The 114,967-nt window shown below is 72.0% G+C and carries 98 protein-coding genes, 2 pseudogenes and 1 riboswitch (2 of these 101 running past the window's edge); of the genes and pseudogenes, 50 read left to right on the top strand and 50 right to left on the bottom strand.

Features of this window, described 5'->3' with window-relative positions; translation table 11 throughout:
- Together AC5L3C_RS07720 and AC5L3C_RS07725 are read right to left on the bottom strand one after the other, a co-directional pair.
- Positions 1-764, bottom strand: the 5' portion of a protein-coding gene (locus AC5L3C_RS07720; RefSeq protein ID WP_493647889.1) for a sensor histidine kinase. 349 nt of this gene lie to the left of the window's left edge; only the first 764 of its 1,113 coding nucleotides appear in the window; its start codon is at positions 762-764; its stop codon lies beyond the left edge, outside the window.
- 2 nt (positions 765-766) lie between these two features.
- Positions 767-1,498, bottom strand: coding sequence for a response regulator transcription factor (locus tag AC5L3C_RS07725; RefSeq protein ID WP_493647891.1), 732 nt, complete (start codon positions 1,496-1,498; stop codon positions 767-769).
- Positions 1,499-1,603: 105 nt separating this feature from the next.
- Between AC5L3C_RS07725 and AC5L3C_RS07730 the strand changes: the two genes are divergently transcribed.
- The 7 genes from AC5L3C_RS07730 (at position 1,604) to AC5L3C_RS07760 (ending at position 7,689) form a co-directional block, all read left to right on the top strand.
- A complete protein-coding gene (locus AC5L3C_RS07730) occupies positions 1,604-2,326 on the top strand; it encodes a glycosyltransferase family 2 protein (RefSeq protein WP_493647894.1) in 723 nt (240 codons plus the stop codon).
- The gene (locus AC5L3C_RS07735; RefSeq protein WP_493647896.1) at positions 2,323-2,946 is read left to right on the top strand and encodes a TIGR04282 family arsenosugar biosynthesis glycosyltransferase; all 624 of its coding nucleotides are present in this window, start codon (positions 2,323-2,325) and stop codon (positions 2,944-2,946) included. Before AC5L3C_RS07730 ends, AC5L3C_RS07735 begins: the two co-directional genes overlap by 4 nt.
- A complete protein-coding gene (locus AC5L3C_RS07740) occupies positions 2,943-3,638 on the top strand; it encodes a class I SAM-dependent methyltransferase (RefSeq protein ID WP_493647898.1) in 696 nt (231 codons plus the stop codon). Before AC5L3C_RS07735 ends, AC5L3C_RS07740 begins: the two co-directional genes overlap by 4 nt.
- A gap of 242 nt (positions 3,639-3,880) precedes the next feature.
- The gene (locus AC5L3C_RS07745) at positions 3,881-4,498 is read left to right on the top strand and encodes a hypothetical protein (protein ID WP_493647900.1); all 618 of its coding nucleotides are present in this window, start codon (positions 3,881-3,883) and stop codon (positions 4,496-4,498) included.
- Positions 4,498-5,106: a toxin gene (locus tag AC5L3C_RS07750; protein ID WP_493647902.1), complete on the top strand. Its 609-nt coding sequence runs from the start codon at positions 4,498-4,500 to the stop codon at positions 5,104-5,106. The genes AC5L3C_RS07745 and AC5L3C_RS07750 overlap by 1 nt, the downstream gene beginning before the upstream one ends.
- Positions 5,106-6,296 carry an MAB_1171c family putative transporter gene (locus AC5L3C_RS07755; RefSeq protein WP_493647904.1) on the top strand — a complete coding sequence of 397 codons (1,191 nt, stop codon included), beginning with the start codon at positions 5,106-5,108 and terminating at the stop codon, positions 6,294-6,296. The genes AC5L3C_RS07750 and AC5L3C_RS07755 overlap by 1 nt, the downstream gene beginning before the upstream one ends.
- A complete protein-coding gene (locus tag AC5L3C_RS07760; protein WP_493647906.1) occupies positions 6,289-7,689 on the top strand; it encodes an NAD(P)/FAD-dependent oxidoreductase in 1,401 nt (466 codons plus the stop codon). The genes AC5L3C_RS07755 and AC5L3C_RS07760 overlap by 8 nt, the downstream gene beginning before the upstream one ends.
- Before the next feature lie 90 nt (positions 7,690-7,779).
- On the opposite strand, the gene AC5L3C_RS07765 is transcribed toward AC5L3C_RS07760, so the two are convergent.
- The 4 genes from AC5L3C_RS07765 to AC5L3C_RS07780 form a co-directional block, all read right to left on the bottom strand.
- A complete protein-coding gene (locus AC5L3C_RS07765) occupies positions 7,780-8,286 on the bottom strand; it encodes a hypothetical protein (protein WP_493647909.1) in 507 nt (168 codons plus the stop codon).
- A 185-nt stretch (positions 8,287-8,471) separates the two neighbouring features.
- Positions 8,472-8,906 carry a hypothetical protein gene (locus AC5L3C_RS07770; protein ID WP_493647911.1) on the bottom strand — a complete coding sequence of 145 codons (435 nt, stop codon included), beginning with the start codon at positions 8,904-8,906 and terminating at the stop codon, positions 8,472-8,474.
- Between the two features lie 236 nt (positions 8,907-9,142).
- Complete coding sequence (locus AC5L3C_RS07775; protein ID WP_493647913.1) at positions 9,143-9,586, bottom strand: hypothetical protein; 444 nt, start codon at positions 9,584-9,586, stop codon at positions 9,143-9,145.
- A 13-nt stretch (positions 9,587-9,599) separates the two neighbouring features.
- The gene (locus AC5L3C_RS07780; RefSeq protein ID WP_493647915.1) at positions 9,600-10,898 is read right to left on the bottom strand and encodes a molybdopterin-dependent oxidoreductase; all 1,299 of its coding nucleotides are present in this window, start codon (positions 10,896-10,898) and stop codon (positions 9,600-9,602) included.
- Positions 10,899-11,010: 112 nt separating this feature from the next.
- On the opposite strand from AC5L3C_RS07780, the gene AC5L3C_RS07785 reads away from it, so the two are divergent.
- Complete coding sequence (locus AC5L3C_RS07785; protein ID WP_493647917.1) at positions 11,011-12,384, top strand: hypothetical protein; 1,374 nt, start codon at positions 11,011-11,013, stop codon at positions 12,382-12,384.
- A gap of 38 nt (positions 12,385-12,422) precedes the next feature.
- Here the strand turns inward: AC5L3C_RS07785 and msrB are convergent, their stop codons facing one another.
- The 4 genes from msrB to AC5L3C_RS07805 form a co-directional block, all read right to left on the bottom strand.
- Positions 12,423-12,833 (bottom strand): peptide-methionine (R)-S-oxide reductase MsrB, encoded by a 411-nt coding sequence (gene msrB, locus AC5L3C_RS07790; RefSeq protein ID WP_493647919.1) that lies wholly within the window; start codon positions 12,831-12,833, stop codon positions 12,423-12,425.
- A 14-nt stretch (positions 12,834-12,847) separates the two neighbouring features.
- Positions 12,848-14,236: a UDP-N-acetylmuramate--L-alanine ligase gene (gene murC, locus AC5L3C_RS07795; protein ID WP_493647921.1), complete on the bottom strand. Its 1,389-nt coding sequence runs from the start codon at positions 14,234-14,236 to the stop codon at positions 12,848-12,850.
- A gap of 80 nt (positions 14,237-14,316) precedes the next feature.
- Positions 14,317-14,790 carry an indole-3-glycerol phosphate synthase gene (locus AC5L3C_RS07800; protein ID WP_493647923.1) on the bottom strand — a complete coding sequence of 158 codons (474 nt, stop codon included), beginning with the start codon at positions 14,788-14,790 and terminating at the stop codon, positions 14,317-14,319.
- A 208-nt stretch (positions 14,791-14,998) separates the two neighbouring features.
- Positions 14,999-15,793, bottom strand: a complete 795-nt coding sequence (locus AC5L3C_RS07805; protein ID WP_493647925.1) for a pyrimidine reductase family protein — start codon at positions 15,791-15,793, stop codon at positions 14,999-15,001.
- A gap of 34 nt (positions 15,794-15,827) precedes the next feature.
- Here AC5L3C_RS07805 and zapE point away from each other — a divergent pair, with 34 nt between their 5' ends.
- The 3 genes from zapE to AC5L3C_RS07820 all read left to right on the top strand — a co-directional run bounded on the left by zapE (position 15,828) and on the right by AC5L3C_RS07820 (position 19,459).
- Positions 15,828-16,922 carry a cell division protein ZapE gene (gene zapE, locus AC5L3C_RS07810; protein WP_493653772.1) on the top strand — a complete coding sequence of 365 codons (1,095 nt, stop codon included), beginning with the start codon at positions 15,828-15,830 and terminating at the stop codon, positions 16,920-16,922.
- Between the two features lie 228 nt (positions 16,923-17,150).
- Entirely contained in the window at positions 17,151-17,972 is an 822-nt protein-coding gene (locus AC5L3C_RS07815; RefSeq protein WP_493647927.1) for a slipin family protein, read from the top strand.
- Positions 17,973-18,064: 92 nt separating this feature from the next.
- Positions 18,065-19,459: an alkaline phosphatase PhoX gene (locus tag AC5L3C_RS07820; RefSeq protein WP_493647928.1), complete on the top strand. Its 1,395-nt coding sequence runs from the start codon at positions 18,065-18,067 to the stop codon at positions 19,457-19,459.
- Positions 19,460-19,540: 81 nt separating this feature from the next.
- Here the strand turns inward: AC5L3C_RS07820 and AC5L3C_RS07825 are convergent, their stop codons facing one another.
- Both AC5L3C_RS07825 and AC5L3C_RS07830 read right to left on the bottom strand, forming a co-directional pair.
- The gene (locus AC5L3C_RS07825) at positions 19,541-20,026 is read right to left on the bottom strand and encodes an SRPBCC family protein (protein WP_493647930.1); all 486 of its coding nucleotides are present in this window, start codon (positions 20,024-20,026) and stop codon (positions 19,541-19,543) included.
- The gene (locus AC5L3C_RS07830) at positions 20,023-20,430 is read right to left on the bottom strand and encodes an ArsR/SmtB family transcription factor (RefSeq protein WP_493647933.1); all 408 of its coding nucleotides are present in this window, start codon (positions 20,428-20,430) and stop codon (positions 20,023-20,025) included. Before AC5L3C_RS07830 ends, AC5L3C_RS07825 begins: the two co-directional genes overlap by 4 nt.
- Positions 20,431-20,519: 89 nt before the next feature.
- On the opposite strand from AC5L3C_RS07830, the gene AC5L3C_RS07835 reads away from it, so the two are divergent.
- The 5 genes from AC5L3C_RS07835 (at position 20,520) to AC5L3C_RS07855 (ending at position 25,825) form a co-directional block, all read left to right on the top strand.
- Positions 20,520-22,073, top strand: a complete 1,554-nt coding sequence (locus AC5L3C_RS07835) for an FAD-dependent oxidoreductase (protein ID WP_493647935.1) — start codon at positions 20,520-20,522, stop codon at positions 22,071-22,073.
- Between the two features lie 63 nt (positions 22,074-22,136).
- On the top strand, positions 22,137-22,976 hold the full coding sequence (locus AC5L3C_RS07840; RefSeq protein WP_493647938.1) for a polysaccharide deacetylase family protein: 840 nt from the start codon (positions 22,137-22,139) through the stop codon (positions 22,974-22,976).
- A gap of 18 nt (positions 22,977-22,994) precedes the next feature.
- Complete coding sequence (locus AC5L3C_RS07845) at positions 22,995-23,186, top strand: hypothetical protein (RefSeq protein ID WP_125503489.1); 192 nt, start codon at positions 22,995-22,997, stop codon at positions 23,184-23,186.
- 34 nt (positions 23,187-23,220) lie between these two features.
- Entirely contained in the window at positions 23,221-23,955 is a 735-nt protein-coding gene (locus AC5L3C_RS07850; protein ID WP_493647940.1) for a peptidyl-tRNA hydrolase, read from the top strand.
- Between the two features lie 259 nt (positions 23,956-24,214).
- Positions 24,215-25,825, top strand: coding sequence for an alpha/beta hydrolase (locus AC5L3C_RS07855; RefSeq protein ID WP_493647942.1), 1,611 nt, complete (start codon positions 24,215-24,217; stop codon positions 25,823-25,825).
- A gap of 17 nt (positions 25,826-25,842) precedes the next feature.
- On the opposite strand, the gene AC5L3C_RS07860 is transcribed toward AC5L3C_RS07855, so the two are convergent.
- On the bottom strand, positions 25,843-27,711 hold the full coding sequence (locus AC5L3C_RS07860) for a glycoside hydrolase family 76 protein (protein WP_493647944.1): 1,869 nt from the start codon (positions 27,709-27,711) through the stop codon (positions 25,843-25,845).
- 70 nt (positions 27,712-27,781) lie between these two features.
- The gene (locus AC5L3C_RS07865) at positions 27,782-29,254 is read right to left on the bottom strand and encodes a glycoside hydrolase family 76 protein (protein WP_493647946.1); all 1,473 of its coding nucleotides are present in this window, start codon (positions 29,252-29,254) and stop codon (positions 27,782-27,784) included.
- Positions 29,255-29,506: 252 nt separating this feature from the next.
- Here AC5L3C_RS07865 and AC5L3C_RS07870 point away from each other — a divergent pair, with 252 nt between their 5' ends.
- The 4 genes from AC5L3C_RS07870 to AC5L3C_RS07885 all read left to right on the top strand — a co-directional run bounded on the left by AC5L3C_RS07870 (position 29,507) and on the right by AC5L3C_RS07885 (position 35,733).
- Positions 29,507-31,573, top strand: a complete 2,067-nt coding sequence (locus AC5L3C_RS07870) for a neutral/alkaline ceramidase (RefSeq protein WP_493647948.1) — start codon at positions 29,507-29,509, stop codon at positions 31,571-31,573.
- Positions 31,574-31,733: 160 nt separating this feature from the next.
- Positions 31,734-33,056, top strand: coding sequence for an MbnB/TglH/ChrH family RiPP precursor modification enzyme (locus AC5L3C_RS07875; protein ID WP_493647950.1), 1,323 nt, complete (start codon positions 31,734-31,736; stop codon positions 33,054-33,056).
- 160 nt (positions 33,057-33,216) lie between these two features.
- Complete coding sequence (locus AC5L3C_RS07880; protein WP_493647951.1) at positions 33,217-33,999, top strand: TIGR04222 domain-containing membrane protein; 783 nt, start codon at positions 33,217-33,219, stop codon at positions 33,997-33,999.
- A 90-nt stretch (positions 34,000-34,089) separates the two neighbouring features.
- On the top strand, positions 34,090-35,733 hold the full coding sequence (locus AC5L3C_RS07885; RefSeq protein WP_493647952.1) for an alpha/beta hydrolase: 1,644 nt from the start codon (positions 34,090-34,092) through the stop codon (positions 35,731-35,733).
- Here AC5L3C_RS07885 and hemQ read toward each other — a convergent pair.
- Both hemQ and hemG read right to left on the bottom strand, forming a co-directional pair.
- Entirely contained in the window at positions 35,719-36,450 is a 732-nt protein-coding gene (gene hemQ, locus AC5L3C_RS07890; protein ID WP_493647954.1) for a hydrogen peroxide-dependent heme synthase, read from the bottom strand. The genes AC5L3C_RS07885 and hemQ overlap by 15 nt on opposite strands.
- A gap of 4 nt (positions 36,451-36,454) precedes the next feature.
- Positions 36,455-37,965, bottom strand: a pseudogene (hemG, locus tag AC5L3C_RS07895) (protoporphyrinogen oxidase).
- 175 nt (positions 37,966-38,140) lie between these two features.
- Here hemG and AC5L3C_RS07900 point away from each other — a divergent pair.
- Together AC5L3C_RS07900 and AC5L3C_RS07905 are read left to right on the top strand one after the other, a co-directional pair.
- Positions 38,141-39,118 (top strand): DUF4349 domain-containing protein, encoded by a 978-nt coding sequence (locus tag AC5L3C_RS07900; protein ID WP_493647956.1) that lies wholly within the window; start codon positions 38,141-38,143, stop codon positions 39,116-39,118.
- Positions 39,119-39,169: 51 nt separating this feature from the next.
- Entirely contained in the window at positions 39,170-40,567 is a 1,398-nt protein-coding gene (locus AC5L3C_RS07905; protein ID WP_493647958.1) for an FAD-dependent oxidoreductase, read from the top strand.
- 12 nt (positions 40,568-40,579) lie between these two features.
- Here AC5L3C_RS07905 and AC5L3C_RS07910 read toward each other — a convergent pair whose 3' ends face one another.
- The gene (locus AC5L3C_RS07910) at positions 40,580-40,900 is read right to left on the bottom strand and encodes a hypothetical protein (RefSeq protein ID WP_125503502.1); all 321 of its coding nucleotides are present in this window, start codon (positions 40,898-40,900) and stop codon (positions 40,580-40,582) included.
- A gap of 133 nt (positions 40,901-41,033) precedes the next feature.
- Here AC5L3C_RS07910 and AC5L3C_RS07915 point away from each other — a divergent pair, with 133 nt between their 5' ends.
- The gene (locus AC5L3C_RS07915; RefSeq protein ID WP_493653774.1) at positions 41,034-41,858 is read left to right on the top strand and encodes a rhomboid family intramembrane serine protease; all 825 of its coding nucleotides are present in this window, start codon (positions 41,034-41,036) and stop codon (positions 41,856-41,858) included.
- A 10-nt stretch (positions 41,859-41,868) separates the two neighbouring features.
- Here the strand turns inward: AC5L3C_RS07915 and AC5L3C_RS07920 are convergent, their stop codons facing one another.
- Together AC5L3C_RS07920 and hemE are read right to left on the bottom strand one after the other, a co-directional pair.
- Positions 41,869-43,887, bottom strand: a complete 2,019-nt coding sequence (locus tag AC5L3C_RS07920; RefSeq protein ID WP_125503504.1) for a SpoIIE family protein phosphatase — start codon at positions 43,885-43,887, stop codon at positions 41,869-41,871.
- 103 nt (positions 43,888-43,990) lie between these two features.
- Complete coding sequence (gene hemE, locus AC5L3C_RS07925; RefSeq protein WP_493647960.1) at positions 43,991-45,085, bottom strand: uroporphyrinogen decarboxylase; 1,095 nt, start codon at positions 45,083-45,085, stop codon at positions 43,991-43,993.
- Between the two features lie 145 nt (positions 45,086-45,230).
- Between hemE and AC5L3C_RS07930 the strand changes: the two genes are divergently transcribed.
- The 3 genes from AC5L3C_RS07930 (at position 45,231) to AC5L3C_RS07940 (ending at position 48,295) form a co-directional block, all read left to right on the top strand.
- Positions 45,231-45,905, top strand: a complete 675-nt coding sequence (locus AC5L3C_RS07930; protein ID WP_493647962.1) for a DUF3000 domain-containing protein — start codon at positions 45,231-45,233, stop codon at positions 45,903-45,905.
- 268 nt (positions 45,906-46,173) lie between these two features.
- Positions 46,174-46,836 (top strand): helix-turn-helix transcriptional regulator, encoded by a 663-nt coding sequence (locus tag AC5L3C_RS07935; RefSeq protein ID WP_004923664.1) that lies wholly within the window; start codon positions 46,174-46,176, stop codon positions 46,834-46,836.
- Positions 46,837-47,014: 178 nt separating this feature from the next.
- Positions 47,015-48,295, top strand: a complete 1,281-nt coding sequence (locus AC5L3C_RS07940; protein ID WP_493647963.1) for an HRDC domain-containing protein — start codon at positions 47,015-47,017, stop codon at positions 48,293-48,295.
- Positions 48,296-48,740: 445 nt separating this feature from the next.
- On the opposite strand, the gene AC5L3C_RS07945 is transcribed toward AC5L3C_RS07940, so the two are convergent.
- Positions 48,741-49,157, bottom strand: coding sequence for a nuclear transport factor 2 family protein (locus AC5L3C_RS07945; RefSeq protein WP_493647964.1), 417 nt, complete (start codon positions 49,155-49,157; stop codon positions 48,741-48,743).
- A gap of 124 nt (positions 49,158-49,281) precedes the next feature.
- Between AC5L3C_RS07945 and AC5L3C_RS07950 the strand changes: the two genes are divergently transcribed.
- From AC5L3C_RS07950 to AC5L3C_RS07960, 3 genes are all read left to right on the top strand, one after another.
- Positions 49,282-50,178: a helix-turn-helix domain-containing protein gene (locus tag AC5L3C_RS07950; RefSeq protein ID WP_493647966.1), complete on the top strand. Its 897-nt coding sequence runs from the start codon at positions 49,282-49,284 to the stop codon at positions 50,176-50,178.
- Between the two features lie 101 nt (positions 50,179-50,279).
- Positions 50,280-51,521: a thiolase family protein gene (locus AC5L3C_RS07955; RefSeq protein ID WP_493647968.1), complete on the top strand. Its 1,242-nt coding sequence runs from the start codon at positions 50,280-50,282 to the stop codon at positions 51,519-51,521.
- On the top strand, positions 51,518-53,647 hold the full coding sequence (locus AC5L3C_RS07960; protein ID WP_493647970.1) for a 3-hydroxyacyl-CoA dehydrogenase NAD-binding domain-containing protein: 2,130 nt from the start codon (positions 51,518-51,520) through the stop codon (positions 53,645-53,647). Before AC5L3C_RS07955 ends, AC5L3C_RS07960 begins: the two co-directional genes overlap by 4 nt.
- 68 nt (positions 53,648-53,715) lie before the next feature.
- On the opposite strand, the gene AC5L3C_RS07965 is transcribed toward AC5L3C_RS07960, so the two are convergent.
- Positions 53,716-54,732 carry a PLL family lectin gene (locus tag AC5L3C_RS07965; protein WP_493647971.1) on the bottom strand — a complete coding sequence of 339 codons (1,017 nt, stop codon included), beginning with the start codon at positions 54,730-54,732 and terminating at the stop codon, positions 53,716-53,718.
- Between the two features lie 67 nt (positions 54,733-54,799).
- Here AC5L3C_RS07965 and AC5L3C_RS07970 point away from each other — a divergent pair, with 67 nt between their 5' ends.
- Positions 54,800-55,171: a PIN domain-containing protein gene (locus AC5L3C_RS07970; protein WP_493647973.1), complete on the top strand. Its 372-nt coding sequence runs from the start codon at positions 54,800-54,802 to the stop codon at positions 55,169-55,171.
- Positions 55,172-56,487: 1,316 nt separating this feature from the next.
- Here the strand turns inward: AC5L3C_RS07970 and AC5L3C_RS07975 are convergent.
- The 9 genes from AC5L3C_RS07975 to ngcE form a co-directional block, all read right to left on the bottom strand.
- Complete coding sequence (locus tag AC5L3C_RS07975) at positions 56,488-57,993, bottom strand: amino acid permease (protein ID WP_493647974.1); 1,506 nt, start codon at positions 57,991-57,993, stop codon at positions 56,488-56,490.
- A gap of 147 nt (positions 57,994-58,140) precedes the next feature.
- On the bottom strand, positions 58,141-60,069 hold the full coding sequence (gene dxs / locus AC5L3C_RS07980; protein ID WP_493647975.1) for a 1-deoxy-D-xylulose-5-phosphate synthase: 1,929 nt from the start codon (positions 60,067-60,069) through the stop codon (positions 58,141-58,143).
- 209 nt (positions 60,070-60,278) lie between these two features.
- Complete coding sequence (locus AC5L3C_RS07985) at positions 60,279-61,571, bottom strand: sugar ABC transporter permease (protein ID WP_493647977.1); 1,293 nt, start codon at positions 61,569-61,571, stop codon at positions 60,279-60,281.
- The gene (locus AC5L3C_RS07990; protein ID WP_493647979.1) at positions 61,568-62,359 is read right to left on the bottom strand and encodes an ATP-binding cassette domain-containing protein; all 792 of its coding nucleotides are present in this window, start codon (positions 62,357-62,359) and stop codon (positions 61,568-61,570) included. The genes AC5L3C_RS07985 and AC5L3C_RS07990 overlap by 4 nt, the downstream gene beginning before the upstream one ends.
- 180 nt (positions 62,360-62,539) lie before the next feature.
- On the bottom strand, positions 62,540-63,652 hold the full coding sequence (locus tag AC5L3C_RS07995; RefSeq protein WP_493647980.1) for an ABC transporter substrate-binding protein: 1,113 nt from the start codon (positions 63,650-63,652) through the stop codon (positions 62,540-62,542).
- A gap of 120 nt (positions 63,653-63,772) precedes the next feature.
- Positions 63,773-64,984 (bottom strand): ROK family transcriptional regulator, encoded by a 1,212-nt coding sequence (locus AC5L3C_RS08000; protein WP_493653775.1) that lies wholly within the window; start codon positions 64,982-64,984, stop codon positions 63,773-63,775.
- 177 nt (positions 64,985-65,161) lie between these two features.
- Positions 65,162-66,070: a carbohydrate ABC transporter permease gene (locus tag AC5L3C_RS08005; RefSeq protein ID WP_493647982.1), complete on the bottom strand. Its 909-nt coding sequence runs from the start codon at positions 66,068-66,070 to the stop codon at positions 65,162-65,164.
- Positions 66,067-67,128, bottom strand: coding sequence for a carbohydrate ABC transporter permease (locus AC5L3C_RS08010; RefSeq protein ID WP_493647984.1), 1,062 nt, complete (start codon positions 67,126-67,128; stop codon positions 66,067-66,069). Before AC5L3C_RS08010 ends, AC5L3C_RS08005 begins: the two co-directional genes overlap by 4 nt.
- Positions 67,129-67,135: 7 nt before the next feature.
- Positions 67,136-68,479, bottom strand: coding sequence for an N-acetylglucosamine/diacetylchitobiose ABC transporter substrate-binding protein (gene ngcE / locus AC5L3C_RS08015; RefSeq protein ID WP_493653776.1), 1,344 nt, complete (start codon positions 68,477-68,479; stop codon positions 67,136-67,138).
- Between the two features lie 674 nt (positions 68,480-69,153).
- On the opposite strand from ngcE, the gene AC5L3C_RS08020 reads away from it, so the two are divergent.
- Positions 69,154-72,966, top strand: a complete 3,813-nt coding sequence (locus tag AC5L3C_RS08020) for a GH92 family glycosyl hydrolase (protein ID WP_493647986.1) — start codon at positions 69,154-69,156, stop codon at positions 72,964-72,966.
- A 49-nt stretch (positions 72,967-73,015) separates the two neighbouring features.
- On the opposite strand, the gene AC5L3C_RS08025 is transcribed toward AC5L3C_RS08020, so the two are convergent.
- The 6 genes from AC5L3C_RS08025 to AC5L3C_RS08050 form a co-directional block, all read right to left on the bottom strand.
- Positions 73,016-74,989 (bottom strand): alpha-glucuronidase, encoded by a 1,974-nt coding sequence (locus tag AC5L3C_RS08025; protein ID WP_493647988.1) that lies wholly within the window; start codon positions 74,987-74,989, stop codon positions 73,016-73,018.
- On the bottom strand, positions 74,986-75,669 hold the full coding sequence (locus AC5L3C_RS08030) for a hypothetical protein (RefSeq protein ID WP_493647990.1): 684 nt from the start codon (positions 75,667-75,669) through the stop codon (positions 74,986-74,988). Before AC5L3C_RS08030 ends, AC5L3C_RS08025 begins: the two co-directional genes overlap by 4 nt.
- Positions 75,666-77,183, bottom strand: a complete 1,518-nt coding sequence (locus AC5L3C_RS08035; RefSeq protein WP_493647992.1) for a GH39 family glycosyl hydrolase — start codon at positions 77,181-77,183, stop codon at positions 75,666-75,668. Before AC5L3C_RS08035 ends, AC5L3C_RS08030 begins: the two co-directional genes overlap by 4 nt.
- Positions 77,180-78,838 carry an ABC transporter substrate-binding protein gene (locus AC5L3C_RS08040; RefSeq protein WP_493647994.1) on the bottom strand — a complete coding sequence of 553 codons (1,659 nt, stop codon included), beginning with the start codon at positions 78,836-78,838 and terminating at the stop codon, positions 77,180-77,182. Before AC5L3C_RS08040 ends, AC5L3C_RS08035 begins: the two co-directional genes overlap by 4 nt.
- A gap of 76 nt (positions 78,839-78,914) precedes the next feature.
- Entirely contained in the window at positions 78,915-79,796 is an 882-nt protein-coding gene (locus tag AC5L3C_RS08045; protein WP_493647995.1) for a carbohydrate ABC transporter permease, read from the bottom strand.
- Positions 79,790-80,782 (bottom strand): ABC transporter permease, encoded by a 993-nt coding sequence (locus AC5L3C_RS08050; protein ID WP_493647997.1) that lies wholly within the window; start codon positions 80,780-80,782, stop codon positions 79,790-79,792. Before AC5L3C_RS08050 ends, AC5L3C_RS08045 begins: the two co-directional genes overlap by 7 nt.
- A gap of 251 nt (positions 80,783-81,033) precedes the next feature.
- On the opposite strand from AC5L3C_RS08050, the gene AC5L3C_RS08055 reads away from it, so the two are divergent.
- Positions 81,034-82,026, top strand: a complete 993-nt coding sequence (locus AC5L3C_RS08055; protein ID WP_493647999.1) for an acetylxylan esterase — start codon at positions 81,034-81,036, stop codon at positions 82,024-82,026.
- Between the two features lie 259 nt (positions 82,027-82,285).
- Here the strand turns inward: AC5L3C_RS08055 and acnA are convergent, their stop codons facing one another.
- Positions 82,286-85,009: an aconitate hydratase AcnA gene (gene acnA, locus AC5L3C_RS08060; protein ID WP_493648000.1), complete on the bottom strand. Its 2,724-nt coding sequence runs from the start codon at positions 85,007-85,009 to the stop codon at positions 82,286-82,288.
- A 311-nt stretch (positions 85,010-85,320) separates the two neighbouring features.
- Between acnA and AC5L3C_RS08065 the strand changes: the two genes are divergently transcribed.
- A complete protein-coding gene (locus tag AC5L3C_RS08065; protein WP_493648001.1) occupies positions 85,321-85,527 on the top strand; it encodes a DUF4236 domain-containing protein in 207 nt (68 codons plus the stop codon).
- Between the two features lie 64 nt (positions 85,528-85,591).
- Positions 85,592-87,121 (top strand): helix-turn-helix domain-containing protein, encoded by a 1,530-nt coding sequence (locus tag AC5L3C_RS08070; RefSeq protein WP_493648003.1) that lies wholly within the window; start codon positions 85,592-85,594, stop codon positions 87,119-87,121.
- Positions 87,122-88,016: 895 nt separating this feature from the next.
- Here AC5L3C_RS08070 and AC5L3C_RS08075 read toward each other — a convergent pair.
- Positions 88,017-89,156, bottom strand: coding sequence for a site-2 protease family protein (locus AC5L3C_RS08075; RefSeq protein ID WP_493648005.1), 1,140 nt, complete (start codon positions 89,154-89,156; stop codon positions 88,017-88,019).
- Positions 89,157-89,577: 421 nt separating this feature from the next.
- Here AC5L3C_RS08075 and AC5L3C_RS08080 point away from each other — a divergent pair, with 421 nt between their 5' ends.
- From AC5L3C_RS08080 to AC5L3C_RS08095, 4 genes are all read left to right on the top strand, one after another.
- Complete coding sequence (locus tag AC5L3C_RS08080) at positions 89,578-91,068, top strand: AAA family ATPase (RefSeq protein ID WP_493648007.1); 1,491 nt, start codon at positions 89,578-89,580, stop codon at positions 91,066-91,068.
- A 283-nt stretch (positions 91,069-91,351) separates the two neighbouring features.
- Positions 91,352-91,615 (top strand): hypothetical protein, encoded by a 264-nt coding sequence (locus AC5L3C_RS08085; RefSeq protein ID WP_493648009.1) that lies wholly within the window; start codon positions 91,352-91,354, stop codon positions 91,613-91,615.
- A gap of 153 nt (positions 91,616-91,768) precedes the next feature.
- The gene (locus tag AC5L3C_RS08090) at positions 91,769-92,674 is read left to right on the top strand and encodes an SDR family oxidoreductase (protein ID WP_493648010.1); all 906 of its coding nucleotides are present in this window, start codon (positions 91,769-91,771) and stop codon (positions 92,672-92,674) included.
- Between the two features lie 170 nt (positions 92,675-92,844).
- Positions 92,845-93,984: a polyprenyl synthetase family protein gene (locus AC5L3C_RS08095; RefSeq protein WP_493653777.1), complete on the top strand. Its 1,140-nt coding sequence runs from the start codon at positions 92,845-92,847 to the stop codon at positions 93,982-93,984.
- Between the two features lie 480 nt (positions 93,985-94,464).
- Here AC5L3C_RS08095 and AC5L3C_RS08100 read toward each other — a convergent pair.
- Positions 94,465-94,677, bottom strand: a pseudogene (locus tag AC5L3C_RS08100) (transcriptional regulator); the annotation flags it as partial.
- Between the two features lie 463 nt (positions 94,678-95,140).
- On the opposite strand from AC5L3C_RS08100, the gene AC5L3C_RS08105 reads away from it, so the two are divergent.
- From AC5L3C_RS08105 to AC5L3C_RS08115, 3 genes are read left to right on the top strand one after another with little or no spacing between them, the layout of a single operon-like run.
- Entirely contained in the window at positions 95,141-95,479 is a 339-nt protein-coding gene (locus AC5L3C_RS08105) for a DUF485 domain-containing protein (RefSeq protein ID WP_493648012.1), read from the top strand.
- Entirely contained in the window at positions 95,476-97,035 is a 1,560-nt protein-coding gene (locus tag AC5L3C_RS08110) for a sodium:solute symporter family transporter (protein WP_493648014.1), read from the top strand. Before AC5L3C_RS08105 ends, AC5L3C_RS08110 begins: the two co-directional genes overlap by 4 nt.
- Positions 97,036-97,093: 58 nt before the next feature.
- The gene (locus tag AC5L3C_RS08115; RefSeq protein WP_493648016.1) at positions 97,094-97,702 is read left to right on the top strand and encodes a dihydrofolate reductase family protein; all 609 of its coding nucleotides are present in this window, start codon (positions 97,094-97,096) and stop codon (positions 97,700-97,702) included.
- Between the two features lie 60 nt (positions 97,703-97,762).
- Here the strand turns inward: AC5L3C_RS08115 and AC5L3C_RS08120 are convergent, their stop codons facing one another.
- Positions 97,763-97,954 carry a DUF397 domain-containing protein gene (locus AC5L3C_RS08120; protein ID WP_493648018.1) on the bottom strand — a complete coding sequence of 64 codons (192 nt, stop codon included), beginning with the start codon at positions 97,952-97,954 and terminating at the stop codon, positions 97,763-97,765.
- Positions 97,951-98,841 carry a helix-turn-helix domain-containing protein gene (locus AC5L3C_RS08125; RefSeq protein WP_493648020.1) on the bottom strand — a complete coding sequence of 297 codons (891 nt, stop codon included), beginning with the start codon at positions 98,839-98,841 and terminating at the stop codon, positions 97,951-97,953. The genes AC5L3C_RS08120 and AC5L3C_RS08125 overlap by 4 nt, the downstream gene beginning before the upstream one ends.
- A gap of 320 nt (positions 98,842-99,161) precedes the next feature.
- Between AC5L3C_RS08125 and AC5L3C_RS08130 the strand changes: the two genes are divergently transcribed.
- From AC5L3C_RS08130 to AC5L3C_RS08145, 4 genes are all read left to right on the top strand, one after another.
- Positions 99,162-99,386 (top strand): DUF397 domain-containing protein, encoded by a 225-nt coding sequence (locus AC5L3C_RS08130; protein ID WP_493648021.1) that lies wholly within the window; start codon positions 99,162-99,164, stop codon positions 99,384-99,386.
- A gap of 85 nt (positions 99,387-99,471) precedes the next feature.
- Complete coding sequence (locus tag AC5L3C_RS08135) at positions 99,472-99,939, top strand: hypothetical protein (protein WP_493648023.1); 468 nt, start codon at positions 99,472-99,474, stop codon at positions 99,937-99,939.
- Between the two features lie 123 nt (positions 99,940-100,062).
- Positions 100,063-101,055 carry a hypothetical protein gene (locus tag AC5L3C_RS08140; protein ID WP_493648025.1) on the top strand — a complete coding sequence of 331 codons (993 nt, stop codon included), beginning with the start codon at positions 100,063-100,065 and terminating at the stop codon, positions 101,053-101,055.
- A 264-nt stretch (positions 101,056-101,319) separates the two neighbouring features.
- The gene (locus tag AC5L3C_RS08145) at positions 101,320-101,760 is read left to right on the top strand and encodes an ATP-binding protein (protein WP_493648027.1); all 441 of its coding nucleotides are present in this window, start codon (positions 101,320-101,322) and stop codon (positions 101,758-101,760) included.
- Positions 101,761-101,891: 131 nt separating this feature from the next.
- Here the strand turns inward: AC5L3C_RS08145 and AC5L3C_RS08150 are convergent, their stop codons facing one another.
- Both AC5L3C_RS08150 and AC5L3C_RS08155 read right to left on the bottom strand, forming a co-directional pair.
- Positions 101,892-102,959, bottom strand: coding sequence for a tellurite resistance/C4-dicarboxylate transporter family protein (locus AC5L3C_RS08150; RefSeq protein WP_493648029.1), 1,068 nt, complete (start codon positions 102,957-102,959; stop codon positions 101,892-101,894).
- Positions 102,960-103,038: 79 nt separating this feature from the next.
- Positions 103,039-103,611: a MarR family winged helix-turn-helix transcriptional regulator gene (locus AC5L3C_RS08155; RefSeq protein WP_493648031.1), complete on the bottom strand. Its 573-nt coding sequence runs from the start codon at positions 103,609-103,611 to the stop codon at positions 103,039-103,041.
- Positions 103,612-103,787: 176 nt separating this feature from the next.
- On the opposite strand from AC5L3C_RS08155, the gene AC5L3C_RS08160 reads away from it, so the two are divergent.
- Positions 103,788-105,032, top strand: a complete 1,245-nt coding sequence (locus tag AC5L3C_RS08160; protein WP_493648033.1) for an FAD-dependent monooxygenase — start codon at positions 103,788-103,790, stop codon at positions 105,030-105,032.
- An 84-nt stretch (positions 105,033-105,116) separates the two neighbouring features.
- Here the strand turns inward: AC5L3C_RS08160 and AC5L3C_RS08165 are convergent, their stop codons facing one another.
- Positions 105,117-105,626, bottom strand: coding sequence for a hypothetical protein (locus tag AC5L3C_RS08165; protein WP_493648035.1), 510 nt, complete (start codon positions 105,624-105,626; stop codon positions 105,117-105,119).
- Positions 105,627-105,752: 126 nt separating this feature from the next.
- Between AC5L3C_RS08165 and AC5L3C_RS08170 the strand changes: the two genes are divergently transcribed.
- The gene (locus tag AC5L3C_RS08170) at positions 105,753-106,883 is read left to right on the top strand and encodes a hypothetical protein (protein WP_493648037.1); all 1,131 of its coding nucleotides are present in this window, start codon (positions 105,753-105,755) and stop codon (positions 106,881-106,883) included.
- Positions 106,884-106,914: 31 nt separating this feature from the next.
- On the opposite strand, the gene AC5L3C_RS08175 is transcribed toward AC5L3C_RS08170, so the two are convergent.
- The 6 genes from AC5L3C_RS08175 to AC5L3C_RS08200 form a co-directional block, all read right to left on the bottom strand.
- Positions 106,915-107,475: a YciI family protein gene (locus tag AC5L3C_RS08175; protein WP_493648038.1), complete on the bottom strand. Its 561-nt coding sequence runs from the start codon at positions 107,473-107,475 to the stop codon at positions 106,915-106,917.
- A 226-nt stretch (positions 107,476-107,701) separates the two neighbouring features.
- Positions 107,702-108,373: an ABC transporter ATP-binding protein gene (locus AC5L3C_RS08180; protein WP_493648040.1), complete on the bottom strand. Its 672-nt coding sequence runs from the start codon at positions 108,371-108,373 to the stop codon at positions 107,702-107,704.
- Positions 108,366-109,337 carry an ABC transporter ATP-binding protein gene (locus AC5L3C_RS08185; protein ID WP_493648042.1) on the bottom strand — a complete coding sequence of 324 codons (972 nt, stop codon included), beginning with the start codon at positions 109,335-109,337 and terminating at the stop codon, positions 108,366-108,368. The genes AC5L3C_RS08180 and AC5L3C_RS08185 overlap by 8 nt, the downstream gene beginning before the upstream one ends.
- Complete coding sequence (locus AC5L3C_RS08190) at positions 109,334-110,242, bottom strand: ABC transporter permease (protein WP_493653779.1); 909 nt, start codon at positions 110,240-110,242, stop codon at positions 109,334-109,336. The genes AC5L3C_RS08185 and AC5L3C_RS08190 overlap by 4 nt, the downstream gene beginning before the upstream one ends.
- Positions 110,243-110,256: 14 nt before the next feature.
- On the bottom strand, positions 110,257-111,225 hold the full coding sequence (locus AC5L3C_RS08195; protein ID WP_493648043.1) for an ABC transporter permease: 969 nt from the start codon (positions 111,223-111,225) through the stop codon (positions 110,257-110,259).
- Between the two features lie 20 nt (positions 111,226-111,245).
- Complete coding sequence (locus AC5L3C_RS08200; protein ID WP_493648045.1) at positions 111,246-112,832, bottom strand: ABC transporter substrate-binding protein; 1,587 nt, start codon at positions 112,830-112,832, stop codon at positions 111,246-111,248.
- A gap of 202 nt (positions 112,833-113,034) precedes the next feature.
- Positions 113,035-113,217: riboswitch (cobalamin riboswitch) on the top strand.
- A 30-nt stretch (positions 113,218-113,247) separates the two neighbouring features.
- Between AC5L3C_RS08200 and AC5L3C_RS08205 the strand changes: the two genes are divergently transcribed.
- The 3 genes in view from AC5L3C_RS08205 to cbiQ are tightly spaced (at most 4 nt apart) and all read left to right on the top strand, a layout consistent with a single transcriptional unit that may run on beyond the window.
- Positions 113,248-113,958 (top strand): energy-coupling factor ABC transporter permease, encoded by a 711-nt coding sequence (locus AC5L3C_RS08205; RefSeq protein WP_493648047.1) that lies wholly within the window; start codon positions 113,248-113,250, stop codon positions 113,956-113,958.
- On the top strand, positions 113,955-114,914 hold the full coding sequence (locus AC5L3C_RS08210; RefSeq protein WP_493648049.1) for an energy-coupling factor ABC transporter substrate-binding protein: 960 nt from the start codon (positions 113,955-113,957) through the stop codon (positions 114,912-114,914). The genes AC5L3C_RS08205 and AC5L3C_RS08210 overlap by 4 nt, the downstream gene beginning before the upstream one ends.
- Before the next feature lie 4 nt (positions 114,915-114,918).
- On the top strand, positions 114,919-114,967 hold the beginning of the coding sequence (gene cbiQ / locus AC5L3C_RS08215) for a cobalt ECF transporter T component CbiQ (RefSeq protein WP_493648050.1). Its footprint extends 701 nt past the window's final position; 49 of the gene's 750 nt are visible here — the first part of the coding sequence; the start codon lies at positions 114,919-114,921; its stop codon lies off the right edge, out of view.

The raw sequence follows: 114,967 nt of genomic DNA on the forward strand, positions 1-114,967 counted from the left end.
ACCGGTTCGACCCCGTCGCCGACGAGCCGTACGCCGTGTTCGCGGGCGAGCGGGTCCGCGCCGGCGAGGGCGTCGCCGACCAGGTCGTACAGGGAGATGCGGGACGGCGAGAGGGTCAGCGTGCCCGCGTGGATGCGGGAGAGTTCGAAGAGGTCGCCGACCATGTCGTTGAGGCGTTCCACCTCGGTGCGGATCTGCTTGAGGTAGCGGTCGGGGTCGGCGGCGACCCCGTCCTCCAGGGCCTCGGCCATCGCGCGCAGTCCGGCCAGCGGGGTGCGCAGGTCGTGGGAGATCCATGCGACGAGTTCCCGCCGCGAGGACTCCAGCGCCCGCTCGCGGTCACGGGACTGGGCGAGCTTGACGCTGGTGGCCTCCAGTTCCCGGCTGAGCGCGGCCAGTTCGGCGGTCGCCGGGCCGTCCGGCGCGGCGAAGTCGCCGCCGTCGCCGAAGGAGCGGGCGGCGCGCGCCAGGTCCCGGCTGCGGGCGACGACCCAGCGGCCCAGCAGCAGCGCGGTGACCGTGGAGACCACCGCGGCCATGGCGACGACCGTCGTGACCACGCTCAGGTCGTGCGCGGACAGGAACATGGCCTGGGCGACGGCGAGGGTGCCGGCGAGCATCGCCGTCACCGCGACCCCGGCGACCACCGCGAGGTGCGCGGTCAGCGACCGCCGCCGGATCAGCAGCAGCACGCACGCGCCGAGCAGCCCGGCCGCTGCGGCGCCGAGGAAGGCGAACAGGGCGATGAGGAGCGTGTCCCGCATGCTCACGCCTCCCCGGCGCCGGCGGGGTCGAAGCGGTACCCCACGCCCCACACCGTCTGGACGATCCGGGGCCGCCCGGGATCGTCCTCGATCTTGCCGCGCAGCCGCCGTACGTGGACGGTCACCGTCGACAGGTCGCCGAAGTCCCAGCCCCACACCTCCCGCATCAGCTCCTCACGCGCATACGCCCGTCCGGGGTGGCGCAGGAAGAAGGCGAGGAGGTCGAACTCCCGGATGGTGAGGGAGAGTTCGGCCCCGTTCTTGGTGGCCCTGCGGGCGGCGGGGTCGACGGCCAGGCCGCCCGCCCGCAGCAGAACGGACACGGCGGCGGCCGGGGCGGCGGGGCGGGTGCGGCGCAGCACGGACTCCACGCGCAGGACGAGTTCGCGCGGGCTGAACGGCTTGGTGACGTAGTCGTCGGCGCCCACCTCAAGACCGAGGATGCGGTCGTCCTCGTCGCCCCGCGCGGTGAGCATGATCACCGGTACGGGGCCGTGGCCGCGGATCCGGCGGCACACCTCCAGACCGTCCATGCCGGGCAGCATCAGGTCGAGGACGACCAGGTCGGGCCAGTGGGCCGCCGCGCGGGCGAGCGCGTCGGGGCCGTCACCGGCCCGGTCGACGACGTATCCGGCGCGGTCGAGGTAGCCCGTGACGATCTCGGCGACGGTGGGGTCGTCGTCGACGACGAGGACCCGGGCTCCGTCCGCGGCGTGGGGTGGTCGCTGGTGCATGCGGCCCAGCCTCGCACCACGCGCGCGCGAGCGGTGCGGCCCGGACGCCGACGTCCGAGTTTCGTAAGGAGCCGTTGTCCGGTATGGCTGCTTTGTCTTCGTAGGGTGAGTGCCGTGACCACCTCCTCCCCTGCCCCGGAACCGCCACCGGTGTCCGTGGACGTCGTCCTCCCCTGTCTCGACGAGGCCGCGGCGCTGCCGTGGGTGCTGGAGCGCGTTCCGCCCGGCTGGCGCGCCCTGGTCGTGGACAACGGCTCCACGGACGGCTCGGACCGCATCGCCCGCGAGCTCGGCGCGACCGTCGTGCACGAGGAACGGCGCGGTTTCGGCGCCGCCTGCCACGCCGGACTGACCGCCGCCACGGCCGACATCGTCTGCTTCTGCGACTGCGACGCCTCACTGGATCCCGCGGATCTGGTGCCCTTCGTCCACGAGATCCGGGCCGGGGCTTCCGACCTGGTGCTGGGACGGCGGCGGCCGCGGGGGCGCGGCGCCTGGCCGGTCCACGCCCGCGCGGGCAACCTCGCCCTGTCCCGGCTGCTGCGCCGCCGTACCGGACTGCGGCTGCGCGACCTCGGCCCGCTGCGGGCCGCCCGGCGCGAGGAGCTGCTCGCCCTGGACCTGACCGACCGGCGCAGCGGCTATCCGCTCCAGATGGTGGTGCGCGCCGCCGACGCGGGCTGGCGCGTCACCGAGCACGACGTCCCGTACGCCCCGCGCACCGGCGCGTCCAAGGTGACCGGCACCTGGCGCGGCACGTATCAGGCGGTACGGGACATGAGCCGGGTGCTGAACGAGCCGCCGGTGCGCGAGGAGGTGACCTCGTGACCCCGACCTCGCCCGTGACGCTGCTCGTCATCGCCAAGGAGCCCCGCCCGGGCCGGGTGAAGACCCGGCTGACCCCGCCGTTCACCCCCGAGGAGGCGGCGGGGCTCGCCGAGGCCGCGCTCGCGGACACGCTGGACGTGGTGGCGCGCACCCCCGCGCGGCGCCGGGTGCTGGTGCTGGACGGCACACCGGGGCCGTGGCTGCCGGCCGGGATCGAGGTCGTACCGCAGTGCGCGGGCGGCCTCGACGAACGGCTGGCCGCCGCGTTCGCCGGGTGCGACGGACCCGCCCTCCTCATCGGCATGGACACCCCCCAGGTGACCCCGGCCCTGCTCACCGTGGACTTCACGGACTGCGACGCCTGCTTCGGCCCCGCCGAGGACGGCGGCTTCTGGGCGCTGGGCCTGGCCGACCCCGACCCGGGACTGCTGCGCGGCGTCCCCATGTCGACGCCGGACACGGGCGCGGCACAGCGGCGGCGGCTCGCGCATCTGCGGGTGCGGGAGTTGCCGCTGCTGCGTGACGTGGACACCGCCGGCGACGCGACGCTGGTGGCGCGGGCCGCGCCGGAGGGGCGGTTCGCCGCGCGGCTGGCCCGGCTGACGGCGGCCCGCCGGTGAGCGGCGTGCGCGCGGCCGCACGCACGGGATTCCAGCGCACGGCCCCCGCCGCCGAACGCGCCTGGTCCGCCGACCCCTACGCCGACGCCCTGCACGCCGGCCGCGGACCGCTGTTCCTGCGCCGCGCCGACGGATGGCTGCTGCCCCTGGACGTGGAGCGCTGGTGCGCGGAGGCGGACGCGGCCGACCTGGACGTGCTGCGGCGCTGCGAGGGCACGGTGCTGGACGTGGGCTGCGGACCGGGGCGGCTGGTCGCGGCGCTGGGCGCGCGCGGGCACCGTGCGCTGGGTATCGACGTCAGCGAGGCCGCGGTCGCCCACACCGTCGGGCGGGGCGGCCAGGCGCTCGTGCGCTCGGTCTTCGACCCCCTGCCCGGCACCGGCCGCTGGGGCACCGCGCTGCTCATCGACGGCAACATCGGCATCGGCGGCGACCCGGCCGCCCTCCTCTGCCGCCTGGCCCAACTCCTCGCCCCCGGCGGCCTCCTCATCGCCGAAACATCCCCCCACCCGGACATCGACGAACGCCTCCAGGTCCAGATCACCGACACGAACGGCACCCCGGGCGCCCCTTTCCCGTGGGCCCGCTTGGGCACCCCGGCCCTCCTGCGCCACGCAAGAACAACGGGCTGGCACCCCACCGACCAGTGGTCAACCTCCGAACGCACGTTTGTGTCCCTGCGCCGGGAGTAGCCCCCACCTTCACGCTCAGCCAGAGGCGACTCCCCCGTGCGAGTTCGCGTCGGACTGACCAATGATCAAAAAATGTCACACAAGGTAATCGGGTGCCTCGATTCCGCTGCCGGGATCTTGCTACGCGGCGCCAGGCTGTGTCAACGATCGTTTCTGCGATGAGTAACGATCGTTCCCGCCTGGGCGCTCGCCCGGCTAAAGTGCCGGGACACGACGATCACCCGACACGCGGGAGCGCACAGGTGAACACCCCCGTCTCCGAGACTCTCCGGCGCCTTGAGGCGCAGATCAAGGCGCAGGACCTGGACAGACATGCCGTCCTGGATCCTCACGTTCTGGCAGACAGAACATCCCTGCCGGTGGATACGGTCCGTGCTCTCCTGCGAGGCGAGGAGGTGCCGGAGCCGGAGTTCAACGAGCGGGTTCTGGGGCGCATGAAGGCCTTCGTCGCGTACCACCTGGCCGCGACCGGGAAAACCGAGGCCCAGCTCATCGGGGAGGTCCAGGTAGCCCTTCACCCGATCTCCCGCCCTTGGGCCCGCAGCGTGATCCGCGGCGAGAAGGTGCCGAACTCGAAAACCCTTCACGAGCTGGCCGTCTACTTCGAACTGGACGGCCAGGAAACCTACTTCACAAGCCTCGCGGTCGACGCTCTGAACCGCGCGCTCCAGCGTGTTCTGCTTCGCTACGAGCCCCCCGAGCGCGATCCGATCGAAGCGCTCATGGACAGGTACGGGGTGGAGGCCGCCGACATGAGACTGCACGGTGCCTCTGGCGGCGTCTCCAGCAAGGAACAGCTTGCCGTCCTTCTGGAGGGCGTCTTCAGATCAGTCATTCCGCCGAAAGGGGACCAGGGCTGATGAGCAGTAGGACCATGAAGGCGCTGCTCGCCGACTTAGGCAGGGACGTGGCGAAGCGCATACAGGTGCCGGCCGCTGCGGAGGTCGTGATGGAGGAGTTCTGCCATGCGATGAGCAAGCGGAAGAACAAGCCGGTCGTCCTGCTTTTCAGGGAGTTCCCCTCCGAGGTGCCGGTCTCGGGTTTGCGCTTGGTCATGAGTGACCGGAGTCTGATCGTGATCGCCGCGGGGATGGCCCCGCAGGCACAGTTGGTCATCCTCGGGCACGAGCTGTACCACGAGGAGTTCGACCACTGCAGTCATGCCATGCCCGGTCTGAGCGCTGCGGCTCGAGCGGTCGCCCCCCACACCTCGAGTGACACGATCCGACAAGCTGCGGAACTGGTCCTCGCGTCGGAGCAGGTCCCCATGGACGCGATCCTCGCCGTCGCGGCCCGCTCCGGATCCGCGGACACCGACGAAGTGGACGCCGAGACCTTCGGGCTCTGGTTCGGCAGCGAGGTCCGCACCTGGGTGGCTGGACGCTACGCACAGCCCCGGGCCACCGCCGCCACCGTCGAAGGCCGTCTCACCCTGTCGCTGTCGCACCGGGGCGGACGCGTCCTTTGATGGCCGATCTCAACGTTCCCTACATCGTTCCCACCGTCGCGCTCGTCGTCGCGCTGGCGCTGAGAGGTCCGATGCTGTGGCGCGCGGGCCGCCGCGATGCCGACGTCCGGGCAACCGCCCTCCTCCTGTTGTGGGCCGCGGCCGTCCTCGTCGTGATCACGCCGGTCAACATTCACCGGCTGAACGTCTGGACCGGTGTACCGAACATCGCAGCCCCCTGGGCATACAGCTTCCTCACCGCGTTCTGCGCCACCGGCCTGACCATGATCATGCGCTGGCGGGAACCACCCTCCGAGCGACGACGCCGCCGCATGATCGCCATCTACTGGATCTACGCAGGCATCATCGGCGCCCTGTGGATCACGTTCTTCCTGGCCGACGTCCCCGAACCGCGCATCTACGACCTCGACACCTATTACGCGACCACGCCCTGGATGCGGGAGCACATCCTGCTGTACGTCGTCGCCCACGCGGTGTCGTGTGTGGTCTCGGCGAGCATGCTGTGGAAGTGGTACCCCGAGATCACCAAGGGCTGGATCAAGAGCAGTGTCGTCTTTCTGCAGGTCGGGTACGCCTCCGGCCTCGTCTTCGACGTTGCCAAGCTGGTCGCGGTCGGCGCCCGCTGGAGTGGGCACGACCTGGACGCGCTGAGCACGAAGGTGGCTCCGCCCTTCGCCCTTCTCGAGGCTCTCCTCGTCGCGCTCGGCTTCATCATCCCGCAGGCCGGTCCCGCCTTGAGGACCCGCATCCGCAACGGCCGCGACTACCGGCGCCTGCGTGGCCTGTGGCGGACCGTTCGGGTCACCAACGCGGCGGCGGCCACCGCCCGCTTCGGCGTGCTCACACCGCTGAGCCTGAAGCTGATGCAGCGCGAACAGCGCATCCATGATGCTCTGCGCGTTCTCGCCCCTTACTTCGATCACACCGCCTACCAGCGGTACTACGCAGAGGCCGCCGCCGAACACAGCGACGACGCGGCCCGCGGACTCGCCGGCGCCGTCGCCATCCACAAAGCAGTCGACGCCTACACCGCCGGTACACCGATCAGCACAGACGACCAGCCCTCGCTGATCGGCCCCGAGGTCACCGAGCGCCTGGACGCCATCGGCAAGGCCCTGCACCGACCCCGTCTCCTCGACCGCGTACGCCAGCGGGCGACCAGCACAGAGAGCGTGACCGTTCATGTCTGACAGAGTCATCACCGGCCGGCCCACCGCCGTCGTCATCGGCGCCAGCGCCTCGGGACTCCTGGCCGCGGCCTCACTCGCCGAGTTCGCCGACGTCACCGTGCTCGAGCGCGACTGTCTGCCCGACGGCCCCGAGCCGCGCCGCGGAATACCCCAGGCCCACCACGCCCACCTGGTATGGACCGGAGGGGTGAAGGCCTTCGAGGAGCTGCTGCCCGGCGTGATCGAGGAGACCGTCGCCCGTGGGGCGCGCCTCGTACGCATCATGGGCGACATGGTCTCCCGCGCCCCCAACGAGGTGTGGTTCCGGCGCTTCGAGAACGTCCCCCACCGCAACCTGGTGTGCTCCCGCTTCCTCCTCGATCACGTCCTGAGCACCCACGTCCTCGACGACCCGCGCATCACACTCCGCGAGAACACCACCGCGCTCGGCCTGGAGGGCTCCTCGACAGCTGTCACGGGCGTCCGCGTGCAGACCGGCACCACCGCCGAGACCCTGAGCGCCGACCTGGTCGTCGACGCTTCCGGCCGCGGCACCAGCGCACCCCACTGGCTCCGGGACCTGGGCCTGCCGGAGGTCGAAACGCGTGAAGTCAACGCCGGCGTCGCCTACGCCACCCGCCTCTACAAGGCACCCGGCAGCACCGCCGGGATCGGCTTCCCACTCGTCAACGTGCAGGCCAACCCCGCCAACCCGCCCGGCCGGGGCGGGATCATCCTGCCGATCGAGGGCGACCGCTGGATCGTCACCCTGGCCGGCACCCGCGGCGGCGAGCCCACCGCCGACAACGAGGCCTTCATCGACTTCGCCCTCGACCTCGGCGACCCCGTCATCGGAGAACTGCTCAAGAACGCGGAACCGATCGGTGATGTCAGGACCTCGCGCAGCACGGCCAACACCCGCCGCTACTACGAGAAGATGAACCGCTGGCCCGAAGGGTTCGTCGCCCTCGGCGACGCCATCGCCGGCTACAACCCCGTCTACGGCCACGGCCTGTCCGTCGCCGCCCAATGCGCGCTCGCCGTCCGGGACGTACTACGCTCCCGCCCCCTCACCAAACCCGGCACCGCCCAACGCATACAGCGCGCGGCAGCCCGTCCCGTCGGCGCCGCATGGAACCTGGCAGTCGGTCAGGACGCCCTCTACCCGGGCGCCTCCGACACCCCGCCCACCGCCGTGGAAAAGCTCCTCGCCCGCTACGTCGACCGCTGCGTAGAGACCGGCGCCGCCAACCCCCGCGCCCTCAACGCCCTCCTCGACGTCATGAGCCTGCTCGAGCCCCCGACCCGCCTGTTCTCCCCCGACATGCTCCGGCCCATGCTGTTCGGCCCGAAGAGGAAACTCCTGCCCGGCGCCCCGCTCCGAGAACAAGAACGCAAGGCGGCACTCAACTGACCAAGATCGTTTTTGCACAACTGTGCGACTCTCCGAGCCTGCCCGGCGGCCCGGCCGGGGGGGGGACAACCGAGCCGCCGGGCAGGGGTCTTATGCGGCGCGCCTCAGTTCCCAGAGCAGTTCGTCCAGGCCCATGGGCCGGAAGGAACTGAGCCGGCGCACCATCTGGGAGGCCAGGACGGTCGGCAGGAGCGGGTGGCCGTACGGGATCGGTCCGGCCGGCCGCTCCACGACCTGCACGCCCTGGGAGCCGTAGCCGTAGCCGACGCCGTTCACGCCGTACAGGGGTGCGCCCTGTGCCAGGAGCACCATCGGGTCGCGCGTGAGGTGCGGGCACAGGTCGGCGGCGGTGCGCGCGTGCCGGGCACACACCGGTGGCTGGTTGGTGAGGATCCCGGAGTCGTCGGGGTCCACTGTGTTCGGGCCTGCGAGGAAGACGAACCCGAGGGGGGTCCGTGCGCGTTCGGCGCAGACCTGGCAGCGCATCGCCTGCATCGTTCCCCGCTGCCGCAGAGGATGCATCATGCGCCACTGCGGTTTGCCCCTGGGCTCGCCGAAGCCGTCGACCGCGCCGAAGGAGCAACGGGCCCACAGCACGCCGCGCACGTCGCGGTCGCGTCGTCCCCGCGCCCGCGGGGGTTGCTCCTCAACTCCGCCGCCACTGCTCCCCCTCTCCCGGTCGTCCCCGCGCCCGGGTTTGCTCCGGTGACGACGGGCTCGGCGGTTGCCGCCTCGTGTCGTCCCCGCGCCCGCGGGGGTTGCTCTTTGCGGCGTACGTGATCTCAGTGATGTACGAGTCGAAGCCGGTACTCGTCCAGTCTTCGGTCACATGTTGGTGCGGACGCCGGCGCTCGGTCGTGGGTGCCGTTGGCGGTCTGCTGGGTATCCTGCGCGATGTGCTGCCGCACCCGTTGTAGCGCAGCGCGGGCTGCCTCGTCGGACGCGTGCCGTTGCGGAGCCTGGCCAATGATGTGCCGCCTCAGCTGCTGCTCGGTCTGAAGCTGTCCGACGACCAAGCGCAGTTCACTCGCCCTGCGCAGCGCGGCGGCCTCGCGACGGGCTTGCTGGGCGGCTTCCGTCCGTGCCGTGTCGATCCGCGTGGCCAGCGTGGGCAAGTGGGCATGCATCGCGGCGAACCACTGTCGCATGACCGTCGGGCCATCGGGAGCCTCGCCGCCCGGAGGCCAGTTGTCCTCTTGCAGGACCGGGGAAAACATAACGGGAGGGTGTAGGCGTTGGTGCCCAGGCCATAGGTAAGGGCGGTGTCGGAGGTCAGGCCCTGGGATGCGGCGATGGTCGTCGCATAGCCCAAGGAGAGCGCCCCGGTGGTGATCTGGCCGAGGGGCAGCCAGGCCTGGTCGGCACAGGTGGTGCCGTCGGCGTTCGTGCGCCGCCAGGTGATCTGCAGCCGGTGGTCGTCGGCGATGGGGGTGACAGCGACACCACCCGACCGTCACCCCGACACCCGCCGCCCCCTCCCCACCCGCCACGCGAAGACCACCGCCGACCCCCCGAACAGCACCGCTGTGATCACCAGCCACCGCACCGGGAAGCCGTCCGCCGACTGACCCGTCACCCCCGCGTACCGCTCCGACACCCGCCCGCTGATCAGCGGAAACCACACCAGCAGCAACAGCAGGGACAGCGCACCCGGCACCCGCACGTAGTTCACCCACGCCCCGCGCCGCCGCCCCGCCGCCCCCTTCACCAGCACCCGGTCGGCCCCCGCGTACAGCGGCAGCAGCACCAGGTCGTGGATCACCGCCGCCCCCGCGAACCACAGCACGATCAGCACCCAGTCCCCGTCGAGCAGCCGCACCCCCGCGTATCCGCTCAGCGCGAACGAGCACAGCAGCACGCACAGCTGGAACGGGCTGCCGAGCCCACGCATCACCATCGGCCTCCTCACCTCACACCTCACCGAAGGTCAGCCGCTCGACCCACTTGGTGTTGAGCACACCGGGGGCGGCGGGCACGATGATCCGGGCCGGATACCCGTGATCCAGGGTCAGTTCCTCGCCGTTGACGAACAGGGCGAGCAGGGAGCGCGGGTCCTCCACCTGGTTCGAGCGCAGCGCGGCACGGCGGAAGGGGCCGCGGCGCTGCAACGACTCCACGAGCACGTCGACCGGTTCGTCATGGCCGACGAGCGCCGCGAGGTCCCGCAGCCGCACGCCCCGCCACCACTGGTCGGAGGTGGACCAGCCCTCCACGCACGCGATGGGCAGGTCGGCGCTGTGCAGCGGCAGGCCGAGCAGGTCGGCCCTGCTGAGCCGTACCGTGCCGGATCGCCCGGCGACGGTCAGCCGCCACGCCTCCTCGCTCGTCTCGCCGGCGCGGACCCCGACGTACGCGGCGGTCTTGTTGATCTGGAAACCGGCCGGTCCGCCGCCGGGTTCGGGGCCGCCGTGCGGGGTGAGGACGGCGGTCTCGCGCAGCGGTCCGTCGAAGCTGCGCCCGGCCGAGGTGGCGAAGAGGAGCAGCGAGGCGCCGCCGACCAGCCCGAACGCGCCCCGCCGCGAGACGGTCGGCCGGTCGGGCCGCGGGGCGGCCAGCTCATCGGCCGCCCCGTCCGTCACCGGGGAACCGTCCCGGCCATCCCGCTCCCCGCCCCGCTCCTCCCGCATCGCCCGCAGATTGCGGAACGCCGCCGGTGCCTTCAGCACCACATGCGCGAGGAACGCGCCGAAGAACACCCAGGCGCCGTAGAAGTGCAGGGGGTAGAAGGAGCCGGGGAAGACGTAGTCGAGCTGGACGTTGAGGATGCCCGTGACGAACTCGAAGAGCGCCCCGCCGACGAGCAGCAGCAGCGAGATCCGCTCCAGCGCGTGGGTGAGCGAGCGGGCCGGCGGCAGGGTGAACAGCCGGGGCACCACCGACCACAGCTTGGCCAGCAGCACCGGGACGAGCGCGAGGCCCAGGGTGACGTGCACGCCCTGGGTGAGCCGGTACAGCCACGGCGGGTCGGTGGGCCAGGAGAAGAGGTAGAAGCCGAGCAGTCCCTTGCCCGGGGTCATGTCGTTCACCCGTGCCAGATCCGGGTTGTACGCCGCGTACGACAGCAGTCCCGTCACGAACAGGATCGTGATGCCGGCGAGGAGCACCACCCCGAGGACCGAGGTGAACCGGATGCCGCGCAGTGGGCTGCGCCAGAAGTCCGGCGCGAACGGGCCGCGCGCGGGAGGGGTGCGGAAGAGAGAGCGAGCCATGTGCCGACGGTAGATCCGCACCACCCCCGAGAGGGTCAGGGAAGCATGACGAAACGCTGACATCCGCCCTTGTCAGCCGGTCGCGCGCGCTCCCCCGGCCTAGCGTGACGGCGTGAACCGCGATCTCCCCCGTACCCTCCCGCCCGTCCGTACGACCTCGCGCGGCGGACTCGGCCGCGATCTGACCGCCGTCGGCGCGGCCGCGCTGCTCGTCCTGGCCGCCGCGGTGATCGGGACGTACATCCAGAACCGTTACGGCACGCTGCGGGTGGCCTGGCCGCCGCTGGTGGGCGACTGGATGCCGCACACCGGTCCCGGCACCCCGGCCGCGCTGCTCGTCGCCGCCGCCGTCGTGGCGTACGGCCCCGCCCTGGCCGTCCGGCTGTCCTGGCGGCCCCTGCTGCTCACGGCCTGGGGGGTGTCGCTGGCGTGGACCTGGTCGCTCGCCCTCGTCGACGGCTGGTCCCGGGGTGTCGCGGGGCGGCTGAACACGCGGCACGAGTATCTGCGGGTGATCGACCGCTTCGGTGACATCCCCGCCGCGCTGCGGGACTTCAACGGTCACATCCTGATCGGCACCCCGGACAACTGGCCCGCGCATGTCGCCGGGCATCCGCCGGGCGCCACCCTCACCTTCGTGCTGCTGGACCGGATCGGGCTGGGCGGCGGCGGATGGGCCGGGGCGTTCGTCATCACCGCCGGCACCACGGCGGTGGCCGCGATCCTGATCGCGGTGCGCCGGCTCGCCGACGAGTCGCTCGCCCGCCGCGCCGCGCCCTTCCTGGCGCTGGCCCCGGGCGCGGTGTGGGTGGGCGCCTCCGCCGACGCCTGGTTCATGGCCGTCGCCGCCTGGGCGGTCGCCCTGCTGGCCCTCGCCGTCACGGGTCACCGGCCGGCCTGGACGGGCTTCGGCTCCGGGCTGCTGTTCGGCGTGACGATGTATCTGTCGTACGGGCTCACCCTGTTCGCGGTGATCGCCGCGGCGGTGCTGCTGCTGGGCGGGCGGAAGCCGCGGCCCCTGGCGTACGCGGTGGCCGGGTTCCTGGTCGTGCCGGCCGTGTTCACGGCCGTGGGTTTCGACTGGTGGGAGGCGTACCGGCTGCTGGTCACCCGCTACTACCAAGGGGCGGGCGGGGTACGGCCGTACGGCTACTGGGTCTGGGCGAATCTGGCCTGCACGGTGCTGGTGGTGGGCCCGGCGACGGTGGCGGGGCTGCGCCGGGCGGGCGCGGTGTGGGCCGGGTCGAGGACCCCGCTGCCCCGCTCCCCCGCGCCGCGTCTGGCCCTGCTCGTGTGCTCCGCGCTCCTGGCGCTGCTGATCGCCGACCTGTCCGGGATGAGCAAGGCGGAGACGGAACGCATCTGGCTGCCGTTCGCGTTCTGGTTGCTGCCCGCCTGCGCGCTGCTGCCCGGCCCGCGCGGGTGGCTGGCCGGGCAGGCCGCCCTGGCCCTGCTCCTCAATCACCTGGTCCTGACGTGGTGGTGAATCCCCTGGTCCCGACGGGGTGAGGAGCGGGCCGCGGGTCAGCCCTCGGCGGCGGGCCGCAGCCGCAGTGAGATGCTGTTGATGCAGTACCGCTGGTCCGTGGGCGTCGGATACCCCTCACCCTCGAACACGTGCCCGAGGTGGGATCCGCAGCGGGAGCACCGCACCTCGGTCCGCACCATGCCGTGCGACCGGTCCTCGATCAGCTCCACGGCGTCGGTGTCCTTCGGGTCGTAGAAGGAGGGCCAGCCGCAGTGGGACGCGAACTTGGTGTCCGAGGTGAACAGCTCGGCGCCGCACGCGCGGCAGGAGTAGACGCCCTCGGTCTTGGTGTCGGTGTACTCACCGGTGAAGGCCGGCTCCGTGGCGGCCTCGCGCAGCACGGCGTACTCGGACGGCGAGAGTTCCGCGCGCCACTGCTCGTCCGGCTTCTCGACGTCGTACGGCATGAGCTTCCAGCCCCTTACTTCGACAGACGGTCCAGGATGCGCGGGCCGAGGTCGGTGACGTCGCCCGCTCCCATGGTGAGAACGAGATCACCGGGCTTCGCCATTCCCGCGACCACGTCGGGGATCTCCGCCTTGTCGTGGACGGCCGTCACGTCCGCGCCGGCCGCGCGGGCGGCCTCGATGATCAGCTCGCTGGTGACGCCGGGGATCGGGTCCTCGCGCGCCGGGTAGATGTCCAGCACCGCCGAGGCGTCGGCCAGGGCCAGCGACCGGCCCATCTCCTTGCCCAGCTCCCGGGTGCGGGAGAAGAGGTGCGGCTGGAAGACGACGAGGATGCGGGCGTCGCCGGCGGCGGAGCGCATCGCCTCCAGGTCGGCGGTCATCTCGGTCGGGTGGTGCGCGTAGGAGTCGACGACCTGGACGCCGGCGGCCTCGCCCTTGAGCTGGAGGCGCCGCTTCACCCCGGTGTACGCGGCCAGGGCGGGGGCCAGCTCGGCGGCCGGGACGCCGAGCGCGGCGCCCGCGACGAGCGCGGCCACGGCGTTGTGCGCGTAGTGCCGTCCGGGGACGGACACGGTGAAGGTGAGCGGGGCGCCGTCCAACTCGACGGTGACCTCGCTCCTCAGCCCCTGCGGCACGACCGACAGCACCCGTACGTCGGCGTCCTCCGCCTCGCCGTACGTCACCGTCCGTACCGAGCCGGCCAGGCGCCGGGTCAGCTCGCGGGCGCCCTCGTGGTCCGCGGAGATCACCAGGGTGCCGCCGGGCACGATCCGGCCGACGAACGTCTCGAAGGAGGCGTGGATCTCCTCCATGGACGCGTAGTTCGCGTGGTGGTCCAGCTCCACGTTGAGGATGATCGCGACCTCGGGCGCGTACTTGTGGAAGCTGCGGTCCGACTCGTCCGCCTCGGCGACGAAGATCTCGCCGTCGCCGTGCAGCGCGTTGGAGCCGGGGGCGTCCAGGTCGCCGCCGATCGCGTACGACGGCCTGCGGCCCAGCTCGGTGAGGGAGACGGCCAGCATGGAGGTGGTGGTGGTCTTGCCGTGGGTGCCGGCCACCGCGATCGGCCGCAGACCCTCCATCAGGGCGGCCAGGGCGTCGGAGCGGTGCACCACCGGGATGCCCAGCTCGGCCGCGCGCAGCAGCTCGGGGTTGTCCTCGCGGATCGCCGAGGAGACGACCACACAGCTGGCGTCGTCGGCGAGGTGATCGGCGGCGTGGCCGATGTGCACGGTGGCGCCGTACGCGCGCAGGGCGTCGGCGGTCGGGGAGTCCTTGGCGTCGCTGCCGGCCACCTTGGCGCCGCGCTGGGCGAGGATCTTGGCGATGCCCGACATCCCGGCGCCGCCGATGCCGATGAAGTGCGGTCGGTCCATGGCGGTGGGAAGGCCGGGTGCCATGCGTGTTCTCCCAGTGGTACGACGAGCGGGACGGCGGTCTTCGCGCCCGCGCCGGAGAGCCGGGAGAGCGCCGCCCCAGCCTATGCCTTGCTGTGGGAGAAGAGTTTCAGCACCGGCACCCCGACCTTGTGGCGGGCCCGGGAGGCCCAGTCGCGGTGGAAGAACTCCTCCACGTAGTGCGGGTCGGTCAGCACGATCACCTCGTCCGCGCCGACCTCCTCCACCATGGCCTTGAGCGCGTCCAGGGGGTGGTCCTCGATGAGCCGGCCCTCCGCCGAGTCGCCGGTGGCGCGCAGCGCCTGCAGGGACACCTCCAGGGCCCGCTCACCCATGCTCTGGGCGTTCTCACCCTCGGGGGTCTCGCCCTCGCGGACGGCCTCGTCGATCTCGCCCAGGGCGACGTCGTCGATGGCTCTCAGCAGCCGGTCGGCCTGTTCTCCGCGCGGCTGGAGCAGCACGTGGAAGGAGACCGGCTCGTCGCCGTGCAAGGTGGTGACGAACTCCACGTCGGCGGACGTCAGGGCCTTCTCGATCATCAGTACGCTTGTGAACACCAGGCGCCCCTTCTCCTCGGAGGGCCCGCGGCCCTCTTTGTTCCGAGGGCCGAGCCAGGCCCCGCGGAAACCATCCTGCCCCGTGTTCGCACGGGTACTGCCGGAATCAGTCTTGCCGCTTCCCGCACACGGCGGGCGGATCCGTTCCGCCGATCGCCGGACCGGCGGCATTCTCGAACAGGCTTTCGCCCCCTCCCCCTGCCGGACCTCAGGCCCGCTGGTACCGCGTGAACAGAAAACCGTCTTCCTCCAACATCGACTTCAGCGTGAGACGCCGCGGAAGTGTCACTGACGGTCCACCGGCAATGCGCTGAGCGTCACCCGCGGTGAGCATCGGGGAGAGGGTCAGACAGAGTTCGTCCAGCGCGTCGGCCGCCACCATCTGCCCCAGCAGCCGCGGCCCGCCCTCGGTCAGCAGCCGGGTGTGCCCGAGGTCCGCCAGCGCCCGCACCGCCCGCGCGGGGTCCACCGCGGCCCCCTCGCCGGCGACGACCACCCGGGCGCCCGCCTTCTCGGCGGCGGCGACCCGGTCCGGGGCGGCGGCCGCACCGGTCAGGACCAGCGTGGGCAGCAGGGGCGAGGTGAACAGCGGCAGCGAGAAGTCCAGGTCCAGGCTCGCCGTCACCACGGCGATCACCGGCGCGGGGCCCTGACCGGCCGCCTCCCGGGCCGCCGCGAACTCGGCACGCGCGCGTGCCGGACGGTAGCCCTCCTGACGTACCGTCTCCGCGCCGACGACCACGATGTCCGCGAGGGCCCGCAGCACGCCGAAGATCCGCATGTCGGCGGGGCAGGAGATGGGCTGGGAGCGGCCGTCGTGCTGGGCGGCGCCGTCGAGGGTGGAGACCATGTTCCCGCGCAGCCACGGCTCCCGGCCCCGGGGCCCGGGGGCGGGATAGGCGTACGCGGCGGCCAGCTCGGCCAGGGTCCACTCACGGCCGTCCACCCCGCCGGGAGCTGCCGTCTCATCGGTCACGTCGGTCACGGGGAACAGGCGTCGCATGTCAGGCAGTCTTCCACGGCACGTACGATGAGGGATCGTGTCGTCCTCCACCACCTCCCGTCCCGGTCCGATAGCCGACGTGGCTCCGCTCTCCCTGTGCGCCCGCGAGCCGCACGTCCCCGCGGACCGGCTCGTCGCCGAGATGGTGCCGCCGCCGCGGTTCGACGCCGTGCGGTTCGACACCTACATCCCCGACCCGGACCAGCCGAGCCAGACCGAGGCCGTACGCGTCCTCGAGGGCTTCGCGGCGGGTCTGGACGGAACACCGGACGGCGGCCCGGGGCGGCGCCGGCTGTTCGGCTTCGGCAAGGCGCCGAAGAAGACCCCGGCCGGGCCGCGCGGCGTCTACCTCGACGGCGGCTACGGCGTCGGCAAGACCCATCTGCTGGCCTCGCTGTGGCACGCCACCCCGGCCGAACCCGCCCTGAAGGCGTTCGGCACCTTCGTGGAGCTGACGAACCTGGTGGGGGCGCTCGGTTTCCAGCAGACCGTGCGGACCCTCTCCGGGCACCGTCTGCTCTGCATCGACGAGTTCGAACTGGACGACCCGGGCGACACCGTGCTGGTCTCCACCCTGCTCGGCAAGCTGGTCGAGGAGGGCGTCGCGCTCGCCGCCACCTCGAACACGCTCCCGGGCAAGCTGGGCGAGGGCCGCTTCGCGGCGGCGGACTTCCTGCGCGAGATCCAGGGCCTGTCCGCCCACTTCCGCGCCCTGCGCATCGACGGCGAGGACTACCGCCACCGCGGACTTCCCGAGGCGCCGCCGCCGTACTCCGACGAGACGGTGACCAGGACGGCGCACGCCACCGGGGGTGCCTCGCTCGACGCCTTCCCCGACCTGCTGGACCACCTCGCCAAGGTCCACCCCAGCCGCTACGGCGCCCTGACCGACGGCCTCCGCGCGGTGTGCCTCACCGGCGTGCGCCCGGTAGCGGACCAGTCGACGGCCCTGCGGCTCGTCGTCCTCGCGGACCGGCTCTACGACCGCGAGGTCCCCGTACTGGCCTCGGGCCTGCCGTTCGACCAGCTCTTCAGCGAGGACATGCTGAAGGGCGGCTACCGCAAGAAGTACTACCGAGCCATCTCCCGCCTCACAGCCCTGGCCCGAGACGCGGGCACCCTCACCTAGGGGCGCGGGGAACCGCGCCCACCCAGGAACGCGGGGAGTTGCACACACCCAGGGGCGCGGGGAACTGCGCAACGGGGTCCGGGGCGGAGCCCCGGGGACGGGAAGGGAAGGGGCGGCGGGGCGAAAGAACCCACCCTGGCCCCATCCCCACCCCCGGGCATATGGTTACAAAAGTAGACAAGCGCGCCGCAAACGCACCCCCAGAAGACCTCTGAACGGGAGGTCGCCATGGTCGAGGAACTGCTCACCGCAGCCGCCGGCCTCGGCGCCGCTGGCGCCACCTACCTGCTCGCCGCCGCCCGCGTCGTCAAGCAGTACGAACGCGGCGTCGTCTTCCGCCTCGGCCGCCTCCGCGGCACCCCCCGGCCCCCGGGCTTCACCCTGATCGTCCCGGTGGTGGACCGCCTGCACAAGATCAACCTGCAGATCGTCACCATGCCGGTTCCGGCCCAGGAGGGCATCACCCGGGACAACGTCACGGTCCGCGTCGACGCGGTCGTCTACTTCAAGGTCGTCGACGCCGCCGCGGCCCTGGTCAACGTCGAGGACTACCGCTTCGCCGTCTCCCAGATGGCCCAGACCTCCCTGCGGTCCATCATCGGCAAGAGCGACCTGGACGACCTGCTGTCCAACCGCGAGAAACTCAACCAGGGCCTGGAACTGATGATCGACAGCCCCGCCATCGGCTGGGGCGTGCAGATCGACCGGGTCGAGATCAAGGACGTCTCCCTGCCCGACACGATGAAGCGGTCCATGGCCCGCCAGGCCGAGGCCGACCGCGAGCGCCGGGCCCGCGTCATCAACGCCGACGCCGAACTCCAGGCGTCCAAGAAGCTCGCCGAAGCCGCCCAGGAGATGGCCGAGACCCCCTCCGCGCTCCAACTGCGCCTGCTCCAGACCATCGTCGCCGTCGCCGCCGAGAAGAACTCCACCCTCGTCCTGCCCTTCCCCGTGGAACTCCTCCGCTTCCTGGAACGCGCCCACCAGCAGACCCCCGCGAACCCCCCGGCGGATGGCGAGGAATCCCCGCCGGAACCTCCCGTGCCGTGACACGAGCTACGCGCGTGGTTCCCGTGACCCGCCGCAGGTGATAGACACGGCGGGGTCACCAGTTCCTGTCCGCCAACAGGAAAGGTCCCCCCATGTCAGAAACCGGTTCCACCACCGGCTCCCCCGCGACACGGCGTCAGCTGCTCGCCCGTTCCGGCGCCGTCGGCATCGGCATCGCCTTCACCGGCGCCCTCTCCGAACTCTTCACCGGCACCGCCGCCGCCCACCACCTCGGCCACTGCGGCTACGGCCCCCTCGTCCCCGACCCCGACGGACTGCTCGACCTGCCGAGGGGCTTCCACTACAAGGTGCTCTCCCGCGAGGGCGACCGGCTGCGCTCCGGCGAGGGCCCGGTCCCCTCCAACCACGACGGCATGGCCGCGTTCGCCGGCCGTCACGGCCGCGTCCACCTGGTCCGCAACCACGAGAACCGGGCCGACGGCCGAGCCCCGGTGCCGGTCGTCGACGGCCTGACCTACGACCCGGAGGGCAAGGGCGGCTGCACGGCGCTGACCCTGGACCACCGCGACCGGGTGCTGTCGGAGCGGGTCGCGATCGCCGGTACGGCCGTCAACTGCGCGGGCGGCCCGACCCCTTGGGACACCTGGCTGACCTGCGAGGAGACCGAGGACAGGGCCGGCACCAACGGCTACACCAAGGACCACGGCTTCATCTTCGAGGTCGACGGCGCCGACCCGCGCCGCACGGGCGCCGTACCGCTGACCGCGATGGGCCGCTTCCAGCACGAGGCCATCGCCGTGGACCCGAGACGCGGCGTCGTCTACGAGACCGAGGACGCCTTCGAGCGGCCCTTCGGCCTCTTCTACCGCTTCCTGCCGAAGAGACCGCTGGGCGGCACCGGATCGCTGCGCGCGGGCGGCCGGCTCCAGGCGATGCGGGTGCCGGGCGTGCCCGACCTGTCCTCGATCCAGGAGACCGGGGCCCACTTCGACGGCATCGAGTGGGTCGACGTACCGGACCCGCTGGCGGCCGGAACACCCATCCGCCACCAGGACTTCGGCCCGAAGGGCATCACCCACGCGCAGAAGCTGGAGGGCTGCTACTGGGGCGGGCGTTCGGTCTACTTCGTGTCGTCCTTCGCCCGCAGCTCCGAAGGTTCGGCCGCGGACCACTACGGCCAGATCTGGCGCTACGACCCGGACCGGCGCCGGCTGACCCTGGTGATCATCTTCGGTCCCGACACCGACGTCCAGCTGCCCGGCGAGTCCCCGGACAACATCTGTCTGGCGCCCAGCGGCGGCCTGATGGTGTGCGAGGACGGCGGCGGCGCCCAGCACGTCTACGGCGTCACCCGGCGCGGCGAGGTGTACGAGCTCGCCCGCAACCGCCAGAACCGGGGCACGCCGGAGGACCCGGACTGGGGCGAGTTCGCCGGCGTCACGTTCGCTCCGGACGGCCGCACGATGTACGTCAACGTGTACGACCCCGGCACGACGTTCGCCGTGACGGGGCCCTGGCGGAGGTAGCCGGCCGGGCAGGAGGACCGGGGCGGAGCGCACTCGAGCGCTCCGCCCCGGCTCACATCCCGCTCGGGGCCCGGTCCGGGCTCACTCCGCCAGCAGCGCGTCCATCTGTCCGACGGCCTGGGTCAGCCCCTCCTCCATGCCCATCTTGGTGAGCTGCTCCATCTGCTCGCGGGTGTCGAACACGGAACGCAGTTCCATCCGTGTACCGCCCTCGTGCTCGGTGAGCGTCATCCGCACCTCCGTGGTGGGCATCTCGGGGTCCGGGTGGCCGTCCCGGTCGGAGAAGCCGTCGGTGAACTCGAGGGCCGTCGGCGGGGTGACCGAGGAGACCCGCCACCAGCCGCCGAACTTCTCGCCGTCCGGGCCGGTCATGTAGTACTTCACGCCGCCGCCGGGTGTCAGGTCGTGCTCCTCGAAGGTGGCCGGGTAGGCGGGCGGGCCCCACCAGCGCTCCAGCCGGCGCGGGTCGGCCCACAGCTGCCACACCCGCTCCACCGGGGCGCCGAAGTCCGCGACGAGCGTGAGGGTGAGGTTCTCGACGTCCTTGTCCACGCTGGTGACAGTCATCCGTCCGGTCCTTTCGTCGTGTTCTCGCGGAGGTCCGGGGCCTGCGGGCCCCCGCCGCCGTCGTCGTCCTCGGCCAGCAGTCCGGACATCCGGTCCACCCGGGCCCGCCAGGCCGACTCCAGCTCGTCCAGGGCCCGCCGCGCCCGGCCCACCGCGTCGGGGTCGGTGCGCACGAGCTGCTCCCGTCCGCGTCGTTCCTTGGTGACCAGACCGGCCCGCTCCAGCACCGTCACGTGTTTCTGCACCGCGGCGAAGCTCATCGGGTAGACCGCGGCCAGACGTGACACGGACAGCTCACCCCGGACGCAGCGGCGCAGTATGTCGCGCCGCGTGCCGTCGGCCAGGGCGTGGAAGAGCCGGTCCACGGTGTCGCCGGTCTCGTCTGCGAACCCATCTACAACCATTTGGTTGTACGTTAGTCTCGTCCCGCCCCTCCCGCAACCGGACGGGTCCGGCCCGCTGAAACCGGACACACCGGGGTACTCGGCCCCGCATGACGCAGAAGCAGCAGACCGGCGACTCGTACTGGCTCCAGACCGCGCCCGGCGGCCGGCACCCCGCCCCGGCCGACGACCTCCAGGTCGACGTGGCCGTGATCGGCGGAGGCGTCGCGGGACTGTGCACCGCGCGGGAGCTGGCCCGGGCCGGGCGGAGTGTCGCGGTGCTGGAGGCCGGGCGGATCGCGGCCGGCGTCACCGGACACACCACGGCCAAGGTCACCGCCCTGCACACACTGATCTACGACAAGCTGCGCCGCACCCGCGGCAGCGAGGGCGCCCGGCTGTACGCCCGCTCGCAGTCCGAGGCGATCGAGCACACGGCCGGTGTCGTGGCGGAGCTGGGCATCGACTGCGAGTGGGAGCGCCGCAGCGCCTACACCTACGTCCGGGACGAGAGCGGGGTCGAGGAGCTGCGCGCGGAGGCGCGGGCAGCGCGGGAGGCGGGGCTGCCGGCCTCGTTCGTGACGGAGACCGGGCTGCCGTTCCCGGTGGCGGGCGCCGTCGAGGTGACGGACCAGGTCCAGTTCCATCCGCGCAAGTACCTGCTCGCCCTCGCCGACGACATCGTCGCGCACGGCGGGCGCATCCACGAGGACACCACCGTGCTCGGTCTGGACGAGGGGACCCCGTGCCGGCTGTCGACGTCGGCCGGGCCCACGGTGACGGCCCGCGACGTCGTGGTCGCCACCCACTACCCCGTCTTCGACCGGGCGCTGCTGTTCACCCGCCTCTCCCCGCGCCGCGAGCTGGTCGTCGCCGGCCCGCTTCCGGCCGGCCAGGACCCGGGCGGCATGTACATCACCCCGGAGGAGAACACCCGCTCGGTGCGCACGGCCCCCTACGGCGACGACGGCGGCCGCCGCTTCCTGGTGGTCACCGGCGAGCACTTCACGCCGGGCACGGGCGATCCCCGGGCGGGCTTCGACCGGCTCTCGGCGTGGGCGCGCAGGCACTTCCCGGACGTGGAGCTCACGCACGCCTGGGCCACTCAGGACAACGATCCCACCGACACCGTGCCGCTCGTCGGCCCGCTGCACCCGGGCGCCCGGCACACCTACGTCGCCACCGGCTTCGGCGGCTGGGGGCTGAGCGGCGGCATGATGGCGGGCCTGCTGCTCACCGCGCAGATCACCGGCGAGGAGCGCGCGTGGAGCGGCCTGTACGACCCGCGCCGGCTGGCCTCCGCGGTGCGCGAGGCGCCGTCCTTCCTCAAGCACCAGGCGCAGGTGGCCAAGCACTTCGTCGGCGACCGGCTGCGGCCGTCCCCGCCGGTGGAGGCGCTGCCGCCGGGCGAGGGCGCGGTGGTGCGGGCCGGCGGCGGCCGGCTGGCGGTCTTCCGCGACGACGACGGCTCCCTGCACGCCCTGTCGGCCCGCTGCACCCACATGGGCTGCCTGGTCGACTTCAACGCCGCCGAGCGTGCCTGGGAGTGCCCGTGCCACGGCTCCCGCTTCGACACGGACGGCAAGGTCGTCCAGGGCCCGGCGACCCGGCCCCTGGAGCGGCGCGACATCGGGGACCCCGGGAGCACGCCGCCGACCGGGTGAGACTCCTCGACCCGCCCTTCCCCGCCGCACGTAATTCCATAAAGCACCTCATACCGTCATGCGGTGATCACACGTATTCGTGGCGCGGTCGCCGTCACCGTGCTGGCCGCCGCCCTCACCGCCTGTGCCACCGTCCACCCCCGGCAGCCGCCCCGCCCCGCGCCTTCCGCGTCCCCCGCGGCCGAGACGGCGCCCACTCTCGCCCCGGGCCCCGCCGGACTCACCCCGGTCTTCCACCACGGCCCGCGCACCGGCGGCAGGACGGTCGCCCTCACCTTCGACGCCGACATGACCGCCGACCAGGGCCCTCGGGCCGCGGCGGGCGAGCACTTCGACCACCCGCAGCTGATCGCCACCCTGCGCTCACTGAAGGTGCCGGCCACGGTGTTCATGACCGGCCGGTGGGCCGAGGAGTACCCGGACCAGGCCCGCTCCCTCGGCCGGGACCCGCTCTTCGAGGTCGCCAACCACTCCTACAGCCACTACGCCTTCACCGGCGACTGCTACGGACTGCCGACCGTCCCCGCCGAGCGGATGCGGGCGGACGTGGAGCGGGCGTACGCGGTGTTCCGGAAGGTGGGCGTGCGCAGTCCGATGCCGTACTTCCGCTTCCCCGGCGGCTGTTACGACCGCCCGGCGCTCAAGGCCCTGGTCCCGGCCGGTGTCACGGCCGTGCAGTGGGACGTGGTCGGCGGCGACGCCTTCGCCACGGACGCGGACGCGGTGGCCCGGCAGGTGCTCGACGGCGTCCGGCCCGGCTCCGTGGTCGTCCTGCACTGCACCCGCAGCGCCGCCCCGGCCACGGAACGCGCCGTGCGGACCATCGTCCCCGAGCTGCGCCGCCAGGGCTACCGCTTCGTGAAGGTGTCCGAGCTGATCGGGGCCGCCGGCGGACGGGACTGAGCGTCCTACGCTGGAGGTATGAGCGAGACCGACATCGACACCGACTACTGCCTCATCGACGTGGCCAGGCCGCCCAAGGCGGACGGGCCGCCGTACGCGGCCTGCGTGCAGTGCCAGGAGCCGACGGAGTACCCGGAGTCGTACAAGGGCATCACGCTGTGCCCGGTCTGCGAGTGGCGGGAGGCCGAACGGACGTCCTGCTCGGGCTGACGAAGGCGCCGCGCGGCTTGGCACACTGGGCTCCGTGAGCACTGAACCGTCTTCCTCCGCAGACAGCCCCTTCCGCCCCGAGCCCGGTGACCGCGACACGGCACCGCAGTTCGTGCTGCCCCTGGTCGTCCGCATCGAACGGGCGGCGCCCCCGGCCCGTACCGACGCCCTGGAGACGGCCGCCCGGGCGGTCCTGGTGATGCTGACCGACGAGCGGTCGGTTGGTGAGGGCGAGTGGGCGCGGGCGATGCGCGACTGGCAGGGCGCCCGCATCCGCAAGGTGGTGCGCCGGGCGCGCGGCGCGGAGTGGCGCCGCGCGGAGGCGCTCCCCGGCATCACCGTCACCGGCAAGTCCGCCGAGGTCCGGGTCTTCCCGCCGGTCCCCCTGGACGGCTGGCCCAAGGACCTGGCCCGCCTCCAGGTCTCCGGGACCGACCTCGACGACCCCGATCCGGTGCCGCCGGCGGACCCCGGCGTCCCCGTCCTCTGGCTCAACCCCGACCTCGGCATGTCGGCCGGCAAGGCCATGGCCCAGGCGGGGCACGGCGCGCAGCTGGCCTGGTACGAGCTGACGCCCGAGGCCCGCACTGCCTGGCACGCCACGGGCTTCCCGCTCGCGGTACGCACCGCGTCCCCGGCGCGGTGGCCCGAGCTGACCGCGAGCAATCTGCCCAGGGTCCGCGACGCGGGCTTCACGGAGATCGCGCCGGGCTCCTGCACGGTGGTGGCGGACCATCCGGCACTGCGGCGGGGCCCTGTCGTCACATAGCCGTCGTCCGCCCGGAGGGCGGGCCGTGCGGCAGCTGCGTGGTCCGGGCCCCCGGGCCGAAGGCCGGGAAAGTGCCGGGCTCTGAGCCTCGTGCCGGGAGCGTGCATGGCGTCGCACGGCGGACGGCAACGCGACGGCAGGGCCTGGCGGGGCGCCACGACGGCGGGTCGCGGGGGCGGTTGACGGACACGGGCGGGGCCGTTCCCCCGGATGGACGTGCGACCGTGCGCCGGGGGTGGGGCGGCCGGAGGCTGGGCGCATGCCTAGAAGACCTGCGACAGCCGCCGCTGCCCTGGTCTCCGGAGCCGTCCTGCTCTCCGTGTCCCTGGCCGCCTGCGGCCACACCGGTGAGGGCAGTGCCGGCGGCGGAGGCGGGGGCGGCGGCGAGGGAAACGACCGCGGACGGATATGGACGCAGTCCCTGGACTGGAAGGACTGCCCCGCCCCGTCCCCCCTGCAAGGCGGAGGAGAAGCCCCCGAACCGCTGCCGGACGGCACCGCGTGGCAGTGCGCCACCATGAAGTCACCGCTGGACTGGAACAAGCCCGCGGGCGAGACGATCGACGTCGCGCTGATCCGGGCCCGCTCCGGCGCGGACGACGCCGGCGACCGGATCGGCTCGCTGCTGTTCAACTTCGGCGGCCCCGGCGAGTCCGGAGTCACCACCCTGCCCGCACTCGCCGCCGACTACGAAAAGCTCCGCACCCGCTACGACCTGGTCGGCTTCGACCCGCGCGGCGTGGGGGCCAGCAACGGCGTCACCTGTCTGGACACCGAGGCGAGACAGGAGATGGCCGAGCAGGACGACACCCCGGACGACGGCGACGACGAGGTGCGGGCCGTCCTGGAGACCAAGAAGCGGTACGCGGCGGCGTGCGCACGGGAGTCGGGCCGCATGCTCCCGCACGTCGGCACCGAGGACGCGGCCCGCGACATGGAACTGATGCGGCACCTGCTCGGCGACGACAAGCTGCACTACTTCGGCATCTCCTACGGCACCGAACTCGGCGGCGTCTACGCCCACTTGTTCCCCCGCCACGTCGGCCGGGCCGTCCTGGACGGGGTGGTGGACCCCACCCTGGACCAGATGGAGCAGGCGCTGGCGCAGGCCGGGGGCTTCCAGCTCGCCTTCGAGCACTTCGCCCAGTGGTGCGTGCGCACGGGCTGCGGGCTGGGCGACAGCGTCGACGAGGTGCAGTCGCTCGTCATGGAGCTGGAGGCGGCGCTCGACGACGACCCGCTGGCCCTCGACGGGGACAGGGTGCTGACCGGCTCCCTCCTTCTCGACGCGGTCGTCCAGGCGCTCTACACGGAGACGGCCTGGCCCGCCCTCGCGGTGGGGCTCGGACTGCTGGCCGACGACGAGGGCGAGACCCTGCTGAACCTCGCCGACGCCCTGGGCGACCGGCACGCCGGGGTCTACAGCGACCAGCAGGATGCCCAGACGGCCATCACCTGCGCCGACCGCAGCGACCGCTACACCGTGGACGACGTCCTGGAGATGGCCCCCGCGTTCGAGAAGGCCTCACCGCTCTTCGGCGACACCCTGGTGTGGGGCGCGCTGGAGTGCACCGACTGGCCGGTGCCCGGCAAGGCCGCCCACCCCGACGTCCGGGCCCCCGGCGCGCCGCCCGTCCTGCTCGTCGGCAACACCGGCGACCCCGCCACCCCGTACGAGGGTGCCGCCCGGATGGCCGAGCGGCTCGGCAAGGGCGTCGGCGTCGAACTCACCTACCGGGGTGAGGGGCACGGCGCGTACGACTCCGGCAACACCTGTGTGCGCGACGCGGTCGACGCCTATCTCCTCGCCGGCGAGGTCCCGGCCGCCGGGAGCGTGTGCGCGCACGAACCGCCGGGCGGGAAGCAGTAGCGCCGCCCCGGTGGTGATCAGCGGGACGGGGCACCCGGGCCGGGCCACGCGGTGAGCGCCGCGAGGGCGCTGGCCTGGGTGCGCCAGTCCTTCTGGTTGGGGGTGGTGCCGGCCCAGCGCTGGCCGAGCCGGTTGAGGGGGTCGCGGTCGGTGGCCCAGACGGACTGCGCCTGCCGGGCGAGGTAGTCGCGGTACGCGGCCGAGCCGGTGGCGTCGGCGAGGTCGGCGAAGTGGCGGATGAAGATGCCCTTGAACTGCTTCTGGTTGTCGTCGCAGGCCGCGCTGCCGAGGTCGCAGGACTCGGTCAGGACTCCGTTCCGGGTCAGCAGGGGTGAGGACATCGCCGCGTCCGCGAGCCGTCGCGCGGTGTCCAGGTAGCGGGTCTCCCCGGTGGCCCGCCACAGCTGCGTGAACGCGCCGATGGCCAGGCCCTGGTTGTAACTCCACACGGTCTGCCCGTTGTTGGCGCAGCTCCTGGTCAGGCCGTCGTTGACCAGACCCGCGGAGTTGATCAGTCCGCTCCCGAGGTACCAGTCGGCGGCCGTCCCGGCGCGCTCGCCCCACACCGTGTCACCGGGCAGGCGCTGGTGCAGCGCGGTCGTCACCCACAGGTACAGGCCGCTGGTGACGGCGTTCTTGTAGGTGTGCTCCCGGTCCCACCAGATGCCGCCGCCGCAGGTGCCCGGGTCCCAGTGCGAGTGCAGGTAGTCGGCGATGATCTTCGCCTCGTCCAGGTAGCGCCGCTGCCCCGTCCGGTCGTAGGCGGTCACCCAGGCCACGGCCCACCACCCGGCGTCGTCGACGGCGCGGCTGATGAAGTGGCCCTCCACCGGGTCCGAACTGCGCCCGCCCGCGGGGAAGACGCCCTTGTTCTGCTCGTAGGTGCGGGCCACGGCCCAGTCGTAGTCGTGCCGTCCGGTGCGCTCGGCGAAGTCCATGAGGGCGGTGATCGCGACCGCCGAGTTCCACCAACTGCTGCGCCACCAGCCCTCGTTCGTGTGATACGACGCCATGAGGGCGTCCGCGGCGGCGCGGGCCCGGGTCGGCACCGGGCGGGCCCATGCCGTGCAGCTGCCCTGCTGGTGGGACGCCTCGCGGCCGCAGGCGCGGACCGCGCCGCCGTAGAGGAGCCCCCGCGGGTCCCGGGTGGCGTACATGGCGGTGCGGGTGGTGGTCCTGCCGGAGGGCACAGCGGTGCGGCCGAGGGAGGAGCCCTCGGGCCAGGTGGCGCCGCCGTCCCAGGAGCGGTCCAGCCAGATCTCGTCGCCCGCGCCGCCGTTCTCGATGACGCCCCAGGCCATGCCGGTGCTGTGGTCCATGTGCAGGCTGATGGCGCGGCCGAACAGGGTCGTCGCCGGCACCGGCCGGTCGTCGCCGCGTGCGGTGGCGGGGTCGGCGCCGTCGCAGGCGGAGCCGTCGCAGACGGTCGGCTGGAACCAGTCCGTGCAGGTGACGGCGTTCGCGTCACCGCAGGCGCGGATCCAGCCGCGCCGGTGCCCCACCGGGTCGCCGATGTTGTACATGAGCGTCCGGGTGCCGGTCCACGTGCCGGGGACGGACGCCTTGCCCAGCAGGCCCTCCCAGGTGGCGCCGCGGTCCCAGGAGCGGTCCAGCCAGACGGCGTCCCCGCGGACGGCCTCGTCGATGCCGGCCCAGGCCATGTTGTCGGGCCCGGACACATGCAGCCGCAGGATCCGGCCGTTGATGTTCCGGTGCGGTACGGGGAAGGTGTCCCGCGCAGCCTTCGAGGGGTCGAGGGTGTCGCAGGCCAGGGCGCAGACGGGCGCGGCCGCCGCGTGCGCCGGCGGGGGAAGGGCGGCCAGTCCGGTCAGGGCGAGGGCCATGACCACCCACATACCGAGGACACGCTGGATCCGGACGGACATCGGTTCGTCCTCTCGTCGTGACGCGGGGCAGGGCGTGGCGCTGAACGGTCGGGGGCACGGCGCCGAACGGTCAGGGCGCGGCGTTGAACAGGTCGACGGCGCTCTGCTGGCGCGCGGCGTCCACCGTGTCGAGCGGGCCGTACCAGCGCAGCCCGTACTGGTCGAGGGCGTTGCGGTCGCTCGCGTGGGCGCGGTCGGCCTGGCGCCGCAGGTAGCCGGTGTACGGGTGGTCGGGGAGCACGGCGTCGAGTGCGGCCAGGCCCCGTACGTGGGCTCCCTTGAACGACGGTCCGTCGGCCTCGCAGCTGCCGCTCTCGCACGGTTCGCGCAGGATGCCGTCCGCCGTGTGGAGGCCGGGACTGGTGGTGGCCGCGTCGGCGATCCGCCGGGCCTCGCCGAGCAGCCCCCGGTCGCCCGTCGCGCGGTGCAGCTCGGTCAGCGCGCCGATGAGGACGCCCTGGTTGTACGACCACACCGTGTCGCCGTTGTTGCGGCAGGTGCCGAGGTCGATGCCGTCGTTGACCAGGTGGGAGCCGTTGACCATGCCGGTGCCGCGGAACCAGTTCCAGCCGGCCCGGGCCCGGGCCAGGTGGGTCCGGTCGCCCGGTGTCCGGTTGTGCAGGGCGGCGTTGAGCTGGATGTACAGGGAGTTGGCGATCGCGTTCTTGTAGGTCCGCGCGGTGGACCACCACACCCCGCCCCCGCAGGTGGCGTCCCAGTACGCGGCCATGTGGTCGGCGTCGGCGCGCGCGGTGGCGAGGTAGCGCCGGTCGCCCGTCAGATCGTAGGCGGCCACCCAGGCCAGGCCCCACCAGCCGGTGTCGTCGATGTACTCGTTGCGGAACTGCCCGTCGCGCGCGGTGCGGTTCAGGTCGTAGGTGCGGGCGACGGCGTAGGTGTAACTGCCCATGCCCGAGGCGCGGATGGTGCCGATCAGCGCGGTGAGCGCGTTGGCGGAGTTCCACCAGCCGGTGGTGTCGAACAGGCCCGTTCCGTAGTTGTAGAAGCTCATCAGGGCGGTGGCCGCGGCGGTGCGCCGGTCGTGGGCGTTCCAGGTGGTGCGTGCCCACGGGGTGCAGGCGATCTCCGGGCGGTCGCCCGCCTTGCCGCAGGCCCGCAGGGCGCCGACGCCGTGCGCGCCCCAGTCGTCCACGTTGTACATGAGGGTCCGCCACCCGCGCCGTCCCGGGGGCACGGTGGTGTTGCCGAGCCGGCTGCCCGAGCTCCAGGTGCGGCCGCCGTCGAAGGAGCGGTCGAGCCACACCTCGTCGCCGGGGCCGCCGTTGCCCAGGGAGGCCCAGCCCATCGCGTCGGCGTCGTCGAAGTGCAGGGTGAGGGAGCGGCCGTGGACGGTCGCGGTGACGGGGGTGCGGTCGCCGGGGGCGAGCGCGGGGTCCCGGCCGTCGCAGTACTTGTTGCACACGTCCGCGCCGGTCCGGGGCGGCGCCGGGGCGTCCGCCGTCGCGGGCTGCGGGAACAGCGCGCAGAGGGTGAGGGCGAGGAGCGTGGCAGCGTGCCGGAGGGATCTCCGTGAAGCGGTCATGGGCTGCTCCCTGTGGGGGGTGAGAGCGCTCCCGAACGGTAATGCCGGGTGGGTGAAGCGTCAACAAGGCGTGCGCGAGCGTGAGTTGGAGCAGGGCAGGGACCGGGTGCCCGCTGTCCCGTGGAGGGTTGGGAGAGAGTGCGGCACGCCTCTTGCGGCGCCCGAGAGGCGCGGTGTACCAATGAGGACCGCAGAACTTGAATGTTGTTCAGGTTTGTCCGCGGGGGGCCGTCCGAACCGGAGGAGCAGCAGATGTCCGCGGAACCTCGTCCCGTGCGCAGCCGTCGTACCGTCCTGCGGGCAGGGGCCCTCACCGGTCTGGGACTGGCCGGCGCCACCCAGCTGGCGGCCCCGGGCCGGGCCGCCGCCGCCCCGGCGCGGGGCGGCGGTTTCCTCGTCGGCCGGGGTCTCGCCGACGCCACCGGTGAGGTGGCCGAGGTCGGGATGATGGGCTACGGCCGGTTCGACCAGCAGGCCGCCGGGCTGCACACCCGGCTGCGGGCGCGGGCGTTCGTGGTGGCCGACGAGGCGAGCGGGCGGCGGGTCCTGCTGATCGTCGCGGACTCGCCGATGATCTTCAGCAGCGTGCACCAGGCGGTGCTGCGCCGGCTGGCCGACGCCTACGGCGACCTGTACACCGAGCAGAACGTACTCATCACCGCCACCCACACCCACGCGGGGCCGGGCGGCTACTCGCACCATCTGCTGTACAACACGACCACGTTCGGCTTCCACCGCAAGACCTTCGAGGCGGTGGCGGACGGCCTGTTCGAGGCCGCGCAGCGGGCCCACGACGACCTGGCACCCTCCGAACTCGTGCTCAGCCACGGCACGCTGACCGGCGCGAGCGTCAACCGCTCCCGTACGGCCTTCGACCGCAACCCGAAGGCCGACCGCGACCACTTCCCGGACGCCGTCGACACCCACACCACCCTGCTGCGGGTGGAGCGGGACGGCCGGACCGTGGGGGCCGTCAACTGGTTCCCGGTGCACAGCACCAGCATGTCCGGGGACAACCGGCTGATCAGCGCCGACAACAAGGGCTACGCGGCCTACCACTGGGAGCGCGAGGTCAGCGAGGTCGACTATCTGGCCGACGGCTCACCGGATTTCGTCTCCGCGTTCGCCCAGACCAACAGCGGGGACATGTCGCCCAACCTGGATCTCCGACCGCCCACCACACCCGAGGACTTCGCACACACCCGGGCCAACGGCCTGCGGCAGTACGAGGCCGCCGCGGCCCAGCTGCGGCAATCCGGCGTGAGACTGTCCGGCCCGGTCGACTCGCGGCTGGTGTACGTCGATCTCTCCGATGTCACCGTCCGCCCCGAGTTCACCGGCGACGGACGGACCCACCGCACGTCCAAGCCCTGCGTCGGCGCCTCCATGGCGGCGGGCAGCATGGAGGACGGGCCGGCCTTCCCCGGGTTCGAGGAAGGGGAGAACCCCTTCTGGGACGCGATCTCCGACTCCGTGATCTACACGGTCTCACCGGAGTTGAAGCAGGCGCAGGCACCCAAGGACGTCTTCGTGCCCCTCGGGGAGATGAACCGCGTCTACCCGTGGGTGCAGGAGCGGGTGCCGGTGATGCTGGTCCGTATCGGCCGCCTCCACCTGATCGGCATCCCCGGTGAGGTCACCGTCTGCGCGGGTCTGCGGCTGCGGCGCACGGTCGCCGGGATCGTGGGCGCGGACCTCGACGCCGTACTCGTCGCCGGGTACGCGAACGCCTACTTCCACTATGTGACCACCCCCGAGGAGTACGACGCGCAGCAGTACGAGGGCGGCAGCACCCTCTTCGGCCGCTGGCAGCTCCCGGCGCTCCAGCAGACGGCGGCGGCCCTGGCGACCTCGCTGCGCGACGGCACGCGGCTGCCCCTCGGCCCCAAGCCGCCGGACCTCTCCGGCGAGCAGCTCTCCCTCCAGCCGGGGGTGGTGCTGGACGCGCCGCCGCTGCTGCGCAAGTTCGGGGACGTGCTGGTGCCGCCGCGGGAGACCTACCGGGCCGGTGAGCGGGCCGAGGCGGTCTTCGCGGGCGCCCACCCGGGCAACGACCTGCACCGCGGCGACACCTATCTGGAGATCCAGCGCCGCGACGACGGCGGAACCTGGCGCACCGTCGCCGACGACGGCGACTGGCCGACCCGCTTCCACTGGGCCCGCGACGGCATCGCCGCCTCCAAGGTCACGATCACCTGGGACATCCCCCAGGGCACGGCCCCGGGCAGCTACCGCATCGTCTACCACGGCGACGCGAAGAGCCTCTTCGGCGCGATCACCCCGATCACCGGGACGTCACCGGCCTTCATGGTCCGCTGACCCTCCGGCCGGGGGCCTTCCGCCGGCGCGCCCGCAACCTCAAATGTTCCTCTGAAGTCCCCGATGCGTGGTTCGCGTGCCGGGCGGCGGGGTCATACCCCAGTCACGTCCGGTGCGGACGTTCGGGGGCCGGGCGGGTGAACCGCGTGGAGGAGGGGGCATGACCGTGCGACTGGGGAACGGGATCGGGTGGCGGCCGGAGATCGCCGACGCGGTGGAGAACATGCCGGGGATCGACTGGGTCGAGGTGGTCGCCGAGAACGTCTGTCCCGGACATCTGCCCGAGTCGCTGGTGCGGCTGCGGGGACGCGGGGTGACCGTCGTGCCGCACGGGGTCTCCCTGGGACTCGGGGGCGCCGAACGGCCGGACGAGGGGCGGCTCGCCGCGCTCGCGGAGCGGGCCGTCGCCCTGCGCTCGCCGCTCGTCACCGAGCACATCGCGTTCGTCCGGGCCGGCGGGCCGCTGACCGCGTCCGAGCGGCTCGAGGCCGGGCATCTGCTGCCCGTGCCGCGCACGCGTGACGCACTGGACGTGCTGTGCGAGAACATCCGCATCGCCCAGGACGCGCTGCCCGTGCCGCTCGCGGTGGAGAACATCGCCGCGCTGATCTCGTGGCCCGGCGAGGAGATGACCGAGGGGCAGTTCCTGTACGAGCTGGCCGACCGCACCGGGGTGCGGCTGCTCATCGACGTCGCCAATCTGCACACCAACCACGTCAACCGGGGCGAGGACCCGGCCGAGGCACTCGCCGGACTGCCCCTGGAGGCCCTGGCGTACGTCCATGTCGCGGGCGGCTTCGAGCGGGACGGCGTGTGGCACGACAGCCACGCCCACCCGGTGCCGGAGCCCGTGCTGGAGATCCTCACCGATCTCACCTCCCGGGTCCGTCCGCCGGGCGTCCTGCTGGAGCGGGACGAGAACTTCCCGGAGGCGGCGGAGATGGAGCGGGAACTGGCCGCGATCCGGCACGCGGTCGAGCGGGGGGCGGAGCGCCGGGAGGCGGGGCGGCCCCCGGCCGGGGAGGAGGCCGCCCGGCCCGGGGAGCCGCGGGAGGCCGTCGGAACCGACACCGCGCGGCAGCGGCTCGCGCTCGCGCAGACCGCGGTGCTGTCGGCGCTGGTCGCCGGCACGCCGGTGCCCGAGGGGTTCGACCGGGTGCGGATGGGGGTGCAGGCACGCGCGCTCACCGCGAAGCGGGCCGACGTCGTCGCCAAGGTCGCCCCCGAGCTGCCGGTGATCCTCGGCAAGGAGTACCGGCCCGCCTTCCTCGCGTACGCGCAGACGCGGCCGATGACCGGCGGCCACCGGCGCGACGCGATGGACTTCGCCGGGGAACTGCTGCTGGCCGGGCGGCCGGAGGACCCGCGGAGGCGGCGCGAGCTGCGGGAGTGGTGGCTGGAGCGGTCGGGGCCGAGGCCCCGGTCGAGCCGGCCGGCGGTGCGGCTGGCGCGGGCGACGCGGCGGGCGCTGCTGCGGCGCTGACCCGGCCGCGCCCGCGTGCGCCCGCGTTCACCCTCGTGGACGCGCGTGAACCCGCGTACGCCCGCGTGCCTCCAAACGGAACGTCACATACCGACAACACTGCGTCCGAATGGTGAACCGGGCATGGTGTTCTCGCAACGGTGTCGCTTACAAACAAGTCATGTTCTGGGTTCCGCTCCTGCTCCTGGCCTGGGCCGTCGCCGGTGTGGCGTGCCTGCGGCTGTGTCTGGCCGCCGTGCGCGGTGCCGCCGCTGCCGCGGGCGTCGACGCGGGAGCGGGGCGCGATCTGACGCTGTACGAGACCGCGTTCCTGTCGGGCGGCCCCGGGAGGGTCGCCGACGTCACGCTCGTCGCGATGGCGCGGCAACGGCGGCTGCTGCTGGCCCACACCGGCTGGGCGACGGTGGTCGATCCGCGCGGGCGCGACGACATGGAGCGGTCGGTCATAGGCGCGATAGGACCGGACGGACAGTCCCCCATCGCACCGGTGCGGGCGGCCGCGGCGACCGCCGACGCCGTGCGCGGAATCGGCGAGCGGCTGGTCAGCGCCGGACTCGCGGTCCCGGACGGCGCGGGCGGGACCGTCGCGGACGCGGTGCGGCAGGTGCGGCTCGCCGTGCCGGCCGTGGCCGGGCTGGGGGCGGCCGCGCTGCTCATGCCCGTGCCGACGGACGTGCCGCGCCATCTGGTCGCCCTGTGGTTCACGCTGCCGCTGGTGTTCGCGCTGAGCTGCCTGGCCATCGCGCGCTTCGAGGTCCATCCGTACTCGCGCTGGGCCTCCCCCGCCGGCCAGCGGCTGCTCGGGACCGTCGCCTTCGGCGCCGGCGCGGCCGGGGACGACCGTACGTATCTCACCTCCGTCGCGGTGCGCGGCATCCGCGCGGTGGGCGAGCCCGAGCTGCGCGCGGCGCTCGCGCACCGGGAACCGCATCGGCAGCACTGACGCCGACACACCCCGGCGGGGGTGCTTGCCTCACCCGCCCATCGACCGAAACATCCCCTTTGCCGCCTCCGTGCCCCGAAGGGAACGTCGATGAGAACCACCGCCGCCGTCCATGTGGCCGCCGGGTCCGTGCTCCTGGCCGCCTGGGCCGCCGCTCCGGCCGGCGCGGGACCCGGCGCCGCCCCGTTCGCGGCCGAGCTGCGCGGCAGTGCGGTGGCCGCCGCGCGCGCCGCCGGCCGGGGCGTCGACTTCGGCCCGTGTCCGGCCGGGCTCCGGCTCCCGGCCACCGTGCGGTGCGGCACGGTCCGCGTCCCGCTCGACTACGCCCGCCCGGACGGCGAGCAGATCGAGCTCACCGTCAGCCGCTCCCGCGCCACCGGGACGGACCCGGCCAACAGCAAGCACAAGGTGCGCCGGCAGGGCTCCCTGGTCCACGGCCCGGGCGGGCCGGGCGACAGCGGGCTGTCCTTCCCGATGATGAGCGTGCTCCCCGAGTGGCAGCGCATCGCGGGGGCGTACGACCTCGTGGGGTACGCCCCGCGCGGAGTGGGCCCTTCCGCGCCGCTGTCCTGCACGGACCCGGGCACCTTCTTCCGGGGCCCGTCGCAGGCGCCGGCCCACCCCTCGGAGGCGTACAAGCGACAGCGCGTCGCACGGGCCACGGCGTACGCGCGCGGCTGCGCCGAACGCAACGGGGAGGCACTGCGCCACTACCACTCCCTCAACAACGCCCGTGACCTGGACGTCGTACGCGCCGCGCTCGGCGAGAACCGGCTGACGTTCCTCGGGTCGTCCTACGCCACGTACGTCGGGGCGCTGTACGCCACGCTGTTCCCCTCGCACGTGCGGCGGATGGTGTTCGACTCGGCGGTGGACCCCGGCCCGGAGCAGATCTGGTACCGCAACCACCTCGACCGGGCGGCGGCGTTCGAGCACCGCTGGACGGACTTCCTGACGTGGATCGCCCGGCACGACGCCGCCTACGGCCTGGGCGGTACGGCGCGGGAGGTGCGGGCCGGGTACGAGGAGGCCATGGCGCGGCTGGCGAAGGAACCGGCGGGCGGGAAGGCCGGGCCCGGACAGCTCCAGGCCGCGATGCTGGAGGCCGGGTACGACGACGGCCTGTGGCCGTACCGGGCACGGGCGCTGTCGGCGTACCTGAAGGGTGATGCCGCGCCGCTGGTGGAGCTGGCGCAGGAGTACCCGGAGGCGGCGGCGGAGGCCGAGAACGCACGGGCGGCGCATCTCGCCGTGGAGTGCAACGACGCGCCCTGGCCCACGGACTGGGCGGTGTGGGACCGCGACCACACCCGGCTCGCCCGCCGGGCCCCCTTCCAGACCTGGGCCGGCGCGTGGACGTACCTGCCCTGTGCCCACTGGAGGGCGCCCCGTCGGCAGCCTCTGGACGTACGCGCCGGCCGGGGCGAACTCCCGCCGACGCTGATCCTGGCGGCGGAACGGGACGCGGCCACCCCGTACGACGGCGCCCTGGAACTGCACCGCCGCCTGGCGGGCTCGGCCCTGGTGACCGAACGCGACGCCGGCAGCCACGTCCTCGCAGGCGGCCCCAACCCGTGCGTCAACCGCCACCTGGAGACCTATCTCCTCGAGGGCGTCACCCCGGACCGCCCCGCCTCCTGCACCCCGCACCCGCAGCCGCAGCCCCGGTCCACGACGGGCCAGGCGGGCCGGGGCCCGGGGGCCCCGGCCGAGCGGGGGTCAGGCCAGGCCTGACACCAGGTCTGCGATGTCCTTGCGGCGGCCCGTGAAGAACGGGACCTCCTCGCGGACGTGCAGGCGGGCCTCCGCACCCCGCAGGTGGCGCATCAGGTCGACGATGCGGTGCAGTTCGTCGGCCTCGAACGCGAGCATCCACTCGTAGTCGCCGAGGGCGAACGAGGCGACCGTGTTGGCGCGCACGTCCGGGTAGCCGCGGGCCATCTTGCCGTGGTCGGCGAGCATGCGGCGGCGATCCTCGTCGGGCAGCAGGTACCAGTCGTAGGAGCGCACGAAGGGGTAGACGCTCACGTAGTTGCGGGGCGTCTCGTCGGCGAGGAACGCCGGAATGTGCGAGCGGTTGAACTCGGCGGGGCGGTGCAGCGCCATGTTCGACCAGACGGGCTCGAGCGCGCGGCCCAGCCGGGTGCGGCGGAAGAGGTTGTACGCCTCCTGCAGCGCGTCGGCCGTCTCGGCGTGCCACCAGATCATGAGGTCGGCGTCCGCGCGCAGGCCCGACACGTCGTAGGTGCCGCGGATCGTGACGTCCTTGGCGGCCAGCTGGTCGAACAGCTCCTGGACCTCGTCCGCGTAGCCGGCCCGGTCCTCGGGCAGTACGTCCTTCAGTTTGAAGACGGACCACAGGGTGTAGCGGATGACCTCGTTGAGGTCCTTGGCGAGCTTGCCCTTGTTCGGGATCCGGTCGGGGGCGGGGGTGGTGGCGTGGTCACTCATGTCCTCATTCTCCTGCTCCGCCGTGGAGGCTTTGCACCGGGTGGGCGGTGAGCTCCTGCACTCCCGCCCGTCGCCCACCACCACCCTCAGCCGAAGCGCTGCGCGCTACCCCTTTCATAGCAGGTCACCGTTGATCTGGTCGGCGGCGGCGTACGCGCTCGCGATGCAGGCGGGGACGCCGACGCCGTCGTAGGCCGCGCCGCACACGGCGAGCCCGGCCAGGCCCGCGAGGTGCTCGCGGACGCGGGCCACGCGCGCGTGGTGGCCGACGGGGTACTGGGGCAGGCCGTCCTGCCAGCGCGTGACGCGGGTGGCGACCGGGGCGGCGGTCAGACCGGTGGCCTCCTTCAGGTCCTGCCGGGAGACCTCCACGAGCCCGGCGTCGTCGCGGCCGAGGATCTCCGTCTCGCCGTGCCGGCCGACGGAGGTGCGCAGGACGGCCAGGTCCGGGTTCTCCTCGGCGATCCAGCCCCATTTGCGCGAGGCGAAGGTGGACGCCTTGATGGTGTGTCCGTCGACGGGCGGCACGAGGAATCCGCTGCCCTCGGGCAGCTCGGTCTCCGCGCGGCGGTAGGCGAGGGTGATCAGCGCCATGGAGGCGTACTCGACGCCGGACAGCTCCGCGGCGGCGCCGGGCGCCTCGGCGCGCAGCAGGTCCGCGGCGGCCGGTGCGGGTACGGCGACGACGACGCCGTCGGCGCGCAGCACCCGGTCCCCGGCGACGACCCGCCAGCCGTCCTCCGGTTCGCGGCGCAGCTCCGTGGCGGGCGTACGGGTGAGGATCTCGCCGCCGCGTGCCCGTACCGACTCGGCGACGGCGAGCGGCAGGGTGCCCACACCGCCGGCGATGCCCATGAACACCGGCCCGGTCCGTTGCGCGGCGGCGGCCTTCGCCTGGATCGCGCGGACGGCCTCGGTCAGGGAGGTGTGGGTGCGGGCGGCCTCGAAGAGCTGCGGGACCGCCGCGCGCATCGAGATGCGGTAGGCGTCGCCCGCGTACACCCCGCCCAGCAGCGGCTCCACGAGCCGGTCGACGACCTCGCGGCCGAGGCGCTCGGCCACGTACGCGCCGATCGCCACGTCGTCGCCGATCTCGGTGCGGGGCAGTTCGGCGTCGCGCCCGATCCGGGCGGCCCCCTCGTCGGACAGCACGCCGGCGAGGGCGGCCGCGGTGCCCGGTACGCCCATGACGTGGCCCTTGGGCATGGGGCGCAGCCGGCCGCGGGTCCACAGCGCGGCTGCGGCGGTGGCCGGCGGCTGGAGCCGGTCGGCGAGGCCCACGGCGCGGGCGAGGCCGACCGCCTCGGGGCGGCGCGCCAGCAGCGACTCGGCGCCCAGGTCGACGCGCGCGCCCGCGATCTCGCCGGGCAGCAGCTTGCCGCCGACCCGGTCCGAGGCCTCCAGCACGGTGACCCGCGCCCCGCTCTCCAGCAGCCGGTGCGCGGCCGCCAGCCCGGCGATCCCGGCACCCACGACGACGATCCGTCGTCCGCCGTCCGCATGTGATCCGCTCATGGCTCCACCCTCTCAAACGCCACCGCCGCTCCTGCCAGGGCCATGTGGCCCTGCCGAGTCCCTACCGTGACCGCATCGGGACCGCGCCCCGTCAAACGTCCCGGGCGCCCGGCGCGTCGAAGGAGCGTCAGTCATCACGGCGACACCGTTCGTCCCGACGCTGGGGGAGTCCCATATGCGCACACCACGATCCGTACGACCCGCCCACGCCCTGGCCGGGGTCCTGCTGGCGGCGGCGCTCGCGGCCGGCGGGTGCAGCGCCGGCGGCGACTCCGGGGGTGCCGCGTCGGACGACCGGGCCGCCGCCGCGCCCGCCGAGGGCCCGGCCGCGGACGCGCACGGGAAGCAGGGTGCGCCGGGCGGCTCGGCGGCCGACGCGGCGGACAGCCCGGCGGAGGGTGCGCGGGAGACCGCGCCGCCGAAGGCCGCGGTGAACCACGTCATCCGCACCGCCTCGCTGACCGTGCGGGTCGACGACGTGTCCGAGGCGCTGGACGATGCCCGCACGACGACCGAGAACGCGGGCGGCTACGTCGGCAACGAGACCACCCGCCGGGACGCGGAGGGCCGCGAGCACACCCGCGTGGTGCTGCGGGTGCCCGTCGCGAAGTACGCCGAGGTCCTCGCCGGCCTGGAGGGCGCGGGCACGCTCGTCGAACGCCGCGCGAAGGCGGAGGACGTCACCGACCAGGTGGTCGACGTGGAGAGCCGCATCGCGTCGCAGCGGGCCAGCGTGGCCCGGGTCCGCGAGCTGATGGACCGGGCGACCAAGCTCAGCGACGTGGTCACCCTGGAGGGCGAACTGAGCACCCGCCAGGCGGACCTGGAGTCCCTGCTCGCCCGGCAGGCGTCCCTGGAGGACCGTACGAGCCTGGCGACCATCACCCTCTCGCTCTCCGGCAAACCGGCCGGGAAGGCGCAGGAGGACGACGGCGGTCCCGGGTTCGTGGACGCGCTCGCGGGCGGCTGGGACGTGTTCGTGACGCTGCTGCGCTGGCTGACGGTCGCGCTCGGCGTGGTCCTGCCCTTCGCGGCGGTGGCCGCGCTGCTGGCGCTGCTGTGGCTGAAGGCCGTACGTCCCCTGCTGCCGCGGCGCCCGCGGACGGCGACCCCGCCGGCGCCGGCGGACGGCGGGCGGGACGGCGAGGACTGAGCCGGACGGTTCACGAGAAGCCGGGACCTGGCGGCACCGTAGCGTGGTCCCATGGACACGAGCGATGCGCACGGAGCACGGGAACGTCTGGTGGTCGTCGGCGGTGACGCCGCGGGCATGTCCGCGGCGTCACAGGCCCGCCGGCACAAGGGGCCGCGGGAGCTGGAGATCGTGGCGTTCGAACGCGGCCACTTCACCTCCTACTCGGCGTGCGGCATCCCCTACTGGGTGGGCGGCGACGTCACCGACCGGGACCAGCTGATCGCGCGCACCCCCGAGGAGCACCGCGCGCGGGACATCGAGGTGCGGCTGCGCACCGAGGTCACGGAGCTCGACCTGGAGCGGGGGCGGGTCCGCACGCGGGACGTCGACTCCGGCGCCGAGTCCTGGACGTCGTACGACAAACTTGTGATCGCCACCGGGGCGCGGCCGATCCGGCCGGCGATGCCCGGCATCGACGCTCCCGGCGTGCACGGCGTGCAGACGCTCGACGACGGCCAGGCGCTGCTGGACACGCTGGCCGCCACGCGCGGCCGCCGCGCGGTGGTGGTCGGCGCGGGGTACATCGGCGTCGAGATGGCCGAGGCGATGATCAAGCGGGGTTACGAGGTGACCGTGGTCAACCGCGGCCGGGAGCCCATGGCGACGCTCGACCCCGACATGGGCCGCCTGGTGCACCGGGCCATGGAGGACATGGGCATCACCATGGTGAACGACGCCGAGGTCACCAAGGTGCTGACGGGGGACGACGGCCGGGTGCGGGCGGTCGCCACGGAGCGGGCCGAGTACCCGGCCGATGTCGTCGTCCTCGGCATCGGGGTGCGGCCGGAGACGGCCCTCGCGCGGGCCGCCGGACTCCCCCTGGGCGAGCACGGCGGGCTGCTCACCGACCGGTCGATGCGGGTGCGCGGGTACGAGAACATCTGGGCCGGCGGCGACTGCGTGGAGGTGCTCGACCTGGTCTCCGGGCAGCAGCGCCACGTCCCGCTCGGCACGCACGCCAACAAGCACGGCCAGGTCATCGGCGCGGGCGCCGGCGGCGGCTACGCGACCTTCCCCGGGGTGGTCGGCACGGCGGTCAGCAAGGTGTGCGATCTGGAGATCGCCCGCACCGGGCTCCGGGAGAAGGACGCCCGCCGCGTGGGGCTGCGGTTCGAGACGGTGACCATCGAGTCGACCAGCCGCGCGGGCTACTACCCGAACGCCTCCCCCATGACGGTGAAGATGCTCGCGGAACTGCGCACGGGCCGCCTCCTGGGCGTCCAGATCGTCGGCCGCGAGGGCGCGGGCAAACGCGTGGACATCGCGGCGGTCGCCCTCACGGCCGGTATGACGGTGGAGCAGATGACCGCCCTCGACCTGGGCTACGCACCCCCGTTCTCCCCGGTCTGGGACCCGGTCCTGGTGGCGGCCCGCAAGGCGTCGGCCAGGATCAGGGCGTCCGCGTGAGGTACCGCCCGCTCACGCCGACCCGTTGATCCTCTCGATCGCCTGCCGGGCCTGCTCGGCCGGCGGGCGCGAGGGCAGCGACGCCACCGACGCGGCGGGCGCCGACGCGGGCGGCTGCTCCCCCGCCGGCCTCGCCTGCGCGGCGGACTTCGCGGAGCGCAGCCGGTGGCTCACCGCCTCGTCCAGGGTGACCGGCCGCTGCATCTGGGACGCGAGGCGCCCCGCCTCCTGGCCGAGGCGCGCGATGTCCTCCCAGGGGAGACGCACCACGAGCGTGAGCTCGGCCTCGCCGTCGGGCAGCGCGTGCATCGCGGGGGTCACTCGGTCGTTCATCGCCTGTTTCCTCACGTCGGTCCCGTGACGCCTTCCCCGCGCCGCGGGCGGTTGCCGAGTGATACGCACGGCCGGACGGCCGTGTTCAGCCCGGCCGCGGATTCACCCGCCTCGGCCCGGGCACATGGGAGACGTGGTGATCCCCGTCCATGACGTGAACCCGGCGCGGCGCACCCCGTGGGTGACGTACGCGCTCATCGCCGCGAACGTCGTCGTCTTCGTGGTCCTCACCCCGGGCGTCGTCGGTTCGCTCACCGGTGCGACCGGTCTGGCCGACCTCTGCCGGCTCGAGGCCTTCCTGGACCGCTACGCGGTGGTGCCGCGGGAGCTGATCCAGCACCGGCTGCCGGACCTCGTACCCACGGGTGGCACCGGGGTGGGTCCGCAGGGCCCGGGGTGCGTGGTGGACCGGCCGGGCTATGAGAAGTCGCCCGAGCTGAGCGTGCTGACGGCGATGTTCCTGCACGGCGGCTGGCTGCATCTGCTGGGCAACATGCTGTTCCTGTGGATCTTCGGCAACAACGTCGAGGACCGCATGGGGCATGTGCGGTACCTGCTGTTCTACCTGGTGTGCGGGTACGTCGCCGCGTACGCCTTCGCCCTGGTGAACGCCGACTCGGGCGAGCCGCTGATCGGCGCGTCCGGGGCGGTCGCCGGGGTGCTCGGCGCGTATCTCGTGCTGTATCCGAAGGTCCGGGTGTGGGTGCTGGTGCCCTTCCTGATCTTCCTGCCGCTGCGGCTGCCCGCCTGGCTGGTGCTGGGCTCCTGGTTCGTCCTTCAGGCGGTGTACTCCTCCGGGGCGGGCGTCTCGGGGGCCGGCACCGTGGCGTATCTCGCCCATGTCGCCGGCTTCGTCGCAGGCATGCTGATCGCCTGGCCCCTGAAACCGGGCACTCCCCCGCCGCAGGCGCCCGACCACGCGCTGTACGGACGGCGGGCGCGGCGCACCTGGCGGTGAGCGGGGGGAGTCAGCCGGCGCCGGGGACGCGCAGGCCGACCATGGCCACGTCGTCGTTGCCGTCGACGGCCAGCTGGCCCGCGAGCAGGGTGTCGCAGAAGTCGTCCAGGGGGCTGCGTACGGCCTCCGAGGCACACCGGCGCAGCCGGTCCAGGCCGGTGGTGAGGTCCTCGTCGCGGCGCTCCACCAGCCCGTCGGTGTAGAGCAGCAGGGTCGAGCCGGGCGGCAGCGGCTCGACGGCGCTGTCGTGGACGGGGTCCGCGACGAGCCCGAGCATCGGGGCGCGGCCCCCGGTCAGGAACCGCGCGGTGCCGTCCTCCTCGATGAGCAAGGGCGGCGGGTGTCCCGCGACGGAGTAGTGGAGCGGCAACCCGCCGGTCCCCCGGCGTTCGACCCGGGCCAAGATGCAGGTGGCGGTGCACTCCGGGTAGAGGGTCTGCGCGGAGACGTCCAGCCGGCGCAGTATCGTGCCGGTCGGTTCCTCGCGGTCCAGGGTGAGTCCGCGGAGCATGTTGCGCAGCTGGCTCATGGTGACGGCGGCCGACAGGTCGTGGCCGGCGACGTCGCCGATGCTGAGGACGAGGGCACCGTCACGGAGCACGAACGCGTCGTACCAGTCGCCGCCGACCTCTGCGGCCGCGGTGCTGGGCCGGTAGCGCACCGCGATGTCGAGGTCGGGCAGGTCCGGCGGGTCGGTGAGCAGGCTGCGCTGGAGGGCCAGCGCCACCTGTCGGGTGCGCTGGTACTCGAGGGCGTTGCTGAGGGGGGTGTGGGCCCGTTCCAGAAGCTGGCGCAGCAGGTCGATCTCGGCCTGGCCGAGCGGTGGGCGGTCGCCGCTGACCGAGGTGGTGACGAGGGCGGCCGTGGTGCCGTCGACGACGACCGGGAGCAGGACCACGCTGTTGGCCCCGGGAGCCAGCCACGGTTCGGCCTCGGGCGGGCACAGATCGGGCGGTGGTGCACCGGGCGGGAAGACGGCATGGAGGGGGCGGCGCCCGTCGGCGGCGCGGGCGAGCGGACTGCCGGACCGCAGGTGCTCCTCATGGTGCGGGGGCAGGTCCGGCAGTCCCGGGCGGGTGACGGCGGCAACCCGCTCGGCGGTGAGCGCGGTGCCCGACGGGCGGTGCAGGACGTGCGGCAGGAGATAGATGGTGCAACTGTCGGCGATGGCGGGCACGATCACCCCGGCGAGGGCCGTGAGCATCTCGTCCAGCCGCACGATGTCGGCGGTGGCCTCTGCGGCGCGCGCCAGCAGTTCGTCCCGTCGGGTCTCCTGCCACTGCTGCTCGACGTCCGCGCAGGTGCCCATCCACTCGATCACCGTGTCCCCGTTGCGGACCGGTGCGGCGTCGACGGCGAAGTGCCGGTAGCCGCCCGTGGCCAGCCGCAGCCGGTAGGTGTGGGTCCAGCGCGGCGTCTGTTCGGTCACCGCCCGGTGCCACGACGCGATGGCGCCGGCACGGTCGTCGGGGTGAAGGGCGTCGATCCAGCCGTCGCCGCGGAACTCCTCCCAGCTCTGTCCGGTCACCCGCTGCCAGCCGGGGCTCGGCTCGGTCACCGCACCCGTGGGGCTGGTCACCCAGATGATCTGGGATCCGGCGTTCACGAGGCTGCGGTAGCGCTGCAGGGTGCGGCGGCGCTCCTCGGACAGGACGCGGATCTGTTCCGCGCCGGTCACCTGGTCGGTGACTTCGACGAGCACGCCGAGCACCCCGTGCCGGCCGTCGCTCATCGTGACGCGGGAGTTGCTGAAGGTGAAGTACCGCGTTCCCTCGTGCTGCGCGCCGGGGTAGACCAGGTCGATGGGCGCTCCGCTGAGCACTTCGGCCGTGCCCGTGGCGAGGACGCGGTCGAAGAGGTCGAAGTAGCCGGACTGCGCGAGGTCGGGGAAAGCGTCACGGATGGCCCGGCCCAGCGGACGGTCGCCGAAGGTCTCGCGGTAGACCTGGTTGGTGTACGCGAGTCGGTGTTCCGGCCCTTCGGTGACGACGACGCCGATCGGGGCGAGGTCGAACATCTCGAACCTCATGAGCCTCCACCTGCCCATGCCCGGGAGCGAACGTGCTGGGCGAACATGTGCCCAGTACCCCGCACCGGGGTTCCGACGCGCGTCCGGCCCGTACCCGGTGGGGTCAGCGCGCGGTGCGCGTGTGGACGTACTCCACGAGGCGGGTCAGGGCGTCCGGGTCGGTGGACGGCATCACGCCGTGGCCGAGGTTGAAGACGTGGCCCTCCAGGCCGGCCGCGTCGTCCAGCACCTCCTGCGCCTTGGCCTCGACGGCGGCGGGGCCGGCGAACAGGACGGTCGGGTCGAGGTTGCCCTGGAGCGCCTTGCCGGGGCCGACGCGCCGGGCGGCCTCGTCCAGGGGGACGCGCCAGTCGACGCCGACGACGTCCGCGCCGGCCTCGCCCATGAGGCCCAGCAGCTCACCGGTGCCGACGCCGAAGTGGATGCGCGGGATGCCGTGGGCGGCGACCTGGCGGAACACCTTCGCCGAGGCGGGCAGCACCGAGCGCCGGTAGTCGGAGGGGGCGAGCGCGCCGGCCCAGGAGTCGAAGAGCTGGACGGCACTGGCGCCGGCCCGGATCTGGACCTCCAGGAACGCGGCCGTGATGTCGGCGAGACGGTCGAGCAGGTCGGCCCAGAGTTCCGGGTCGCCGTACATCATCGCCTTGGCGTTCTCGTACGTGCGGGAGGGGCCGCCCTCGACGAGGTAGCTGGCGAGGGTGAAGGGGGCGCCCGCGAACCCGATCAGCGGGGTGGACCCGAGTTCGCGGGTCAGCATGCCGATGGCCTCGGTGACGTAGGAGACGTCCTCGGGGGTGAGGTCGCGCAGCCGGGCCAGGTCGGCGCGGGTGCGGACCGGCTGCTCGACGACCGGGCCGATGCCGGGCTTGATGTCGAGGTCGATGCCGATGGCCTTGAGCGGGACGACGATGTCGCTGAAGTAGATCGCCGCGTCCACGTGGTGGCGGCGCACCGGCTGGAGGGTGATCTCGGTGACCAGGTCGGGGCGCATGCAGGAGTCCAGCATCCCGATGCCCTCGCGCACCTTGCGGTACTCCGGCAGTGAGCGCCCGGCCTGCCGCATGAACCACACCGGCGTGTGCGGCACCGGCTCGCGGCGGCACGCCTTGAGGAAGGCCGAATCCCGGACGGCGTCGTTCTTGACGGGGTCGGTGGTCTCGGTCGTCGTCTGGCCCGTCGGGCTTGCGTTGGCACTCACACCGGCCAGTCTCGCACGACCCCTCCGCCTCCTCTCACGCCAGGCCGTCCGGTGTGCGGTGCGCGCGGGCCACGATCCGGACAGCCCCGGGCGCCGCGGGTGTCCCTCCCTGCGCGGGGGCGCGGTTCCGCTTAATCTTCCCCGCATGGCTGCGGCTCAGGGACGACTGTCGGACGGCGCTGGCGGAATGGACGAACCGAAGGGGACGGAGAAGGATCCGGGGCACGGGGGCGCGCCCCCGCTGCCCTTCCGGGCCGCCGTCGACGCGCTGCGCGGCGCCCGGCTGCGGCCGCAGGTCGAGGTGGATCCCGCGCCCGCGCCCAAGCGGCTGGCTCCGTACGCGTACGCGCTGGAGGCGGCGGTCGTCGACGGCGAGGAGGACCTGGCCGACGGCCGGCTGGTGCTGCTGCACGACCCGGCCGGGCACGACGCCTGGCGGGGCACGTTCCGTCTGGTGACGCTGGTGCGCGCGGAGCTGGAGCCGGAGATGGCGGCGGACCCGCTGCTGCCGGAGGTGTGCTGGTCCTGGCTGACCGGTGCGCTCTCGGCGCGCGGTCTGGCGTACGGCGAGCCGAGCGGCACGGTGACGCGGGCGAGCTCCCACTACTTCGGCGGGCTGTCGGCGCGGCCGGCCGCCTCGCAGATCGAGATCCGGGCCTCCTGGACGCCCCGGGAGGGGCTGGCCGGGGTGCCGGACGCGGGCACCCATCTCGTCGCGTGGTGCGATCTGCTGGCGCAGGTGGCGGGGCTGCCGCCGGCGGCTCCCGGGGACGCGTCGGTGGTGACGCTGCCGCAGCGCAGGGGGCCGCAGTCGCGGTGAGCTTCCCGCTTCGGGGCGCACGCAATCATCGCTGACCGTCTCTTTGTCGATACGGCCACAATCGGAAGCGTTGCGACGCGGATCGAAACCGTTCGATCTTCGAATGATCGAAGGTGCGTCCGAATTGCCCGGATTGTTACTCATCACTTCGTGATCATTCGTTAAAGGACATCAGGTTTGCTGCCGAATACGACTGTGACCTTGAAAGCACGGTTCGTCCCGGCTTCACCCCCCACGAGCCGGCCCCGTCCCGCACCCAGGAGGCCTGGTGTCCGTTCTCCTCGAGCAGCCCGCAAGCCTGGTCGCCTACCGCCCGAACAAGCCGACCGCCATGGTGGTCGTGGCCGACCCGCGTGTCCGATCCACCGTCACCCGCCATCTGTGGGCGCTCGGTGTGCGCGATGTCATCGAGGCCTCGTCCGTCGCGGAGGCTCGTCCCCGCATCGGCAACCCCCGCGACATCTGCGTCGCCGAAGTCCACCTGCCGGATGGTTCCGGCCTCACCCTCCTCTCCGAGACCCGCGCCGCGGGCTGGCCCAACGGGCTGGCCCTGTCCGCCGCCGACGACATCGGCGCCGTGCGCAACGCGCTGGCCGGCGGGGTGAAGGGATACGTCGTCACCGGCACCCGCACCAACCTCGGGCTCCCCACCCGCCCCGGTGCGGCCCCCATCGGCGCCGCCGCCGCCCGTCTGCACCGTCGCCCCCCGGGTGCCCCGAGCCACCCGGGCGGCTACCGCGAACTGTCCGGCCGCGAGGTCGAGGTGCTGCGGCTGGTGGCGGAGGGCCAGTCGAACAAGGCGATCGGCGTCTCCATGGGCCTGTCCGCCCTGACCGTCAAGAGCCACCTCGCCCGTATCGCACGCAAGCTCGGCACGGGCGACCGCGCCGGCATGGTCGCCGTGGCCCTGCGCACCGGCATCATCCACTGACCCCCGTTCACCCATCTGACCCCCGTTCCGGACCCGCGCCCGCCGGCACACGCCCGCCGGCACCGCGGTCGGCGGGCGCCGCCCGCGCGGCGTCCGCCGCGGCCTGTTTTCGCTGGTCGGCCGTGCTTCCGTACGTAGGGGCAGGTCAGGCCCTTGCCGGTACGGATACTCTTGACAGGTGACCGACGCCCACGACACCGCAGCAGACAGTTCCCTGCGCACCACCGGAGGCGCCCCTCCGGACGACGGCGGATCTTCTGCTACGGAGGCGCCGATCCCCCTGCTGGAACCGCGCGAGGGCATTCCGCCCGTCGTCGCAGACGAGACCGCGCTCGCCGAGGTGACCGCCGCCTTCGCCGCCGGGACCGGCCCCGTGGCCGTGGACGCCGAGCGCGCCTCCGGCTACCGCTACGGCCAGCGCGCCTACCTCGTCCAGCTGCGCCGCGAGGGCGCGGGCACCGCGCTCATCGACCCGGTCGACTGTCCCGACCTGTCCGGCCTCGGCGAGGCGCTGTCCGGCACGGAGTGGGTGCTGCACGCCGCCACGCAGGACCTGCCGTGCCTGCGCGAAATAGGCATGGTGCCCACGCTGCTCTTCGACACCGAACTGGCCGGGCGCCTGGCCGGGTTCCCCCGCGTCGGCCTCGGCGCGATGGTCGAGAACGTCCTCGGGTACGTCCTGGAGAAGGGCCACTCCGCCGTCGACTGGTCCAGCCGCCCGCTGCCCGAGCCCTGGCTGCGCTACGCCGCCCTCGACGTCGAGCTGCTGGTCGACCTCCGGGACGCGCTGGAGAAGGAGCTCGAGCGGCAGGGCAAGCTCGACTGGGCCCGGCAGGAGTTCCACGCGATCGCCTCGGCGCCGCCGCCGGAGCCCCGCAAGGATCCCTGGCGGCGTACCTCCGGCATGCACAAGGTCCGCCGTCGCCGGCAGATGGCCGTCGTCCGGGAGCTGTGGCAGACCCGCGACCGCATCGCCCGTCGGCGCGACGTCTCCCCGGGCAAGGTGCTCCCGGACGCCGCCATCGTCGAGGCGGCGCTGGCCATGCCGGCCAATCCGCACGCCCTGGCCGCGCTGAACGGGTTCGGCCAGCGGGTCGGGCGGCGCCAGTTGGAGCAGTGGCAGGCGGCGGTCGACCGGGCGCGGGCGCTGAGCGAGGACCGGCTCCCCCAGCCCGGCCAGCCGGTCACCGGTCCCCCGCCGCCGCGTGCGTGGGCCGACAAGGACCCGGAGGCGGCGGCCCGGCTGTCCGCCGCACGGGCAGGCGTGACCGCGCTGGCCGAGCGGCTGGGCATGCCGGCGGAGAACCTGATCACCCCGGACACGGTGCGAAGGGTGTGCTGGGAGCCCCCGAAGACCGTCACCGCGGAGTCGGTCGCCTCGGCGCTGTCCGCCCACGGTGCGCGGGCCTGGCAGGTGGAACAGGTCACCCCGGTCCTGGTGGCGGCGTTCACCGCATGACCCCCGCACCCGACCCGGCCACCCGCCTCCGCGGACGCGGCACCACGGACGGACCGGGGCCGGCAGGCACCACTCACCCAGCACGGCCCAGGCGGGTGAAACAGGCCACGCCGGCGGCGGCGGTCCCCGCATGAGCGTCCAGCCACGCGACCACGCCCCGCCGGCCGACCACCCGCGCCGGACCCCCACAGCCGCCGCAGCACCCACGCGCCACCCCCAGCCGGAGCCCCAGCGGTCGCACGCCGGCCTCCGGCCGGGCACCCCGACGCACCGGCCCCGGCCGGCACCCGCCTCGGCCCCGGCCGCTCACGGGTCGCGGGCCCGGCACGTGGATCGGACCGTGCCAGGGCCGGCGGACACCCCCGGCCACGGACCGGAACCGGCCGAAGTTCTCCCGGGCACGTGGCGGACCGCGGCCGGGCGGTGCGGGGCGGGGCGCGGGTCCTCAGCCGGTGGCCGCCTCGGCCCGGGTGTAGAACTCGGTGAGGGCCCGGGGGTTCTTGGTGAAGACGTCGATCTTGCGTACCAGGCCGTCCTCGACCTTGATGACCTCGACCGAGGACAGGGCGTGTTCCTCACCGGTGGTGTGGGCGACGAGGGTTCCGTCGAGTACCCCGACGGCGCCGGTCGGGCCCGCCTCGTGGATCCGGAAGTCGATCCTGCCGACGTCGGCGTGGCCCGTGATCACCTTCAGCACCGACTCCACCCACGCCTCTCTGCCGTGGTGCACCCCGCCGTAGGGGAGCTCGTTCGTGTGATCCACGATCAGATCGGGAGCGAGGGTGGCCAGGACGCGCGGCATGTCCCCCTCCAGCAGCGCGGTGTAGAGCTCGCGCACGACGTCCGCGGGTCCCCGCGTCACCGTCCTCACCGTCTCGGCCCGGTGGTCCATCTCGCACGCCCCTTCGGTCGGGTTCGGGGTACAGCCCCGTGACAGGGGCAGGCACCATGCAACGACGGACGGACCCGAGAAGGGAGATCCCACTGTGACGTGTACGGGCAGGGCCCCCCACCGGGACACCGTCAGTGCCTTCCTGCGCACGCGACGCGAAAGGATCACCCCCGAGCAGGCGGGCCTGCCCGTCTACGGCCCGCGGCGGGTGCCCGGGTTACGCAGGGGTGAGGTCGCCGCCCTCGCCGGGGTGAGCGTCGAGTACTACACCCGTCTGGAACGCGGCAACCTCAAGGGCGCCTCCGACCGGGTGCTGGACGCCCTCGCCCGGGCCCTGCGGCTGGACCCCGCCGAACGCACGTACCTGTACGACCTCGCCCGCGCCGCGGGACCGGCGTCCAGGGCCCCGGCACCGCCCCCGGCGGACCGCCCCGCCGTGCGGCCGAGCGTGACCCGGATCATCGACGGCATGCCGCGCCTGCCCGCGTGCGTCATCAACAACCGGCTCGACGTACTGGCCGCCAACACACTGGGCCGGGCCCTGTACACGCAGCTGTTCACCGGTGCGGCTCCCGGCGCCGCGAATGTCGCCCGGTTCGCCTTCCTCGACCCCGCGGCCAGGGATTTCTACCTCGACTGGGAACGCATGGCCGGCTACGCGGTGGGCGCGCTGCGCATCGAATCGGGCCGGCACCCCTGTGACCGGGAGCTGACCGGCCTGGTCGGTGAGCTGTCCGCCCGCAGCGCGGATTTCCGCACCCTGTGGGCGTCCCACGACGTGCACACCTTCCGCAAGGGCACCGACCGCTTCGGCCATCCGGTCGTCGGCGTCCTGCGGCTCGACCAGGAGACCATGACCCTGCCCGACGGGAGCGGCCTGAGCGTCGTCGTCTACAGCGCGCCCGCGGGGAGCGCCGCCGAGGAGGGCCTGGACCGGCTCGCCGACTGGGCGGCCGCCGTACCGGCCCGGACCGCACGGCCGGACGTGTGATGTTCACCGCTCCACGCGGCGGGACTGGGCAGCCACGTTACTCATAAGTAGCATAGGCTGTAAGCAAGCGCTCAGCATCCCGTACCTGGAGGAGAGCCATCGTGCCTCGTACCGTCAGGGACGTCGTCTTCGTCGACGGCGTCCGCACCCCGTTCGGCAAGGCGGGCCCGAAGGGCATCTACCACGAGACCCGGGCCGACGACCTCGTCGTGAAGGCGATCCGGGAGCTGCTGCGCCGCAACCCCGGTCTCGACCCGAAGCAGATCGACGAGGTCGCCGTCGCCGCGACCACGCAGATCGGCGACCAGGGCCTGACCATCGGCCGCACGGCCGGCATCCTCGCGGGCCTGCCCACCTCGGTCCCCGGCTACTCCATCGACCGCATGTGCGCCGGCGCGCTGACCGCCGTCACCACGGTGGCCGGCTCCGTTGCCTTCGGCGCGTACGACATCGCCATCGCGGGCGGTGTCGAGCACATGGGCCGCCACCCGATGGGCGAGGGCGTCGACCCCAACCCGCGGTTCGTCTCCGAGAAGCTGGTCGACGAGTCCGCCCTGTTCATGGGCATGACCGCCGAGAACCTGCACGACCGCTACCCGGGCATCACCAAGCAGCGGGCCGACGAGTACGCCGTGCGCTCCCAGGAGAAGGCCGCCAAGGCGTACGCCAACGGCAAGATCCAGGCCGACCTGGTGCCGATCTCGGTGCGCCGCACCACTGTGCCCGACAGCGGCTCCGCCGCGGGGTCGGCCGGCGAGACCGGCTGGGGCCTGGTCACCGCCGACGAGCCGATGCGTCCGGGCACGACGCTGGAGAACCTGGCGAACCTCAAGACGCCGTTCCGCGTCCACGGCCGGGTCACCGCGGGCAACGCGGCCGGTCTGAACGACGGCGCCACCGCCTCCCTCATCGCCTCCGAGGACTTCGCCCGCGAGAACAACCTCCCGGTGAAGATGCGCCTCGTCTCCTACTCCTTCGCGGGTGTGGAGCCGGAGGTCATGGGCTACGGCCCGATCCCGGCGACGGAGAAGGCCCTCGCGCAGGCGGGCCTGTCCATCGACGACATCGGCCTGTTCGAGATCAACGAGGCCTTCGCCGTCCAGGTCCTCGCGTTCCTGGAGCACTACGGCATCGCCGACGACGACGCACGCGTCAACCAGTACGGCGGCGCCATCGCCTTCGGCCACCCGCTGGCCTCCTCCGGCGTCCGTCTGATGACGCAGCTGGCCCGCCAGTTCGAGGAGCAGCCGCAGGTCCGCTACGGCCTCACCACCATGTGCGTCGGCTTCGGCATGGGCGCCACGGTCATCTGGGAGAACCCGCACTTCGAGGGGGACAAGTGAGCACCACCGCAGAGCTTCTGAAGGGTGCGGCCGAGCTGTTCCCCGGCGAGGTCGTCACGCAGGCGCACGTACGCCACTTCGACCTGCCGCTCGGCGCGGGCCGGTTCGCGCTGATCACGCTGGACAACGGTCACGACCACACCAAGCCGACCACCCTCGGCCCGCAGTCGCTGGCGAACATCGACGCCGCGATCGACCGGGTCGAGAAGGAGGCCGCGGACGGCGAGATCGTCGGCGTCGGTGTCACCGGCAAGCCGTTCATCTTCGCCGTCGGCGCCGACCTCAAGGGCGTCGAGCTGCTGAAGCGGCACGAGGACGCGCTGGCCATCGGCAAGGGCGGCCACGACGTCTTCAAGCGGCTGGCCGGCCTGGCCGTGCCGACCTTCGCGTACTACAACGGCGCCGCCATGGGCGGTGGCGTCGAGGTCGGGCTGCACTGCACGTACCGCACGGTGTCCGCGGCGCTGCCCGCCTTCTCCCTGCCCGAGGTCTTCCTCGGTCTGGTGCCGGGCTGGGGCGGCTGCACCCTGCTGCCGAACCTGATCGGCGCCGACAAGGCCGTCTCGGTGATCATCGAGAACAGCCTCAACCAGAACAAGCAGCTCAAGGGCGTGCAGGTCCACGAACTCGGCATCGCCGACGCGATCTTCGAGGGCGCGGACTTCCTGGAGCAGTCGCTGCTGTGGACCGCGTCCGTCCTCAAGGGCGAGATCGTCGTCGAGCGTCCCGTGATCGACCGCGGTGAGGCCTGGGACCAGGCCGTCGCCAAGGGCCGCTCCATCGCCGACTCCAAGGTGCACGGCGCCGCCCCCGCCGCCTACCGCGCGCTGGACATCATCGCCGCGGCGAAGAACGGCGACCTCCAGCAGGGCTACGACGCCGAGGACAAGGCGCTCGCCGACCTGATCATGGGCGGCGAACTGCGCGCCGGCATCTACGCGTTCAACCTGGTGCAGAAGCGCGCCAAGCGCCCCGCGGGCGCCCCGGACAAGAACCTGGCCCGCCCGGTCACCAAGGTCGGTGTCGTCGGCGCCGGTCTGATGGCCTCCCAGCTGGCGCTGCTGTTTCTGCGCCGCCTCGAGGTGCCGGTCGTCCTCACGGACATCGACCAGGAGCGCATCGACAAGGGCGTGGGCTACGTCCACTCCGAGATCGACAAGCTGCTCGGCAAGGGCCGGATCAACCAGGACAAGGCCAACCGCCTCAAGGCGCTGGTCTCGGGTGTGCTGGACAAGGCCGAGGGCTTCGCGGACGCCGACTTCGTCATCGAGGCCGTGTTCGAGGAGATGGGCGTCAAGCAGCAGGTGTTCGCCGAGGTCGAGGCGGTCGCCCCGGCGCACGCGATCCTCGCCACCAACACCTCCTCGCTGTCCGTCTCCGAGATGGCCTCGAAGCTGAAGCACCCCGAGCGGGTCGTCGGCTTCCACTTCTTCAACCCGGTCGCGGTGCTGCCGCTGCTCGAGATCGTGCGCGGCGAGCAGACCGACGACGCCTCGCTGGCCACGGCGTTCGGCGTCGCCAAGAAGCTGAAGAAGACCGCGGTGCTGGTGAAGGACGCCCCGGCGTTCGTCGTGAACCGCATCCTGACCCGCTTCATGGGCGAGATCCAGAACGTCATCGACGAGGGCACCCCGGTCGACGTGGCCGAGAAGGCCGTCGAGCCGCTCGGTCTGCCGATGTCGCCGCTGGTGCTGCTGGAGCTGGTCGGCCCGGCGATCGGTCTGCACGTGTCCGAGACCCTCAACCGGGCGTTCCCGGACCGCTTCACGGTCTCCCCGAACCTCAAGCGGGTCGTGGAGGCGGGCAAGCGCGGCTTCTACGTCTACGACAGCGGCAAGCCCGAGCTGGACCCGGAGGTCGCCGCGCTGCTCGAGCAGGGCGGTACCGTCCTCACCGAGGAGCAGGTCCGGGCGCGGGTGCTGGACGCGGTGGCACGGGAGATCGGGCTCATGCTCGACGAGGGCGTCGTCGCCGAGGCCCAGGACATCGACCTGTGCCTGATCACCGGCGCCGGCTGGCCGTTCCACCTGGGCGGCATCACGCCGTACCTGGACCGTGAGGGCGTCTCCGAGCGGGTCAACGGCACGAGGTTCCTGGAGCAGGGCGTGGCGAGCGTCCCGGCGTAACCGAGGGCGGTCCCCGCACCGGGGGCGGGCCGCACGGACGACGTTCCGTACGGCCCGCCCCCCCTTTTTCAGACCTCCCGCCACGCCCGCAGGGCCAGCCCCGGTTCGTCCTTGCGGCGGGTGAGCAGCAGGGTGCCGGTGGACGGGACGAGGGAGGCCGCAACGATCTCGTCCTGCTCGTCGAGGGCGACGGACACCCGGGCGTCGGCGGGCAGTTGGGGACCGGACTCGGTCCACCAGGCGCCGGCGGACTCCTGCTCGGTGGGGTACGCGGCGAACGCGACCCGGCCACTGGCCGAGCGCTGGGCCAGTACGGTGCAGTCGTGGCCGTCGATGTCGCAGCGCACGGCGGAGACCGGGCCGGGACCGGCCGCGGTGATCAGGGGAACCGGTGCCTCGCCGGGGCGCCAGGCGCACACCTCGTCGCGCTCGTCGGTGAAGAAGACGGTGGTGTGCCCGGCCGACGTGGCCAGGGCGCGCAGGGTGCCCGGCCGTACGGGTACGTCGATGTCCTCCGCCCGCACCGGTTGCTTGCCGGACTCCTCCTGACGCCAGTGCAGGATTCCGCCCGGACCGGCCGCGTACAGCTCGACCCGGCCCGACTCCCCCGTGACGGCGGCGAGTTCCTCGTGGACCTCCTCTCCCCCGAGCCGGGCCCACGGCTCCCAGCCGCCCTTCTCCTTCTGCGCCAGCATGCTCACCCCGCCGTCCTTGTCACGGACGAAGACATGGGCGCGGCCCCGGTCGTCGACGGCGACGGCCGGGGTGCCGGTGCGCTCACCCTTTGTGTCGGGGTGGCCGACGGGGATCCAGTCCAGCGGGGCGAGCCGGGGGCGGAAGTGGGTGGAGTGGACCAGGCCGGCCTGGCCGTTCCCGGTGGGCCGCCAGGCGACGAGATGGGCGTAGCCGTCGGCGCCCTGTCCGACGGCCGGTCCGGGGCACAGCTTCTGGTCGCCGCCGATCCGGCGGGCTGGCTCCCAGGCGCCGCCGGGCGCCAGTTCCGCGCGGCACCTCAGGGCGTCGTCCGACGGCAGATAGACGGTGAGGCGGCCGTCGCGGCCGCGGAGGAGCCAGTCGCCGTTCACCACTTCACCCTATGCAAGGCGGTGCGCGGGGCGCGGGCGGGGCGCCCCCTCGTGGGACCCTGACGGCATGAACGACACCGCCGCCACGCTCGTGATCGTCGACGCCGCGAATGTCGTCGGGTCGGTGCCCGACGGATGGTGGCGGGACCGCCGGGGCGCCGCGGAACGCCTCCGCGACCGGCTGGCCGCGGACGGGGTGCCCGGCCGTCCCGGGCCCGTGGAGATCGTGCTGGTCGTCGAGGGGGCGGCCCGGGGCGTGGAGTCGGTCCCGGGCGTCCGGGTGGAGTCCGCCCCGGCGAGCGGCGACGACCACATGGTCACCCTGGTGGCCGAGGCGGGGGCCCGCCCGGTCCTGGTCGTCACGGCCGACCGGGAACTCCGCCGCAGAGTAACCGCCCTGGGCGCCGACACGGCAGGCCCTCGCACGGTACGCCCCTGACCCCGCCGCCCCGCGCTGCCGCGTTCCCGGCCCTCCCACCGCGTGCGGGGCGAACACCCCTTTCGCCCACCCGCTACGGCAGTCCGCCGCACCTCGGGCACCGGCCGGCACCACACCCGCCCGCCGACCGGGCACGGACGCACCGCCGCCCCGGAGGTCCAGGCGACCGCACCCCTTTCGGGCGGCCCGGCACCCCGCGACGTCCGGCGCAGCCCGGGAAGAACGCGCCGGGGGTCCGTCCCCCCGGAAGCCCGAACCACACCCCATCAAGCGGTCGAACACCCCGCAACCTCGACGCAGCCCGGGAAAACACACACCCCGACCCCGCTCCCCCACCGGCCCACGCCCACATCACAGCCCGCCCCACCGGTCAGCACCCCGCACCCCTGGGCGCAGCCCGCGAAAGAACGCGCCGGGAGCCCTATCCCCGAAGCCCGAACCACACCCCATCAAGCGGACGAGCACCCCCGCAACCTCGACGCAACCCGGGAAAACACACACCCCGACCCCGCTCCCCCACCGGCCCACGCCCACATCACAGCCCGCCCCACCGGTCAGCACCCCGCACCCCTGGGCGCAGCCCGCGAAAGAACGCGCCGGGAGCCCTATCCCCGAAGCCCGAACCACACCCCATCAAGCGGACGAGCACCCCCACGAGCTCGGTGCAACCCGGGAAAGCACACACCCCGAGCCCGCTTCCCCGTGGGCCCACGCCCACATCACGGCCCGCCGGACCGGTCAGCACCCCGCGCCCCCGGCGCTGCCCGGGAAGGCACCCACCACGAGCCCCCTCAGCAGCCCAGGGCCACGGTCCTTCGGGCCATCCAGCAGCCCGCGCCCGGGTGCGGCGCGGCACGGGCAGGAGCGCACCGAGGGCCCGCCCTGAAAGCCCAGGCGGCCGCCCCGCAAGCGACGCGAGATCCCGCCGCTCCGCGAAGGACGCACGCACCACGCGCTGTGGCTCAGCCCCGGCCCGCTGATCGCCCAGCGCGTACCGGCTCGGCCGCGGCCGTCCGCTCCCGCCGGTCGAGGGCCGACCGCGAGCGACACCGCAAGAGGAACGCGCCGCGAGCCCGCCTCCGGAAGCCGGGCCACGGCCCTTCAGACGGTCCGGCACCCTGCGTGGAAGGCGCGTCGCGCGGCCGTCCAGGGCCTTCGGCGCACCGCGCCACCGGCGCCGCGCGGGAAGGCGCGTCGCGCGGCCGTCCAGGGCCTTCGGCACACCGCGCCACCGGCGCAGCACGGGATGGCGGCCGGGCTGCCCGGGTGTGGCCCGGACAGTGGTTCCGTGGCCCGCCTCGGAGCAGGCCACGGTGTCAGGGGGCGGGTGGGGCAGGGGTTGGTTCCTCCGGGGTTCGGGCCAGGCGGCTGTGGGTGCGGCTGTAGAGGAAGTAGACGACGATGCCGATGGCCATCCAGATGCCGAAGCGGACCCACGTCTCGGCCGGCAGGTTCAGCATCAGCCACAGGGACGCGCCGACCGACACGATCGGCAGGAACGGGACCCACGGCGTGCGGAAGGCGCGCGGCAGGTCGGGCCGGGTCCGGCGCAGGATGATCACGCTGATGGCGACGATCACGAAGGCGAACAGCGTGCCGATGTTCACCAGCGCGGCCAGTTCGTTCAGCGGGGTGAAGCCCGCGAGGATCGCGATCGCGACACCGAGCAGGATGGTCGGCCGGTGTGGGGTCCTGAACCGGGGGTGGACCCGGGAGAAGAACCGCGGCAGCAGCCCGTCGCGGCTCATCGCGAAGAAGACCCGGGTCTGCCCGAGCAGCAGGATCATGCAGACGGTCGTCAGTCCGACGGCGGCCCCGAAGCTGATGAAGCCCGCGAACCAGGGATGCCCGGTGGCCTTGAAGGCGTCCGCGAGCGGCGCGTCCACGGACAGCTCGGTGTAGTGCTGCATACCGGTGACGACGATCGACACCAGCACGTACAGCAACGTGCAGATGAACAGCGAGCCCAGGATGCCGCGGGGCATGTCGCGCTGCGGGTTCTTGGTCTCCTCCGCGGCCGTGGCGACGATGTCGAAGCCGATGAAGGCGAAGAACACCACCGACGCGGCCGTGAAGATGCCCATCACGCCGAAGTTGGCCGGGGCCCAGCCGAAGATCAGCTGGATGAGCGGCGAATCGAGGCTGTCCCCGGCGGGCACCGGCTTGGAGTCCGGGATGAACGGGTCGTAGTTGTCGGCGGTGATGAAGAACGCCCCCGCGATGATCACCACGAGGACCACGGTCACCTTGATGGCGACGACGAGCGAGGTGACGCGGGCGGACAGCTTCATGCCGAGGACGAGGATGCCGGTGAGCACCAGCACCAGGGCGGCGGCGAGGATGTCGAACCCGAAGACGTCCGAGCCCTCCCGGCTGCCGAGCGCCGCGGGCATCTCCCAGCCGGCGTTGTCCATGAGCGACTGGATGTACCCCGACCAGCCGACGGCCACCACCGCCGTGCCGAGCGCGAACTCCAGGACCAGGTCCCAGCCGATGATCCAGGCGGGCAGTTCCCCCAGGGAGGCGTACGAGAAGGTGTACGCGGAGCCCGCCACCGGGACGGTGGAGGCGAACTCGGCGTAGCAGAGCGCGGCGAGCGCGCACACCACACCGGCCACCACGAACGCGATGGCCGTGGCCGGCCCGGCGTTGTCCTTGGCGACCGTACCGGTGAGGACGAAGATGCCGGTGCCGATGATGACACCGACACCGAAGACGGTCAGATCCAGCGCGGAGAGGGACTTCTTGAGCGCATGCTCCGGTTCCTCGGTGTCGCGGATGGACTGCTCGACCTTCTTCGTCCTGAAGAGGGGGCTTGTCACGGGTACCTCCCACGCTTGTCGTCCTCGACATGATCGAGAGGGGGCGTAGGTCGTATCCCCCGGCGCGTGCGCCCTCACGCAAACGGGCCGCGCGCGCCACTCTTCACAGTGGCACGCGCGGCCCATCCGGGCGACGCCTGATGCGGTTCAGTCGCGGGCGGGTTCCACCGCGTCGGCGGCGGAAGGCGCGTCGCGCAACCCGTCGAGCTTGGCGACCAGTCCGGTGACCTGACGGGCGATGTCGGGGGCGGTCAGCCCGATCTCCGCCATCACCTCGGCGCGGGAGGCGTGGTCGAGGAAGCGCGGCGGGATGCCGAAGTCGCGCAGCGGCACGTCCACGCCGGCGTCGCGCAGCGCCTGGGCGATCGTGGAGCCGACACCGCCGACGCGGGAGTTGTCCTCGACGGTGACGACGACGCGGTGCTTCGCGGCGAGCGGCGCCATCGCCTCGTCGACGGGCTTGACCCAGCGCGGGTCGACGACGGTGGCGGAGATGCCCTGCCGGTCCAGCAGGGCGGCGGCCTCCAGGCACATCGGGGCGAGCGCTCCCACCGACACCAGCAGCACGTCGGGGGTGTTGGTGCCGGGCTCGCGCAGGACGTCCATGCCGCCGACGCGGCCCACGGCGGGCACGGCGGGTCCGACGGCACCCTTGGAGAAGCGCACCACGGTGGGCGCGTCCTCGACGGACACGGCCTCACGGAGCTGGGCGCGGACCTGGTCGGCGTCGCGCGGGGCGGCCAGCCGCAGCCCGGGGACGACCTGAAGGATAGACATGTCCCACATGCCGTTGTGGGAGGCGCCGTCGGTGCCGGTGATGCCGGCCCGGTCGAGCACGAACGTCACGCCGCACCTGTGCAGGGCCACGTCCATCAGCACCTGGTCGAAGGCGCGGTTCAGGAAGGTGGCGTAGACGGCGAAGACGGGGTGCACGCCCGCGTGGGCGAGGCCCGCCGCGGAGACGGCGCCGTGCTGCTCGGCGATGCCGACGTCGTAGACCCGGTCGGGGAAGCGCTTGGCGAACTTGTCCAGGCCGACCGGCTGGAGCATGGCGGCGGTGATGGCGACGACGTCCTCGCGCTCCTCGCCGAGCTTGACCATCTCCTCGCCGAAGACGGAGGTCCAGTCGGCGCCGGAGGTGGCGATCGGCAGCCCCGTGTCGGGGTGGATCCTGCCGACGGCGTGGAAGCGGTCGGCCTCGTCCTGGAGTGCGGGCTGGTAGCCGCGGCCCTTCTCGGTGAGGCAGTGCACGATCACCGGGCCGTTGAACCGCTTGGCGCGGGTCAGCGCGGACTCCAGCGCCTCGATGTCGTGGCCGTCGATGGGGCCGACGTACTTGAGGCCGAGGTCCTCGAACATGCCCTGCGGGGCGATGAAGTCCTTCAGGCCCTTCTTGGCGCCGTGCAGGGTGTCGAAGAGGGGCTTGCCGACGACCGGAGTGCGCTCCAGGAGGTCCTTGGTGCGGGTCAGGAAGCGCTCGTAGCCGTCGGTGGTGCGCAGGGTCGCGAGATGGTTGGCGAGGCCGCCGATGGTGGGCGAGTAGGAGCGCTCGTTGTCGTTGACGACGATGACGAGCGGGCGGTCCTTGGCGTCGGCGATGTTGTTCAGCGCCTCCCAGGCCATGCCGCCGGTGAGCGCGCCGTCGCCGATGACCGCGACGACGTGGCTGTCGTCGCGCTTCATGAGCTGGTTGGCCTTGGCGATGCCGTCGGCCCAGCCGAGCACGGTGGAGGCGTGGCTGTTCTCGATGACGTCGTGCTCGGACTCGGCCTGCGAGGGGTAGCCGGACAGGCCGCCCTTCATCTTCAGCTTGGAGAAGTCCTGCCGGCCGGTCAGCAGCTTGTGCACGTAGGACTGGTGGCCGGTGTCCCAGAGCACCTTGTCCCTGGGCGATTCGAAGACCCGGTGCAGGGCGATGGTGAGCTCCACCACACCGAGGTTGGGGCCGAGGTGGCCGCCGGTCTTGGAGACCGCCTCGACGAGGAAGGTCCGGATCTCCCCGGCCAGCTGGTCGAGCTCCTCCGGGCTGAGCCGGTCCAGATCGCGCGGTCCCCTGATGCGGGTCAGCAGCGGCACCCGTGCCTCCTTGCAGTAGAGCTGATCGAGCTGTTGCCGGGCGGGTCGAGTCTAATGTTCCGCTCCGCCGGACCAACCCCGGGCAGTGGGTCATACATCACCCGATCAGCTGTACCCCGGATGCGCCCGCCCTACGACACGGCTGTCGCCCGGCACCTGGAAGGGCACCGGGCGACAGCGACGTACTTCGGGGGCGCGGGGCCCGGACCCTAGGCGCGGCCCGCGGTCTTCTGCGTCTTGCGGGTGACCGCGTCGATGACGACGGTCGCCAGCAGCACACCACCGGTGATCATGTACTGCACCGGCGAGGCGATGCCCTCCAGCGCCAGACCGTAGGTGATCGAGATGATCACCATCACACCGAGCAGCGCGTCCCAGGTGCGGCCACGGCCACCGAACAGCGACGTACCACCGATGACGGCCGCGGCGATGACGTTCATCAGGAACTCACCGGTACCCGCGCCCTGGTTGGCGGAGGCGATGTTCGAGGCGACGAACAGGCCGCCGATCGCGGCGAAGGTGCCGGCGATCGCGAAGACCGAGATCCGGACCGCCACCACGTTGATACCCGCACGGCGCGACGCCTCGACGCTGCCGCCGAGCGCGAAGACCTTGCGGCCGTAGGACGTGCGGCGGAGCACGAAGTCGGTGAGGACCAGGAAGCCCAGGAAGATCACCAGCGCCAGCGGCAGACCGCGGTGCTCGTTGAAGACGACGGCGGCGGCGAACGCCAGCACCGCGAGCAGCACGGTCCGTACGATGATCTCGTTCAGCGGCCGGGACGGCACCCCGGCGGCCTCACGGCGGCGGTTGTCGAAGAACGCCGAGACGAAGTACACCACCGTGGCGGCCGTCGCCAGGCCGTACGCGGCGGCGATGTCGGTGAAGTAGTAGCTGGTCAGCTTGACGGCGAAGCCGTCCGCGTCGAGGTTGATCGTGCCGTCGCTGCCCAGGATCTGCAGCATGAAACCCTGCCAGAACAGCAGGCCGGCCAGGGTCACGGCGAAGGCCGGGACACCGATGCGGGCGAACACGAAGCCGTGGAGGGCGCCGGCCACCGTGCCGGTGAGGACCGCCAGCACCAGGGCCAGCACCTCGTTCATGCCGTGGGTGACGCTCATGACCGCGAAGGCGGCGCCCGCGACACCGCTGACCGAGCCGACCGACAGGTCGATCTCACCGAGCAGCAGGACGAAGACGATACCGACGGCGATCATGCCCGTGCCGACCATGGCGACGGACATGTTGGAGAAGTTGCCGGCGGTGAGGAAGTTGGAGTTCAGGCTGGTGAAGATGGCCCAGATGATCAGCAGCCCGGCCACGACGGGGATGGAGCCGAGGTCACCGGCCTTCATCTTCCGCTTGAACTCGTTCCAGTAGCCCTTGAGGCCCTGCTCGCGGATGAGCAGCCGGGGGTCGACCGCGGTGACCGCGGCGGCCGCGGCCTCGGGGTTGTCCACGACGTGGTCCGCGGCGGGGGTGGAGGTCTTTTCGGTGCTCACTTCTTGATCTCCCCATTGGTGCGCGCCGCACGACGGGTCACGGCGTTCTCCGTGGCGCCCGTGATGGCGGAGATGATCTCTTCCTGAGAGGTCGACTTGACCTCGAAGACGCCGTTGTTGCGTCCGAGGCGCAGCACGGCCACCTTGTCCGCCACAGCCTTCACATCGGCCATGTTGTGGCTGATGAGGATGACCGCGTGTCCGCGCTCGCGCAGCCGTTCGACGAGGTCGAGGACTTGGGCGGTCTGCTCGACGCCGAGGGCGGCGGTCGGCTCGTCGAGGATCACCAGCTGGGGCTCGCCGAGCATGGACCGGGCGATGGCCACGACCTGACGCTGGCCTCCGGAGAGGGAGGCGACCGGGATCCGGACGCTGGGGATGCGGATGGAAAGGGTGTCGAGGAGGTCGCGGGAGCGGCGCTCCATCTCGACCTCGTCCAGAACGCCGCGCCTGCGCAGCTCCCGGCCCAGGTAGAGGTTGCCGACGACGTCGATGTTGTCGCACAGCGCGAGGTCCTGGTAGACCGTCGCGATGCCGAGGTGCTGGGCGTCGTTCGGCTTGTTGATCTGGACGCCCTTCCCTTCCCACTCGATGACGCCCTCATCGATGGGATGCACGCCGGCGATCGTCTTGACCAGCGTGGACTTTCCGGCACCGTTGTCGCCCACCAGGGCGACCACCTCACCGGCGTGGACCTCAAGCTCTACGTCGGTGAGCGCCTGGACGGCACCGAATCGCTTGGAGACCCCGCGCAACGCCAGCACGGGCGTAGCGGACACGTGAACCATCTCCTTCGCCGCCTGACCCGGCGGGAGGTTGTGCAGAGGACTGGGGGGTTGTTCCGTCCGGCGCCCCGCGTAGCTTGCGGGGCTGGTGTGTGCGGGGCGCCGGCGGAAGCGCGTGGCAGTCATCCCGTCGGGGAGTCCGGATCACGGACTCCCCGGTGTGTCACGGGACTTGGGGACTGCTTACTTGAGGCCGATCTTGTCGCAGGCGGCCTTGTACTTGTCGGTGCAGATCTCCTCGACGGTGTGGATGCCGTCCTTGATCACGGTGTCGTTGATGTTCTCCTGGGTCAGCGACACGACCGGGACGAGCACCGCGGGAATCCCCTTGGTGGTGGGGCTGTCCACCTTGTCCTTGGCGATGGAGTCGAGCGACTTGCCCTGGGCCAGCGCGACGGCCATCTCCGCGGCGACGTCCGCCTCCTGCGGGTAGGGCTTGTAGACGCTCATGTACTGCTCACCGGCGACGATGCGCTGCACACCCGCGAGGTCGGCGTCCTGGCCGGTGACCGGGATGCCGGCGATGCCGGCCCGCTTGAGGGCGGTGATGATGCCGCCCGCCATGCCGTCGTTGGCGGAGTAGACGCCGATGATCTTGTCCTTGCCGAGCGCGGAGATGGCGCCCTGCATGTTGGCGTTGGCGTTCTCCGGCTTCCACTCCTTGGTGTCGTACTCGCGGCCGACGTTCACCTTGCCGTCGAGGACGGAGTGCGCGCCCTCCTTGAACAGGCCGGCGTTCGGGTCGGTGGCGGACCCGTTCATCATGACGATCTGGCCGTCCTTGGCCTTGTCGCCCAGGGCCTTCAGCAGGGCCTCGCCCTGTGTCTTGCCGACCGTGACGTTGTCGAACGAGGTGTAGGCGTCGATCGGGCCCTCGGCGAGGCGGTCGTAGGCGACGATCGGGATGCCCTGGTCCTTGGCCTTCTGGACCGAGCCGGCGATGGCCTTGGAGTCCACCGCGTCCACGATGAGCACATCCACCTTGTTGGTGATCATCGTGTCGACCTGCTGGTTCTGCAGGCTGGCGTCCTGCTTGGCGTTGGCGTAGACGACCTCGCCCTTGTTGTTCGTAAGCTCCGCGACCTTCTTCTCGATCAAGGGCTTGTCGAACTTCTCGTACCGCGCGGTCTGGATGTCGGGCAGCAGCAGACCGACCTTGATCGCGTCACCCTTGTCGGCGGAACCGCCGTTGTCCTTCGCGCCGCCCGCCTCGTCGGCGCTGCCACAGGCAGCGAGCGAGACGGCCATGGCGCCCGCGGCAACGGCAACAGCAGCACGACGCATACGCTTGTTCATTCAGAAACCTCCCTGACGAGGCCGCGTCGTTGCGGCCGAGGTGGCTGGAAGTCAACTCGGCCACACGTGCGACGTCAAGAAGTAAATCCTTAACGAGATGGCAACGGTGCCATCCGTTCTCTAAGTGAAGGCAGACCCGACGGCGGTGAGTGGCCCCGTCTCAGTGCCGTCCAAAAGCGTCGAATCGCCCATCTCGCTCAGCGCGAGAGCGAGCGCTCCGAGTACCTCCGCACGGCCCCCGAGTGCCCCGGGGAGAACGGACAGTTGACGTGCCGCACTGGGGATCGCATAGCGGCCCACGGACTCCCGGATCGGCCCGAGCACCAGCTCGCCGGCCTCGGCGAGATCACCGCCGAGCACCACCCGGCTCGGGTTCAGCAGATTGCAGAGATTGGCGACTCCACTGCCGATGTGGCGGCCGACGTCGGCGATCACCCTACGACAGCCCGGATCACCGTCCCGTGCCAGCCTGACGATACCCTCCATCGTCAGGTCGGTGCCGTGACTGGGCTGGAGCAGCGGAAGCACATAGCGCGCCGCCGCGAACGTCTCCAGGCAGCCCCGGTTGCCGCAACGGCACACGGGTCCGGATTCATCGAGTGTAATATGTCCGATTTCCCCGGCGGTGCCGCCCGGCCCGCGATAGATCTTCCCACTGATCACCAGACCGGCGCCGACACCGCTGGCGACCTTGATGTACGCCAGGTCGCGCACCCCCCGGCCGCTGCCCCAGACCATCTCGCCCAGGGCGCCCAGGTTGGCGTCGTTGTCCACGTGCACCGGCACGCCGAGGCGCCCCCGCAGCTCCTCGGCGGGCCTGGTGCCCGTCCAGCCGGGCAGGATCGCGGTGGAGCCCAGCGTGCCGGACTCCACGTCGATCGGGCCGGGCACGCCCAGGCCCACGCCTGCCACCTTGGACCGGTCCACGCCGGTGGCCTCGATCAGCCGGCTGACCAGCTGCTCCGCCCGGTCGAACCCCTGCGAGGAGGAGGCGTCCACATCCAGCGGCTCGGCCTCCTCGGCCAGCACCTGATGGGCCAGGTTGCCCACCGCGACCCGCAGATGGGTGTGCCCGAAGTCGACCCCGATGACGATGCCGGCGTCCCCGCTCAGCGAGACGCTGCGGGCCCGGCGTCCGCCGGACGAGGTGGGCGTGACGTCGACCGTCCCGCCGTCCTTCAGTTCCCGGACGATGTTGGAGACCGTGGCCGCGGACAGGCCGGTCGTCCTCGCGATCTCCGCCTGGGTCAGGGAACCCGCAAGACGTACTGCTCGCACGACCCGCTCCAGGTTGGCTCGGTGCAGCGACGACTGCGACCCCGGAGTCTCCACGACGACCTCCTGCGCGCGGGGCCGCATCGATGAGGCCCCTCTCATTCCAACTAGTGAACTCTAAGATGAGCCGTTCGGGTCGCCTCCCGTCAAGAGGTTGAACGGTTTCCGGGTGCATGGACACATACATGCACGCCGCTCCCGGCAGGGGGAGCGGCGTGCGGGAGGCGGTGGGCGTCAGCGGAAGGTGCCCTGTGACACCGAACCGGCGATCCGCCGCTGGAAGACGCAGTACACGATCAGTACGGGCACCACCGTGATGACGATCGCCGCGAACAGCGCGCCGTAGTCGATGTCGTAGACCTGCGAGGACGCGTAGGCGGCCATGCCCTGGGTGAGCACCCACATGTCCTGGTCGGTGTTGAGCGCCACCGGCAGCAGGAACTGGTTCCACAGCCCCAGGAAGTTGAAGATCGCCACCGCCGCCATGCCCGGACGGGCCATCGGCAGCATCACCTGGAAGAACGCCCGCCAGTCCCCGGCACCGTCGATCAGCGCGGCCTCGTACACGTCGTGCGGCAGCGACCGGAAGAACGCATAGAGAAAGAACATCGTGAACGGCAGCGCGAACGCGACGTAGGTGAGGATCAGTCCGAAACGCGTGTTCAGCAGCCCGAAGTTCTGCAACTGGAAGAAGAGCGGAACGATCGCCAGGAAGACCGGGAAAGTCAGGCCGGCGAGCATGACGTAGTAGATCAGCCGGCGGCCGGGGAATTCGAACCGGGCGAGAATGTAGGCGCACATCGCGCCGAGCAGCATCACCAGGATCAGTGCCGAGACCACGACGATCACGGAATTCAGGAAGTACTTGCCGATGCTCGCGTCGGTCCACGCGTTCGCGTAATTCTCGATCCGCCAGTGGTCCGGCAGCGAGAACGGCGACGAAAGGATCTCGCCGGTCGATTTGAACGACGACATCAGCACCCACAGCATGGGCACGATCACGATCACGGACCAGAGGATCAGCAGGGCGTGCGAGATCGCCGCGAATCTGCGGTCACCGCTCGCGGCGGCACGCGTCACCTTCCGGCCTTTCGCCGGTTCACGGTCACTGGCCGTCTTCCGGTCGGCGGCGATGACGCTCACCCGGCACCTCCCTTGGCTGCGGCACGCCGAGCTCTGGACCCAGGTGCTTTCCTCTTGCTCTCGCCCTCGCCGCCGCCCGTGAGGCGGTTGACGAGGAACACCAGCGCCGCGAACACCAGGGTGACGACGGCGAGGACGACGCCCATCGCGGTGGCGTAGCCGAACTGCTGCTTGGCGAAAGCGACGTTGAACAGACGCTGGCTGATCGTCAGGGTCGAGTTGTCCGGGCCGCCGTTCGGCACCATCGCCTGGACGTAGACGAACGCGTCGAGGGCGGCGATGCCCAGGTAGATGTACGCCGTCTGCACGCTGTCCCGGATCGCCGGCAGGGTGACCGAGACCGTGGTGCGCAGCCGGCCGGCCCCGTCGATCCTCGCCGCCTCGTACAGCTCGGCGGGGACGCCCTTGATCGCGGCGACGAAGAGCACCGCGTAGAACCCGACGAGCCCCCAGACGATGACGAACATCAGGGCCGGCATCGCCGTCGCCTTCTCGCCCAGCCACGCGAACGTGTCGAACTGGTCGAGGCCGAGGCCCGTGAGGACGCCGTTGAGCAGCCCGGCGTTCGGGTCGTACATCTGCGCCCAGATCAGACCGACGATGATCGCCGGCACGACGTAGGGGAAGAACGAGATGATCCGGTAGAACGACGCTCCCCGGATCCCCCGGACGGGGCCCTTGCTGGGTCCGCCCAGGGTGATGGCCACGGCGACCCCGAGGGCGAGCGTCAGCGTCACCAGCGGCACGAAGACCGCGAGGAGTGCGACGTTGCGCAACGCCTTCAGGAAGATGTCGTCCTGGAACATCTTCGTGAAGTTGTCGAAGCCGACGAAGTTGTAGTCGGGGCTGAAGCCGCGCCAGTCGGTCATCGCCCAGAAGATCGCCTGGCCGAACGGGATCAGGACGAAGATCACGAAGATGGCCAGCGGGACACCGAGGAACGCGAGGAAGAACGTCACCCGGTCGAACGTGAGCTTGCGGCGCCGCGGGCGCCCACCGCGAGCGGCCGGCTCGGGCCGGCGGCTCGCGGTTTCGGCAGTGGGGATCGTCTCCTTCATCGTGGTGCTAGCTGACCTTGACCTTGTCGACGGAGTCGTCCTCGCGGACCTTGTCGGAGATCTTCTGCAGGGCCGAGGTCAGCCCCTTGCCGTCGAGGTCGCCGGCGAGGAACGAGTTCCACGGCACCAGCTGGTCGGTGTTCATCCCGTAGGTCTCGACGAACATGTAGTTGAAGATGTTGGTGCCCGCGGCCTCCAGCATCGTCGTCTGCGAGACGAGGGCCGTCGAGCCGTAGCCGTCGGCGGGCACGGTGCCCTTGACGATCGTCGGGGCCAGCTTCGTCTCCGAGAAGTTGGCGGCCGCCTTCTCCGACAGCATCGCCCGCAGCACCTCCTTGGCGCCGGCCGGGTTCTTGCCCTGCCTGGGCACGATGAACGGCTCACCGGCGGCCGCGCGGAGCGACTCGTAGGGCATCGCCGGCTTGTCGGTGAGCGTCATCGACGGGAATCCGGTCATCTGGAAGTCGGCCTTCGTGGCCTTCTTCATCTCGTTCTCGATCCAGCCGCCCGACGGGTAGAGCAGCGCCTTCTGGTCGTTGCTCCAGATCGCCTGCGCCTTCTGGAACTGGGTGCCGGAGCCGCCGGGGACGAACATCTTCTGCCTGACCATGGTCTCCATGACCTTGATGACGCCCTGGACGGCCGGGTGCGACCAGCAGCCCTTCTCCAGGTTCTCCAGGGCGAGCCGGACCTCGTCGCCGCCCTCCTTGATCGCCGAGTCGATCAGGAGGGTGCGGTAGTAGGTCGCCGCCTCCTTGCCGTGGACGAAGAGGTACTTGCCCTTCTTCTTCGCCTGCTGGCCGAGGTCGAGCGCCTCGTCCCAGGTCTTCGGCGGGGTCCAGCCGTTCTCCTCGAAGAGCGTCTTCGAGTACCAGACGCCGTACACGGTCATCACGTAGTTGAGCGCGACGAACTTGTCCCTGAACGTGCCGGGGACCTTGACGCCGGGGTAGACGATGTCGGCGATCTTCTTGCCCTCGTAGGTGTCGGCCTCGAAGAGGTCGTCGAGCTCCTCCAGCTGGTCGAGGATGCCGAGGAAGCCGATCTGGTCCTCACCGGAGTTGTCGATGAGGTCCGGCGGGTTGCCGCCGACGAAGCGCGGCTGGAGCTGGGGGGCGATGTCGACGACGGGATCGACCTTGACCTTGAGGCCCTTGATCTGGCTGCCGAGCACCTGGTTGGTGTAGTCGACGTAGTCGGTGCCGTAGCCGCCGTCGAAGATGGCCGCCTCGACCGTGGAGTTCTCGGCGACGCCGAACGGGTTGCTGTCGCTCTTCTCGCCCTTCGGGCCACCGTCGCCGCCGCTGCCGTTGCTGGAGGGAGAGCTGCACGCGACCGCGAACGAGCCCACCGCCGCGGTGGCGATGGCCCCGCGCAGGAGCGTCCGCCTGTCGAGAGAGCCGGGACGAATGGTCATCTCTGCATCCTCACTGATCGATTGGATCTGTACGAGTGTGCTGCGTGCGCGCCCGGCGTGGCCGGACCGGTCCTGCGCCGGCCGCGCGTGGGGCGTTGTCGCCGTCGTCTCGGAGCCGCGGTGCGGCGCCGATGATCAGCTGAGCGATGCCGGCGCAACAGTCGCCGGGGCCGGAGCGGCGGTCGCGCTCCGCCTGATCGGATCGCGATGGCCCACGCCGGTGGTGGATCCCATGCTCAAGTCCTCGCCTTCTCCAGGACTCAGGCGGTGAACCGGATCCTTCCCGGCACCGCGTTCGGGTCACGCTGGGTTGTGCAGGAAATGCGGCCGTACGAGGTCGGGTGCGGTAAAGATGCCCCGGAGTGCCGACAGGTATAGTCCACTTCACGCCGACGGAGCAAGATCGAATGCAAGGTTCGTCGCACGTCTTTTCCGAGTTGAGACCTCGCGGAAATATGGCTTACCGATGCCTTCCGTAGCGGAAATGTCCTTACCGCCGGACGCGAATGCCACATTCAACCCCTTGACACCATGGGCCACTTGACCCACTACTGGTCTCTGCGCACTGTGATTGACAACGTTGTCCAGCGCAGGGAGGGTGCTCGCGCATGGAACAGAGGGTTCGGCACAGATGGAGCTCGGCGGTCGTCGCGGCGACCGCCTTCGCTTTGGCCGCGGGCTCGCAGGGTGTCGCCGTGGCGCTGCCCCAGGCACCGCCGAAAACGGACCGCGAGTTCGCGTCGTCGTTCGAGTCCGGGGACCCCGCCCCGGACTGGGTCAACACCGTCGACACCACCCGCGGCGGCAAGAAGCGCGCCTCGGGCGTGGACGGCGGCTTCTCCAACGGCATTCCGGGCAATGTCACCGAGCATGTCACGGGGGTGCGCGCCAGCGGGGAGAACACGGCCGGCAAGGAGGTGAAGGGCAACCTCTTCGACGGCGAGTCCGCCACCAAGTGGCTGACCTTCGCGCCGACCGGCTGGATCGAGTTCGACCTGAACGAGCCGAAGAAGATCGTCAAGTACGCCTTGACCTCGGCCAACGACTTCGACGTGCGCGACCCCGTGGACTGGACGCTCAAGGGCTCGACGGACGGCGAGACCTGGCAGACCCTGGACACCCGCTCCGGCGAGTCCTTCGAGGAGCGCTTCCAGACCAAGGTCTACGACCTCGACGAGCCGGCCGAGTTCCAGCACTGGCGGGTGGAGTTCACCAAGAACAACGGCGCGGGCGACGCCCTCCAGCTCTCCGAGATCCAGCTGTCCACCGGCGTGGCCGACCCGATACCGCAGGACATGCTCTCGCTCGTCGACAGCGGCCCGGCCGGCTCGCCGACGGCGAAGGCGGACGCCGGATTCACCGGCAAGCGGGCCCTGCGCTACGCCGGCCGGCACACCACCGAGGGCCGGGCGTACTCGTACAACAAGGTCTTCGACGTCAATGTGCGGGTCGACCGCCGCACGGAGCTGTCGTACAAGATCTTCCCGTGGATGGCGGACCGCGAACTCGACTACGACGCCACCAACGTCTCCGTCGACCTGGCCTTCACCGACGGCACCTACCTCAGCGGCCTCAAGGCCACCGACCAGCACGGCTTCCCGCTGACGCCGCGCGGCCAGGGCGACTCCAAGGTGCTGTACGTCAACCAGTGGAACAGCGTGCGCTCCGACATCGGTTCGGTCGCGGCGGGCAAGACCGTCGACCGGATCCTGGTGGCGTACGACTCCCCCAAGGGCCCGGCGAAGTTCCGCGGCTGGCTGGACGACGTGGAGCTGAAGCGGGCGGCGCCCGAGCGGCCGAAGGCCCATCTGTCCGACTACGCGGAGACCACCCGGGGCACCAACTCCAGCGGCTCCTTCTCGCGCGGCAACACCTTCCCCGCGACGGCCGTGCCGCACGGCTTCAACTTCTGGACGCCGGTCACCGACGCCCGCTCGACGAACTGGCTCTACGAGTACGCGGGCCGCAACAACGACGACAACCTCCCGACGATCCAGGCGTTCAGCGCGAGCCACGAGCCCAGCCCCTGGATGGGCGACCGGCAGACCTTCCAGGTGATGCCCTCGACCGTCTCCGGCACCCCGGACCTCGGACGCGAGGCACGCGAGCTGGCCTTCCGGCACGAGAACGAGACCGCGCGGCCGTACTACTACGGCGTCCGGTTCGAAAACGGGCTGAAGGCGGAGATGACGCCGACGGACCACGCGGCGATGATGCGCTTCACCTTCCCGGGCAAGAACGCGAGCATCCTGTTCGACAACGCCGGCGACGAGAACGTCCCGGAGCGGGGCGGTCTGACCCTCGACAAGGACAACGCCTCCTTCTCCGGCTACTCGGACGTCAAGTCCGGCGGCTCCGCGGGCGCGACCCGGCTGTTCGTCTACGGCGAGTTCGACAGCAGGGTCACCGGCGGCGACTCCAGCGGCCTCCAGGGCCACCTGCGCTTCGACGCCGGGCGGGACCGCACGGTGACGCTGCGCCTGGCCACCTCGCTGATCAGCGTCGACCAGGCGAAGGACAACCTGCGCCAGGAGCTGCCCAAGCGCGCCTCCTTCGACAAGGTCAAGCGCGACGCCCAGCGCCAGTGGGACAGGATCCTCGGCAAGGTGGAGGTCGAGGGTGCCACCCCCGACCAGCTGACCACCCTGTACTCCAGCCTCTACCGGCTGTACCTGTACCCGAACTCGGGCCACGAGAAGGTGAACGGCAAGTACCGCTACGCCTCCCCCTTCTCCAAGGCGGAGCGCCCCGACACCCCGACGCACAGCGGCGCGAAGATCGTCGACGGCAAGGTGTACGTCAACAACGGCTTCTGGGACACCTACCGGACCACCTGGCCGGCGTACTCCTTCCTGACCCCGTCCAAGGCCGCCGAGCTGGCCGACGGGTTCGTGCAGCACTACAAGGACGGCGGCTGGACCTCCCGCTGGTCCTCCCCCGGCTACGCCGACCTGATGACCGGCACCTCCTCGGACGTCGCGTTCGCCGACGCGTACGTCAAGGGCGTCGACCTCGACGCCAGGACGGCGTACGACGCGGCGGTGAAGAACGCCACCGTGGTGCCCCCGTCCTCCGGTGTGGGCCGCAAGGGCATGGCCACCTCGCCGTTCCTCGGCTACACCAGCACCGAGACGCACGAGGGCATGTCGTGGGCGCTGGAGGGCTTCCTCAACGACTACGGCATCGCGAAGATGGGCGAGGCCCTCTACAAGAAGACCGGTGAGAAGCGCTACAAGGAGGAGTCCGCGTACTTCCTCGACCGCGCCCAGGACTACGTCAACCTCTTCGACTCCGAGGCCGGGTTCTTCCAGGGCCGCGACCTCGAGGGCGACTGGCGCGTGGAGTCCTCGAAGTACGACCCGCGGATCTGGGGTCACGACTACACCGAGACCAACGGCTGGGGCTACGCCTTCACCGCCCCGCAGGACAGCCGCGGTCTGGCCAACCTCTACGGCGGCCGCAAGGGCCTCGCGGACAAGCTGGACGCGTACCTGTCCACCCCCGAGACGGCCTTCTCGGAGTTCAAGGGCTCCTACGGCGGGGTCATCCACGAGATGATCGAGGCGCGGGACGTCCGGATGGGCATGTACGGCCACTCCAACCAGGTGGCCCACCACGCCCTGTACATGTACGACGCGGCCGGGCAGCCGTGGAAGACCCAGAAGAGCGTGCGCGAGGTGCTGGCCCGCCTGTACACCGGCAGCGACATCGGCCAGGGCTACCACGGCGACGAGGACAACGGCGAGCAGTCGGCCTGGTACCTGTTCTCCTCGCTCGGCTTCTACCCGCTGGTCATGGGCAGCGGCGAGTACGCCATCGGCTCCCCGCTGTTCAAGAAGATGACCGTGCACCTGGAGAACGGCCGCAAGCTGGTCGTCAAGGCGCCCAGGAACAGCGCGAAGAACGTCTACGTGCAGGGCCTGAAGGTCAACGGCAAGCGCTGGAACTCCACGTCGCTGCCGCACTCGGTGCTCGCCCGGGGCGGCGTCCTGGAGTTCGACATGGGCTCGCGTCCCTCGTCGTGGGGCTCCGGCAAGAACGCGGCACCGGTGTCGATCACCAAGGACGACAAGGTGCCCACGCCCCGCAAGGACGCCCTGAAGGGCGAGGGCAAGCTGTTCGACAACACCTCGGCGACCGGCGCCACGGTGTCCACCGTGGAGCTGCCCGTCACCGGGGAGACCAAGGCGGTGCAGTACACGCTGACCTCCTCGGACCACGCCAAGGCGCCCACGGGCTGGGTGCTCCAGGGCTCGGCCGACGGGGAGACGTGGACGGACCTGGACAAGCGGACGGACGAGTCCTTCCGCTGGGACCGGCAGCTGCGCGCCTTCTCCATCGCCGCGCCGAAGGCCTACGCCCACTACCGGCTGGTGCTGTCCGGTGAGGCGACGCTGACGGAGGTGGAACTGCTGAGCTGACCGCGGCTGCACAGGGCGGGTCCGGGCATCGCCCGGGCCCGCCCTTTCGTCAGTGGATGGTCCGCCCCCGCTCGTCCGGTACGCCGGACTTGCGCAGGAAGTAGCTGTTGATCTGGTCGCGCCACTCACGGGCGCTGCGCAGCTGCTCCTCGAACCGCTCGGCCACGCGGGCGTGGCGCGCCGGTTCCACCAGGTCCGCGAGGCCCGCCCACACCCGGCGGGCCTCCTCGGCCTCCTCGACCCCCTCGAAGTGGGTGTCGTAGATGTGCTGGATCACCGTCCTGCCGCCGCGCAGCACATGGCCGTACGGCACATGGTGGAAGAACAGCAGCAGTTCGTCGGGACAGGTCTCCGGGGACTCGTACACCTCGGCCCAGGGTGCGGCGTACTGCCCGGCGTACCCGGTGCCGGTCGCCGTGCTGCGGTCGACGCCGACGCCGTCCCGGTCGGCGAAGTGGTAGGTGCCCCAGGGGCTGTACTCGTAGCCGTCCACGCTCGGCCCGTAGTGGTGGCCCGGCTGCACCATGAAGCCCACGCCGAGCGGCGCGGTGTACTTCTCGTACGTCGCCCAGGAGCCGTCCAGCACCGCGTGCAGCCCCTCGGCCAGCCGTTCCCCGGCGCCCGGATGGGTGAGCGCGATCCACTCGTCGAGGACCGCCCGCGGATCCGCCGCCGGGTCCCAGGCCAGCCGCCCGAAGGTGTAGAGGTTGGCCTGGGCGAGCGGGTGTCCGGTCCAGAAGGGGTCGTCACCGGCGTTGGACACGCCCACCAGAGCGTCCGCCAGCCGCCCGGTGCTCATCTCGCCGTCCGGCCGGAACCGCAGGACCTCGCTCCACATCGGGCCCAGCCAGCACACGTGCCGCTGCTGCCCGGTGTACTCCTGCGTGACCTGCATCTCCACCGCGAGCCGGGTGTCCGGCATGGCGCCGATCAGCGGCGAGACCGGTTCGCGCACCTGGAAGTCCACCGGCCCGTGCTTGACCTGGAGCACCGCGTTGGGCGCGAACGCGCCGTCCAGCGGGGTGAAATGGTCGTGGGCGGCGCGGGCACGGTCGGTGCTCCGGTCGCGCCAGTCCTGGCGGTGGTCGTAGACGAAGGCCCGCCAGTGCACCGTGCCGCCGTACGGCTCCAGCGCGGCGGCCAGCATGTTGGCGCCGTCGGCGTGCGAGCGGCCGTGGGCGAACGGGCCGGGCTGCCCCTCGGAGTCGGCCTTCACGACGTACCCGCCGAAGTCGCCGATCTCCTCGTACACCCGGCGGGTCGCCTCCGCCCACCAGGCGCGCACCGCCTCGTCCAGCGGGTCGGCGGTGGGCAGGCCGCCCAGCACCGCCGGCGCGGCGAAGGTGACCGACAGATGGGTGCGGATGCCGTAGGGGCGCAGCGCGCCGGCGATCGCGGCCACGTCACCGATGCGGTCGGTGAGCAGGCGCGCCTCGGTCGCGTGCACGTTGACGTTGTTGACGGCGACGGCGTTGACCCCGCACGCGGCGAGCAGTCTGCCGTAGGCCCGTACGCGGTCCAGGTCGCCGCGTGCCCGTCCGTCGGCCCAGAACAGCGAGCCGCCCGCGTAGCCGCGTTCGACCTGGCCCATGACGGGGTGCACGGCGACGTTGTCCCAGTGGTCGAGCATGCGCGTGGCGCAGGCCGGGCGGTGTTCCTCGCGGGGCCGCTCACCGGCGAAGGCGTCCTCCCCGAGCCGTACGACGTGGAAGAAGCCGTACAGCAGTCCGCGCCCGCAGGGCGCGGTGACGGTCGTGACGCCGTCCCGGCGTTCGAGCGTGAAGCTCTCGTCGTCGTCGGGTCCGCCGGCCGCTTCGAGGACCAGCTCGGCGTCCCCGCGGGCGCCGTCCCGCGCGACCCGGCCGCCGAACCGCTCGCAGGCGGCGGCCAGTTCGCCGTGCACCGTGTCCGCGTAGGGGGTGTCGCCGGCGCGGATCAGCGTGCGGCGGCCGCCGACCGCCCGGAACGCGGCCGCCGGCAGCCAGGCGGGGTCGAAGTCACCCGGGTACGTCGTGCCGGTCATGCGGTGAAGTCCTCCCGGGTCTCGGCGATCAGGGGACGGCTGCCGCTCAGCAGGGAGAGCAGCAGCGGGGCGGCGAGGAGGGCGGGCAGCGCCTCGGTGAGCAGGGCGGTGCCGGCGGCCGTCAGGATCAGCAGGGAGAGCGCGCCGAGGGTGGCGCGAGGGTGCCGGAACAGGAAGTACGCGGCGAGGCGGGCGGTGTCGCGGGCCCGGAAGGTGAACAGGGCGGTGAGCACCAGGGCGTGCGCGCCCCAGAGCAGGGAGGCGGTGCCGGTCAGCGCGACCAGGGCCGCCCACCAGCCGGGCAGTCCGGTGGCGGCGAAGTGGGTGAGGGTGAACGCGATCACCGTGAGCCAGGCCAGCAGCGGGACCCACAGTTTCAGGGCGGGCAGGGCGCCGAGCCGCCAGCCGCGCAGGAAGGCGCGGGAGGGGTGGAGTGCGGTGAGGTCGGCGCCGCGGTGGTGCAGGGCGTAGAGGGCGGCGCAGGCGGCGGGGCCCAGGGGCAGCAGGCAGCAGGCGGCGAGGGGCAGGTTGGCGGGGTCCGGCGCGAGCAGGAGCAGGCCGGCGAGGCCCGGCGCCGCGGTAAGCAGCAGCAGGGCCTCGACGACGACGAGGGTGTGGATCAGGGCGGCGGCGCGGGAGAGCGGGCCGGTGCCGAAGGTGTCGGCCCGTGCGGTGCTCACGGCACCTCCCGGCCGAGCAGCCGCCGCTCGTCCCACCAGGGCGGGGTCTCGTCGTCGACCGGGGTCAGCTCGACGAGGGTGATCTCGTGGCGGGCCAGGGTGAGGGAGAGGTCGACGCGGCCGTCCTCGACGGTCAGCCGCTGGTGGGCGCGGGCCGGTTCGGACGCCTCGTGCAGCACGTCCAGCTGTCCGGGCCGCGGGGAGCGCGGGCTGCCCATGTGCCGCCAGGCGGTGTAGGCGTTGCCGCGCTCCTCGTCGACGCTGGAGCGGCGGACGAACGCCGTGCCGCGCGGTGCGGTGCCGACCGGGAGGGACAGCCGCAGGGTGTGCCGGTCCGGGCCGTCGGTCTCCCCCGTCGGGTCGACGGGGGCCCAGGCGAGGACGGCGATCCGGCCGTCGGCGTGGCGGGTCACCAGGTGGTTCTCGCCGCGCGCGAGGCGCTGCTCGCCCAGGCGGGCCATGAAGGCGTACAGGTGGTAGGTGGGTTTGCGCACCTGGCGGTGGGTGAGCAGGCCGAAGCCGCCGTGGAACAGCGCGGTCGGGATGCCGGTCTCCTCGAAGACGTCGCTGAACGTCCAGTAGGAGAAGGAGTCGGCGTGGTCGCCGCCGGCCGCCACCACGGGGGCCAGGTAGGCGGCGTGGAAGGCGGTGTCGTGGACGGCGTTGTCGGGGCGGTAGGAGGAGTTGAACTCGGTGATGTGGACGGGCAGGCCCTCCAGCCGGGTGCCCTTCAGGGTCCGGCGCGGTTCGGCGAACTGGTCGAGGAGGCCGCTCGCCGGGGTCAGGGTCTGGTGGACGCCGAAGGGGACCTGCTGGGTGGGTCCGGAGCTGTAGGCGTGCCGGGAGACGAAGTCGACGGGTACGTCCCGCCGTTCGGCGAAGTCCGCGAACCGCTCCAGCCAGCCGTCGGCGCCGGGTGAGACGGCCGGGCCGCCCACCAGCAGGCCGGCGTCCACCTCCTTGACGGCGTGCGCGGTGGTCTCGTACAGCCGGTGGTAGGCCGGTTCGTCGGCGTTCAGCCAGAAGGCGGGCAGGTTGGGCTCGTTCCACACCTCGACGGGCCACGTGCGCACCTCCTCGGCGCCGTAGCGGTCGATGAGATGGGTGAGGACGGCGCGGACCAGGGCGGCCCACTCCTTCTCGTCGGCCGGCGGGGTGACGTTGCCCTGCCACCAGAAGACCGTCTGCTGTCCCGAGGCCAGTGCGGCGGGCATGAAGCCCAGTTCGAGGAAGGGGCGGACACCGAGGCCGAGGCAGGCGTCGAGCACCTGGTCGAGGTAGGTGAAGGAGTGGTGGGTGCGGCGGGCGCCCTGCCACTCGTAGGTGTGGTGGATGCCCATGCCGTCGCTGAGCAGGCCGTGGCCGCGCAGATACCGGAAGCCGATGTCGCGCTGGAGGAGCGCGAGGGAGTCCTGGTAGTCGCGGCGCAGCGCGAGGTCGAGGCGGCCGGTGCCGACGCAGCGCCGCCAGGCGTCGGAGAGCGGGCCGTCGGGCTGTGCGGGAACGTGGATCATGCGTTGTCCTTCTTGAACCGCTCGTGGGCCTGGTTGTGCAGGTCGATGAACCGGTCCATGTTCTTGGCCTTCAACTCCTGGATGTAGTCGTCCCATTCGGACAGCGGGCGCTTGCCGAGGACGAACTGGAGGGAGTTCTGGGTGACGTGGTCCTTCAGCGGGGTGTCCCAGAGGGTCGCCTGCTCCTGTTCCTCGGCGCGCAGCGGGTGCGGCGGGTCGGTGGGCAGCGGTGTGCGTTCGGCCATGGCGTCGGTGAACTTCTTCTCGTCGGGGCTGAACGAGGAGGAGACCAGGGCCCAGCTGCCGCCGTAGGCGAACACGCCGTTGTGGAAGCCGAAGTCCTTCTGCAGGTCCTTGGGGGCGTCCGGGTCGGAGCCCATGAGGCTGATACCGGGCTCGAGTTCGTATCCGCCGGGCCCGGAGCGGGTGAACGTGGTGTTCTCCACGCCCCACTTGCACAGCTCCTGGCCGGCGTCGGAGTACCAGAGCCAGTCCACGAACTGCATCAGGGCGACGAAGTCGTCGCCCTCCAGCGCCTTGCTGGAGATCATCATGCCGTTCTCCATGCGGCCGCCGCCGAGGACGACGGGACCGGCGGGGCCGACCGGCACCGGGATCATCTCGATGGTGGCGCCCTTGACCTGCTTCTCGAGGTTGTAGCGGTAGTTCTGCACCAGCTCCTGGGGGTTGGCGCTGATCGCGAAGGACTTCTCCGCCAGCAGCTTGCGGACCGCCTCCTCGTCGGTCTGGGTGAAGCTCTCGGGGTCCATGAGCTTCTCGGCGACCAGCTTGCGCAGATACTCGACGACCTGGCGGAAGGCGTCCGTGGCGCCGGTGAAGACGAACTTCTGCGCCTTGGCGTCCCAGCTGGTGTTCAGGTACGACCAGCCGGCCCGGACGCCGTGCGCCTGGCCGAGGTACTGGAACAGCGCCCCGGCGGGGAAGGGGGTGTTGTTGCTCCAGCGGTCGGTGAGCGGGTAGCGGTCGGGGTACTCCTCCTTGAGGGCCTTGAGGGTCGTGTACACCTCGTCCCAGGTGGTGGGCAGGCTCAGGCCGTGCCGCTCGAGGACGTCGGTGCGCAAGGACAGCGAGTACTGCTGCCTGACCTTCTCGTGCAGTCCGGGCAGCAGGTAGTAGTTGCCGTCGGTCTGGCGCAGTGAGTCGACCTCCGGCTGGAGGTTCCATCTCCTGATCTTGTCCCGGAAGTTCGGCATCAGCTCCACGTACTCGCTGACCGGGACGATCGCGCCCGAGGAGACGAAGGCGTTCTCCGCGCCCGGGTAGGTCTTCGGGATGAGGTACGGGGCGTCGCCGGCGCCGATGAGGAGGCTGCGCTTCTTCTCGTAGTCGCTCAGCGGGACGGGGGTGGCCTTGAACGTGACACCGGTGCGGCGGGTGACCTCCTTCCAGAACAGCCAGTCGTCCTTCATCGGGTAGGTCGGGTTGTTGTTGTGCAGGATGGAGAAGGTCAGCGGCTCGGTGGCCTTGAACTGCTGCCCGGCCCGGTAGTTCTTCATGGCGCCGTGGCGCTTCTTGGAGAGGTCCTTGGCGCCGTCGCCGTCACCGCCGCTGCCGCAGCCGGTGAGTGCGGCGAGACCGATGAATCCGGCGGCACCGAGGAGCTGGCGCCGGGAGAGCTGGCCGGTGTTCTTCACGGAGGACTCCCTTGTCACATGGACGGGTCGAGGAGGGGGAGCAGGAGCGGGACGGGGCGGAAGGGCGGTACGGCGGTCAGCCCTTGACCGCGCCGAGCATCACGCCCGAGACGAAGTAGCGCTGCACGAACGGGTACAGGCAGAGGATCGGCAGCGAGGTGAGCACGATGGTGACGGACTGGATGTTCGCGTCGACCTGGGTGAGGTTCTCGGTGGTGGCGCCGGCCCCGGTGCCCGCGGTGGCCCCCGCGAGGAGGTTGCGCAGATAGACGGTGACCGGCATCAGTTCGGTGCGGTCCATGTAGAGGAACGCCGAGAACCAGGAGTTCCAGAAGGACACCGAGTAGAAGAGCACCATGGTCGCCACGACCGCCTTGGACAGCGGCAGCACGATCCGCAGCAGGGTGCCGTAGGTGCTCAGGCCGTCGATCTGGGCGGCCTCCTCCAGCTCGTTCGGCAGGCTCTCGAAGAAGGCCTTCATCACCAGGAGGTTGAAGACGCTGATCGCGTTGGGCAGGGCGATCGCCCACACGCTGTTCTTCAGGCCGAGGCTGGTGATCAGCACGTAGTTGGGGATGAGGCCGCCGGTGAAGAACATCGTGAAGACGGCGATGCCCACCAGTGTGCCGCGCCCCTTGAGGTTCTTCTTCGACAGGACGTAGGCGTAGCAGGTGGTCAGCACCATGGCGACGGCGGTGGAGACCACCGTGTAGAAGACGGTGTTGCCGTAGTTGCGCCAGAACATCGAGTCGGAGAAGACGATCTCGTACGTGGTGAGGTTGAAGCCCTTGGGCCACAGCGTCACGTCGCCGGAGCGGATCTCGCGCTCCCCGCTGAACGAGCGGGCGACGATGTTGACGAAGGGGTACAGCGTCACCAGGACGACGAGGGTGAGGATCACGCCGTTGACGCCCTGGAAGACGCGGTGGCCGCGGGTCGGGCGGTTGACGCTCACCACAGGCTCGTCCCCACCGTGCGGCGCGAGAGCTGGTTGGCCGAGGTGATCAGGACCAGGCCGATGATCGCCTCGAACAGGCCGATCGCGGCGGCGTAGCTGAAGCTGTTGGACTCCACGCCGGTCCGGTAGAGATAGGTGGAGATCACATCGGCGGTCGGGTAGGTCAGCGGGTTGTAGAGCAACAGGACCTTCTCGAAACCGACGGCCATGAACGTGCCGATGTTGAGGATCAGCAGCGTGATCATGGTGGGGCGGATGCCGGGCAGGGTGACATGCCAGATCTGCTGCCAGCGGTTGGCGCCGTCGATGCGGGCGGCCTCGTACAGGTCCTCGTCGATGGTGGTGAGCGCGGCGAGGTAGAGGATCGTGCCCCATCCGGCCGTCTGCCAGATCTCCGAGCCGACGTAGATGGTGCGGAACCAGTCGGGTTCCTGGATGAAGCGGACCGGGTCGTGTCCGAACCAGCCCAGGACGTGGTTGACGGGGCCGTCCGTGGCGAGCATCTGCAGCGTGATGCCGGCGACGATCACGATGGACAGGAAGTGCGGAAGGTACGACACCGACTGCACGAACCGCTTCAGTGACTTCCTGCGCACCTCGTTCAGCAGCAGGGCGAGCACGATCGGGACGGGGAAGCAGAAGACGAGGGTGAGTCCGCCGATCCACAGGGTGTTCCGGAACACCTGCCAGAAGGTCGGGTCGGACAGGAACATCTCGACGTAGCGCAGTCCCACCCAGTACTCGCCGAGGATCGAGCCGCCCGGCTCGAACCGGCGGAACGCGATCACGTTGCCGATCATCGGCAGATAGCGGAACACCAGGAAGAACAGCAGCGGCAGCACGGCCAGCGAGTACAGCTGCCAGTCCCTGCGCAGCGCGCGCCGCCAGCCGGTGCGGGCGGGCGACCGCGTACGCCGGGTCGGGGGCTTCGCCGGCGGCGGGTCCTGCGTGCCCGGAGGCGGAGCCGACGTGGTGGAGGTGCTCATTGCTCGGGCCTCCCGTGCCTGTGACGCGGAACCGAAACTTTCGAGCTCTTACCGATAACTTCGCGGAAACTTATGAGCAGCGTCAGGAGGTGTCAATGGGTGGTGCGCACGGGATTTCTGACGGTGCGAGGGTGAGTGGATCCACCGCACGAGGGTGTGGAAGTCGGCCAAGATCTGTTAACGTCCCCGGAACTTTCAGGTGCGCGTCCGCAACGATCGGCGCGCTGTCCGTGCGACGCTGCGAGGTGCCCGTGCCCGCGTTCGACCTGCCCCCGGCGGAACTGGCGCGCCACCGCCCGGACATCGAGGAACCGCCCGACTTCGACACGTTCTGGGCACGCACCCTGACGGACACCGCCGGTGCGGGCGATCCCCTGGTCTCCTCCCGTCCGGTGGAGACCGGACTGCGGCTGACCGAGACCTGGGACGTGTCCTTCCGCGGCTTCGCGGGCGACCCGGTGCACGCGTGGTTCAGCCGGCCGGCGGGAGCGGCCGAACCCTTGCCCGCGGTCGTCGAGTTCGCGGGCTACGGACGCGGACGCGGGCTGCCGCACGAGCGGCTGACGTGGGTGAACGCGGGATACGCCCATCTGCTGATGGACAACCGGGGGCAGGGGGATCAGTACGGGTGCGGCGGCGACACCCCCGATCCGCACGCCACCGCGCCGGGCGGTCCCGGACCGGCCGTCCGCGGCCTGCTGGACCCGCTGGACTACCACTACCGCCGGCTGATCACCGACGCGGTGCGCGCGGTGGCCGCCGTGCGCACCCTGCCGGGCGTGGACCCCTCCCGGGTCGCGGCGGTGGGCAACAGCCAGGGCGGCGGGCTCGCGCTGGCGGTGGCCGGTCTCGTACCGGATCTGACGGCAGTCCTGGTCACCGCCCCGCTGCTGTGCGGCATCCGCCGCGCCCTGGACCTCACCGATCTGCCCCCGTACGGCGAGATCACCGCGTATCTCTCGGTCCACCGGGGCGCCGAGACGGCCGCCCGGCGCACCCTGTCCTACGTCGAGGGCATCTCCTTCGCCCGCCGCGCCCACGCCCCGGCCCACTTCGGGGTCGGCCTGCGCGACACGGTCTGCCCGCCCAGCGGCACGTACGCGGCGTTCAACCGGTACGCCGAACTGTCCTTGGCGGCCCCGGAGACGGTGCTCCACGCCTACCCGTTCAACGGCCACGAGGGCGGGGACGCGGTCCATGTCCGGCGCCAACTGGACTGGCTGGGGCGGGTGCTGGGCGGGTGACGGAGCCGGGTCGGGGGCCGCGGGCCGGACGAGGCGGCAGCGGCAGCTGCGGCGGGTTCCGGTCCGCCGCAGGTGGGAGCGCTCCCACCTCGTCCGTGAGGGGACGGTAGCGCCCCGTACCGCCGTTTGTAAACGGTGGCGGGCGCTCGCCGGGCCGCCGGGGCGAGGGCGAGGGCCGCACTCCCCGGTGCCGGGGCGAGGGCGAGGGCCGCACTCCCCGGTGCCGGGGATGCGGCCCTCAACTGCCCTGCGCGGGCGTTTACTTGCGGATGAGGCTGCGCAGCACGTACTGCAGGATGCCGCCGTTGCGGTAGTAGTCGGCCTCACCGGGGGTGTCGATGCGGACGACCGCGTCGAACTCGACGCCCGTGTCGGTGGTGACCTTCACCGTGCGCGGGGTGGTGCCCTCGTTGAGCGCGGTGACGCCGGAGACGGAGAAGGTCTCCTCACCGGTCAGGCCGAGGGACTCGGCGGTGTGGCCCTCCGGGAACTGCAGCGGCAGGACGCCCATGCCGATGAGGTTCGAGCGGTGGATGCGCTCGTAGGACTCGGCGATGACGGCCTTGACGCCGAGCAGCGCGGTGCCCTTGGCCGCCCAGTCGCGGGACGAGCCGGAGCCGTACTCCTTGCCGGCCAGGACGACCAGCGGGATGCCGGCGGCCTGGTAGTTCTGCGAGGCGTCGTAGATGAACGACACCGGGCCGCCGTCCTGGGTGAAGTCGCGGGTGTAGCCGCCCTCCGTGCCCGGCGCGATCTGGTTGCGCAGGCGGATGTTGGCGAAGGTGCCGCGGATCATGACCTCGTGGTTGCCGCGGCGCGAGCCGTAGCTGTTGAAGTCGCGGCGCTCGATGCCGTGCTCCGTGAGGTACTTGCCGGCCGGGGTGTCGGCCTTGATGGCACCGGCCGGGGAGATGTGGTCGGTGGTGACCGAGTCGCCCAGCTTGGCCAGCACGCGGGCGCCGGAGATGTCCTCGACCGGGGCCGGCTCCATGCCCATGCCCTCGAAGTACGGGGGCTTGCGCACGTAGGTGGACTCGGCGTCCCACTCGAAGGTGTCACCGGTCGGAATGGGCAGCGCCTGCCACTGGGCGTCACCGGCGAAGACGTCGGAGTAGGACTTGGAGAACATGTCCTCGCCGATGGCGTTGGCCACGACGTCGTTGACCTCGGCCTCGGTGGGCCAGATGTCCTTGAGGAAGACCGGGTTGTTGTCCTGGTCGTAACCGAGGGCCTCGCGGGTGATGTCCACCTTCATGGAACCGGCGAGGGCGTAGGCGACGACCAGCGGCGGGGACGCCAGGTAGTTCATCTTGACGTCGGGGTTGATCCGGCCCTCGAAGTTGCGGTTGCCGGAGAGGACCGAGGTGACCGCGAGGTCGTGCTCGTTGACGGCCCGGGAGACCTCCTCCGGCAGCGGGCCGGAGTTGCCGATGCAGGTGGTGCAGCCGTAGCCGACGAGGTTGAAGCCGACCTTGTCGAGGTACGGGGTCAGGCCCGCCTTCTCGAAGTAGTCGGTGACGACCTTGGAGCCCGGGGCGAGGGTGGTCTTGACCCACGGCTTGCGGGTCAGGCCCTTCTCCACCGCCTTCTTGGCCACCAGCGCGGCGGCGACCATGACGTAGGGGTTGGAGGTGTTGGTGCAGGAGGTGATGGCCGCGACCGTCACCGCGCCGTGGTCCAGCGTGTAGGTCGTGCCGTCGGCGGCGGTGACCTCGACCGGGTTGGAGGGGGTGCCGTTGGAGATGGCCGGGGCGTCGGAGGCCGGGAAGGACTCCTTGCTGGCCTCGTCGACGTCGCCGCCGTCGGTGACGTAGTTGCGCACGTCCTGGGCGAACTGGGCCTTGGCGTCGGCGAGGACGATGCGGTCCTGCGGGCGCTTCGGGCCGGCGATCGACGGAACGACCGTGGCCAGGTCCAGCTCGAGCTTCTCGGAGAAGTCCGGCTCGGCCTTCGGGTCCAGCCAGAGGCCCTGCTCCTTGGCGTACGCCTCGACCAGGGCGACCTGCTGCTCGCTGCGGCCGGTCAGGCGCAGGTAGTTCAGGGTCTCGTCGTCGATCGGGAAGATCGCGGCGGTGGAGCCGAACTCCGGCGACATGTTGCCGATGGTGGCGCGGTTGGCCAGGGAGGTGGCGGCGACGCCCTCGCCGTAGAACTCGACGAACTTGCCGACGACGCCGTGCTTGCGCAGCATCTCGGTGATGGTGAGCACCAGGTCGGTGGCGGTGGTGCCGGGCTTGAGCTCACCGGTGAGCTTGAAGCCGACGACGCGCGGGATCAGCATGGAGACCGGCTGGCCGAGCATGGCGGCCTCGGCCTCGATGCCGCCGACGCCCCAGCCGAGGACGCCGAGACCGTTGACCATCGTGGTGTGCGAGTCGGTGCCGACCAGGGTGTCGGGGTAGGCCTTGCCGTCCCGGGTCATGACGACGCGGGCCAGGTGCTCGATGTTCACCTGGTGGACGATGCCGGTGCCGGGCGGGACGACCTTGAACTCGTCGAAGGCGGTCTGGCCCCAGCGCAGGAACTGGTAGCGCTCGCGGTTGCGGCCGTACTCCAGGTCGACGTTCTGCTTGAAGGCGTCGTTGGTGCCGAACTTGTCGGCGATGACGGAGTGGTCGATGACCAGCTCGGCCGGCGCCAGCGGGTTGATCTTCGCCGCGTCACCGCCGAGCTCCTTGACGGCCTCCCGCATGGTGGCGAGGTCGACGACGCACGGCACACCCGTGAAGTCCTGCATGATCACGCGGGCCGGCGTGAACTGGATCTCCTGCGACGGCTGGGCCTGGGAGTCCCAGCCGCCCAGGGCGCGGATGTGGTCGGCGGTGATGTTCGCGCCGTCCTCGGTGCGGAGCAGGTTCTCCAGCAGCACCTTCAGGCTGTAGGGAAGGCGCGCGGAGCCCTCGACCTTGTCCAGCCGGAAGATCTCGTACGACTCGTCGCCCACCTGCAGCGTGCTGCGGGCGTCGAAGCTGTTCGCCGACACGACAGTCTCCTTCATTGATGTGCGCGTTACCACCGCATCCTGCCGCCACGCCGCCCTGGCCGATCCGCTAAGGTAAGGCTAAGTTAGGTAACCCTCACCAGGGTGGCGGCTGCGGTGCGCCTCGGCAGATATCTCGATGTCGAGATAATCCTAGTACACCGGGCCGGAATGGTCATGCCCGGACCGCGGCGCGCCCTCCTCTCCCTCCCCACCCTCCCGCCATCCCGTCGCGGATGCCATCAGGACGCCCAAGCGGGGTAACCGACTGAGGCGAAGTCAGATTCAGGTACGGCCGACAGGGAGGCGTAAGGATGCCCCTCACGTTTCGCAAGAGCTTTCGGATCCTTCCGGGGGTGCGGCTGAACATCAACAAGCGGTCGTGGTCCCTCACCACCGGAGGCGGGAACGGCCCCCGGTACACCCGCAGCAGTACGGGACGTCGTACGACATCGATGGATTTGCCCGGTCCTTTCGGATGGCGCCGGACCACTCGGACCCGTCGGGCCAGGGGACACTGACGTCGCATCACCCGAATGGACCCCCCGAGAGGTGCCATCTCATATCTGAGATAGCCTCAACCTCATGGCAGACGACTACCTCGTACGCATCGGCAAGCTCATCCGCGACGCCCGGCAACACCGCGGCTGGACGCAGACGCAGCTCGCCGAGGCGCTCGGTACCAGCCAGAGCGCCGTCAACCGCATCGAGCGCGGCAACCAGAACATCAGCCTTGAGATGATCGCCCGCATCGGCGAGGCGCTGGACAGCGAGATCGTCTCTCTCGGCTACGCGGGCCCGATGCATCTGCGCGTGGTGGGCGGGCGCAGGCTCTCCGGCGCCATCGACGTGAAGACGAGCAAGAACGCGTGCGTGGCACTGCTGTGCGCCTCGCTGCTCAACAGCGGCCGCACGGTGCTGCGCCGCGTCGCCCGCATCGAAGAGGTCTACCGCCTCCTCGAGGTGCTGAACTCCATCGGCGTACGCACCCGCTGGATCAACGACGGCGTCGACCTGGAGATCGTGCCGCCGGCCGAGCTGGACCTCGGGGCCATCGACGCGGACGCCGCCCGCCGTACCCGCTCCATCATCATGTTCCTCGGCCCGCTGCTGCACCGCATGGACCGCTTCATGCTGCCCTACGCCGGCGGCTGCGACCTCGGCACGCGCACCGTCGAACCGCACATGATCGCACTGCGCCGGTTCGGCCTGGACATCGCCGCGACCGAGGGCCAGTACCACGCCGTGGTCGACCGCTCCGTCGCCCCCGACCGGCCGATCGTACTGACCGAGCGCGGCGACACCGTCACCGAGAACGCGCTGCTGGCCGCCGCCCGACACGACGGCACCACCGTCATCCGCAACGCGTCCTCCAACTACATGGTCCAGGACCTGTGCTTCTTCCTGGAGGCGCTCGGCGTCAAGGTCGACGGCATCGGCACGACGACGCTGACCGTGCACGGCGTGCCGAAGATCGACGCGGACGTCGACTACTCCCCCTCCGAGGACCCGGTCGAGGCGATGAGCCTGGTGGCCGCGGCCGTCGTGACCGAGTCGGAGCTGACGGTCCGCCGGGTCCCGATCGAGTTCCTGGAGATCGAGCTGGCGGTCCTGGAGGAGATGGGCCTCGACCACGACCGCACCCCGGAGTACTTCGCCGACAACGGCCGTACGCGCCTGGTGGACCTCACCGTGCGCCCCTCCAAACTGGAGGCGCCGATCGACAAGATCCACCCGATGCCGTTCCCTGGCCTGAACATCGACAACGTCCCGTTCTTCGCGGCGATCGCGGCGGTGGCGCAGGGCAAGACCCTGATCCACGACTGGGTCTACGACAACCGCGCCATCTACCTGACCGACCTCAACCGCCTCGGCGGCCGCCTCCAGCTCCTCGACCCCCACCGCGTCCTGGTCGAGGGCCCGACCCGCTGGCGCGCCGCGGAGATGATGTGCCCGCCGGCCCTGCGCCCGGCGGTGGTCGTCCTGCTGGCGATGATGGCGGCGGAGGGCACGTCGGTGCTCCGCAACGTGTACGTCATCAACCGCGGCTACGAGGACCTGGCGGAGCGGCTGAACTCGATCGGGGCGCAGATCGAGATCTTCCGGGACATCTGAGCAGCCGTCAGAATTGACGCCACTACACCCCTCCTGACCTGTGTTTATGCGGGTCAGGAGGGGATTCGGCTTAGCCCGTGGGACTTCTCAGGGACGTTTGGGCCGAGTCAGGAGTCTGCCGGGCTGAGGGACGGATTGCCCGGAACTGCACACGTGATGGGTCACGGGCAGGGCGTCGGCCTGAACGACGCATGGACGAGGACAAGTGGGGCCGGGTGGTCGACTCGCTGCCTTACGGTCACACTCACACACCCTCCACGAGCCCATCCCGCTCCCTGCGGAAGCAAGCTCGCGCATCATGAACCTTGCCGCTGCCCCGCGGTCACGATGGAGGCATGTCCTCCAGCCCGCAGCACTCCGCACCCGCTTCAACTGGCCTCTCGGATCTGGTCGCCGCGGATCTCGCGTTGGACTGGGAGAAGTTCCGACGGCGTCTACTTGAATCGATGGACAAGATGCACGGTCCGACCCAAGGGATCGTGGAGCTACCGCTACACCTGGCCTGGTCAGGGATGACGTCGTACGCCTGGGCAAGCCGCGCCGGCGCATGGGCCTGTACCGCACCGTCCTGCACGACGATCTGCCCCCTACCTCAACCCGAGATCTGCTCCCTGACCTGTGGCTGGTGCTGCCCACACTGATCACCCTCGGCTCCCTTATCCCCTGGTCATCATCGGTGGATATGCCGTGCGGGCGCACCACCTCGTGAACCGCCCCAGCCAGGACCTCGCAAACGCCCCAGAGGCCGCTGCTGAAGAGCGCCGTGCCTCGGAGATCAGCGCCACGAACCGGGCGAGCGCCGCTGCCGCGGTCTCGCGGTCGCGAGGCGGTCGGGCCGACCGGACCCGAGCGGCGCCCTGCCCGTCCCGGCCCGCCCGGAGGTTGCGTGCCACGGTCACGGACCGCCGCGCCGCTCGTCGGTGTGCATCAGCCAGTTCACCGTTCGGCTGACGTCCGAGAGCGACACGATGCCGACGAGCCGGCCGTGGTCCGTGACCAGGACCCGGTGCTCGGCTCCCGACTCCATGCGAGGCAGCAGGTCGGCCAGTGGGCTGTCCGGCTCGGCGACGGTGGTCCGTGACAGCGGCACCATGACGTCCCGCACCGTCACGGCGTGCGCCTCGGTCGTGGGCACCTTCTGGGCGCTGTCGAGGGCCACCAGCCCCACGGGTGCCTCGCCGTCGGTCACCGGGAACGCCGAATGCCGGTAGCGGTATCGCGCCCCGGTGAGGAAGTCCGCGACCGTGGTGGCCGCGGGAACCGTGAGCGGGTCCGGCGTCATGGCCTCCCGCACCGGAACACCGGCGAGCGCGCCACGCAGCTGGGCCTGCCGTCCTTCGGCGGTGGCGGCCGCGATGAGGAACCAGCCGATCAGCGCCAGCCACAAACCGCCGAACGTGCCAGTCCTCAGGAACGCGACCATGCCGACGACGACCAGCAGCCACCCGAGGACCCGCCCCGCAGCGGTGGCTCCCGCGGTCGCCCGCAGCCGGTCGCCCGTGCGCCACCACAGGAACGCGCGCAGCAGCCTGCCACCGTCCAGCGGGGCGGCGGGGAGCGCGTTGAAGACGGCGAGCAGCACGTTGATGCCCGCGAGCCAGGCGGCCATCTCCACCACGACGCCGGACACGGACGCCAGGTCGAGCAGCCAGGCGGAGAGGGCGAAGAGCCCGCCCAGGAGCAGGCTGACGAGAGGGCCGACGCCGGCGATCCTCAGCTCCCGGCCGGGACTGGACGCCTCCGACGTGAGCCGGGCCGCTCCGCCCAGGAGCCACAGCACGATGTCGTCCACCTCGACCCCGTTGCGCCGGGCCACGACGGCGTGCGCCAGCTCATGTGCGAGGAGGGAGGCGAAGAAGATCACGGAGGTGCACAGTCCGGCCGCCCAGTACACCGCCCAGGCACGCCCCGGATACGTCTCCGGGAGGCGGCCCTGGGCCAGGCCGAACGCGATGATGCCGAAGATGAACAGGACGCTCCAGTGCACGCCGACCCGGACCCCCGCGATCCGGCCCAGAACGAATGTCGCACGCACCGCGCTCTCTCCTGTCTCCGGGGCCGACCGGTTTCCCACGTCGCTGCGTCCCGCCTCCCGGGTCGCTGCCTCCCGACTCGACCGTTGCCCTCGTCGGCCCTCTCCCGCGACGACCGGCCAACAGCCGTCCCCGCCGACCGCGGACAACCGTCCTTCCAGTACACCCTCGGCACGGCAGCTCCGCGCGCCGGAGGGCCCAAGGACGTGCGGCGGGCCGTTCCCGCACCGGCAGGCCGCGTACGTCGCTTCCTCCTTCAGCGCGGGTGCGCGTCGCGTCACCTTCCCGTCGTTGCTCCCGGCCAGGATCTGCCCCGATCCGGGTGTTGTCATCGGATGACCCCGTCGGCCGTTCGCGTGTCGCGGTGTCCGGCGATCGAGGTTGTACTGGGGACAGGGACGCTGCCGAGCGAGGGGAGCCGCCGTGACGCCCTCCGACGTTTCCCGCCCCGCGAAACCCGGGACGGTCTTCGACCGGGACGGAGAGTGGGACGCGCTCGTCGCCTTCACCTGTGACGGCCGGCCCGACGCCGGACTCGGTGTCGTCTCGGGACGGCTGCGCCAGGGGAAGACACATCTCCTCACGGCACTCACCGCCTCCCTGGGCGGCTTCCGTTTCGGGGCACATCTCGCGACCCGGGACGAGTCCCTGCGCCGCCTCGGTGAGGAACTCGCCCAGTACACGGGGCAAACGCCACCCGGTCACCGGCTCCGGTGGGAGGACGCGGTCGACGCGCTGCTCGCGCTGGGTGAGCGGGGTCGGCCCGTGCCGGTCGTTCTCGACGAGTTCCCCGACCTGGTTCGGCAGAGCCCCGAACTCCCCTCCGTCCTCCACGGAGCCTACCGGCGGTTGCGCGACACGGGGCGGGCCAACCGCACCCGCCTGCTGCTCAGCGGCAGTTCCCTGCCGGTGATGCACCGGCTGTTCGGCGCGGCCGCGCCCCTGCACGGACTGGCCGACCTGGAACTCACCCTCGGTCCGCTGGACTTCCGGCAGGCCGCACGGTTCTGGGGCATCGACGACCCCCGTCTCGCCCTGCAGGTCCACGCCGTCGTGGGCGGGACCCCCGCCTACCGGGCCTACGTCGGGGACGACGCCCCCAGGGAACCGGACGACTTCGACGCGTGGGTGTGCAGAACCGTCCTGAATCCCCGGACCCCCCTGTTCCTGGAGCCGCATCACCTGTTGCAGGAGGAAACCGACCGCGAGGACCGCGCACTGTGCCACTCCGCGCTCGCGGCCATCGCCACAGGCTGCCGGACCCAGGGCACCATCGCCGACTGCCTCGGCACTCCGCTCACCGACGCCGCACACTGTCTGACCCTCCTGCGGGCGAACGGCCTGCTGCACGGCGAACCCGACGCCTTCCGGCCGCATGTCATGCGGCTGCGTATCGCGGAGCCGCTGCTCGCCTTCGAGCACGCGGCCGTCCGGCCCCAGCGCTCGGCCCTGGAAGCGCAGAACACCGTCGACGTGTGGCGGCGCGTCCGTCCCGTCTTCGATACCGCGGTGGCAGGCCCCCACTTCGCCCAGATCTGCCGGGAGTGGGCAGTGGGCCACGCCGACGAGGCCGTCTTCGGCGCCCACCCCGCGACGGCCGCCCACGGCTCGCTGCCCGAGCCCGACCGGCGTGCCGGTCCTGACCTGGAGGCGGACGTCGTGGTCCGCGGCCGGGCGGACGCCGGCCCCGGGCCTCTGCTGTCGGTGGGAGTGGCGCGCTGGGACGAGGTCATGGACGTGCACCACCTGCGGCACATCCGCCGCCTCCTCACGCTGCTCGCGGCCGAAGGCGAGGACGTCACCCGCACCCGCCCCGCCTGCTACGGCGGCGCCGGCTTCGCGCCCGGGCTCCGTGCGGCCGAGGCCGACGGAGAGGTGGTGCTCGTCGGCCTCGACCGGCTGTACCGGGATTGAGCCAGGCGTCCGCGTCGGGCGGCCGGCGTGACCGTCCGGATGTCATCGGCGCGCGCCGCCACCGGTGATTTCCGGTAGGCGGCACAGTCGTCACCAGCACGGGACGAAAGCGCCCTGCCGCCCGCCGCGAGGCACACACGCGGACGGGAGGCGTCGCCCGCCGATCCCCTGTGGCAGACGCCGGACGGGGCCCTCGAGTCACTCGGCGCGAACAGTCGTCGGTCCTGTCCGCCACGGCCGGACCGCATGCCCCGCCGGCCATGATCGGGCCGTCGGCACCGTCGTGGCACCGCCGATCCGGTCGGATCGGCGGTGCCGCGGCGATGTCGGTGCCCGTGCCTTACAGCTTCTTGAGTTCGTTGCCGATGATGTACGTGACCACGTCACGCCCCAGCTCGAGCCCGTCGACGTCGTCGCGCCCGACGCGCTCCTCACCGGCGGACGGGGCCGCACCCTGGTCGCCGCCCTCGCCGAGCGTGGGGAGTGCGTTGCCTACCCGCCCAGCGGCAAGACCGTCCGGGCGGAGCTGCTCGGCGTCGCTTCTTGATCACTTCGGCCCCCGGGAAGCCCAGTCGGCCGGACGGGGGCACAGAGTTCCGCGGGACGTCTGAACGCCGGCCTGACAGCTGTCGGCATGCCTTCGGACGCTCCCGTGCTTACGGTGAGCAGGACGGATGCCGTCCCGGAGAGGAGCCGTCGGATGCCGGTGCGCGAGAGCCCGCTGGGCGGAAGGACCGCCGTCGTGACCGGAGCGGCACGCGGTCTGGGCGCCGCGATGGCGCGGGAACTGTCCGCGCGGGGGGCGAAGGTGGCGCTGCTCGGGCGTGAGGAGCGGACGCTGAAGCAGGTCCAGGAGTCGCTGCCGGGCGTGAGCGGGTGCTGGGAGGTCGACGTCACCGACGACCGCGGCATGGCCCGGGCGGGCGCGGACATCCGTGCCCGGCTCGGGCCGGCGTCCGTGGTGGTCGCCAACGCGGGCGTGGCCGAGGGCGGTCCGTTCGCCGAGTCCGATCCCGCGGTGTGGCGCCGGGTGGTCGAGGTGAACCTGATAGGCAGCGCCACTACCGCACGGACGTTCATCGAGGACCTGTTCGAAACGCGCGGCTACTTCCTCCAGGTCGCGTCGCTCGCCTCGCTCGGTGCGGCGCCGATGATGAGTGCGTACTGCGCCTCCAAGGCGGGTGTCGAGTCGTTCGCCCACGCGCTGCGGGCCGAGGTGGCCCACCGGCGCGTGGTCGTCGGCATCGCCTACATCAACTGGACCGACACCGACATGGTCCGCGACGCCGACGCGTACGCGGTGCTGCGCGAGTTGCGTGGTCACATGCCGCGGCCGGCGCGCAAGGTGTACCCCGTCGAGCACGTCGCCGGGCGGCTGGTCACCACCGTCGAACGGCGCCGCCCGTCGGTCTACGTGCCCCGCTGGCTCCGGTCGGCGCAGCTCGTACGGGCCGCGATGCCGCCGGTGGTGACGGCGCTCTCCCGGCGCGAACTGCCGCGCCTGGCCGCCGTCGAGCCGTTCCGGCCGACGGGGCTGCTCGGCGCCGGCGGCCGGGCCGACCAGGCGGCCTCCCGGCCCGGGCCCGGCGGCCGGCCGGGGTCATAGGGCGGCTTCGCCGGGCGCCGGCGATCGGCGGCAGTCCGGGATCTCGAACCCGCCCCCGGCCGCGGTGGGCCGGGGACGGGCCGCCCAACGCGCAGGAGTCGACGCATCCATACGGGGGCACCGGCCGAAGCCATGGTGTGCAGGTGACCGAACGTGAACAGGGGTTGTGCATGCTGGGATTGCGGCCCACGACGGCCGAACCGGTCGGGCGGGCCGACGGTCCGCTCACTGCCCGCGACGCGGCCTTGGCCGTCGAGGCGGAGCTCCGAGAGGTCCTCGACGACGTGCTGGGACAGGCCCGCGAGACGGATCCGGTGTTCGCGCGTGACATCGCCGACCGGGTCGCCGCACTGGTCCTGCGCGGGGGCAAGCGGCTGCGCACGGCGTTCGCCTGGTGCGGGTGGCGTGCCGCGGGCGGGACCGGGGACGCGAGGCCGGTACTGCGCACGGGCGCGGCCCTCGAACTCGTCCAGGGCTGCGCCCTCGTCCACGACGACGTGATGGACGGATCGACGCTGCGCCGGGGCGCACCCTCGGTCCACGTGGACCTCGCCCGCATGCACGAGGCCGCGCGTATGACGGGGTCGCCCACGGCGTTCGCGACGTCCGCGGCGATCCTCGCCGGCGATCTCGCCCTGGCCTGGGCGGACGACCTGCTGACCGAGACCGCGCTCGGCTCGCCGCACGGCCCGCGTCTGCTCCGGGAGTGGCGGGCCATGCGCGCCGAGATGGTGGCGGGGCAGTACCGGGACATCCACGCGCAGGCAACCGCCGCGTCGGGCGTCGACGAGGCGGTGGCCATCGCCACCCTCAAGAGCGCCCTGTACACGGTGGAGCGGCCGCTGGCCCTGGGCGCCTCACTGGCCGGCGCCGACGCCGGCGTCCTGGACGCGCTGCGCTCCGCCGGACGGTGTGCGGGCCTCGCCTTCCAGCTCCACGACGACCTCCTCGGCGCCTTCGGCGACCCTGCCGTGACCGGGAAACCCGCCGACGACCTGCGCACACGCAAGCTGACCTATCTGCTCGCCGTGGGCTCCGTGCTGGCGGAATCCTCCGGTGACCGGAAGGCCGCGGACGTGCTCGCCCCGGGTGAGCCGTCCGTGTCCGACGACACCGTGCGCCGGATGCGCGCGGCGCTGGAGCGCACGGGGGCACGGGCCGTCGTCGAGTCGAAGATCGCGGAGCTGGCCGCGACGAGCCTGCGGCACTTCGACCGGGCCGGTGCGGAGCCGTCCGTACGGCGGGAGTTGACCGCTTTGGTCGAACGGGCCTCCGGGAGCCCGCCGCGGTGCGCCAGGGAGGCCGCGTAGCGGCCCGTCGCCGGTCCCACGGACACGTGGCCCTGGTGGGCACCGGCCTCCCCCACCCGGCCCGCGTGCAGCCCCTTGCCGGTCGCCGGACGCGAGCCCGCGTGCCGGTCGCCGTAGGGAGGCTGCCCACCGCGCATGCGGCCGGCCCCGCCCAGAGCCGCACCCGCGACTCACACCACCCACCACGGACTCCACCCACGCAACACCCCAGCCCGTGCGGAGGCTCGCAGCAGCCGAAGAACACCCGCGTGCCGCAACCCGGCGGGCAACGCCCCCAAGGCAACCCCGTCGACCGCCCCCGCCCAGATCCGCACCCGCGACTCACACCCCCACTACGGACTCCACCCGCGGCTCACCCCACTCACAACAGACTCGGCCCACCGGCGCGGAGGCCCGCAGCGGGCCGAGAGCGCCGTGTGCCACGATCCGGCGGGAAACCCCACGCCGCTGGCCGCTTCCGCACAAATCCGCGCCCTCGGCTCACCCGCCCACGACGGACTCGACGGCCGTGACGGCCTCGGCGAGCCCTGAGGGGTGCGGCAGTCCCGGTGCCGTCTGGCCGGCCCAGCCGGGGCCGAGCGTCAGGACGACCGGCTTCCTGCGGGCGCCGCGCACGCCCCACTCGATCGCCGCGATGTGCTGGGCCAGGGGGCGGCTGGCCGTGGTCCGGGACTGCGCCCACAGGCCCATCGCCGTGTGCGGACGCTGCCGGGACGAGCTGGGCCGGATGACGCGTCTGGTCACCGCGGCCCGCTCCGTCGAGGAGTCCGATCTCCCCGCGGCCCCTCCGGAGCGGGTGTGGCGGCACGTCGCGCAGGAACTCGCCGACCCGCCTCCCGCGTCGGCACCGGTCGACGCCCGTCGCACCGGTCGGTCACCGGACATCCGGCGCGGCAGGGCCCGCCTGGCGTGCGGCCTGCTCGTCTGCGCCCTCCTCGTGTGGTGGCGCAGGCGCGAGGGCCGTGCCGCCGGGCCGCCCCGCCCCCGCTCGGACAGTGACCGCTCACTGTCCGCACGGCTCCGTGTTGGGCGCGGCCACAGACCTGTGCCCGGGACGCACGTGCGTGCACACGGATCTGATTGACTCCGCGCTCACCCCCACACCCGTACCCGCATCCCCTTCCGGATGCCGGATCGACGTGAGCGGAGCCACCACATGTCCTTCGGACCGCAGCCCTGGCACGGGCCGCCGCACCATGACGAGCCGGCTGCCGGGGCGTGGCCGCCTGCGGAGCACGAGCGGTACGACGGCGAGGAGGCGGCGCGGCTGTCCGTCGGGCTGCGGCTCGGTGTGCGGGTCGCCGTCGCCTGGCTGCTGTACGTGCTGCCCGCCGCCCTCGCGCCGGGCGTGTACGGCACGCGGATCGCCGGGCCGGTGAGCCTCGGCGTGATCCTGGCCGTGGTGCCCCTGGCCGTCGGTGTGCACGCGCTGGCGGTGCACGGGCGGCGGGTCGATCTGCTCCAGCCACGGCCGGACGTCCGGAGGTGGTCGTGACCACGCTGCTCGACCCCTCGTCCCGGTCCCTCGTCTTCGCCGTGTTCTCGGTGTTCGTCGTGATCTGCCTGATGCTGTGCATCGTCACGGGCGCCGACGAGGACGACCGGGCTCTCGTGCGGTCCGACAGCCGCCGGCTGCGTTCCTGGCAGCAGGGCATCGCGATGGGCGGCGACACCACCACGGTCGCGACCGTCACCGTCCTGGTGGGCATGGTCGCCACGTCCGGCTTCGACGGCCTCGGCGTCATGCTGGGCAGCCTGATCGGGGTCGTGCTCTTCCTCGTGCTGATCATCGAGCCGCTGCGCGGGCACGCCTCGCGGACGGCCGCGGACATGCTGGACGCGCGCGGCAGCGGCGGGCCGGCGGTACGCGTCTCGTGGGGCGTGGTGACCCTGCTCGTCTGTTTCCCCTTGCTGGTCGTGCAGTTGGTGGTGGTCGGCAATGTGGCGGCGGCGCTGATCGGACAGCCCGGCGTGCGCACCGGCTGCATCGTGGTGATCGGCTGTGTGATGACGGCGCTCGCCGTCAGCGGCGGGATCCGGGGCACGGGTGTGGTGATGCTCGCCAAGTCGGCGATCGCCCTGCCCGTGCTGGTGGTCGCCGCCGTGCTGGTGCTCCACCGCTTCGGCGGGGACCCCGGGCGGCTGCTCGACGCCGCGGCGCACGGCTCGCGGATGGGCGAGGCGTATCTGCGTCCGGGCGGCTACACCGGCGAGGGGTGGGTGGGGGCCGTGAACCGCATCGGGCAGACCTTCGGAATGACGATGGCCACGCTGGCGATGCCCGCCGTACTGATGCGGGCGATCTCGACGAAGAGCCCGCGCGGCGCCCGGACCGTCGGCCGCTGGATGCTCGGCGAGCTCACCCTGCTGTACGGCGCGCTCGCCGTCGTAGGCGTCGGCGCGGCGGCCCTCGTCGGCGAGGCGCTGCGCGCGGCGGGTCCGGCGGCCCAAGTGTTCACGCCGCTGATGCTCGGGCGGGCGCTCGACAGCGGCGGCGTCCTGGTCGCGGCCCTGGCCTGCGTCCTCTTCCTCACCGCGCTCGCGGCCGTGGTGGATGTGACCCTCGCCGCCGGGATCGCCCTGGGCCGGGACGTGCTGGGAGCGTCCGGCAAGGCGGACGGTGCCACGTCACGGTGGTCGGCGGCGCTGGCGGGTGGGGTCGCCGCAGTCGTGGCGGTCGTCGTCGCCGACTGGAACCTGGTGGTCGTCTCGACGCTCTGGCTCGGCATCTGCGGCGCCGCTCTCGCCCCCGTGCTGCTGTACGCCCTGTACTGGCCCGGGTTCACCGCCCGCGGTGCCCTGTGGTGCCTGTGGGGGGCCACGGTGGTGAGCATCGCGGCGCTCGCGTTGTCGCCGTACGCCTCCGGCGCACCCGGGTCGATCTTCCCGGGGCACGACTTCAGGGTCTGGGACGTGACGATCCCGGGCCTGGTGACGGTGCCGGCCGGATTCCTGCTGGGCTGGCTGGGCAGTGTCACGGATCGCCGGCGCCGGACGGGCGGGGCGGGGCGGCCGTCCGGAGTCACTTATTCGCGTGCCGTCCGGCGATGAGTTCCGAGGGCTGCCACGGTCGTAACCGGTACACGGACCGACAGCACAGGAGGACATCATGTCCCGCAAGATCGTGGCCAGCGTGTTCATCTCGCTCGACGGCGTCGTCGAGGCGCCGGACCAGTGGCACTTCCCCTACTTCAACGACGAGATGGGCGCGGCCGTGGGCGCGGGTCTCAGCGACGCCGACACCATGCTCTTCGGCCGCGTGACCTACGACAGTTTCGCCGGCGCCTGGCCGGAACGGGAGGCGGCGGGCGCCGAGGACGCGGGCTTCGCCAAGCAGCTCGGCGACATGCGGAAGATCGTGTTCTCCCGCAGCCCTCTCGATTTCCAGTGGCGCAACTCCGAGCAGGCGCAGGGCGACGTCGCCGAGGTGGCCGCCGCGCTGAAGCGGGAGTCGGGCGGCGACATCGGGCTGAGCGGCTCGATCTCGATCATCCGGCAGTTGCTCGCGGCCGGGCTGCTGGACGAGCTGCAGCTCCTCGTGCACCCGATCGCGGTGCGCAAGGGGATGCGTCTGTTCGACGAGGGGGAGTCCTCGATCCCGCTCAAGCTGCTGAAGTCGGAGACGTTCGGCACGGGGGTGCTGAACCTGGTGTACGGGCCGGACACGGCTCCGCCGACGGGCGGATATGAGGAGGCGGTGGCTTCGCTCGGGGAGTAGGAGGCCCCCACGGCAGGCGTGCTGCCCGCCTCTCCAGCGGACGGCACGCCCTCACGTCGCTCAGCGCTCCGACGCGAGTTGTACGAACCGCGCCCAGCCTTCGCGGCCGACGGCGAAGGCCGGGCGGGTCACGTCCTTGGAGTCCCGTACGTGGATGGCCCGTTCGGCGACGGCGACCTCCACGCAGTCGTCGCCCTGGGTGCCGCTGTAGCTGGACTTGAACCAGGCGAGTTCCGACGTACCGCTACTCATAGCTCTCCTCGCAGTCGCTCCAGCAGGTCCCGGGATTCCTTGGGGTTGAGGGCCTGCGAGCGCAGTGTGTCATAGCGTCGACAGAGCAGACTCATCTCTTTCACGTCGGAGATCAGCCGTCCGTTCTGCTGCCCCTCGGAGTACCCGAGCCGCCGCCCCTCCGGAGTTTCCAGAATGCGCATGGGCCCGTCCAGACACCCATGGAACTCCAATTCCAGCGGCACCAGTTGAAGCGTCACGTTGCGGGGCGCAGTCAGTTCAAGCACGTGGTCCAGCATGTTCGCCTGAACCTGCGCCCCACCCAGGCCGCGCCGGAAGACGGACTCCTCCACGATGAAGCCGAACGGCACGGTCGGCCGCTCCCGCATCATCGCCTGCCGTTCCATTCGGGCCGTGACCTGTGCCTCCGCCTGCTCGTCGGTCAGCAGCGGGATGCTGTTGTCGAACACCGCCCGCGCGTACGCCTCCGACTGCAACAACCCCGGAACCAACCGGCACTCATACGTGCACAGGCTCACCGCCTCCCGCTCCAGCCGCGCCCACCGCCGGAACCATGCCGCCAGCCCTGCCTCCCCGCGCGTCAGGTGCCGCGCGGCCTTCCGCAGCGCACCCGTGTTGCCCAGTGCCTCCTCCGCCCGCTCCACGAACGCCTCGTCCGGCATCCGGCGCCCCAACTCCACCGACTCCACCGTGTGTTTGGAGTACTGGACGCGAGCGCCCAGGTCGACCCGGCTCAGCCCCGCGTGCTCGCGCAACGCCTGGACGACGGCCCCGAACGTCCGGAGGCTGTCCGACGGATGCGGCTCCCGCTCGCACTCCCCCACCGGAACCGCCCGCGCATCGCCGGCGCTCCCGGCCGTCTCCCCTTCGACCCCGACCACGTCCATCCGCCGCCCCTTTCCTCGCCTCCGCATCACACCGCGACGGCCGTCTCTCACGCCGCCCGCGTCCACCCCCAGCCTGACGGATCATCAGACGTACCGTCCACTCTTCGTGTCCGTACGCTGACGCAGCGTACGGGGTGCCACACTCGTCCCCGCCCCCGTCCGACCGCCACTCTGAGGTCACGGAGATCCGGGACAGCCGCCCGTGTCCACCGCTCACCTGCGGAAACACCCGGGCGGGGGCGCCCCCTCCGTGCATCCCCGCCCACCACGGGCGGTGGCGGCCGGACCCGGCCGCGTCAGACGAGCTGGAAGGTGCAGTCATGCAGAACGGAACCAACCTCTACGCCCTCGACATCAGGGCGGCCTCGTTCACGAAGGCGTGCGGCGGCCCCTGCACCGAGGGGTGCGTGACGCTGGCCCGGATCGGCGCGGACGCCTGGGCGCCGGGCGACAGCAAGCGGCCGGACGTACCGCCACTGCGGTTCACCACCGAGGAGTTGGACGCGGCCGGTATCGACCCGGGGCGCTTCGGTCTCGGCGCCTGACCCTCCTCCCTCTCCCTCACCCGTCGCCGGCCGGACCGGGTTGCTCCCCGCGTCCGGCCGGCGCTCCGCACTCCAGGAGCAGCACGTGCACCACCACGCCTACCTCTGGACCGGCCCCAAGGCACGTTTCGACGACGAGGCCCTGCGACGGCCCCCGCACCCCGACCCGCCCCCGGCCGGGAGCAGGCCGGAACTGATCGAGCGCTACCGCCTGGTGGCCGCGGAGTTCCGCACGTCGGACCTCCCACCCCTGGAGACGGCGTACTGGCTCGTGAAGCCCCGCTCACTGGTGCGGGGCACCTGGGACGAGGCGAAGGAGGCGGCGGCCTGGCTCGGCGAGCGGCTGGCCGAGTACACGCCCCGGTTCGCCGCGGAGCACGACCGGGACACCGCGCGCCTGGCCCGACTGGTGGACGCCGCCGCCCAACGGCTGCGCGCGGGCGGCGACGTGTCGTACGGCCGCTACCTCGAACGCCCCTCGTACCTCGCCCTGGCCGTGGTGACGTGCTCACCGAACCGCACGACACCTGAACTGGCCTGCCCCTGCGCATAGAGCAGACCCGGCACCCGCCCTCCCGATCGCGCTCCTCGGTGTCGACCCCAGCAAGTTCCACCAAACGGGTGATCACATCTCAAATGCCGACGAATGTTCTTGCCTCGCGCATAGTTTCACGCCATGCCCAACGTCAGTCACGACACCCTGCACGGCTTCCTGCCGGGACGTCCGAAAGCGCTGAACCGTGCGCTGGACCTCCTCGACCTCGGGATCCCGCCCGGTGTCACCACCGAGACGCTTCCGACGGATGCGTCCGGCGCCCCGAAGATGTTCACCCGTCAGATGGACTCCGTGCTGCGGGTGGTACGCCCCGACGGCCAGGACCCGTTCATTTTGCTGGTCGAGGCGCAGACCGGTATCGAGAACAAGAAGGAGACCTCCTGGCCGTATTACATCGCGTACTTGCGTGACCGGTACAAACTCGAGGTCGTCCTGCTGGTTCTGTGCGTGGACACAGCAACGGCGGCATGGGCGGCCAGACCCCTGCGCACCGGCCTGGGACGCCCCACCCAGGTGACAGTGCCTCACGTACTGGGCCCGGCCAACGTCCCGCGCGTGAGCCGGATCGAAGACGCCCTGACCGACCTCGACTTCGCCGCGTTCTGTCTGTGGATCCACAGCAACGACCCGGACATCGAGGGCATACTGACGGTCATGGGCGAGGCCCTGGCCCAGGACTCGGACCGCGAAGCACGGGACGACCTGGCAGGACTGATCGAAGACGGCTTGGGCAGTGAACACGCCCGGAAATTTTGGAGGAACGTGATGGAGACCCTCTTCACCCCCAGGCGAGGCACCATCGTGGGCGACGCTCGCCTCGCAGGACGCGAGGAAGGACGGGAGGAAGGACGCGAGGAAGGACGGGAGGAAGGACGCGTGAAAGAGAAGGCCGAGCGACTGCTGCACCTGATGGAGCGCCGCGGCCTCTCGCTGACGGAAGAGACGCGACAGCGCGTCACCACCTGCGCCGACGCGCCGCTCCTGGATCTCTGGTTCGACCGCGCCATCGACGCCACCACCCTCGACGAGGTCTTCGCCGCCCCCTCCACCACCGACCGCGTCCCCGCTCCCGCCCAGAGCTCGGAGCACACCGCAAGCCCCACCAGGAACTAGACGAGCCCAGGCGCACGGCCACCTGACACCAAGGACGCGCTCCCGGCCGCACCCCACTCCGGGGTGCGGCCCGCTCGGCTTACGGCCCGATCGATCGCACGCTCCGCGTACACCCTCGCCGTGGCGATGCGCGACCCGACCGCGCGCTTCCCCAACTGCCGTGCCCGTGTGCACGGAAGACCGGGCGCTCCGGCTCCGTACGCTCACTCAACGTACGGGGCTCGGTACTCGCCTCCGCCTGTTCCCTCCCGCCACGCTGACGCCATGAACCAGGCAACACCTCACGTCGTCGCCCGCGTCGGCGCCTTCACCCAGCTCCTGTCCTCCACGCGGCGCGGCGCCCGTCTCGCGCGGCTCCTCGCGGTGACCGAACTGCGTTCCTGGGGCGTCTCGCAGGACCTCGCGGAGCGTGCCGAACTCGTCGTCGCGGAGCTGACCGCCAACGCCGTACTGCACGGGCGCGTGCCGGGCCGCTGCTTCCGGCTCACGCTCGCCCTCGACCCACGGGCCGGCCGCCTGCGTATCGAGGTCAGCGACGCCCGCGGAGACCTCCGCCCACTCCCCCGCCCCACGGACACCGACCCACTCGGCACCACCGGACGCGGCCTGACCCTCGTCACCGCGCTCGCCGACCACTGGGACTGCGTCCCCTACCCACCCAGCGGCAAGACCGTCCGGGCGGACCTGCTCGACACCGGCCCTTGATCACTTCGACGGCGGTCAACCGCGCCGACCGGCGCACCGGGCTTGGGCGAGGCGGACCGGACGTCTGCGCGTGCGTCATCTTCCGCGTCGCGTGGTGAGCGGATTCGAGCCGGGCAGGCCGGTCAGGCCGGTCAGGTGCGGTGCGGGGAGGGGGTTCTGGTGGGGAGGAGGGCTTGGAGCATGGCGAGGAAGGTCAGGGTCCAGGCGGTGAGGGCGACCCAGAGCCAGGCCCGGCCGATCCACTCGACGATGGGCAGGTCGTCGGCGCGGCCGAGGTACATGCCTGCGACGGCGTACATGCCGAGGGGGAAGACGATGCTCCACCAGGTGGGCTCGTAGACGAGAGGCACCCGGTGGACGTAGTGGCGCCAGACGCCGACCGCCGTCAGTACCGGGATGAGCCAGGTCGCGAAGCACCAGAAGACGACCGACATGCCCGCCACCAGGCCGCGCACCGCGTCCACCATGGGGGCGCTCTCCATCTCCACGATGCGCGCGCCCGCGACCACGGTGATGGCGACCGCGCCCATGGCGACCCAGTAGGGCGGGTCGAGTTCGCGCGGTTCGAGGGGGTAGAGCATCAGCCGGAGCGAGACGAAGATCGCGGAGGCGGCGTACAGGACGCAGCCGACCGACCAGGAGAACACCGCGACGACGGCCAGGCCCTGACGCGCCACCTCGTAGTGGGGCTCCAGGGTCGCGGCAGCCACGGCGACCGACTGGCTGGCGACCACCCAGACGAACCACGTCCCGTTGGCGGCCGCCACGACCGGGCGTTCGCTGCGCCCGAGGACCGCCGCCCACGGGATGGTGTAGCCGAGGACCACCCAGGTGAGCGCGGCGATCACGAGGAGGACGGCGGCGGGGACGAAGTGGCCCTGACCGGCCAGGCCAACAGCGAGGACGTCGGTGCCCGCCACGAAGGTGAAGAAGAGGAACGCCTTGCGGGTGTCGTGGGCGTCGGCGGCGAGTTCCCGGCGGTGCGCGACGAAACGCCAGACGGTGAGGACGACCAGCAGCGCGTACTCGACGGCGGCGAGGACGAGCAGGAACCGGGCGACCGGGCTCCAACCGCGCAGCTGGCAGCCGACGGAAAGGATGCCCGTGGCCATGACGAGGGCGAAGTACCCCGGGGACAGACGCGCCGGTGTCAGACCGGCCAGCCGGGGGGACGGAGAAGGCGGGGACGTGGAGAGCACCCAGGCACCGTATGTGATCGGGGCCCGGGAGGTCCTGGGACCTCCGGCCCTTCTCGGCGGGGTCGTGTCGTGCGGGCCGTCAGCGGGGCGAGGCGTCGGGGCCGTCCTCCTCGAGGCGGGCCAGACGGGCCGTCACGTCGTCGGTGAGGCGGGTGAGGAGGCGGATGAGGTCCTCGCGGTCCTGGTCGGGCCAGTCGGCGAGCACCCCGGCGAACCAGCCCAGCACGGACGTCACATACCGGTTCGCGGCGTCGGTGCCCGGTCCGGTGAGTTCGATGAGGCTCACCCGGCGGTCGTGCGGGTCGGCGACACGCCGGACGAGGCCGCGCTTCTCCAGGGCCTGCACCTGACGGGTGACATGCGGCCCCACCACCTGCATGCGTTCGGCGATCTCGCCGATCCGCAGCGGTGTCCCTGCCGTGCGCAGGGAGATCAGCACGCCCACGGCGGGGCGGTCGAGGGCCAGCCCGGCCGCCTCGGCGGCGCGGTCGGTGACCCGGCTTCTGGTGAGGGCGGCGCTGAGCCGCGTGATCCGGGGCAGCACCGCGAGCAGCTCGGCGTGCTGGTCGTCCGGTGCGGAGGACGACGGTACGGAGGCCGGTGCGGAGGACGGTACGGGGGCCTCGGTGGGGTCCGGGGTCTTGGCTGTCATTGAGCGGCTCCATTGAATACCTGAGTTAGGTATCTATATGGTGGGGAGTGACCCGCCGCCCGCGAGGGCGACGTATGGGTTACATAAGGATACCTAAGGTACGCATCTTGCCGCGTTCCGCGGCCGCGCGTACCGGCTCCGAGCCGGGCACCGCCCGGCGGAAAGGCGCGACCCCCATGAACACGCCTCCCACCCACACGCCCCGCACGCCGGACCGCCCGCGCCGCGTCCTGATCTCGGGAGCGAGCATCGCGGGCCCCACGCTCGCGTACTGGCTCGACCGGTACGGCTTCGAGGTGACCGTCGTCGAGAAGGCCGGCGCCGTCCGCGGCGGCGGGTACCCGATCGACATCCGCGGCACGGCCCGCGAGGTCGTCGACCGCATGGGCCTGCTGCCCCGGCTGCGCGAGGTGCACGTCGAGAACGAGAAGGTCACCTTCGTGGACGCGACCGGCGCGACGGTCGGCTCGGTACGGCCCGAACAGATGACCGGCGGAGAGCCGGGCCTCGACCTCGAGATCCGGCGCGGAGACCTCGCCGACGCCCTCTACGCACCGCTGCGGGACCGGGTCGAGTTCCTTTTCGAGGACTCCATCACGACGCTCGACGACGACGGCGACGCCGTGCACGTCGTCCTCGACAGCGGCATACGCCGCACCGTCGACCTCGTGATCGGCGCGGACGGACTCCACTCGAACACCCGCCGGCTCGTCCTCGGCCCCGAGGAGCCCTTCCACCACTACCTCGGCCATGTCTTCGCGGGGTTCACCCTGCCGAACGAGTTCGGGCTCGCGCACGAGGCGGTCATCTGGAACGAGCCCGGACGCGGCGCCGTCCTCTACGCCCACGGGCCGTCCGACCCGGTGCACGGCTTCCTCACCTTCACCCGCGACACCCCGCCCTTCGACGCGTTCCGCGATCCGCGGGCCCAGCGCGATCTGGTCGCCGAGCGCTTCCCCGAGCAGGTGTGGCACCTGCCCCGGCTGGTGGAGGCCATGCGGAACGCCGACGACCTCTTCTGCGACATCGTGAGCCAGATCCGGCTGCACACCTGGTCGAAGGGGCGCGTCGCGCTGGCCGGTGACGCCGCCCACGCCACGTCGTTCCTCTCCGGCCAGGGATCGAGCGTCGCCCTCGTCGGTGCCTACGTCCTGGCCGGGGAACTCGCCACGCACGCGGACCACACGGAGGCCTTCGCGGCCTACGAGCGCCTGGTGCGCCCCTTCGCCGAACGCAACCAGGCGCTGGCCGGCAGCGGCGGCACCATGGTGACGCCGACGACGCGGGAGGTCCTGGAGGCCCGCAACGCCCTGCTGCGCGACCCCGAGGCGCTGGCGAGGACGATGGCGACGACGGACGCCGAGGAACGGCGCGTGACCCACTCGGCGCTGACGCTGCCCGACTACGCGGCGGCCCGCTGAGCCGGGGCGGCCCCGGCGGCCCCGGCCCCGGCGGCCCCGGCGGCCCCTGCCCCGGCTCCGGTGGCGTCCGGCGGCGGGGCCCCCTTAGGCGGCCTCGTGGACGACGAGTTTGAACTCCGCCAGGACGATGTCCCGCGCCACGCTGTCGTCGTGGGTGGCGCGCAGCGCGAGCGGGACGTCCGGGTCGACGAAGATCCCCCACTGCTTCGTCCAGCACTGCATGCCGGGGCTGGGCGGGCGGTGCTCCGTCGCCGTGGTGTCGTTGGGCGACGAGGTGAGGCCGAGCGGGTCCCGGACGAACTGGTCGCGCAGTTCGTCATAGCCTCCCGGCTCCCACTGGATCATCGCGTACAGCACGCCCCAGCCGGCCGTGCTGGGCCATATCAGTCCGGAGCGGTCGTCCGCGTCCCAGTTCGTGACCACGTACCCGTCCGGCTGGTTGACCTGGTGCATGGCGAAGCGGTCGGTGGACTCGGCGCTGCCGAAGGGGAACCTGATGACCGTGTAGGGGCTGTTCGCCGGGATCGACTGCGGGGTGTTCCGTTTCAGGGAACACACCTGCACTCCGGGCGAAGCCGTCGCATGGGTGTACATGCCTGGAGATATGCCCACTTCGGGTGGCGGTGATGTCGCCCGGCGCCGGCACCCCGGACCAATTCGGTTGTCTCGTGCAACCGTTCGGGGTGATCATCTGTCTCCTGAGTGACCTTTTCCGGTCACATGCCTGAGGAGACCGACATTTCCGCCATTCGCAAGACCCTGACCGCCGCAGCCGTCGCCACCGCCGTCCTGGCCGGTTCCGCCGCCTGTGGCACCGCCGAGAAGCTGTCCGCGGGTCAGAAGCTCGACAGCGCCTTCGACCAGCTCGGCGAGCAGCGCTCGCTCTCGTTCGAGCTGGATCTGGACACCGACGCCGCGTCGCTCAAGGCGCTGGACTCCGGGACGGCGGAGCCGGGCGGGGAGATGCCCGACGAGGTCGCCGAACTGCTCAGCGGCGCACGGCTCTCCGTCTCCGTGCGGTCGAAGAAGCCGCTGGAGGAGTCCGGGGAGAAGGACATCAGCGCCGTGGCGATGAGGTTCAGCGGCCCGGACGGCGACCTGGTCGAGTACCGGGTGATCGGCGACCACACCTACCTGCGCGTCGACGCGGAGGCGCTGGGGCGGATCGCCGGCAGCCCCATGCCGTCGGCCGATGAACTGCCCGACAGCGCCGGAGCGTTCAAGAAGCTGCTGGCCGGCGAGTGGCTCAAGGTCCCGACGAAGGACCTTCAGGAGACCGGCGAGCAGATGTCGGGGACCGAGGGCTTCGGGGCGGAAGGCCCCGGGGCCGGGGAGCCCTCCGCCGAGCCCTCCCTCGACGCCCGGGCGCAGAAGAAGCTGATGAAGGCGCTGCGCCAGGTCATCGCCCGGGAGGTCGGCTTCGAGACGTCCGACGGGTCGGACGGCACCGAGCACATCAAGGCCACGGCGCCCTTCCGTACGCTGATGACCGAGCTGTTCGACGAGCTGCGGCCGCTGGAGAAGGAGCTGCCGGGGGCAGCCGGGCTGCCGACGGCGAAGGACCTGGCGGACGCGCCGAACGAGAAGGTCACGGCCGACTTCACGCTGAAGAACGGCGAGCTGACCGAGGTCTCCGTGGACCTCGCGAAACTCGCGGAGAAGGCGAAGGTCAAGAAGTTCGCGCTGGTCCTGCGCGTGGGCAAGGGCGAGAAGGCCACAGCACCGAAGGGCGCCACCGAGGTGCGCGTCGACGAACTCCTGGAGGGCTTCCTCGGTGGCGCGATGGAGGCGGGCTTCGGTGAGGAGGAGTTCGGGACGGAGTCCGAGACCGGGTTCGGGAGCGAGTTCTAGGAGCCGTCCCGTACGGGCGGCGGGTGCCTCGTCACCTGCGTCCGCCGAACTCCCAGGCGTGGACCTCGACGACGGCGTACCCGTCCGGCGGCAGCACGGCGCGGGCCGCGGCCCTGTCCGGTGCGCGGACCAGGGCCGCGGTGCCCAGCCAGAGCGTGCCGTCGTCGGACGTCAGCGGTCCGTAGGCGATCAGTTCGTCCAGTTCGTCCCGGCCGGCGGCCGGCACGTCGAGTTCCGGGGCCCGGCCCGTGCCGAACCCCAGGACCAGGTGGCGCTCGCCGCCGGTGCGGCCGCCGGGGAAGTCCCACATGGTCCGGCCCAACACGTTGTGCCAGCGGCGCAGCAGGACGTCCCGGTAGACGCCGGCCTGCTGGTTCGGCTCGTCGAAGGCGAAGGCGCGGGCCGCCGCGGGATCCGGCAGGTCGACGATGTGGACGCTGCCGGTGGGGGTCTCCCCGTCGTCGGCGAAGGTGGGGCCGCGGGCGATGAGCCGCTCGGCGTAGCGGTCCATGTAGGACCAGTGCGCCTCGCCCAGTTCCCGGCGCAGGGGAAGGGACCCTGGGCGGTCCCGGTGGTAGCAGAAGAACTCCATGGATCCCTCCGAGCGTGCGTGCGGCCCCTCGTACGGACGCGGCCGGGGGTGCGGGAGGTTCCCTTCAGGCCGGAGAGGCCGCTCGGTCGGGAGTGGCCACTCAGGCGGGAGCGGCCACTCAGGCGGGAGCGGCCACTCAGGCGGGAGCGGCCACTCAGGCGGGAGCGGCCACTCAGGCGGGAGCGGCCACTCAGGCGGGAGCGGCCACTCAGGCGGGAGCGGCCACTCAGGCGGGAGTGGCCGCCGTGGTCACCGTGTCCCAGTGGAGCGTGCGGTCGCACCAGCGGGTGAGCAGGGTCCGGTCGTGGCCGACCGAGAGCAGGCCGGCTCCCGTCGCGGTGCGGTAGTCCTCGACCACCCGGACCAGCGCGGCCGTCGTCGACGCGTCCAGCATCGCGGTCATCTCGTCGCAGATCAGCCAGCGGGGCCGCAGGACCAGCGCGCGGGCCAGGCAGGCGCGCTGGAGCTGGCCGTCGCTCACCTCGTGGGGGCGGCGGGTGAGCAGGTCGGCGGTCAGGCCGACGGTCCCGGCGAGTTCGGCCACCCGGCCGGCGACGTCGGCGCGGCGGCCGGTCGCGCGCAGGGGTTCGGCGATCAGGTCGGCGAGGCGCAGACGGGGGTCGGCGGAGAGCCGGGGCTGCTGGAAGACGACGCCGACGGCGGTGCGCCGGGCGCGGGGGGCGCGGTGACGGTAGCGGTGCACGGGGGTGCCGTCGAGGACGACGGTGCCGGAGTCCGGGCGGTGCAGCAGGGCGGCGACCCGGGCGAGGGTGGACTTGCCGCAGCCGCTGGGGCCGAGCAGGCCGACGGCCTCGCCGGGGGCGACGGTGAGGCTCGCGTCGCGTACGACGGGGGCGCGGCGGTCGTATCCGGCGGTGACGGCGCGCAGTTCAAGCACGGATTTCCTTCCGGGTGGGGGCCGGCACCGGGTGGTGGCAGGCGAGCGAGCCGGTGAAGGACGGCAGGGCGGTGCAGGCGTCCGTGGCGCGGTCGCAGCGGGCGGCGAAGGCGCAGCCGTCGGGGAGGTCCCCCAGTTCGGGGGGCAGTCCCGGGATGGGGGTGAAGGATCTGTCGGGCAGCGCCTCCAGCAGGCCCCGGCTGTAGGGGTGGCGGGGGCCCGGGGTGCCGAAGAAGCTGTCCGCCGCGGTCAGTTCGACGATGCGGCCCGCGTACATGACCGCGACCCGGTCGGCGATGCGCCGGGCCGCCGCGAGGTCGTGCGTGATCACCAGCAGGGCCCGGCCGGCGTCGACGTGGCGGCGCAGTTCGTCGACGGTGCGGTCCACCAGGTCGCGGTCCAGGCCGGTGGTGGGTTCGTCCGCCAGGAGCAGGGGTGCCTCGCCGATGAGGGCCAGGGCGGTGGCGGCCCGCTGGGCGAGGCCGCCGGAGAGTTCGTGCGGGTGGCGGTCGAGGTGGTCCGTGGGGAACTCGGCGCGGGCAGCGGCCCGTTCGGCGGCGGTGCGCAGGGCGGCGCGGCCGCGTACGCCGGTGAGCTGGGCGACCGTCTCCTCCAGCTGGGAGCGGATGGTGCGCACGGGGGTGAGGTGTGCGGCGGGGCTCTGCGGGATGAGACCGATACGGCGGCCCCGTACGGTGCGGGCGAGGACGCGTTCGCCGGCCGTGAGCAGGTCGAGGTCGTCGAGGCGGGCGTGGCCGGCCGTCCGGGCGTTGGCGGGGAGCAGGCCCAGCAGGGCGGAGGCGAGGACGGACTTGCCGCAGCCGCTCTCGCCGATCAGGGCGAGGCATTCGCCGGGTGCCACGTCGAAGTGCGCGTCGGTGACGGCGGCGATCCGGCGGCCACCGGGCAGCAGGAAGCGCACGGACAGTCCGCGGACCGACAGCACGGGGGGTCGCTCGGTCACAGCATCAGCTCCGATCGGCGGCGGGGGTTGATCCGCTCCCGCCAGACTCCGGCGAGACCGGCGACGGCGAGCGTGGGGACGATCAGGAAGAGGCCGGGGAAGAGGGTCGGCCACCACTGTCCGGCGAGCAGGGAGCCGCGCGCGCCCTGGATGAGGGTGCCGAGGCTGGCCGTGTGCGTGGGCAGGCCCAGGCCCAGGAAGGACAGGGCCGACTCGTGCCACATGGCGTGCGGGACCATCAGGACGGCGGCGAGTCCGGCCTGGGGCAGGACGCCGGGGAGGAGATGGCGGACGGCCACCCGCCACCGGGACGCGCCGCCGGAGACGGCCGCGTCGATGTAGGGGCGGGAGCGCAGCGAGAGGACCTCGGCGCGGACGATGCGGGCGGTGGACAGCCAGTGGGTGAGGGCGACGGAGATCACCACCGGCCAGACGCCCGGCCGGAACATGGCGACGATGAAGATGCCCATGAGCAGGTGCGGGACGGAGGACAGGGTGTCGACCAGGCGCATGATCGCGCGGTCGGCCCGGCCGCCGAGCGCTCCGGCGGTGGCGCCGACGACGGTGCCGATCACCGTGGCGGTGAGCGCGGCGACGATGCCGACCAGCAGGGACACCCTCAGTCCGTAGACGCAGCGCAGCAGCAGGTCGCGGCCCACGTCGTCGGTGCCGAAGGGATGGGACCAGCCCGGCGGCAGCAGTTTCGCCGCCAGGTCGACGGCCTGCTGGTCGAGCTGGACCAGGGGCGGTACCAGCAGCACCGCGAGGACCGTCACGGCGGCCACGGCGGCGGAGACCCACAGGCGCAGGGTGTGAGTGGAGCGGCGGGCGGTGCCGTGCGCGCGCCATGCCGTCGGGGCCGCGGACCCGGCGGCGTCCGGTTGCCCGGCCTTCTCGACGCTGATGTCGGTCACGTCAGTCACATCTCATTCAGCTTCACCCTCGGGTCGACCAGCCCGTAGAGCAGGTCGGCGAGGAGGTTTCCGGCGAGGACGGCGACGGTGGCGAGGGTGGTGAGGGCGGCCAGCAGGGGGAAGTCGACGGCGGTGGCCGCCTCCACGGTGGCGGCGGCGATGCCGGGCCAGCTGAAGACGCTCTCCACCAGCAGGGCGCCGGTGATGAGTTCGGGGACGCGGGAGCCGATCAGGGTGAGCACGGGCAGCAGTCCGGAGCGCAGGGCGTGGCCGAGCAGGACGGTGCGTTCGCTCAGGCCGCGGGCCCTGGCCCCGCGCACGGGGTCCTCCGCGAGGGCGTCGCCGACGCCCTGGCGGACGTAGAGCGTGAACCAGGGCAGCTGGGAGACGGCGAGGACGCCGGCGGGCAGGATCAGGTGGTGGGTGACCTGCCCGAAGGTGACCTGTTCGCTGCCGGTGTCGGTGAGGCCGCCGGCCGGCAGGACGTCCAGTTCGAGGGCGAACAGCCAGACGGCGAGCAGGGCGATCCAGAAGACCGGCGCCGCCTCCAGACAGTACGCGAGGGAGGTGACCGCGCGGTCCAGGAGGGAGCCGGGGCGGCGGGCGGCGAGCACGCCGAGCACGGTGCCGAGCAGCACGGCGACGGCGAACGCGACCGCGCACAGCAGCGCCGACCAGGCCAGGCGTTCGCCGATGACCTCGGTGACGGGCTGGCGCATGACGGTGGACCGGCCGAGGTCGCCGCCGAGGGCGGAGGTCAGCCAGTCCCACCAGCGGGCGGTGAACGGGCGGTCCACGCCGAGGTTCTCCCGCAGCCGGTCCAGGGTCTCCTGGTCGGCGCCGAGCGCGGCGGTGCCGGCGTACGCCTTGACGGGGTCGAAGGGGGAGGCGGCGGCGACGGCGAACACGCCGAAGGTGACGACGAGGAGCACCGGCACGGCGTGCACGGCCCGCCGTGCCGTGAGCCGTGCCATCGCTCCCCAGGGGGCGCCGGTCATCCCTTCGGCTGCCAGTCCTCGACGTTCCACCAGGGGCCGCTGGCGAAGCCGTGCTCGTGCGGTTCGGTCTGGGTGGTCAGGTCCTGCCAGCGGTCGGCGAGTACGTACACGTGGTCGATGTGGGTGAGGAAGGTGTAGCCGGGGTTCTTGACGAGTGCGCGCTGGAGGTCGTCGTAGGCCTTCTTGCGGACCTCGGGGTCGCGGCTGCGGCGGCCGGTGTCGAGGGCCTCGTCCACGGCCGGGTCGTCGTACCGGGCCATGTTGTTGAAGCCGTCACCGGCGAGGGAGGAGTGCAGCAGGGTGTAGAGGCCGAAGTCGGGGTCGCCGGTGCTGCCGAAGCCGGCGAGGACGGCGTCGCGGTGCATCCGGGGTTCGATGACCTCCCAGGTGGCGCTCTCGACCTTCACCTCGATGCCGGCCTTCTTTGCGTCGGAGGCGTAGGCGAGGGCGTGGTCCTGGCGGACCTTGTCGCCGGAGGGGTAGTAGAGGGTGAAGGAGGCGCGGCGGCCGTTCCTGGCGCGGACGCCGTCCTCACCGGCCTTCCAGCCGGCCTTGTCGAGCATGCGGCCCGCCTCGTCGAGGTCCTGGTCGCGTTCGATGCCCTTCGCGAACCAGGGGTCGTCCACGGGCAGCGGGCCGTAGGCGGGGCGGCCGGCGCCGTCGAGGATCTTGTCGACCATGGCCTCGCGGTCCACGGCGAGGTCCAGGGCCCGCCGGATCGCGGTGTCGCCGGTGACCGGGTTGCCGGTGGGGAGGGTGACGGCGCGGAAGTCGTAGCTCGTCGCCCGGTGGGTGCCGAGCCCGTCGTCGTCGGCGAAGGTGGCGGCGAGGTTGGGCGGGAGGGTGGCGCCGTCCAGGTCGCCGGAGCGCAGCCGGGTGGCGCGGACGTCGTCGTCGGCGATGATCGCCATGGTGAGCTTTTTCACCTCGGGGGCGCCGCCCCAGTAGTCCGGATTGGCCTTGAACGTGAGCTTTTCGCCCTTGCTCCAGCCGGTGAGGACGTACGGTCCCGTGCCGACCGGTTCGGTGTTGAAGGCGCCGGTGTTGGGGTCCTGCTTCCCTGCGATGTGTTCGGGGACGACGGGCAGGACCGTGCGGGCGGCGAAGCCCGCGTAGGGGTAGTCCAGGGTGAAGACGACCGTGTCGTCGCCGTCCGCCCGGACCTCCTTGATGGCGTCCAGTTCGCTCTTGGCGGGGTTGTTGGTCTTGTCGTCCAGGACGGTGCGGTAGGTGAACACCACGTCGTCGGCGGTGAGCGGCTCGCCGTCACTGAACTCCACGCCGTCGCGCAGGGTGTACGTGTAGGTGCGGCCGCCGTCGGTGACCTCGGGGAGCGACGCCGCCAGCGCGGGTTTCAGGCTGAGATCGGCGTTCCGGGCGAGGAGCCCGTCGAAGATCTTGGAGTTGCCGTCCTTGCCGTAGCCGAGCAGGGGGCTGAGGGTGTCCGGTTCGGTGGAGACCCCGATCACGACGGAATCGGCGGCCGCGCCGTCGTCCGTTCCGCCGTCGCCGGGCGCCGAACAGGCGGCGAGCGCACCGGCCATCGCCACCGCGGCGGCGCCCCGTATCCGTCGGGTCGTCATCGATCCTCACATCCCTGTTGCCTGAATATCGCTGTTGCACATTACATGCAGCAAGGTTCTGCCCAGGACGGCGGCCCTTCACTCCCCCGGCCCTGCGATGGGCGCCGCGTGTGTCAAGTGCGCAGGTGTGCGCCGGTGTCCGAGCTGCCGGGCGCCGTCCGCGCGCCCCCTGTGACCGCTTGTCACCGGGCCGGTGCGGGCACTACTGTCACCACGCCTTGGTGACGGGAAATCGGTGCGATACCGGTGCGGCCCTCGCCACTGTGATCGGGAAGTCCGGCTCCGGCCCTCACGGGCAGCCACTGGGTCCTTCGGGACCCGGGAAGGCGGAGCACGGGCGGTGGTACCCGTCAGCCAGGAGACCGGCCAAGGCGCGTCAACCATCCACGAGGTGCTGGAGAGGGTCTGCTGAGCCATGCACATAGCCGAGGGTTTTCTGCCTCCGGTGCACGCGGTCGCCTGGGGCGCCGCGTCGGCGCCGTTCGTCGTCCACGGAGCCCGGTCGCTCATCCGTGAAGTGCGGGAACATCCCGAGAGCACGCTGCTGCTCGGCGCGTCGGGAGCCTTCACGTTCGTCCTGTCCGCGCTGAAACTGCCGTCGGTGACCGGCAGTTGCTCCCACCCCACCGGTACGGGACTGGGCGCCGTGCTGTTCCGGCCGCCGGTCATGGCGGTGCTGGGCACCATCACCCTGCTGTTCCAGTCGCTGCTGCTCGCCCACGGCGGTCTGACCACGCTGGGCGCCAACGTCTTCTCGATGGCGATCGTCGGCCCGTGGGCCGGGTACGGCGTCTACCGGCTGCTGCGCCGGTACGAGGCGCCGCTGATGGTCGCGGTGTTCTTCGGCGCGTTCGTCGCCGACCTGTCGACGTACTGCGTGACGAGTGTGCAGCTCGCGCTCGCCTTCCCCGACCCGGGCAGCGGATTCCTGGGCGCGCTCGGCAAGTTCGGCTCCATCTTCGCCGTCACGCAGATTCCGCTCGCGGTGAGCGAGGGGCTGCTGACCGTGCTGGTGATGCGCATGCTGGTGCAGTCCAGCCGGGGGGAACTGACGCGGCTCGGGGTGCTCGTGTCCTCGGTGGCCGGGCGCGAGCGGGCGGAGTCGGCCGAGGCGGTGGCCCGATGAGCCGTAACGCCAGGATCAACGGCCTGCTGCTGCTCCTCGTGGCCGCGCTCGCGGTGCTGCCGCTGGTGCTCGGGCTCGGCGACCACAAGGAGGAGCCGTTCACGGGCGCGGACGCGGAGGCGGAGACCGCGATCACCGAGATCGACCCGGACTACGAGCCGTGGTTCTCCCCGCTGTACGAACCCCCGTCCGGCGAGATCGAGTCCGCCCTCTTCGCCCTCCAGGCGGCCCTCGGCGCGGGCATCCTCGCCTACTACTTCGGCCTCCGCCGCGGCCGCCGCCAGGGCGCGGCGCAAGCGGTGACGGCCGTCGCCGCCCCGGACACGGCCCCGGCAGCCGGGGCCGGCCCGAAGCCGGGACCTCCCCCGATCCCGAGCCGGTGGCCGACCTCCGGCTCGGGGCCGGCCACCGGCCCAGGAACAGGTTCCGCTCAAGACGCGGCCTCCGACTCAGAGCCGAGCTCCAGCTCGGGCTCACCGTCGAACGCCGTGGGGGGACCGGACTCCGGCTCGGATCCAGGGCCGGGGTCGGGGTCGGCCGCCGGCTCAGGGCCGGCCCCCGGCACGGGCGCGACGGGCAGCTCAGGGGCGGACATCGGCTCGGAACCGGGCTCGGCCTCCACCCCCGGCACGGGCACCAACGCAGAGACGGGGCCCGCCTCGGGCTCGGTCTCGGGTACGGGGTCGGCCCCCAGCACAGGGTCGGCCCCTGGCACGGGCGCGACCCGCCGCTCGGGGACGGACTCCGGCTCGGGGGCGGACCCGTCCTCGGCCCGCGGCACGGGCACCAACTCAGAGGCGGGCCTCGGCTCGGGTACGGGGGCGGCCGCCGGCTCGGCGTCGGGCACGGGCTCGGGATCGGAGGCCGGCACGGCCTCGGGGTCGGGTGCGGGTTCCGGCTCGGGCTTCGGGGCTGAGAGCGGGCGGGGTGGGGACCCGAAGCGGGCCTGGGGCTGAGGGCGTGCTGCCGATTGACGTGGCGGCGCACAGTAGTCGGTGGCGCCGTCGCC

The sequence above is a fragment of the Streptomyces speibonae genome (genome assembly GCF_984686075.1).

Excerpts from the sequence above, each read along its gene's own strand:
- AC5L3C_RS08120 (WP_493648018.1), bottom strand. The coding sequence starts at position 97,954 with ATGAGTAGCGGTACGTCGGAACTCGCCTGGTTCAAGTCCAGCTACAGC.
- AC5L3C_RS08095 (WP_493653777.1), top strand. The coding sequence starts at position 92,845 with ATGCTGGGATTGCGGCCCACGACGGCCGAACCGGTCGGGCGGGCCGAC.
- AC5L3C_RS08175 (WP_493648038.1), bottom strand. The coding sequence starts at position 107,475 with ATGGAGTTCTTCTGCTACCACCGGGACCGCCCAGGGTCCCTTCCCCTG.
- AC5L3C_RS08050 (WP_493647997.1), bottom strand. The coding sequence starts at position 80,782 with ATGAGCACCTCCACCACGTCGGCTCCGCCTCCGGGCACGCAGGACCCG.
- AC5L3C_RS07970 (WP_493647973.1), top strand. The coding sequence starts at position 54,800 with ATGAACGACACCGCCGCCACGCTCGTGATCGTCGACGCCGCGAATGTC.
- AC5L3C_RS07835 (WP_493647935.1), top strand. The coding sequence starts at position 20,520 with ATGACGCAGAAGCAGCAGACCGGCGACTCGTACTGGCTCCAGACCGCG.
- AC5L3C_RS08115 (WP_493648016.1), top strand. The coding sequence starts at position 97,094 with ATGTCCCGCAAGATCGTGGCCAGCGTGTTCATCTCGCTCGACGGCGTC.
- AC5L3C_RS07820 (WP_493647928.1), top strand. The coding sequence starts at position 18,065 with ATGTCAGAAACCGGTTCCACCACCGGCTCCCCCGCGACACGGCGTCAG.
- AC5L3C_RS08210 (WP_493648049.1), top strand. The coding sequence starts at position 113,955 with ATGAGCCGTAACGCCAGGATCAACGGCCTGCTGCTGCTCCTCGTGGCC.
- AC5L3C_RS08125 (WP_493648020.1), bottom strand. The coding sequence starts at position 98,841 with ATGGACGTGGTCGGGGTCGAAGGGGAGACGGCCGGGAGCGCCGGCGAT.
- AC5L3C_RS08170 (WP_493648037.1), top strand. The coding sequence starts at position 105,753 with ATGCCTGAGGAGACCGACATTTCCGCCATTCGCAAGACCCTGACCGCC.
- AC5L3C_RS07990 (WP_493647979.1), bottom strand. The coding sequence starts at position 62,359 with ATGGTTCACGTGTCCGCTACGCCCGTGCTGGCGTTGCGCGGGGTCTCC.
- AC5L3C_RS07770 (WP_493647911.1), bottom strand. The coding sequence starts at position 8,906 with ATGTTTTCCCCGGTCCTGCAAGAGGACAACTGGCCTCCGGGCGGCGAG.
- AC5L3C_RS07750 (WP_493647902.1), top strand. The coding sequence starts at position 4,498 with ATGAGCAGTAGGACCATGAAGGCGCTGCTCGCCGACTTAGGCAGGGAC.
- msrB (WP_493647919.1), bottom strand. The coding sequence starts at position 12,833 with ATGCCGTACGACGTCGAGAAGCCGGACGAGCAGTGGCGCGCGGAACTC.
- AC5L3C_RS08160 (WP_493648033.1), top strand. The coding sequence starts at position 103,788 with ATGAACACGCCTCCCACCCACACGCCCCGCACGCCGGACCGCCCGCGC.
- AC5L3C_RS07815 (WP_493647927.1), top strand. The coding sequence starts at position 17,151 with ATGGTCGAGGAACTGCTCACCGCAGCCGCCGGCCTCGGCGCCGCTGGC.
- AC5L3C_RS07780 (WP_493647915.1), bottom strand. The coding sequence starts at position 10,898 with ATGGCTCGCTCTCTCTTCCGCACCCCTCCCGCGCGCGGCCCGTTCGCG.
- AC5L3C_RS07920 (WP_125503504.1), bottom strand. The coding sequence starts at position 43,887 with ATGAGGTTCGAGATGTTCGACCTCGCCCCGATCGGCGTCGTCGTCACC.
- AC5L3C_RS07930 (WP_493647962.1), top strand. The coding sequence starts at position 45,231 with ATGGCTGCGGCTCAGGGACGACTGTCGGACGGCGCTGGCGGAATGGAC.
- AC5L3C_RS07995 (WP_493647980.1), bottom strand. The coding sequence starts at position 63,652 with ATGAACAAGCGTATGCGTCGTGCTGCTGTTGCCGTTGCCGCGGGCGCC.
- AC5L3C_RS08130 (WP_493648021.1), top strand. The coding sequence starts at position 99,162 with ATGCAGAACGGAACCAACCTCTACGCCCTCGACATCAGGGCGGCCTCG.
- AC5L3C_RS07885 (WP_493647952.1), top strand. The coding sequence starts at position 34,090 with ATGAGAACCACCGCCGCCGTCCATGTGGCCGCCGGGTCCGTGCTCCTG.
- AC5L3C_RS08200 (WP_493648045.1), bottom strand. The coding sequence starts at position 112,832 with ATGACGACCCGACGGATACGGGGCGCCGCCGCGGTGGCGATGGCCGGT.
- AC5L3C_RS08195 (WP_493648043.1), bottom strand. The coding sequence starts at position 111,225 with ATGGCACGGCTCACGGCACGGCGGGCCGTGCACGCCGTGCCGGTGCTC.
- AC5L3C_RS07880 (WP_493647951.1), top strand. The coding sequence starts at position 33,217 with ATGTTCTGGGTTCCGCTCCTGCTCCTGGCCTGGGCCGTCGCCGGTGTG.
- AC5L3C_RS08090 (WP_493648010.1), top strand. The coding sequence starts at position 91,769 with ATGCCGGTGCGCGAGAGCCCGCTGGGCGGAAGGACCGCCGTCGTGACC.
- AC5L3C_RS08205 (WP_493648047.1), top strand. The coding sequence starts at position 113,248 with ATGCACATAGCCGAGGGTTTTCTGCCTCCGGTGCACGCGGTCGCCTGG.
- AC5L3C_RS07825 (WP_493647930.1), bottom strand. The coding sequence starts at position 20,026 with ATGACTGTCACCAGCGTGGACAAGGACGTCGAGAACCTCACCCTCACG.
- AC5L3C_RS08140 (WP_493648025.1), top strand. The coding sequence starts at position 100,063 with ATGCCCAACGTCAGTCACGACACCCTGCACGGCTTCCTGCCGGGACGT.
- AC5L3C_RS07725 (WP_493647891.1), bottom strand. The coding sequence starts at position 1,498 with ATGCACCAGCGACCACCCCACGCCGCGGACGGAGCCCGGGTCCTCGTC.
- AC5L3C_RS08165 (WP_493648035.1), bottom strand. The coding sequence starts at position 105,626 with ATGTACACCCATGCGACGGCTTCGCCCGGAGTGCAGGTGTGTTCCCTG.
- AC5L3C_RS07760 (WP_493647906.1), top strand. The coding sequence starts at position 6,289 with ATGTCTGACAGAGTCATCACCGGCCGGCCCACCGCCGTCGTCATCGGC.
- AC5L3C_RS07900 (WP_493647956.1), top strand. The coding sequence starts at position 38,141 with ATGCGCACACCACGATCCGTACGACCCGCCCACGCCCTGGCCGGGGTC.
- AC5L3C_RS08010 (WP_493647984.1), bottom strand. The coding sequence starts at position 67,128 with ATGAAGGAGACGATCCCCACTGCCGAAACCGCGAGCCGCCGGCCCGAG.
- AC5L3C_RS07845 (WP_125503489.1), top strand. The coding sequence starts at position 22,995 with ATGAGCGAGACCGACATCGACACCGACTACTGCCTCATCGACGTGGCC.
- AC5L3C_RS07830 (WP_493647933.1), bottom strand. The coding sequence starts at position 20,430 with ATGGTTGTAGATGGGTTCGCAGACGAGACCGGCGACACCGTGGACCGG.
- AC5L3C_RS08070 (WP_493648003.1), top strand. The coding sequence starts at position 85,592 with ATGGCAGACGACTACCTCGTACGCATCGGCAAGCTCATCCGCGACGCC.
- AC5L3C_RS07855 (WP_493647942.1), top strand. The coding sequence starts at position 24,215 with ATGCCTAGAAGACCTGCGACAGCCGCCGCTGCCCTGGTCTCCGGAGCC.
- AC5L3C_RS07865 (WP_493647946.1), bottom strand. The coding sequence starts at position 29,254 with ATGACCGCTTCACGGAGATCCCTCCGGCACGCTGCCACGCTCCTCGCC.
- AC5L3C_RS07755 (WP_493647904.1), top strand. The coding sequence starts at position 5,106 with ATGGCCGATCTCAACGTTCCCTACATCGTTCCCACCGTCGCGCTCGTC.
- AC5L3C_RS07870 (WP_493647948.1), top strand. The coding sequence starts at position 29,507 with ATGTCCGCGGAACCTCGTCCCGTGCGCAGCCGTCGTACCGTCCTGCGG.
- murC (WP_493647921.1), bottom strand. The coding sequence starts at position 14,236 with ATGGCACCCGGCCTTCCCACCGCCATGGACCGACCGCACTTCATCGGC.
- hemQ (WP_493647954.1), bottom strand. The coding sequence starts at position 36,450 with ATGAGTGACCACGCCACCACCCCCGCCCCCGACCGGATCCCGAACAAG.
- AC5L3C_RS07905 (WP_493647958.1), top strand. The coding sequence starts at position 39,170 with ATGGACACGAGCGATGCGCACGGAGCACGGGAACGTCTGGTGGTCGTC.
- AC5L3C_RS08020 (WP_493647986.1), top strand. The coding sequence starts at position 69,154 with ATGGAACAGAGGGTTCGGCACAGATGGAGCTCGGCGGTCGTCGCGGCG.
- AC5L3C_RS07875 (WP_493647950.1), top strand. The coding sequence starts at position 31,734 with ATGACCGTGCGACTGGGGAACGGGATCGGGTGGCGGCCGGAGATCGCC.
- AC5L3C_RS08155 (WP_493648031.1), bottom strand. The coding sequence starts at position 103,611 with ATGACAGCCAAGACCCCGGACCCCACCGAGGCCCCCGTACCGTCCTCC.
- AC5L3C_RS08025 (WP_493647988.1), bottom strand. The coding sequence starts at position 74,989 with ATGACCGGCACGACGTACCCGGGTGACTTCGACCCCGCCTGGCTGCCG.
- AC5L3C_RS08065 (WP_493648001.1), top strand. The coding sequence starts at position 85,321 with ATGCCCCTCACGTTTCGCAAGAGCTTTCGGATCCTTCCGGGGGTGCGG.
- AC5L3C_RS08105 (WP_493648012.1), top strand. The coding sequence starts at position 95,141 with ATGTCCTTCGGACCGCAGCCCTGGCACGGGCCGCCGCACCATGACGAG.
- AC5L3C_RS07775 (WP_493647913.1), bottom strand. The coding sequence starts at position 9,586 with ATGGTGATGCGTGGGCTCGGCAGCCCGTTCCAGCTGTGCGTGCTGCTG.
- AC5L3C_RS07910 (WP_125503502.1), bottom strand. The coding sequence starts at position 40,900 with ATGAACGACCGAGTGACCCCCGCGATGCACGCGCTGCCCGACGGCGAG.
- AC5L3C_RS07805 (WP_493647925.1), bottom strand. The coding sequence starts at position 15,793 with ATGCGACGCCTGTTCCCCGTGACCGACGTGACCGATGAGACGGCAGCT.
- AC5L3C_RS07860 (WP_493647944.1), bottom strand. The coding sequence starts at position 27,711 with ATGTCCGTCCGGATCCAGCGTGTCCTCGGTATGTGGGTGGTCATGGCC.
- AC5L3C_RS08035 (WP_493647992.1), bottom strand. The coding sequence starts at position 77,183 with ATGATCCACGTTCCCGCACAGCCCGACGGCCCGCTCTCCGACGCCTGG.
- AC5L3C_RS08145 (WP_493648027.1), top strand. The coding sequence starts at position 101,320 with ATGAACCAGGCAACACCTCACGTCGTCGCCCGCGTCGGCGCCTTCACC.